The 112,546-nt window shown below is 63.4% G+C and carries 103 protein-coding genes, 1 tRNA gene, 2 pseudogenes and 2 riboswitches (1 of these 108 cut by a window edge); of the genes and pseudogenes, 61 read left to right on the top strand and 45 right to left on the bottom strand.

Annotated elements, in window-relative coordinates; genetic code table 11:
• From AC1DYW_RS31460 to AC1DYW_RS31435, 6 genes are all read right to left on the bottom strand, one after another.
• A protein-coding gene (locus AC1DYW_RS31460; protein WP_477228765.1) for a precorrin-8X methylmutase crosses the window boundary here: on the bottom strand, positions 1–482 show its 5' portion. The gene continues 151 nt to the left of window position 1, outside the view; 482 of the gene's 633 nt are visible here — the first part of the coding sequence; the start codon lies at positions 480–482; its stop codon lies off the left edge, out of view.
• Between the two features lie 2 nt (positions 483–484).
• Positions 485–2,002, bottom strand: coding sequence for a precorrin-3B synthase (cobG, locus tag AC1DYW_RS31455; RefSeq protein ID WP_457150221.1), 1,518 nt, complete (start codon positions 2,000–2,002; stop codon positions 485–487).
• Positions 1,999–5,364, bottom strand: coding sequence for a cobaltochelatase subunit CobN (cobN, locus tag AC1DYW_RS31450; protein WP_477228764.1), 3,366 nt, complete (start codon positions 5,362–5,364; stop codon positions 1,999–2,001). Before cobN ends, cobG begins: the two co-directional genes overlap by 4 nt.
• Positions 5,365–5,382: 18 nt before the next feature.
• Positions 5,383–6,420: a cobalamin biosynthesis protein CobW gene (cobW, locus tag AC1DYW_RS31445; protein ID WP_457150219.1), complete on the bottom strand. Its 1,038-nt coding sequence runs from the start codon at positions 6,418–6,420 to the stop codon at positions 5,383–5,385.
• A 2-nt stretch (positions 6,421–6,422) separates the two neighbouring features.
• Entirely contained in the window at positions 6,423–6,851 is a 429-nt protein-coding gene (locus AC1DYW_RS31440; protein WP_457150218.1) for a DUF1636 family protein, read from the bottom strand.
• 39 nt (positions 6,852–6,890) lie between these two features.
• Positions 6,891–7,096, bottom strand: a riboswitch (cobalamin riboswitch).
• A 29-nt stretch (positions 7,097–7,125) separates the two neighbouring features.
• On the bottom strand, positions 7,126–8,325 hold the full coding sequence (locus tag AC1DYW_RS31435; RefSeq protein ID WP_457150217.1) for a winged helix-turn-helix domain-containing protein: 1,200 nt from the start codon (positions 8,323–8,325) through the stop codon (positions 7,126–7,128).
• Between the two features lie 331 nt (positions 8,326–8,656).
• Here AC1DYW_RS31435 and AC1DYW_RS31430 point away from each other — a divergent pair, with 331 nt between their 5' ends.
• From AC1DYW_RS31430 to AC1DYW_RS31350, 17 genes are all read left to right on the top strand, one after another.
• Complete coding sequence (locus AC1DYW_RS31430; protein WP_095087214.1) at positions 8,657–9,022, top strand: NADH-quinone oxidoreductase subunit A; 366 nt, start codon at positions 8,657–8,659, stop codon at positions 9,020–9,022.
• Positions 9,013–9,594: a NuoB/complex I 20 kDa subunit family protein gene (locus tag AC1DYW_RS31425; protein WP_095087216.1), complete on the top strand. Its 582-nt coding sequence runs from the start codon at positions 9,013–9,015 to the stop codon at positions 9,592–9,594. The genes AC1DYW_RS31430 and AC1DYW_RS31425 overlap by 10 nt, the downstream gene beginning before the upstream one ends.
• A gap of 4 nt (positions 9,595–9,598) precedes the next feature.
• Positions 9,599–10,204: an NADH-quinone oxidoreductase subunit C gene (locus AC1DYW_RS31420; protein WP_477228763.1), complete on the top strand. Its 606-nt coding sequence runs from the start codon at positions 9,599–9,601 to the stop codon at positions 10,202–10,204.
• Between the two features lie 9 nt (positions 10,205–10,213).
• Positions 10,214–11,404, top strand: coding sequence for an NADH-quinone oxidoreductase subunit D (locus tag AC1DYW_RS31415; protein WP_457152118.1), 1,191 nt, complete (start codon positions 10,214–10,216; stop codon positions 11,402–11,404).
• Positions 11,405–12,688: an NADH-quinone oxidoreductase subunit E gene (locus AC1DYW_RS31410; RefSeq protein WP_457152117.1), complete on the top strand. Its 1,284-nt coding sequence runs from the start codon at positions 11,405–11,407 to the stop codon at positions 12,686–12,688.
• 10 nt (positions 12,689–12,698) lie between these two features.
• Positions 12,699–14,003 carry an NADH-quinone oxidoreductase subunit NuoF gene (gene nuoF, locus AC1DYW_RS31405; protein WP_095087224.1) on the top strand — a complete coding sequence of 435 codons (1,305 nt, stop codon included), beginning with the start codon at positions 12,699–12,701 and terminating at the stop codon, positions 14,001–14,003.
• 101 nt (positions 14,004–14,104) lie between these two features.
• The gene (locus AC1DYW_RS31400) at positions 14,105–14,803 is read left to right on the top strand and encodes an NADH-ubiquinone dehydrogenase (protein WP_477228762.1); all 699 of its coding nucleotides are present in this window, start codon (positions 14,105–14,107) and stop codon (positions 14,801–14,803) included.
• A 73-nt stretch (positions 14,804–14,876) separates the two neighbouring features.
• On the top strand, positions 14,877–16,958 hold the full coding sequence (gene nuoG, locus AC1DYW_RS31395) for an NADH-quinone oxidoreductase subunit NuoG (protein WP_477228761.1): 2,082 nt from the start codon (positions 14,877–14,879) through the stop codon (positions 16,956–16,958).
• 2 nt (positions 16,959–16,960) lie between these two features.
• Positions 16,961–18,004 carry an NADH-quinone oxidoreductase subunit NuoH gene (gene nuoH, locus AC1DYW_RS31390; RefSeq protein WP_095087231.1) on the top strand — a complete coding sequence of 348 codons (1,044 nt, stop codon included), beginning with the start codon at positions 16,961–16,963 and terminating at the stop codon, positions 18,002–18,004.
• On the top strand, positions 18,004–18,495 hold the full coding sequence (gene nuoI, locus AC1DYW_RS31385) for an NADH-quinone oxidoreductase subunit NuoI (RefSeq protein ID WP_023812382.1): 492 nt from the start codon (positions 18,004–18,006) through the stop codon (positions 18,493–18,495). Before nuoH ends, nuoI begins: the two co-directional genes overlap by 1 nt.
• A gap of 127 nt (positions 18,496–18,622) precedes the next feature.
• Positions 18,623–19,243 (top strand): NADH-quinone oxidoreductase subunit J, encoded by a 621-nt coding sequence (locus tag AC1DYW_RS31380; protein ID WP_095087233.1) that lies wholly within the window; start codon positions 18,623–18,625, stop codon positions 19,241–19,243.
• Position 19,244: 1 nt separating this feature from the next.
• A complete protein-coding gene (nuoK, locus tag AC1DYW_RS31375) occupies positions 19,245–19,553 on the top strand; it encodes an NADH-quinone oxidoreductase subunit NuoK (protein ID WP_023676620.1) in 309 nt (102 codons plus the stop codon).
• A gap of 10 nt (positions 19,554–19,563) precedes the next feature.
• Entirely contained in the window at positions 19,564–21,537 is a 1,974-nt protein-coding gene (gene nuoL, locus AC1DYW_RS31370; protein WP_095087235.1) for an NADH-quinone oxidoreductase subunit L, read from the top strand.
• A complete protein-coding gene (locus tag AC1DYW_RS31365) occupies positions 21,537–23,042 on the top strand; it encodes an NADH-quinone oxidoreductase subunit M (protein WP_095087237.1) in 1,506 nt (501 codons plus the stop codon). Before nuoL ends, AC1DYW_RS31365 begins: the two co-directional genes overlap by 1 nt.
• Positions 23,043–23,061: 19 nt before the next feature.
• Positions 23,062–24,498 (top strand): NADH-quinone oxidoreductase subunit NuoN, encoded by a 1,437-nt coding sequence (gene nuoN, locus AC1DYW_RS31360; protein WP_477228760.1) that lies wholly within the window; start codon positions 23,062–23,064, stop codon positions 24,496–24,498.
• 5 nt (positions 24,499–24,503) lie between these two features.
• Complete coding sequence (locus AC1DYW_RS31355) at positions 24,504–25,325, top strand: biotin--[acetyl-CoA-carboxylase] ligase (RefSeq protein ID WP_477228759.1); 822 nt, start codon at positions 24,504–24,506, stop codon at positions 25,323–25,325.
• A 34-nt stretch (positions 25,326–25,359) separates the two neighbouring features.
• On the top strand, positions 25,360–27,030 hold the full coding sequence (locus AC1DYW_RS31350) for a ribonuclease J (protein ID WP_457153272.1): 1,671 nt from the start codon (positions 25,360–25,362) through the stop codon (positions 27,028–27,030).
• 15 nt (positions 27,031–27,045) lie between these two features.
• On the opposite strand, the gene AC1DYW_RS31345 is transcribed toward AC1DYW_RS31350, so the two are convergent.
• Positions 27,046–27,909 (bottom strand): MBL fold metallo-hydrolase, encoded by an 864-nt coding sequence (locus AC1DYW_RS31345; protein WP_477228758.1) that lies wholly within the window; start codon positions 27,907–27,909, stop codon positions 27,046–27,048.
• A gap of 188 nt (positions 27,910–28,097) precedes the next feature.
• On the opposite strand from AC1DYW_RS31345, the gene mce reads away from it, so the two are divergent.
• From mce to AC1DYW_RS31315, 6 genes are all read left to right on the top strand, one after another.
• Positions 28,098–28,502, top strand: coding sequence for a methylmalonyl-CoA epimerase (mce, locus tag AC1DYW_RS31340; protein ID WP_477228757.1), 405 nt, complete (start codon positions 28,098–28,100; stop codon positions 28,500–28,502).
• Complete coding sequence (locus AC1DYW_RS31335) at positions 28,499–28,783, top strand: DUF1467 family protein (protein ID WP_095087253.1); 285 nt, start codon at positions 28,499–28,501, stop codon at positions 28,781–28,783. The genes mce and AC1DYW_RS31335 overlap by 4 nt, the downstream gene beginning before the upstream one ends.
• A 630-nt stretch (positions 28,784–29,413) precedes the next feature.
• Positions 29,414–30,742, top strand: a complete 1,329-nt coding sequence (gene proS / locus AC1DYW_RS31330; protein WP_477228756.1) for a proline--tRNA ligase — start codon at positions 29,414–29,416, stop codon at positions 30,740–30,742.
• Positions 30,739–32,025, top strand: a complete 1,287-nt coding sequence (locus tag AC1DYW_RS31325; protein WP_477228755.1) for a lipoprotein-releasing ABC transporter permease subunit — start codon at positions 30,739–30,741, stop codon at positions 32,023–32,025. The genes proS and AC1DYW_RS31325 overlap by 4 nt, the downstream gene beginning before the upstream one ends.
• Positions 32,022–32,714: an ABC transporter ATP-binding protein gene (locus tag AC1DYW_RS31320; RefSeq protein ID WP_477228754.1), complete on the top strand. Its 693-nt coding sequence runs from the start codon at positions 32,022–32,024 to the stop codon at positions 32,712–32,714. Before AC1DYW_RS31325 ends, AC1DYW_RS31320 begins: the two co-directional genes overlap by 4 nt.
• A gap of 525 nt (positions 32,715–33,239) precedes the next feature.
• The gene (locus AC1DYW_RS31315; RefSeq protein ID WP_477228753.1) at positions 33,240–34,490 is read left to right on the top strand and encodes a site-2 protease family protein; all 1,251 of its coding nucleotides are present in this window, start codon (positions 33,240–33,242) and stop codon (positions 34,488–34,490) included.
• Between the two features lie 71 nt (positions 34,491–34,561).
• On the opposite strand, the gene lipB is transcribed toward AC1DYW_RS31315, so the two are convergent.
• A complete protein-coding gene (gene lipB / locus AC1DYW_RS31310; protein ID WP_477228752.1) occupies positions 34,562–35,305 on the bottom strand; it encodes a lipoyl(octanoyl) transferase LipB in 744 nt (247 codons plus the stop codon).
• A gap of 236 nt (positions 35,306–35,541) precedes the next feature.
• On the opposite strand from lipB, the gene AC1DYW_RS31305 reads away from it, so the two are divergent.
• Positions 35,542–35,626: transfer RNA gene (locus AC1DYW_RS31305), tRNA-Leu, on the top strand.
• 136 nt (positions 35,627–35,762) lie between these two features.
• On the opposite strand, the gene AC1DYW_RS31300 is transcribed toward AC1DYW_RS31305, so the two are convergent.
• The 7 genes from AC1DYW_RS31300 to AC1DYW_RS31270 form a co-directional block, all read right to left on the bottom strand.
• Complete coding sequence (locus AC1DYW_RS31300; protein ID WP_477228751.1) at positions 35,763–38,447, bottom strand: phosphoenolpyruvate carboxylase; 2,685 nt, start codon at positions 38,445–38,447, stop codon at positions 35,763–35,765.
• Positions 38,448–38,516: 69 nt separating this feature from the next.
• Positions 38,517–39,485 carry a 2-hydroxyacid dehydrogenase gene (locus AC1DYW_RS31295; protein WP_477228750.1) on the bottom strand — a complete coding sequence of 323 codons (969 nt, stop codon included), beginning with the start codon at positions 39,483–39,485 and terminating at the stop codon, positions 38,517–38,519.
• Positions 39,486–39,563: 78 nt separating this feature from the next.
• Positions 39,564–40,463 carry a succinate--CoA ligase subunit alpha gene (sucD, locus tag AC1DYW_RS31290; RefSeq protein ID WP_477228749.1) on the bottom strand — a complete coding sequence of 300 codons (900 nt, stop codon included), beginning with the start codon at positions 40,461–40,463 and terminating at the stop codon, positions 39,564–39,566.
• A gap of 13 nt (positions 40,464–40,476) precedes the next feature.
• Positions 40,477–41,661, bottom strand: a complete 1,185-nt coding sequence (locus tag AC1DYW_RS31285; RefSeq protein ID WP_477228748.1) for a malate--CoA ligase subunit beta — start codon at positions 41,659–41,661, stop codon at positions 40,477–40,479.
• Positions 41,662–41,681: 20 nt separating this feature from the next.
• Complete coding sequence (locus AC1DYW_RS31280) at positions 41,682–42,644, bottom strand: HpcH/HpaI aldolase/citrate lyase family protein (protein WP_477228747.1); 963 nt, start codon at positions 42,642–42,644, stop codon at positions 41,682–41,684.
• A 13-nt stretch (positions 42,645–42,657) separates the two neighbouring features.
• Positions 42,658–43,848: an aminotransferase class V-fold PLP-dependent enzyme gene (locus tag AC1DYW_RS31275; protein ID WP_477228746.1), complete on the bottom strand. Its 1,191-nt coding sequence runs from the start codon at positions 43,846–43,848 to the stop codon at positions 42,658–42,660.
• 134 nt (positions 43,849–43,982) lie between these two features.
• A complete protein-coding gene (locus AC1DYW_RS31270; RefSeq protein ID WP_095087975.1) occupies positions 43,983–44,606 on the bottom strand; it encodes a response regulator transcription factor in 624 nt (207 codons plus the stop codon).
• A 447-nt stretch (positions 44,607–45,053) separates the two neighbouring features.
• Between AC1DYW_RS31270 and mgtE the strand changes: the two genes are divergently transcribed.
• Together mgtE and AC1DYW_RS31260 are read left to right on the top strand one after the other, a co-directional pair.
• A complete protein-coding gene (mgtE, locus tag AC1DYW_RS31265) occupies positions 45,054–46,472 on the top strand; it encodes a magnesium transporter (RefSeq protein ID WP_477228745.1) in 1,419 nt (472 codons plus the stop codon).
• Between the two features lie 150 nt (positions 46,473–46,622).
• Positions 46,623–47,009 carry a MerR family transcriptional regulator gene (locus AC1DYW_RS31260; RefSeq protein WP_006203215.1) on the top strand — a complete coding sequence of 129 codons (387 nt, stop codon included), beginning with the start codon at positions 46,623–46,625 and terminating at the stop codon, positions 47,007–47,009.
• Between the two features lie 6 nt (positions 47,010–47,015).
• Here the strand turns inward: AC1DYW_RS31260 and AC1DYW_RS31255 are convergent, their stop codons facing one another.
• Positions 47,016–47,492, bottom strand: a complete 477-nt coding sequence (locus tag AC1DYW_RS31255) for a methyltransferase family protein (protein WP_457150499.1) — start codon at positions 47,490–47,492, stop codon at positions 47,016–47,018.
• Entirely contained in the window at positions 47,489–48,487 is a 999-nt protein-coding gene (locus tag AC1DYW_RS31250; RefSeq protein WP_457150500.1) for a heparan-alpha-glucosaminide N-acetyltransferase, read from the bottom strand. Before AC1DYW_RS31250 ends, AC1DYW_RS31255 begins: the two co-directional genes overlap by 4 nt.
• 236 nt (positions 48,488–48,723) lie before the next feature.
• Between AC1DYW_RS31250 and AC1DYW_RS31245 the strand changes: the two genes are divergently transcribed.
• Positions 48,724–49,923, top strand: coding sequence for an MFS transporter (locus AC1DYW_RS31245; protein WP_457150501.1), 1,200 nt, complete (start codon positions 48,724–48,726; stop codon positions 49,921–49,923).
• 3 nt (positions 49,924–49,926) lie between these two features.
• Here the strand turns inward: AC1DYW_RS31245 and AC1DYW_RS31240 are convergent, their stop codons facing one another.
• Positions 49,927–51,102, bottom strand: a complete 1,176-nt coding sequence (locus tag AC1DYW_RS31240) for an aromatic ring-hydroxylating oxygenase subunit alpha (RefSeq protein WP_477228744.1) — start codon at positions 51,100–51,102, stop codon at positions 49,927–49,929.
• 141 nt (positions 51,103–51,243) lie between these two features.
• Positions 51,244–51,440: riboswitch (cobalamin riboswitch) on the top strand.
• Positions 51,441–51,476: 36 nt separating this feature from the next.
• On the opposite strand from AC1DYW_RS31240, the gene AC1DYW_RS31235 reads away from it, so the two are divergent.
• From AC1DYW_RS31235 to cobO, 4 genes are read left to right on the top strand one after another with little or no spacing between them, the layout of a single operon-like run.
• The gene (locus AC1DYW_RS31235; RefSeq protein WP_095087280.1) at positions 51,477–51,656 is read left to right on the top strand and encodes a CbtB domain-containing protein; all 180 of its coding nucleotides are present in this window, start codon (positions 51,477–51,479) and stop codon (positions 51,654–51,656) included.
• A gap of 15 nt (positions 51,657–51,671) precedes the next feature.
• Complete coding sequence (locus tag AC1DYW_RS31230) at positions 51,672–52,475, top strand: CbtA family protein (RefSeq protein WP_477228743.1); 804 nt, start codon at positions 51,672–51,674, stop codon at positions 52,473–52,475.
• Entirely contained in the window at positions 52,468–52,983 is a 516-nt protein-coding gene (gene cobU, locus AC1DYW_RS31225) for a bifunctional adenosylcobinamide kinase/adenosylcobinamide-phosphate guanylyltransferase (RefSeq protein WP_477228742.1), read from the top strand. Before AC1DYW_RS31230 ends, cobU begins: the two co-directional genes overlap by 8 nt.
• A 1-nt stretch (position 52,984) precedes the next feature.
• On the top strand, positions 52,985–53,608 hold the full coding sequence (cobO, locus tag AC1DYW_RS31220; RefSeq protein ID WP_095087285.1) for a cob(I)yrinic acid a,c-diamide adenosyltransferase: 624 nt from the start codon (positions 52,985–52,987) through the stop codon (positions 53,606–53,608).
• A gap of 22 nt (positions 53,609–53,630) precedes the next feature.
• Here cobO and cbiB read toward each other — a convergent pair whose 3' ends face one another.
• Complete coding sequence (cbiB, locus tag AC1DYW_RS31215) at positions 53,631–54,599, bottom strand: adenosylcobinamide-phosphate synthase CbiB (protein ID WP_477228741.1); 969 nt, start codon at positions 54,597–54,599, stop codon at positions 53,631–53,633.
• On the opposite strand from cbiB, the gene cobD reads away from it, so the two are divergent.
• Complete coding sequence (gene cobD / locus AC1DYW_RS31210; RefSeq protein WP_477228740.1) at positions 54,598–55,647, top strand: threonine-phosphate decarboxylase CobD; 1,050 nt, start codon at positions 54,598–54,600, stop codon at positions 55,645–55,647. The genes cbiB and cobD overlap by 2 nt on opposite strands.
• Entirely contained in the window at positions 55,644–56,153 is a 510-nt protein-coding gene (locus AC1DYW_RS31205) for a tyrosine phosphatase family protein (RefSeq protein WP_477228739.1), read from the top strand. Before cobD ends, AC1DYW_RS31205 begins: the two co-directional genes overlap by 4 nt.
• A gap of 41 nt (positions 56,154–56,194) precedes the next feature.
• Here the strand turns inward: AC1DYW_RS31205 and AC1DYW_RS31200 are convergent, their stop codons facing one another.
• Together AC1DYW_RS31200 and AC1DYW_RS31195 are read right to left on the bottom strand one after the other, a co-directional pair.
• Entirely contained in the window at positions 56,195–56,998 is an 804-nt protein-coding gene (locus AC1DYW_RS31200; RefSeq protein WP_477228738.1) for a creatininase family protein, read from the bottom strand.
• 221 nt (positions 56,999–57,219) lie between these two features.
• A complete protein-coding gene (locus AC1DYW_RS31195) occupies positions 57,220–57,603 on the bottom strand; it encodes a RidA family protein (RefSeq protein WP_477228737.1) in 384 nt (127 codons plus the stop codon).
• Positions 57,604–57,867: 264 nt separating this feature from the next.
• On the opposite strand from AC1DYW_RS31195, the gene AC1DYW_RS31190 reads away from it, so the two are divergent.
• From AC1DYW_RS31190 to AC1DYW_RS31160, 7 genes are read left to right on the top strand one after another with little or no spacing between them, the layout of a single operon-like run.
• A complete protein-coding gene (locus AC1DYW_RS31190) occupies positions 57,868–58,872 on the top strand; it encodes an ABC transporter substrate-binding protein (protein WP_477228736.1) in 1,005 nt (334 codons plus the stop codon).
• An 11-nt stretch (positions 58,873–58,883) separates the two neighbouring features.
• Complete coding sequence (locus tag AC1DYW_RS31185; RefSeq protein ID WP_477228735.1) at positions 58,884–59,714, top strand: ABC transporter ATP-binding protein; 831 nt, start codon at positions 58,884–58,886, stop codon at positions 59,712–59,714.
• Positions 59,701–60,552: an ABC transporter permease gene (locus AC1DYW_RS31180; RefSeq protein WP_477228734.1), complete on the top strand. Its 852-nt coding sequence runs from the start codon at positions 59,701–59,703 to the stop codon at positions 60,550–60,552. Before AC1DYW_RS31185 ends, AC1DYW_RS31180 begins: the two co-directional genes overlap by 14 nt.
• A gap of 4 nt (positions 60,553–60,556) precedes the next feature.
• Positions 60,557–61,858 (top strand): cytosine deaminase, encoded by a 1,302-nt coding sequence (locus AC1DYW_RS31175; protein ID WP_477228733.1) that lies wholly within the window; start codon positions 60,557–60,559, stop codon positions 61,856–61,858.
• Complete coding sequence (locus tag AC1DYW_RS31170) at positions 61,858–63,261, top strand: FAD-binding oxidoreductase (protein WP_477228791.1); 1,404 nt, start codon at positions 61,858–61,860, stop codon at positions 63,259–63,261. The genes AC1DYW_RS31175 and AC1DYW_RS31170 overlap by 1 nt, the downstream gene beginning before the upstream one ends.
• A complete protein-coding gene (locus AC1DYW_RS31165; RefSeq protein WP_477228732.1) occupies positions 63,261–63,842 on the top strand; it encodes an NAD(P)H-dependent oxidoreductase in 582 nt (193 codons plus the stop codon). Before AC1DYW_RS31170 ends, AC1DYW_RS31165 begins: the two co-directional genes overlap by 1 nt.
• The gene (locus tag AC1DYW_RS31160) at positions 63,842–64,429 is read left to right on the top strand and encodes an NAD(P)H-dependent oxidoreductase (protein WP_095087305.1); all 588 of its coding nucleotides are present in this window, start codon (positions 63,842–63,844) and stop codon (positions 64,427–64,429) included. Before AC1DYW_RS31165 ends, AC1DYW_RS31160 begins: the two co-directional genes overlap by 1 nt.
• A 163-nt stretch (positions 64,430–64,592) precedes the next feature.
• Here the strand turns inward: AC1DYW_RS31160 and AC1DYW_RS31155 are convergent, their stop codons facing one another.
• The 5 genes from AC1DYW_RS31155 to AC1DYW_RS31135 all read right to left on the bottom strand — a co-directional run bounded on the left by AC1DYW_RS31155 (position 64,593) and on the right by AC1DYW_RS31135 (position 72,210).
• On the bottom strand, positions 64,593–67,043 hold the full coding sequence (locus AC1DYW_RS31155; RefSeq protein ID WP_477228731.1) for a GcvT family protein: 2,451 nt from the start codon (positions 67,041–67,043) through the stop codon (positions 64,593–64,595).
• On the bottom strand, positions 67,040–68,221 hold the full coding sequence (locus tag AC1DYW_RS31150; RefSeq protein ID WP_477228730.1) for a pyridoxal phosphate-dependent aminotransferase: 1,182 nt from the start codon (positions 68,219–68,221) through the stop codon (positions 67,040–67,042). The genes AC1DYW_RS31155 and AC1DYW_RS31150 overlap by 4 nt, the downstream gene beginning before the upstream one ends.
• Positions 68,214–69,119 (bottom strand): homocysteine S-methyltransferase family protein, encoded by a 906-nt coding sequence (locus AC1DYW_RS31145; RefSeq protein ID WP_457150518.1) that lies wholly within the window; start codon positions 69,117–69,119, stop codon positions 68,214–68,216. Before AC1DYW_RS31145 ends, AC1DYW_RS31150 begins: the two co-directional genes overlap by 8 nt.
• On the bottom strand, positions 69,116–71,569 hold the full coding sequence (locus tag AC1DYW_RS31140) for a GcvT family protein (RefSeq protein WP_477228729.1): 2,454 nt from the start codon (positions 71,567–71,569) through the stop codon (positions 69,116–69,118). Before AC1DYW_RS31140 ends, AC1DYW_RS31145 begins: the two co-directional genes overlap by 4 nt.
• A 98-nt stretch (positions 71,570–71,667) precedes the next feature.
• Complete coding sequence (locus AC1DYW_RS31135; RefSeq protein WP_167392214.1) at positions 71,668–72,210, bottom strand: helix-turn-helix domain-containing protein; 543 nt, start codon at positions 72,208–72,210, stop codon at positions 71,668–71,670.
• 225 nt (positions 72,211–72,435) lie between these two features.
• On the opposite strand from AC1DYW_RS31135, the gene AC1DYW_RS31130 reads away from it, so the two are divergent.
• A complete protein-coding gene (locus AC1DYW_RS31130) occupies positions 72,436–73,140 on the top strand; it encodes a nitroreductase (protein WP_457150426.1) in 705 nt (234 codons plus the stop codon).
• Between the two features lie 42 nt (positions 73,141–73,182).
• Here AC1DYW_RS31130 and AC1DYW_RS31125 read toward each other — a convergent pair whose 3' ends face one another.
• The 5 genes from AC1DYW_RS31125 to AC1DYW_RS31105 form a co-directional block, all read right to left on the bottom strand.
• Entirely contained in the window at positions 73,183–74,625 is a 1,443-nt protein-coding gene (locus tag AC1DYW_RS31125) for an MFS transporter (RefSeq protein WP_477228728.1), read from the bottom strand.
• A 176-nt stretch (positions 74,626–74,801) separates the two neighbouring features.
• Positions 74,802–75,389, bottom strand: coding sequence for a sarcosine oxidase subunit gamma (locus AC1DYW_RS31120; protein ID WP_477228727.1), 588 nt, complete (start codon positions 75,387–75,389; stop codon positions 74,802–74,804).
• Positions 75,382–78,390, bottom strand: a complete 3,009-nt coding sequence (locus AC1DYW_RS31115; protein ID WP_477228726.1) for a sarcosine oxidase subunit alpha — start codon at positions 78,388–78,390, stop codon at positions 75,382–75,384. The genes AC1DYW_RS31120 and AC1DYW_RS31115 overlap by 8 nt, the downstream gene beginning before the upstream one ends.
• On the bottom strand, positions 78,387–78,683 hold the full coding sequence (locus tag AC1DYW_RS31110; RefSeq protein WP_457150422.1) for a sarcosine oxidase subunit delta: 297 nt from the start codon (positions 78,681–78,683) through the stop codon (positions 78,387–78,389). The genes AC1DYW_RS31115 and AC1DYW_RS31110 overlap by 4 nt, the downstream gene beginning before the upstream one ends.
• 10 nt (positions 78,684–78,693) lie before the next feature.
• Positions 78,694–79,953 (bottom strand): sarcosine oxidase subunit beta, encoded by a 1,260-nt coding sequence (locus tag AC1DYW_RS31105; RefSeq protein WP_477228725.1) that lies wholly within the window; start codon positions 79,951–79,953, stop codon positions 78,694–78,696.
• 207 nt (positions 79,954–80,160) lie between these two features.
• On the opposite strand from AC1DYW_RS31105, the gene AC1DYW_RS31100 reads away from it, so the two are divergent.
• The 15 genes from AC1DYW_RS31100 to AC1DYW_RS31030 all read left to right on the top strand — a co-directional run bounded on the left by AC1DYW_RS31100 (position 80,161) and on the right by AC1DYW_RS31030 (position 98,074).
• Positions 80,161–82,650: a mechanosensitive ion channel family protein gene (locus tag AC1DYW_RS31100; protein WP_477228724.1), complete on the top strand. Its 2,490-nt coding sequence runs from the start codon at positions 80,161–80,163 to the stop codon at positions 82,648–82,650.
• Between the two features lie 174 nt (positions 82,651–82,824).
• Complete coding sequence (locus tag AC1DYW_RS31095; protein ID WP_167392187.1) at positions 82,825–83,088, top strand: hypothetical protein; 264 nt, start codon at positions 82,825–82,827, stop codon at positions 83,086–83,088.
• A gap of 227 nt (positions 83,089–83,315) precedes the next feature.
• Positions 83,316–84,749, top strand: coding sequence for a UbiA family prenyltransferase (locus AC1DYW_RS31090; protein WP_477228723.1), 1,434 nt, complete (start codon positions 83,316–83,318; stop codon positions 84,747–84,749).
• Between the two features lie 3 nt (positions 84,750–84,752).
• Entirely contained in the window at positions 84,753–86,102 is a 1,350-nt protein-coding gene (locus AC1DYW_RS31085) for an FAD-binding oxidoreductase (RefSeq protein ID WP_477228722.1), read from the top strand.
• Between the two features lie 124 nt (positions 86,103–86,226).
• Entirely contained in the window at positions 86,227–86,658 is a 432-nt protein-coding gene (locus AC1DYW_RS31080) for an EamA family transporter (protein ID WP_095087322.1), read from the top strand.
• Positions 86,655–87,662: an NAD-dependent epimerase/dehydratase family protein gene (locus AC1DYW_RS31075; RefSeq protein WP_477228721.1), complete on the top strand. Its 1,008-nt coding sequence runs from the start codon at positions 86,655–86,657 to the stop codon at positions 87,660–87,662. Before AC1DYW_RS31080 ends, AC1DYW_RS31075 begins: the two co-directional genes overlap by 4 nt.
• Positions 87,663–87,766: 104 nt before the next feature.
• On the top strand, positions 87,767–89,197 hold the full coding sequence (locus AC1DYW_RS31070; protein WP_457150428.1) for an aspartate aminotransferase family protein: 1,431 nt from the start codon (positions 87,767–87,769) through the stop codon (positions 89,195–89,197).
• A gap of 23 nt (positions 89,198–89,220) precedes the next feature.
• Positions 89,221–90,453 carry a hypothetical protein gene (locus tag AC1DYW_RS31065; RefSeq protein ID WP_477228720.1) on the top strand — a complete coding sequence of 411 codons (1,233 nt, stop codon included), beginning with the start codon at positions 89,221–89,223 and terminating at the stop codon, positions 90,451–90,453.
• Entirely contained in the window at positions 90,450–91,208 is a 759-nt protein-coding gene (locus tag AC1DYW_RS31060; protein WP_457150414.1) for an FkbM family methyltransferase, read from the top strand. Before AC1DYW_RS31065 ends, AC1DYW_RS31060 begins: the two co-directional genes overlap by 4 nt.
• A gap of 161 nt (positions 91,209–91,369) precedes the next feature.
• The gene (locus tag AC1DYW_RS31055) at positions 91,370–93,931 is read left to right on the top strand and encodes a GcvT family protein (protein ID WP_477228719.1); all 2,562 of its coding nucleotides are present in this window, start codon (positions 91,370–91,372) and stop codon (positions 93,929–93,931) included.
• A 94-nt stretch (positions 93,932–94,025) separates the two neighbouring features.
• Entirely contained in the window at positions 94,026–94,874 is an 849-nt protein-coding gene (locus tag AC1DYW_RS31050) for a DUF1194 domain-containing protein (RefSeq protein ID WP_477228718.1), read from the top strand.
• 89 nt (positions 94,875–94,963) lie between these two features.
• Positions 94,964–95,308 carry a peptidase inhibitor family I36 protein gene (locus tag AC1DYW_RS31045; RefSeq protein ID WP_095087330.1) on the top strand — a complete coding sequence of 115 codons (345 nt, stop codon included), beginning with the start codon at positions 94,964–94,966 and terminating at the stop codon, positions 95,306–95,308.
• Positions 95,309–95,471: 163 nt separating this feature from the next.
• Positions 95,472–96,422: an ABC transporter substrate-binding protein gene (locus AC1DYW_RS31040; RefSeq protein WP_477228717.1), complete on the top strand. Its 951-nt coding sequence runs from the start codon at positions 95,472–95,474 to the stop codon at positions 96,420–96,422.
• A gap of 90 nt (positions 96,423–96,512) precedes the next feature.
• Positions 96,513–97,286 carry an ABC transporter permease gene (locus AC1DYW_RS31035; protein WP_095087985.1) on the top strand — a complete coding sequence of 258 codons (774 nt, stop codon included), beginning with the start codon at positions 96,513–96,515 and terminating at the stop codon, positions 97,284–97,286.
• Positions 97,283–98,074, top strand: coding sequence for an ABC transporter ATP-binding protein (locus tag AC1DYW_RS31030; RefSeq protein WP_477228716.1), 792 nt, complete (start codon positions 97,283–97,285; stop codon positions 98,072–98,074). The genes AC1DYW_RS31035 and AC1DYW_RS31030 overlap by 4 nt, the downstream gene beginning before the upstream one ends.
• Before the next feature lie 19 nt (positions 98,075–98,093).
• Here the strand turns inward: AC1DYW_RS31030 and AC1DYW_RS31025 are convergent, their stop codons facing one another.
• The 3 genes from AC1DYW_RS31025 to AC1DYW_RS31015 form a co-directional block, all read right to left on the bottom strand.
• Positions 98,094–99,032, bottom strand: a complete 939-nt coding sequence (locus AC1DYW_RS31025) for a GlxA family transcriptional regulator (protein ID WP_425352300.1) — start codon at positions 99,030–99,032, stop codon at positions 98,094–98,096.
• A gap of 349 nt (positions 99,033–99,381) precedes the next feature.
• Entirely contained in the window at positions 99,382–99,528 is a 147-nt protein-coding gene (locus AC1DYW_RS31020; RefSeq protein ID WP_167392179.1) for a hypothetical protein, read from the bottom strand.
• Positions 99,529–99,855: 327 nt separating this feature from the next.
• Entirely contained in the window at positions 99,856–100,041 is a 186-nt protein-coding gene (locus AC1DYW_RS31015) for a hypothetical protein (protein WP_095087335.1), read from the bottom strand.
• Positions 100,042–100,260: 219 nt separating this feature from the next.
• Here AC1DYW_RS31015 and AC1DYW_RS31010 point away from each other — a divergent pair, with 219 nt between their 5' ends.
• The gene (locus tag AC1DYW_RS31010; protein WP_095087339.1) at positions 100,261–101,160 is read left to right on the top strand and encodes a LysR substrate-binding domain-containing protein; all 900 of its coding nucleotides are present in this window, start codon (positions 100,261–100,263) and stop codon (positions 101,158–101,160) included.
• Between the two features lie 228 nt (positions 101,161–101,388).
• Here AC1DYW_RS31010 and AC1DYW_RS31005 read toward each other — a convergent pair whose 3' ends face one another.
• The 3 genes from AC1DYW_RS31005 to AC1DYW_RS30995 form a co-directional block, all read right to left on the bottom strand.
• Positions 101,389–102,408: an alpha/beta hydrolase fold domain-containing protein gene (locus AC1DYW_RS31005; protein WP_477228715.1), complete on the bottom strand. Its 1,020-nt coding sequence runs from the start codon at positions 102,406–102,408 to the stop codon at positions 101,389–101,391.
• 245 nt (positions 102,409–102,653) lie between these two features.
• A complete protein-coding gene (locus AC1DYW_RS31000) occupies positions 102,654–102,839 on the bottom strand; it encodes a hypothetical protein (RefSeq protein ID WP_184873525.1) in 186 nt (61 codons plus the stop codon).
• Between the two features lie 187 nt (positions 102,840–103,026).
• Complete coding sequence (locus tag AC1DYW_RS30995) at positions 103,027–105,096, bottom strand: ASKHA domain-containing protein (protein ID WP_477228714.1); 2,070 nt, start codon at positions 105,094–105,096, stop codon at positions 103,027–103,029.
• An 89-nt stretch (positions 105,097–105,185) separates the two neighbouring features.
• Here AC1DYW_RS30995 and AC1DYW_RS30990 point away from each other — a divergent pair, with 89 nt between their 5' ends.
• A complete protein-coding gene (locus AC1DYW_RS30990) occupies positions 105,186–105,428 on the top strand; it encodes a hypothetical protein (protein WP_477228713.1) in 243 nt (80 codons plus the stop codon).
• Positions 105,429–105,507: 79 nt separating this feature from the next.
• On the opposite strand, the gene AC1DYW_RS30985 is transcribed toward AC1DYW_RS30990, so the two are convergent.
• From AC1DYW_RS30985 to AC1DYW_RS30960, 6 genes are all read right to left on the bottom strand, one after another.
• Entirely contained in the window at positions 105,508–106,482 is a 975-nt protein-coding gene (locus AC1DYW_RS30985; RefSeq protein ID WP_457153730.1) for a methyltetrahydrofolate cobalamin methyltransferase, read from the bottom strand.
• A gap of 83 nt (positions 106,483–106,565) precedes the next feature.
• Positions 106,566–107,657 (bottom strand): methylenetetrahydrofolate reductase, encoded by a 1,092-nt coding sequence (locus AC1DYW_RS30980; protein WP_477228712.1) that lies wholly within the window; start codon positions 107,655–107,657, stop codon positions 106,566–106,568.
• A complete protein-coding gene (locus tag AC1DYW_RS30975; protein ID WP_184873530.1) occupies positions 107,654–108,265 on the bottom strand; it encodes a methylenetetrahydrofolate reductase C-terminal domain-containing protein in 612 nt (203 codons plus the stop codon). The genes AC1DYW_RS30980 and AC1DYW_RS30975 overlap by 4 nt, the downstream gene beginning before the upstream one ends.
• Positions 108,258–108,560 carry a virulence factor gene (locus AC1DYW_RS30970; protein ID WP_457152323.1) on the bottom strand — a complete coding sequence of 101 codons (303 nt, stop codon included), beginning with the start codon at positions 108,558–108,560 and terminating at the stop codon, positions 108,258–108,260. Before AC1DYW_RS30970 ends, AC1DYW_RS30975 begins: the two co-directional genes overlap by 8 nt.
• A gap of 204 nt (positions 108,561–108,764) precedes the next feature.
• On the bottom strand, positions 108,765–109,547 hold the full coding sequence (locus AC1DYW_RS30965) for a formyl transferase (RefSeq protein ID WP_477228711.1): 783 nt from the start codon (positions 109,545–109,547) through the stop codon (positions 108,765–108,767).
• Positions 109,548–109,633: 86 nt separating this feature from the next.
• Complete coding sequence (locus tag AC1DYW_RS30960; protein WP_457152321.1) at positions 109,634–110,209, bottom strand: DUF4893 domain-containing protein; 576 nt, start codon at positions 110,207–110,209, stop codon at positions 109,634–109,636.
• Positions 110,210–110,330: 121 nt separating this feature from the next.
• On the opposite strand from AC1DYW_RS30960, the pseudogene AC1DYW_RS30955 reads away from it, so the two are divergent.
• Positions 110,331–110,483: pseudogene (locus tag AC1DYW_RS30955) on the top strand (NAD-dependent epimerase/dehydratase family protein); the annotation flags it as partial.
• Positions 110,470–110,922: pseudogene (locus AC1DYW_RS30950) on the top strand (NAD-dependent epimerase/dehydratase family protein); the annotation flags it as partial. The pseudogenes AC1DYW_RS30955 and AC1DYW_RS30950, both read left to right, overlap by 14 nt.
• Positions 110,923–111,250: 328 nt before the next feature.
• On the opposite strand, the gene AC1DYW_RS30945 reads toward AC1DYW_RS30950, so the two are convergent.
• The gene (locus tag AC1DYW_RS30945) at positions 111,251–111,883 is read right to left on the bottom strand and encodes a DUF1638 domain-containing protein (protein ID WP_095087380.1); all 633 of its coding nucleotides are present in this window, start codon (positions 111,881–111,883) and stop codon (positions 111,251–111,253) included.
• 64 nt (positions 111,884–111,947) lie between these two features.
• Between AC1DYW_RS30945 and AC1DYW_RS30940 the strand changes: the two genes are divergently transcribed.
• Positions 111,948–112,088, top strand: coding sequence for an entericidin A/B family lipoprotein (locus AC1DYW_RS30940; RefSeq protein ID WP_095087994.1), 141 nt, complete (start codon positions 111,948–111,950; stop codon positions 112,086–112,088).
• Positions 112,089–112,176: 88 nt separating this feature from the next.
• Here the strand turns inward: AC1DYW_RS30940 and AC1DYW_RS30935 are convergent.
• Positions 112,177–112,546, bottom strand: a 370-nt coding sequence (locus AC1DYW_RS30935) for a cobalamin-dependent protein (protein ID WP_189562359.1), incomplete at its 5' end; no start/stop codon positions are given.

Here is a 112,546-nt window from a genome sequence, read left to right as displayed (position 1 = left end):
CCGATGATCGCTGCCGGCTTCGGCGCACCGTCGCGCAGTTTTTCCAGCAAATAGAAGAGCGCGGTCGGCGCATTGCCGATGGCGACCACCGAACCGGCCATGCGGTCTCCCCACAGGTCGATGGCGGCCGCGGAACGGGTATTGCCGATCTCCCTGGCGATTTCGTGCGTGCGCGGGTCGCGCAAGGTGCAGATCACCTCGTTGCCGGCCGGCAGCCTGGCGCGGGTGACGCCATGCGAAACCATCTCGGCGTCGCAGAAGATCGGCGCACCAGCCGAAAGTGCCGTGCGCGCGGCGGCAACGAAATCCGTCGAAAAGACAAAATGGCTGGCAGCTTCGACCTGACCGCAGGCATGGATCATGCGGATCGCGACATCGGCCTCTGCTTCGGAGAAGCGCGACAGGTCGGCCTCGGCGCGAATGATGGCGAAGGAGCGCTCGTAGATCGCCGTGCCGTCGTGGATGTAGTCGTAGGCGGCCATGCTCATTCCTGTCGGTAAGCCTCGGCGATGCCGGCCGCGCCAAGCCTTGTCAGGCAAGCGGCGGCGGTTTCGCCGGGAAGTCGTGCGCTGCGGATTGCTGCCGCGACGCGGCTGATGCCGCGCGCGGCGTCATAGCCCGGCCTGTAGCTGGCAGGAAGGCCCTTTGCCGTCGCGTTCACGACAAGTCCGGCTCCGTTTTCGCCGCCGACCAGGGTAAGTGCAGCTTTGCCCGGATGGGCGCAGCCCTTGGCGCAGCCGGAAATGTGCAAGGTGAAGTCGAGGATGTCGGCATTTTCAGCGGCAATCGTCTCGGCAATGTCGCGCGTGGCGATCCGGCCGGAAGCGCAGGCCGGTGTACCGGGGCAAGCGGCGATGCGTGTGCGCGGATCGGCGGCGTCCGTGACGAATCCGAGGGTGGTTGCGGTGTCCTGAAGGGGCCGGTTGGCGGCTGTCGGCTGGCCGAGGAAGAGCAGCGCGCGGCCGGGGGCGAGGCGGATTTCCGACGTGCCGAGGGCGAGGGCGCCTTGGGCGAGGCTGATGATCTTGTCCGCCGGCATGCTGCCATAGGGGAGGGCGATGCCGAGGGCGACGCCAGAGGCGGCGAGGTCGAAAGTTCCGATGGGAGAGCGAGTCGATGGCGCAGGATAGCGATCCTGCCCACCCCCCTCTGTCCTGCCGGACATCTCCCCCGCAAGGGGGGAGATCGGCAGTTCTGCTGCCGGCTCTCCTTTTGGACGCTGAGTGATTGCTGCAACGCCTACGACTAGCGAAAGCGGAGATGAGAGCGCAATCTCCCCCCTTGCGGGGGAGATGTCCGGCAGGACAGAGGGGGGTGGGACGGAGTGCCAACTTGCAAGAGAAGCTAGCTGCCTCTCGGTCAAATCCCTCGCATGGGCTTCGCGGCCCTTCTCGGCAATCATCCTGAGCACGGCAACGGCAATATCGCATGCAGCATCGTCTTCCACCGTGGCCAGCGGCCTTGCATTCCGCCCATCACCCGCGACAGACACCAGCCACCGAACTCCCGCATCAGTGCGCGTCGCGGCAAGCCGCACATCGGCCGTCACCGAATCCAGTCGAAGCTGCCCGCCGCCGTCGACAACGACTGAAACCTTCGGGCCGAGCCGTTGCGTGAGCCCGGCTTCTTCGACCGCTGTCCTGATCCGTTCAGCCAACGGCTGGGGATCGGGAACCTCCTGCGGATCGATGCCGGCCAGCGGCCCGGTCTCGACCGGCACGCCGGTGCGCACTGCGATATCAAGCGCATCGACCTCGGTCGCCAGCAGCGGCGCGCTTTCCGATGTCAGGCCGCGTATCTGCAGGCTGCCGCGCGCGGTGACTTCCATGATGCCGTTGCCGTGCCGCAGGGCCGATTCGGCGAGTGCGATCAAAAGCTTTGGCGACAATCCTCCAGAAGATGGGCCTCCAGCAACGGGGTTGAGCCGCACCAGCAGACCATCGCCGGTCTGCATGGGGGCTGCCAGAGCCGGACAGGCGCCGCGACGCGAGAAGGCGTTCATGCCGCAACCCCAAGCGCTTCAGCCTCGGCAATCAGGGCGGCGAGGTCGTCGTCGATAGAATTGCGCAAGGGATGCCAGAGCCCGCGCCGCCGGGCCGACAGGAAGCGTTCGGCGATGACTTTGGCGGCGGCAGGGTTCTCGCGCAGGATGAAGGCGCGCACCAGGGGATCGCCGAGATAGGCGTCATGCACCGCCTCGATCAGCGTGCCTGATATCGCGAGGGTGGTTTCGGCAAAGCCGACCAGCCGGTCAACGGTTTCGGCGAATTCGGAGGCGCCGCGCGGGCCGTGGCGCATCTGGCCTGAGACGAAGCGTGGATTGACGGCGCGGGCCCGCACGACGCGGGCCACCGCCCCACTGAGCGAACGCGGCTTCGGCTTTTGCGGATCGGTGGTGTCGAGCACGATGACGTCGGCATTCCTGCCAAGCGCCGCAAGCGCTGCCGAAAATCCGCCGATGAAGGCGACGTCGGCGGAGCCTTCGAGGATATCGCGGCCAGGGTCGTCGCCGGTGTGGACGAGAAGATCGGCTTCGGCGATGCGACCCTCGAAGGCGCCGGGTGCCGAGACGCCTTCGCCCCCAGCGCCGCCATAGGCATGCGAGGTGGCGTCGAGATAGGCGCGGCCGATCTCTTCGCGCGCCGCCCAGTCGCCGCTCGACAGCAAGTCCTCGACGCCGGCGCCGTAAGTGCCGGGCGAAGTGCCGAAGATGCGCGGGCTGATCTTGCCATCCGCGCGGGTCTTGGCCGCCAGCGGGTTTTCCGAATCCTCCTCGTCGCGGGCGGCAACGGCGTTGGCCGCGGCATCGATCAGTGCGATTTGGGTTGGGAACATGTCTCGGAACAGGCCGGAAATGCGCCAGGTGACGTCGACGCGTGGTCGGCCGACGGTTGCCGGCGGCAGCACCTCGATGCCGTTGATGCGGCCGGTCGCGGCATCCCATTGCGGCCGGCAGCCCATCAGCGCCAGGCCTTGTGCAATCTCCTCGCCGCCGGTGCGCAGCGAGGCTGAGCCCCAGAGGTCGATGACCAGCGAACGCGGCCAGTCGCCATGCGACTGCATATAGCCACGCACCACTTCCTCCGCCGCCGCACTGCCGAGGTCATAGGCGGTCGGCGTCGGCATGGTGCGCGGGTCCGACGTGAACAGGTTGCGACCGGTGGGCAATACATCGGCGCGGCCGCGCGCCGGCGCCCCTGCCGGGCCGGCCTTGACGTGGCGGCCATCGAGTGCTGCCAGCAATGCCGTCTTCTCGGCTTCAGCGCTTTGACGCCGCATGGCGTCAGGCTCGTCGTTGGAGGCGCGGCCGTAGATATGCAGCCCGTCCTTGATGGCGAAATCCTTGAGGTCGCAGAGCCAGGCGTCGATGCGGCGCAGCGCCTCGTCGGGTGCATCGGTTTTGGCGACGCCGGCTTCGGAGGCGAGGCCGGTCTTCTGCGCGGTGTCGACGATCAGCTTTGCGAGGCGGTCGCGGCGGCGGCGGTCGAGCCCGTCGGCCTGGGCATATTCGTCGACCAGGCGTTCGAGCCTGTGCTGATCCTCGTCCAGTCCGGCGCCGGTCAGCGGCGGCGGCAGATGCCCAAGGGTGACGGCGGCGATGCGCCGCTTGGCCTGTGCGGCTTCGCCGGGGTTGGAGACGATGAAGGGATAGATCACGGGCAAGGGGCCGGTGACGATCTCGGGAAAGCAGTTTTGGCTGAGCGCAACCGTCTTTCCGGGCAGCCATTCCAGCGTTCCATGGGCGCCGACATGGACAAGCGCATGAGCGCCGAGCGATTTGCGCAGCCACAGGCCGAAGGCGATCAGCGCATGCCGCGGCGGCAGCGTCGGGTCGTGATAATCGGCGCGCCGATCCACTGACCGGCCGCGGTCGGGAGCAAGCGCCACGGTGACGTTGCCGAAGGTGGCGGCGCGGAAGGGGAATTTTGCGGAGGTTAGCACCTCGCGCAAACCTGTTTCATCTTTCGCCTTACCCCAGGCGCCTTCTACGGCAGCTATCGCCGCCCTCGGCAGTTCGGTTGAGAAGCACAGATAGTCGTCAAGCTTCAGCCCGTGGTTTGAACTTTCCAGCAAATCCAGCAGCGCACGCGGCGTTTGCGGAATCCCGTCAACGGCATAGCCCTGTCCCTTGAGGTCCTGCAGCATCGCCAGCACGCTGGACGGCACGTCGAGGCCGACGGCATAGCCGGTGCGGCCGGGGGCGCTGGGATAATCGGGGATCAGGATGGCAAGCTTGCGCTCGGCGCTCGGCGTTTCTTGCAGCTTGATGAAGGCCGCGACACGGTCCGCCACTTGCGCCACACGATCGGGCTCCGGCCGGTTGGCGAAGGCGCGGTGACCAAGTGCGGGATCGACCTCGCTCTCGCCCTTGAAGGAAATGGCGCCGGCAAGGATGCGGCCGTCGAGTTCGGGCAGCACGACATGCATAGCGAGGTCGGCGGGCGCCAGCCCACGCTGGTTGTTTTCCCAGATGTCGCGGCGGGTGGTGGCGACGATGACCTGGAAGACTGGCACGCCGGCACGATCGAACAGGGTTTCGACGCCGGGTTCGGCGCCGGACGCGAAGGCGGTCGCGGTGACGATGGCGGCAGGTTTCAACGAGGCCAGCGCGGTTTCGACGAACGCCAGCGATACCGGGTCCTTGAGGCTGGAGACGAAGATGGGGACCGGCGTCATACGGCGCTGCCGCAGCGCTTCAAAAAGGGCGTCGATCGGTGCGACATCGGCGGCCAGCAGCATCGAACGGTAGAACAGGATGGGGATGACAGGCGCGGTGTTTCCTTGCCCCTCGAGAGGAAGGGGGACGACGCCGCGGCCCGGCTCATAGTAGCCGGCCTTTGGTACCGCGACAGGCGCCGAAATTGTTGCTTCAGACCCTGCCAGCCGCGCCAGCTTCTGCACCAGCGCGTTCATATTGGCCGGACCGCCCTCGCGAAAATAGTCGAGCAGGCCGTCCAGTTCCTGGCGCGGCAGTGTCGAGGCTTCGATCAGGCGCAGATCCTCGTCGCGGCATTCGCCGGGCAGCAGCGCCAGTTTTATACCGCGCGCGCGGGCGGTCGAGGCAAGCTGGTCGCAGCCGTAGCGCCACCAGTCGTAGCCGCCCAGAATGCGCACGAGGATGACTTTGGCATGGCGGGCGACGCTGTCGACCCAGAGGTCGACGGACATCGGATGGCGCAGGTCACGCAAAGCCGCCAGCCGCATCGAGGGCAGGCGCTCGGCATCGGCCTTCCATGCCGCCGCCAGTCCGGCGAGATCGCTGTCGGTGAAGGACAGGGCCACGATATCCGCCGGCGACTGCCGCAGATCGACCGGCTCGGCGAGATCGTCGAGCGAGGCGGAGGTCGTGGTGAGGATGTGCATCGCGGGCCGTGGTTTGCGTCAGCCGGCGAGTATACGCTCGATCGCCGGGCGGTTCAGCCCCTTGAGGCCGATAACGACGAGACGCGAGCGGCGGTCATCCCCGGCCGTCCAGGCGCGGTCGTAGTAGTGATTGACGCGCGGTCCCACGGCCTGCAGCAAGAGCCGCATCGGCTTGCCGCCAACCTCGACGAAGCCTTTTACGCGCAGCACGTTTTCTTCCTCGGCGGCGGTGGCGACGCGCTTTGCCAGCTCGTCGGGATTGGCGATCGAGGCAATGTCGATGACGAAAGAGTCGAAGTCGTCGTGCTCGTGGTCGAGTTCGTCGTCGTGGTGGGTCTTGCGGTTCTCGATATCGTCCTCGACGGCAAGGCCAAGACCAAGTAGCACCGACGGATCGACCTTGCCTTGCGACGTCGGCACGATCTTCACGGCGCGAGCGATGTGCTCGTTGATGATGGCGTTGGCGCGGGCGGAGCCGGCGGTGTCCATCAGGTCGCTCTTCGACAGGATGATCAGGTCGGCGCAGGCGATCTGGTCCTCGAACACCTCCTCGACCGGATCGTCGTGATCGAGCGTCTCATCCTGGGCGCGCTGTGCCTGAAGTGCGTCCATGTCATTGGCGACGCGGCCTTCGGCGAGTGCGGGACCGTCGACGACGGCGATGACGCCATCGACCGTCACGCGGCTCTTCACCGTCGGCCACTGGAAAGCCTGGACCAGTGGCTTGGGCAGAGCCAGACCCGAGGTCTCGATCAAGATGTGGTCGACCTTCGGCGTCAACGACAGGATCTGGTCGAGCGCCGGCACGAAATCGTCGGCAACGGTGCAGCAGATGCAGCCATTGGACAGTTCGACGATGTTTTCCTCCGGGCAGGTGTCGATGCCGCAGCCCTTCAGGATTTCGCCGTCGATGCCGATGTCGCCGAACTCGTTGACGATGATGGCGATCCGCTTGCCGCCGGCGTTTTCCAGGAGATGGCGGATCAGCGTCGTCTTGCCGGCGCCGAGGAAGCCGGTGACGACGGTGCAGGGGACGCGGGAGACGGAGGCAGTCATGATCAGTCCTTCAGCAGGTCGAGGGGAGGGATGCGGGCCACGAGGCCGCGCTTGAGGCTATCTGGACGGCCGCGCCACGGGATCAGGCCGTCGGTCGAGGTGGCGAAGAGTTTTGCCCCTGTGACGAGGTCGGCGCCGCTGGATGTGGTCAGGTCGCCGAAGACGTAGCTCCAGCAACCATCGCGCAGGATGGCGGCACTGAGCCGGCGCTTGCAATTGCCGAGGCATTCGACCGTGCGGACGCGGATGTCTTGGCCAGACGCGGCGTGACGCGTGTCGTCCGCGAGCAGTTCGCCGGCGCGGGGATGGGCATCGGAACCGGTTTCATCGCGACAGGAGGCACAGACGATCACGGTCACGCCGGCAAGGGCATCGCTCTCGCCGGACGAATTGTCCGCTGTGCCAGCGGAAAAACTGCTGTCGTGGTCCAAAAATTGGGCTCCTTGCCCGGAAACCCGCCGGGCGATCGGATTCTACAGTCGCAGACGGCAGGTCTCCTGGCTCGCGGGTCATCGCCTTGGGTAGCCGCCTTCCCGGGAATACCCCAGTGGCTTTCGGCCTTGGCTCGTCGCTTACAGTTGCGGGGACAGCCGCGGATTTGAAATCGGAATTTCGCACCGCATTCCCTCTTGGCTCCTCTCGTTGAAGAGAGGAGACCGTCTGGAGCGGATTTAGGCTTTTGCGGGCGGCGGTGTCAACGTGGGCTTACGACACGGTCAGGTCGGCCAGCGCCGGACCCAAATCACCGGCTGATGTCACCTCTATACGTTCAAGGCCGAGCCAGCCCTGCATCTGCTTCAATTCTTCGAAGAGTTCTGCAGCGGTTTCAGGCGGCGCGCCGGGCTCTGCGTAAGCAGCATGGACCCGCAGGACACCGGCTGGCCGGTCGGCCTTGAGGTCAACGCGCGCCACGATCCTGTCGCCGAGCAGGAACGGCAGGACGTAGTAGCCGTATTGGCGCTTTTCGGCTGGCGTGTAGATCTCGATGCGGTAGTGGAAGTCGAACAGCCGCTCGGTGCGCGACCGTTCGAAGACGACCGGATCGAACGGCGCCAGCAAAGCGCGGGCCTCGATCTTGCGTGGCAGACGGGCGTCTTTATGAAGATAGGCCGGCTTGTCCCAGCCTTCGACACGCACAGGCAGCAGTTCGCCTGTTTCGACCAGTTCCTCCAGTCGGCCCTTCATGTCGGCGGGGGACAGGCGGAAATAGTCGCGCAGGTCGCCTGATGTCGCGATGCCGTGGGCGCGGGCGGAAATGCGCAGCAATTCGCGGTGCGCGTCCTCGGCGGCGGGCACCGGCAGGTCGAGGATCGCCTGCGGCAGCACGCGTTCCGGCAGATCGTAGAACCGCTCGAAACCGCGACGGTGCGCCGTTGTGATGCGCCCGGCCCAGAACAGCCATTCGAAGGCGTGCTTGGCATGGCTCCAGCCCCACCAGCCGCCCGAGCCTTTCTGGCCTTCGAGCGCGGAAGCGGCGATCGGCCCGCGATCGGCGACCTCGCGATAGATCTGTTCGATGTAGCCAGCGTGTTCGCGGCCCCATTTGGCGAGACCGAGATACATTTCGTCGCCGCGCTCGGCTCGCTGCATGCGCCAGCGCATCAGCGGGTAGGTCTCGACCGGCAGGAAGGAGGCTTCGTGTGCCCAGTATTCGAACACCGTGCGTTTGCGCGTCACGGCGGCGTTGTCGAGCAGAGCGAAGGGGTAGGGGCCAAGGCGCGAATAGAGCGGCATATAGTGGGCGCGCACCACTGCACTGACGGAATCGATCTGCAGCAGGCCGGTGCGGGAGAGAACGCGGGCGAAATGGCGGCGGTCGGGCGTACCGGCGGGGCGGGGATCGAGAAACCCCTGGGCGGCGAGCGCGATGCGCCGGGCCATGGCAAGCGAGAACTTTTCCTTCATGCAGGCATCACTCTGAGGGTGGTTGGCCGAAGTTCTGATGGGTGATTCCGGCCCATGCTAGCAGGGTTTTGGCGGCAACCATGTCAGGAGACAAAAGTGGAGTAAAAAGCGAAGGAAATCAAACAGGAGCGGATCGGACCAGTTTCCTCGGATATGCCGTCCAGCACCGCGTTTTGAACAAGGTTTGACTTGCTTCGCTGGAAGTGCTGCGCTAACCCTCGCCGCGTTGCAGCATAGGCCCTTAAAACGGTTCAGCGGTTAAACTGTCACGCTTCCGCATTAGGGTCCGGTGCTGTAATCAACGTGGATTGGCGCCAACGGAAAGCCGAGCATGAACGCACTTCTAGGTTCATACCTGCCCATCGTCCTGTTCATCGGCGTGGCCCTGGTCGTCGGGCTGGCGCTGCTGGCCGCCCCCTTCCTGGTCGCCTACCGCAATCCCGATCCCGAAAAGCTTTCCGCCTACGAGTGCGGTTTCAACTCGTTCGACGACGCCCGCATGAAATTCGACATCCGTTTCTACCTGGTGTCGATCCTGTTCATCATCTTCGACCTGGAAGTGGCTTTCCTGTTTCCGTGGGCGGTGTCGTTCTCGAAGATCGGCATGCTCGGCTTCTGGTCGATGATGGTCTTCCTGGCGGTGCTGACCATCGGCTTTGCCTATGAATGGAAAAAAGGAGCGCTGGAATGGGATTGAACGACAGTTCCGGCACGCTCGTCGCGCCGAAGCCCAAGGGCCTGATCGATCCCAACACCGGCAGGCCGGTAGGGTCCGACGATCCTTTCTTCCTCGAGATCAACAACGAATTGGCCGACAAGGGCTTTCTCGTCACCTCGACTGAGGCGCTGATCACCTGGGCGCGCAGCGGTTCGCTGATGTTCATGACGTTCGGCCTCGCCTGCTGCGCGGTCGAGATGATCCATACTTCGATGCCGCGCTACGATTCGGAGCGGTTCGGCGTTGCGCCGCGCGCGTCTCCGCGCCAGTCCGACATCATGATCGTCGCCGGCACGCTGACTAACAAGATGGCGCCGGCGCTGCGCAAGGTCTATGACCAGATGCCGGAGCCGCGCTACGTCATCTCGATGGGCTCCTGCGCCAATGGCGGCGGCTACTACCACTATTCCTATTCGGTGGTGCGCGGCTGCGACCGCGTCGTGCCGGTCGACATCTATGTGCCCGGCTGCCCGCCGAGCGCCGAAGCGCTGCTTTACGGGATTCTTCTGTTGCAGAAGAAGATCCGCCGCACCGGCACGATCGAACGGTAAATCCATGACCGCATCCCTGAGCGAACTGTCGACCTATCTCGGCGAGAAGCTGATCGGCCGCGTGAATGACGCGGTGATCGCCTATGGCGAACTCACCGTCCATGTCGAGCCGCGCAATCTGGTCGAGGTGATGACTTTCCTGCGCGACGATGCGCGCTGCCAGTTCATCTCGATCATCGATGTCTGCGGCGCCGACCATCCGTCGCGGGCCAAGCGCTTCGACGTCGTCTATCACCTGTTGTCGCCGAAGCAGAACGTGCGCATCCGCGTCAAGGTGCAGGCCGACGAGGAGACGATGGTGCCGTCGATCACCGGCGTCTATCCCGGCGCCGACTGGTTCGAGCGCGAGACCTACGATCTCTACGGTGTGCTTTTCTCCGGGCATCCGGACCTGCGGCGACTGTTGACGGATTACGGTTTCGAAGGCCATCCGCTGCGCAAGGATTTCCCGCTGACCGGCTTCGTCGAGGTGCGCTACGACGACGAGGCCAAGCGCGTCATCTACGAGCCGGTCGAGCTCAAGCAGGAATTTCGCAATTTCGATTTTCTCTCCCCTTGGGAAGGCACGGACTACGTGCTGCCCGGGGATGAAAAAGCCAAGACGAATTGAGGCGCCAGAATGGCTGAAACCTCCGTCCGCAACTTCAACATCAATTTCGGCCCGCAACACCCCGCGGCGCACGGCGTTTTGCGCCTCGTTCTGGAGCTGGACGGCGAAGTCGTCGATCGCGTCGATCCGCATATCGGGCTGCTGCATCGCGGCACCGAAAAGCTGATCGAGGCCAAGACCTACCTGCAGGCGATACCTTATCTCGACCGGCTCGATTATTGCGCGCCGATGAACCAGGAGCATGCCTTCGCACTGGCCGTCGAGCGCCTGCTCGGCATCGATGTGCCGAAGCGCGGCCAACTGATCCGCGTGCTCTACTGCGAGATCGGCCGCATCATGTCGCACATCCTCAATGTCACGACGCAGGCGATGGATGTCGGCGCGCTGACGCCGCCGCTGTGGGGCTTCGTCGAGCGCGAAAAGCTGATGGTGTTCTATGAGCGCGCCTCCGGCTCGCGCATGCATGCGGCCTATTTCCGCCCCGGCGGCGTGCATCAGGATCTGCCGCAGAAGCTGGTCGAGGATATCGGCAAGTGGATCGATCCATTCCTGAAGTCGATCGACGACCTCGATCAGTTGCTCACCGGCAACCGAATCTTCAAGCAGCGCAATGTCGATATCGGCACGGTCTCGCTGGCCGATGCGTGGGCCTGGGGCTTTTCGGGCGTGATGGTACGTGGTTCGGGCGCGCCTTGGGACCTGCGCAAGTCGCAACCCTATGAGTGCTATTCGGAAATGGATTTCGACATTCCGATCGGCAAGAACGGCGACTGCTTCGACCGCTACCTCGTGCGCATGGAAGAAATGCGCCAGTCGGCAAAGATCATGCGCCAGTGCGTCGACCTCTTGCTCGGCAAGGAGAGCACCGGCCCGGTGTCGAACCTCGACGGCAAGGTGGTGCCGCCGAAGCGTCAGGCGATGAAGCGCTCGATGGAAGCGCTGATCCATCACTTCAAGCTCTACACCGAGGGCTACCGCGTGCCGGCCGGCGAGGTCTATGCGGCGGTCGAAGCGCCGAAAGGCGAGTTCGGCGTGTATCTCGTCTCCGACGGCTCCAACAAGCCCTACCGCTGCAAGCTGCGCGCGCCCGGTTTCGCGCATTTGCAGGCCATGGATTTCCTCTGCCGCGGCCACATGCTGGCCGACGTCACCGCCGTTCTCGGCTCCCTCGACATCGTGTTTGGTGAGGTCGATCGCTAAATGTCAGTCCGCCGTCTCGCAGAAGCCAGCGTCCAGCCAGCATCCTTCGCCTTCAACCGGGCGAACGCGGCAGCGGCGAAGCAATGGCTCAAAAAATACCCCAAGGGCCGCGAACAGTCGGCGATCATCCCCTTGCTGATGATAGCTCAGGAGCAGGAAGGCTGGGTCACCAAGGCGGCGATCGAGACGATTTCGGACATGCTCGGCATGCCCCGTATCAGGGGGCTGGAAGTCGCCACCTTCTACACGCAATACCAGCTGAGCCCGGTCGGTACCCGCGCCCACATCCAGGTTTGCGGCACCACGCCCTGCATGCTGCGCGGCTCGGAAGCGCTGATGGATGTGTGCCGCTCAAAAATCCATCACGACCAGTTCCACACCAACGACAAGGGCACCTTGTCGTGGGAAGAGGTCGAGTGCCTTGGCGCCTGCGTCAACGCGCCGATGGTGATGATCTTCAAGGATACGTTCGAGGATTTGACGCCCGAGCGGCTGGCCGAAATCATCGATCTCTATGACGCCGGCAAGGGCGCCTCGGTGACGCCCGGACCGCAGGACGGGCGCACCGGCTCGGAGCCGGCCTCCGGCCTCACGACCCTGAAAAGCGAAAAGGCGATCCTCAAGTCGACCCGCGACAGGGAAGCAAGGGAGGCAACCAAGGCCGCGAAGGCGGCGCCCGACGCGATAATCGCCACGGTCGCGCCCGCTGCCGCTCCTGTCGCACCGTCCAATGCCAGCAAGCCGAAGACCGATGCGCCTGAAACCAGCCCGGCCTTGAAGACGCCTTCAAAGACCAAGGTCGCGCCGGCTGCTGAAAAGGCGGCGAGTGTTTCGGCCCCGCCGCATTCGGCCGCCAATGCCAACAAGGCGGCCCCCGAAGTCGAGCAGGTTTCAAAGCAGCGCAACGGTCCGAAGACCAAGGCCGAGCCGGCAGCCGCCTTCAAGGCGCCGGAGGTCAAGGCCCCAGCCGCGAAGGCTGACAAGCTGGCCAAGCCGTCGCTCGAGGACAAGAACCGCCCGGCCGGCATCGACAGGCCGGCGCTGGTCGACGATCTCAAGTTGATCTCTGGTGTCGGCCCGAAGATCGAGGGCGTCCTGCATTCCCTGGGCATTTTCACCTTCGCGCAGGTTGCTTCCTGGAAGAAGGCCGAGCGCGAGTGGGTGGACGGTTATCTCGCTTTCCACGGCCGCATCGATCGCGACGACTGGGTCAAGCAGGCCAAGGCGCTCGCCAAGGGTGGCGTCGCCGAATACATCCGCGTCTTCGGCAAGAAACCGGTCTGAGGGACGAAAAATGCTTCAGGACAAAGACCGCATCTTCAACAACATCTACGGCCTCTTCGACAAGTCGCTGGCCGGCGCGATGGCGCGTGGCGCCTGGGACAACACGCCCGGCATCGTCGCCAAGGGGCGCGAGTGGATCGTCAACGAGATGAAGGCATCCGGCCTGCGCGGACGCGGCGGCGCCGGCTTCCCGACAGGCCTGAAATGGTCGTTCATGCCCAAGCAGAGCGACGGCCGGCCGAGCTACCTCGTCATCAATGCCGACGAATCCGAGCCCGGCACCTGCAAGGATCGCGACATCCTGCGCAATGACCCGCACACGCTGGTCGAGGGCGCGCTGCTTGCAGGCTTCGCCATGGGTGCGATTGCCGCCTACATCTATGTTCGCGGCGAGTTCATCCGCGAGCGCGAGGCGCTGCAGCGGGCCATCGACGAGGCCTACGAAGCCAAGCTGATCGGCAAGAACAACACGTCCGGCTACGACTTCGACATCTACATGCACCATGGCGCCGGCGCCTATATCTGCGGCGAGGAGACGGCGCTGCTCGAAAGCCTCGAAGGCAAGAAGGGCCAGCCGCGGCTGAAGCCGCCATTTCCGGCCAATGTCGGTTTGTATGGTTGCCCGACAACCGTGAACAATGTCGAATCGATCGCCGTTGCTCCGACCATCCTGCGCCGCGGTGCCGCCTGGTTCTCGTCCTTCGGCCGGCCCAACAATGTCGGCACCAAGCTTTTTTGCGTGTCCGGCCACGTCAACAACCCGTGCACGGTCGAAGAGGCGATGTCGATCCCGTTCCGCGAGCTGATCGAGACGCATTGCGGCGGCATTCGCGGCGGCTGGGACAATCTCCTGGCGGTCATCCCGGGCGGCGCTTCGGTGCCGCTGGTGCCGGCCGAGCAGATCATCGATACGCCGATGGATTTCGACGCGTTGCGCGACCTCAAATCCGGCCTCGGCACGGCGGCTGTCATCGTCATGGACAAGTCGACCGATATCGTGAAGGCGATCGCGCGGCTTTCCTACTTCTACAAGCACGAGAGCTGCGGCCAGTGCACGCCGTGCCGTGAAGGCACCGGCTGGATGTGGCGGGTGATGGAACGGCTGGTGCGCGGCGAAGCGCAGAAGCGCGAGATCGACATGCTGCTCGACGTCACCAAGCAGGTCGAGGGCCACACGATCTGCGCGCTGGGCGACGCGGCGGCGTGGCCGATCCAAGGTCTGATGCGGCATTTCCGCGGCGAGGTGGAACGCCGCATCGACGAGTTTTCGCGCAATGCGCACCGGGCCGAGCCGGTGATGGTGGCGGCGGAATAGAGACTTTGTGAATTCGGGCGAAAGCCCGGAGCGGAATGCGGGCAAGTGCCCGATATGAGACAACCGGGGCGGGCGAACGAAGAAACGACCAGGAGATATCTATGGCGCCGTATTCGACACCCTACTCATTGATGCCCAATTTGGACCAGTTCGAGAAGATGAACCAGGATCTGACCAGGATGATGCCGAAGGAGATGGCGAGCGCCGTCAACCTTCTCGCGCATCCTGTGGCGGGTGCCGCGGCGATGTCGGCGCTCGGCATCGGGCTGGCGAACCACGCCTTCGGCGTCTGGCTGGGCGCACTCTCGGGGGCTGCCGAAGCCTCGCAACGGCTGCTGCAGCCGATCGTCGATGATTTCGAGGCGCGCACCGAGCGCTTCCCGGAGACGGAAAAGAGCGCTTCCAAGGCCGCCCGCGCGGCGACCAAGACCTTGATCGCCGAAGCGCAATCCTTCGCGCAGGACGTGACTGATATGGTTGCCAGGGAGGCGGCCGACGCAGTGCCGGTCGCCGATGCCGGCCCGGCAGCAGGCCCGGCTCCGGCCGGGTTGATGCCGGAGGATTTCAGGCAGCCTAAGGCTATGGACAAGCCAGCGGAGCCGTCGGACCTCAAGGCGATATCGGGCATCGGTCCGAAGCTGGAGAAGGTTCTCAATGGCCTGGGTATCTGGACATATGCCCAGATCGCCGCATGGGTGCCGGAAGAGGTTGCCTGGGTCGAAGATTATTTGTCGCTCACCGGCCGTATCGTCCGTGACGATTGGACTGCCCAGGCGTCGGCACTCGCCGTCGGGAAATGAATGAAATGCCGGGTGCGGTTTCGACCGTGCCCGGGACAAGAGATTGCGGGAAATCCGCAGGGGTTTGAGGCGAATGGCAAAGCTCAAGGTCGACGGGAAAGAGATCACTGTACCCGACCACTACACGCTGCTGCAGGCGGCGGAAGACGCTGGCGCGGAAGTGCCGCGTTTCTGCTTCCATGAGCGGCTGTCGATCGCCGGCAATTGCCGCATGTGCCTGATCGAGGTGAAGGGCGGGCCGCCCAAGCCGCAGGCCTCCTGCGCCATGGGCGTGCGCGACCTGCGCCCCGGCCCGAATGGCGAGGCGCCGGAAATCTTCACCAACACGCCGATGGTCAAGAAGGCCCGCGAGGGCGTGATGGAATTCCTGCTGATCAACCATCCGCTGGATTGCCCGATCTGCGACCAGGGCGGCGAATGCGACCTGCAGGACCAGGCGATGGCCTTTGGTGTCGATTCCTCGCGCTATCACGAGAACAAGCGCGCGGTCGAAGACAAGTATATCGGACCGCTGGTCAAGACGGTGATGAACCGCTGCATCCATTGCACGCGCTGCGTCCGCTTCACCACCGAAGTCGCCGGTATTTCCGAACTCGGCCTGATCGGCCGTGGCGAGGACGCCGAGATCACCACCTATCTCGAACAGGCGATGACCTCGGAGCTGCAGGGCAATGTCATCGACCTTTGCCCGGTCGGCGCGCTGACTTCGAAGCCGTTCGCCTTCCAGGCGCGGCCGTGGGAACTGACCAAGACCGAATCCATCGACGTGATGGACGCCGTCGGCTCGGCGATCCGCGTCGACAGCCGCGGCCGCGAAGTGATGCGCATCCTGCCGCGCGTCAACGAGCAGGTGAACGAGGAGTGGATCTCCGACAAGACCCGCTTCATCTGGGACGGTCTGCGCACGCAGCGCCTCGACCGCCCCTATGTGCGCAAGGATGGCAGGCTGGCACCGGCAAGCTGGGCCGAGGCCTTTGCCGCGATCAACGATGCGGTGTCGAAGACAACACCAGAAAAGATCGGCGCCATTGCAGGCGATCTCGCCGCGGTCGAGGAAATCTACGCGCTGAAGCTGCTGATGGCTTCGCTCGGTTCGAAGAACACCGACTGCCGTCAGGACGGCGCCGCACTCGATCCGGCGCTCGGCCGGGCCAGCTATATCTTCAACCCGACCATCGAGGGCATCGAGCAGGCCGACGCGGTGCTGATCATCGGCGCCAATCCGCGCTATGAAGCCTCGGTGCTCAACGCCCGCATCCGCAAGCGTTGGCGGATCGGCAATCTGCCGGTCGGCGTCATCGGCGATGTCGGCGACACGCGCTACGACTATGAACAACTGGGCGCCGGACCGGATTCGCTGAAGGATCTGGCCGACGGCAATGGCAAGTTCTTCCAGACGCTGAAGAAGGCGACGCATCCGCTGATCATCGTCGGCCAGGGCGCGCTGGCGCGCGCCGATGGTGCGGCCGTGCTCGGCCAAGCGGCAAAGCTCGCCGCCGCCGTCAACGCAGCAAGAGCGGACTGGAACGGCTTTGCAGTGCTGCACAATGCGGCCGGTCGCGTCGGCGGCCTCGATCTCGGCTTCGTGCCGGGCGAGGGCGGCAAGAACGTCGCCGGGATGCTGGGCGAGATGGAACTGCTGTTCCTGCTCGGCGCCGACGAAATCGACATGGCCAAGACCGGCGGCGCCTTCGTCGTCTATATCGGCACGCATGGCGACCAGGGCGCGCACCGTGCCAATGTCATCCTGCCGGCGGCAGCCTACACCGAAAAGTCGGCCACCTATGTCAACACCGAAGGCCGCGTGCAGCAGACCAACCGCGCCGGCTTCGCGCCGGGCGACGCGCGCGAGGACTGGGCGATCCTGCGGGCGCTGTCGGATGTGCTGGGCAAGAAGCTGCCGTTCGATTCGCTGCCGCAACTGCGTGCGAAGCTCTATGGCGAATTCCCGCATCTGGCCCGCATCGACCAGGTCGCGGCCGGCAATGCCGAGGACATCGCCAAGGTGGCGAAGCTCGGCGGGCGGCTGAACAAGGGCACCTTCACCTCGCCGGTCACGGACTTCTACCTGACCAACCCGATCGCGCGGGCATCGGCCGTGATGGCGGAATGCTCGGCACTGGCCAAGAGCGGCTTCAAGCAGGCGGCGGAATAAGCATGGACACTTTCTTCTCCTTCTACGTGCTGCCGGCGCTGCTGATCCTTCTCAAGTCGGTCGTGCTGATCGTCGTGCTTTTGATCTTCGTCGCCTACATCCTCTACGCCGACCGCAAGATCTGGGCGGCGGTGCAGCTGCGCCGCGGCCCGAACGTCGTCGGCCCGTGGGGCACGCTGCAGGCCTTCGCCGATCTTTTGAAGTTCGTCTTCAAGGAACCTGTCATCCCGTCAGGCGCCAACAAGGGCGTGTTCCTTTTGGCGCCGCTGGTGTCGGCGGTGCTGGCGATTTCGGCCTGGGCGGTCATTCCGGTCAACCAGGGCTGGGCGATCGCCAACGTCAATGTAGGCATCCTCTATGTCTTCGCCATCTCTTCGCTCGAGGTCTATGGCGTGATCATGGGCGGCTGGGCGTCCAACTCGAAATATCCGTTCCTCGGTGCGCTTCGCTCGGCCGCACAGATGGTGTCCTATGAAGTCTCGATCGGCTTCGTCATCGTCACCGTGCTTTTGTGCGCCGGTTCGCTCAACCTGTCCGATATCGTCCTGTCGCAGCAGGATGGGCTGGGCACCAAGCTGGGCCTGCCCAACACCTTCCTCGACTGGCACTGGTTGTCGCTGTTCCCGATGTTCGTCATCTTCTTCATCTCGGCGCTGGCCGAGACGAACCGGCCGCCTTTCGACCTGGTGGAGGCCGAATCGGAACTGGTCGCCGGCCACATGGTCGAATACTCGTCGACGCCGTTCCTGCTGTTCTTCCTCGGTGAGTATGTCGCCATCGTGCTGATGTGCGCGCTGGCCACCATCCTGTTCCTCGGCGGCTGGCTGCCGCCCTTCGACTTCGCGCCGTTCACCTGGGTGCCGGGCGTCATCTGGTTCGTGCTGAAGGTCTGCTTCGTGTTCTTCGGCATCTCCATGGTGAAGGCCTTCGTGCCGCGCTACCGCTACGACCAGCTGATGCGGCTCGGCTGGAAGGTGTTCCTGCCGATCTCGCTGTTCATGGTGGTCGCCACCGCCGCCTTCCTCAAGATCACGGGGTTTGCGTGATGTCCGCTCTGTCCCAAGCCGCAAAATCGCTGCTGCTGCAGGATTTCGTCAGCGCTTTCTTCCTGTCGATGCGCCAGTTCTTCGCACCGAAGGAGACGATCAACTATCCGCACGAGAAGGGGCCGACCAGCCCGCGCTTCCGTGGCGAGCATGCGTTGCGCCGCTATCCCAACGGCGAGGAGCGCTGCATTGCGTGCAAGCTGTGCGAGGCGATCTGCCCGGCGCAGGCGATCACCATCGAAGCCGGCCCGCGCCGCAATGACGGCACGCGCCGCACGGTGCGTTACGACATCGACATGGTGAAGTGCATCTATTGCGGCTTCTGCCAGGAAGCCTGCCCGGTCGACGCCATCGTCGAGGGGCCCAATTTCGAATTCGCGACGGAGACGCGCGAAGAGCTCTACTACGACAAGGACAAGCTTTTGGCGAATGGCGACCGGTGGGAGCGCGAACTGGCGCGCAACATCTCGCTGGACTCGCCGTATCGCTGATATTTGACGCATGGACGGGGCGAGGGGCCTCGTCTAAGGACAACGCGACTTGGGAACCGGAGGCGGTACCAAGCCACAGAAGCGGACATGGCGAGAGCCGGTCCGGACAGGAACCCGGGGGAACCCCATGCTGAGTGGACTAGAGGCGGCCTTTTTCTACCTCTTCGCCTTTGTCGCGGTGGCGTCGGCGTTCATGGTCATTTCGTCGCGCAACCCCGTGCATTCGGTGCTGTTCCTGATCTTGACCTTCTTCAACGCGGCCGGCCTGTTCATGCTGACCGGCGCCGAGTTCCTGGCGATGATCCTGCTCGTCGTCTATGTCGGCGCGGTCATGGTGCTGTTCCTGTTCGTCGTCATGATGCTCGACGTCGATTTCGCAGAGATGAAGGAAGGCGCGCTGCAGTATGCGCCGATCGGCGCGCTGGTCGGGCTGATCCTGGCGGCGGAGCTGATCGTCGTGCTGGGCGGTTACACATTCGCACCGCAGCTCGCCTCGACGGTCTCCAAGCCAATTCCGGACCTCGCCACGCGCTCGAATACGGCGGCACTCGGCGACATCCTCTATACGGACTACCTCTACTACTTCCAGATCGCCGGCCTCGTGCTCTTGGTCGCCATGATCGGCGCCATCGTCTTGACGCTGCGCCACAAGGAAGGGGTCAAGCGGCAGTCGATCGCAGCCCAGGTTGGCCGCACCGCGGCGACCGGCATGGAAATCCGCAAGGTCAAGTCGGGCGAAGGAGTCTGAGATGGTCGTCGGCATCGCACATTATCTGACCGTATCGGCGATCCTGTTCACGCTCGGCGTGTTCGGCATCTTTTTGAACCGCCGGAACGTCATCGTCATCCTGATGTCGATCGAGCTGATCCTGCTCGCGGTCAACATCAACTTCGTCGCTTTCTCGGCGGCACTTGGCGATCTGGTCGGCCAGGTGTTCGCGCTGTTCGTGCTGACGGTCGCGGCGGCCGAGGCTGCCATCGGACTTGCCATTCTCGTCGTCTTCTTCCGCAACCGCGGCTCGATCGCGGTGGAAGACGTGAACATGATGAAGGGTTGACGGAACCACCATGTACCAGGCCATCGTCTTCCTTCCCCTGCTCGGCTTCCTGATCGTCGGCCTGTTCGGCACGTCGCTCGGCGCCAAGGCATCCGAATACATCACCTCAGGCTTCCTGGTGATCGCGGCGGTGCTGTCGTGGGTTGCGTTCTTCAGCGTCGGCTTCGGCCATGGCGAGGTGTTCACCGTGCCGGTGCTGCGCTGGATCCAGTCGGGCGGATTGGAAGCGTCCTGGGCACTCCGGATCGACACGCTGACGGTGGTGATGCTGGTGGTGGTCAACACGGTGTCGGCGCTGGTCCACATCTATTCGATCGGCTACATGCACCACGATCCGAACCGGCCGCGCTTCTTCGCCTATCTGTCGCTGTTCACCTTCGCCATGCTGATGCTGGTGACCGCCGACAATCTGGTGCAGATGTTCTTCGGTTGGGAAGGGGTGGGTCTCGCGTCCTACCTGCTGATCGGCTTCTGGTACAAGAAGCCGTCGGCCAACGCCGCCGCGATCAAGGCCTTCGTCGTCAACCGAGTCGGCGATTTCGGCTTCGCGCTCGGCATTTTCGGTCTGTTCGTGCTGTTCGGTTCGGTCAATCTGGGCACCATCTTCGCCAATGCGGCGACGTTCATTCCCGCTGAAGGCGCGCCGCAAGGTGCCGCCGTGCTGACCTTCCTCGGGCACGCGCTCGACAAGCAGTCGGCAATGACGATCGTCTGCCTGCTGCTGTTCATGGGCGCGATGGGCAAGTCAGCGCAGGTGCCGCTGCACACCTGGCTGCCGGACGCCATGGAAGGCCCGACGCCGGTCTCCGCACTCATCCACGCCGCCACCATGGTGACGGCCGGCGTGTTCATGCTGGCGCGGTTGTCGCCGCTGTTCGAACTGTCGCATTCGGCGCTGACGGTGGTGACCTTCATCGGCGCCTTCACCGCCTTCTTCGCGGCGACCGTCGGCCTCGTCCAGAACGACATCAAGCGCGTCATCGCCTATTCGACCTGTTCGCAGCTCGGCTACATGTTCGTGGCGCTCGGCGTCGGCGCCTACGGTGCCGCGATCTTCCACCTCTTCACGCATGCCTTCTTCAAGGCGCTGCTGTTCCTCGGCTCGGGCTCGGTCATCCACGCCGTCTCCGACGAGCAGGACATGCGCAACATGGGCGGCCTGCGCAAGCTGATCCCGACCACCTACTGGATGATGGTGATCGGCACGCTGGCGCTGACCGGTGTCGGCATTCCGGTGACGGTCATCGGCACCGCCGGCTTCTTCTCCAAGGACGCCATCATCGAAAGCGCCTTTGCCGGCCACAATTCAGTTGCCGGCCTCGCCTTCGTGCTTTTGGTCATCGCCGCCTGCTTCACCTCCTTCTATTCGTGGCGGCTGATCTTCATGACCTTCCATGGCGAGCCGCGGGCGAGCCATGAGGTGATGCACCACGTCCATGAATCGCCGCCGGTGATGCTGGTGCCGCTGTTCATCCTGGCCGCAGGCGCACTGTTCGCCGGCATCATCTTCCACGGCGCCTTCATCGGCGAGGGCTATGCCGAGTTCTGGAAGGCATCGCTGTTCACACTGCCGGACAACCACATCCTGCACGAAATCCACGAACTGCCGCTGTGGGTCGAGCTCTCGCCCTTCATCGCCATGCTGATCGGCTTAGCGCTGGCCTGGAAGTTCTACATCCGCTCGCCGGAATTGCCGCGAAGCGTCGCCGCCAACCACCGCTTGCTCTACGCCTTCCTGCTCAACAAGTGGTATTTCGACGAGCTGTACGACTTCCTGTTCGTGCGGCCGGCCAAGCGGCTCGGTCGTTTCCTGTGGAAGACCGGCGACGGCACCATCATCGACGGTCTTGGTCCTGACGGCATCTCGGCGCGCGTCATCGATGTCACCGACCGCGTCGTCAAGCTGCAGACCGGCTACCTCTACCACTATGCCTTCGCCATGCTGATCGGCGTTGCCGCACTCGTCACCTGGATGATGCTCTGATGACCGCCTGGCCAATCCTCTCGCTGGTCACCTTCCTGCCGCTGGTTGGTGTGCTGCTCATCCTGTTCATCAATGATGACAGTGAAAACGCGCGCCGCAACATCCGCGCCATCGCGCTGTTGACGACGACGTTCACGTTCATCATCTCGCTGTTCATCTGGACCGGCTTCGACAATTCGCAAGCGGGCTTCCAGTTCGTCGAGAAGGTTGCCTGGCTCGACTCCGGCATCTCCTACCATATGGGCGTCGACGGCATTTCAATGCTGTTCGTCATCCTGACGACGTTCCTGATGCCGCTCTGCATCCTGGCCTCGTGGGAAGCGATCGAGAAGCGCGTCAAGGCCTACATGATCGCGTTCCTGCTGCTCGAAACGCTGATGATCGGCGTGTTCTGCGCGCTGGACATCGTGCTGTTCTACGTCTTCTTCGAGGCCGGCCTGATTCCGATGTTCATCATCATCGGCGTCTGGGGCGGCAAGCGGCGCGTCTATGCCTCGTTCAAGTTCTTCCTCTACACGCTGGCCGGCTCGGTGCTGATGCTGCTCGCCATCATGGCGATGTTCTATCAGTCCGGCACGACCGACATCCCGACGCTTTTGACGCACAATTTCCCGGCCAACATGCAGACCTGGCTGTGGCTCGCCTTCTTCGCCTCCTTCGCGGTGAAGATGCCGATGTGGCCGGTGCACACCTGGCTGCCTGACGCGCATGTCGAAGCGCCGACAGCGGGCTCGGTGATCCTGGCCGCAATCCTGCTCAAGATGGGCGGGTACGGCTTCCTGCGCTTCTCGCTGCCGATGTTCCCGCTGGCGTCGGAAATGTTCGCGCCGCTGGTGTTCACACTGTCGGTCGTCGCCATCATCTACACCTCGCTGGTAGCGCTGATGCAGGAGGACATGAAGAAGCTGATCGCCTATTCCTCGGTCGCCCATATGGGCTTCGTGACCATGGGCATCTTTGCCATGAACCAGGAAGGCGTGCAGGGCGCGATCTTCCAGATGCTCAGCCACGGCCTTGTCTCGGGCGCGCTGTTCCTGTGCGTCGGCGTTATCTACGACCGCATGCACACGCGCGAGATCGACGCCTATGGCGGGCTGGTCAACAACATGCCGAAATACGCCACCGTGTTCATGGTCTTCACCATGGCCAATGTCGGCCTGCCCGGCACCAGCGGCTTCGTCGGCGAGTTCCTGACCATGCTCGGCGTCTTCCGGGTCAACACCTGGGTGGCGTTCTTCGCCGCGACCGGCGTCATCCTGTCGGCAGCCTATGCGCTGTGGCTCTATCGCCGGGTGATTTTCGGCGCGCTGACCAAGGACAGCCTGAAGGGCCTGCTCGATCTGTCGCCGCGCGAGAAGGTGATCATCTACCCGCTGGTCGTGCTGGTCATATTCTTCGGCGTCTATCCGGCGCCCGTCTTCGACGCGACGGCCCAATCGGTCAAGTCGCTCGTCACCAATGTCACTGCATCCATCGGCGCCGCGCAGACCGCGGCGGCGAATTAACCCAAGGGTTTTGCGAACCATGACGCCGGACCTTCTCTCCAGCCTGTCACTCTCGACGCCAGAGCTGATCCTCGCGATCGGCGCGCTGGCGCTGCTGATGGTCGGCGCCTATTCGCGCGCCAACACCGCCAATACGGTGACCGGCCTCGCCGTCGCCGTGCTGTTGATATCAGGCGCCTGGCTGGTCTTCCGCACGGGGCAGGGCAGCGCCTATGGCAATGCCTTCATCCAGGATTCCTTCGCCCATTTCATGAAGGTGCTGGCGCTGATCGGCTCGGCGGTGACGCTGGTGATGTCGATGCGCTTTGCCAAAGCGGAGCATTTCGACAAATTCGAATATCCGGTGCTGATCCTGCTTTGCACGCTCGGCATGATGCTGATGATCTCGGCCAACAGCATGATCGGGCTCTATCTCGGCCTCGAACTGCAGTCGCTGGCGATCTACGTGCTGGCGGCGATCAACCGCGACAATCTGCGTTCGACCGAGGCCGGCCTGAAGTATTTCGTCCTCGGCGCGCTGTCGTCGGGCATGCTGCTCTATGGCATCAGCCTGGTCTACGGCTACACCGGCAACACCGGCTTCCAGGAGATCGCCACGGCGTTGGGCAGCGGCGAGCGCCAGCTTGGCCTGGTTTTCGGTCTGGTCTTCGTGTTGGCCGGCCTTGCCTTCAAGATCTCGGCGGTGCCGTTCCACATGTGGACGCCCGACGTCTATGAAGGAGCGCCGACTCCCGTGACGGCCTTCCTGGCGGCCGCACCCAAAATGGCGGCGATGGCGCTGATGGTACGCGTCACCATGGGCGCCTTCAAGCCGATCGCCTCGGACTGGCAGCAGATCATCGTCTTCATCTCGATCGCCTCGATGGCGCTTGGCGCCTTCGCGGCGATCGGCCAGACCAACATCAAGCGACTGATGGCCTATTCCTCGATCGGCCACATGGGCTACGCGCTGGTTGGCCTTGCCGCCAACAGCCAGGCGGGCGTGCGTGGCGTTGCCATCTACATGCTGATCTACCTGGTGATGACGCTCGGCACCTTCGCCTTCATCCTCGCCATGCGGCGCAAGGAAGGCAATGTCGAGCAGATCAGCGACCTGGCCGGCCTGTCGTCGACCAACCCGATCATGGCGACGATCCTGACCATCCTGATGTTCTCGCTGGCCGGCATTCCGCCGCTCGCCGGTTTCTGGGGGAAATGGTACGTCTTCCTCGCCGCCATCAACGCCAACCTCTACGCGCTGGCGATCATCGGCGTGCTGGCCTCGGTGGTGGGCGCCTATTATTATCTGCGCATCATCAAGATCATGTGGTTCGACGAGCCGGTTGGCGGCTTTGTTCCGATGGCCATTGAATTGCGCCTCGTGCTCGGCGTCAGTGGCGCCTTCGTGCTGTTCTACGTGCTGATCGGCGGCCCGATCGGCACCTATGCCGAAGCCGCCGCCAAGACATTTTTCTAAACGGCATGGCGTTTCGGCTGGCTCCTACCTCGGCGTCGGAAGGGTTCCGGCTCGAGGCACATGACAGCGTCGGCTCCACCAATGCGCTGGCGCTGGACCATGCCCGGGCCGGCGACCCCGGCAGATTGTGGGTCGTTTCAAAGAAGCAGGAAAGCGGGCGCGGGCGGCGCGGCCGCGTCTGGGCGACGCCGGAAGGCAACCTCGCGGCGACGCTGCTTGTCATCACCACTGCCGAACTTCGCCTTGCCGCGACGCTGGGCTTCGTGGCCGGGCTGGCGCTGGCCGATGCACTCGACGCGGTCGTGCCGAAGGGCCGGATCGCCATAGGCCTCGACGGCGCAAGTGCGGGCAAAAACCGTTTCGAGCTGAAATGGCCGAACGACGTGCTTGCCGCCGGCGCCAAGCTGGCCGGCATCCTGCTGGAATCGGCGATCCTGGACGGCGGCCGTTTCGCGGTGGCTGTCGGCATCGGCGTCAATGTTGTGGCTTATCCCGAGGATTTGCCTTATCCGGCAACTTCATTGCGCGCGCTGGGCGCGACATGCGATGCGGAAACATTGTTTCTGGCGCTGTCGGATGCCTGGAGCGAGAATGCCCGGTTGTGGGATGAAGGGCGCGGACTTGCCGCCGTCAGGCAACGCTGGCTGGCACGGGCTGCGGGGCTTGGCGGCGAGGTTGCTGTCAGAATTGACGGTAGTGTGGTGCGCGGCGTGTTTGAAACCATTGACGAGGACTGCCGTTTCGTGATCCGCGACGATGAAGGTTCTATTCTGACGATCGCCGCCGGCGACGTGCATTTCGGCGCGGTCGCGTCTGCCCGCGTCTAACGGGCTTGGCCTGAGGGCCAGGAAGGGAAAAATCATGGCGAAAGCGGAAAACGCCGAACTCGTCTTCGTGCCGCTCGGCGGCGTCGGCGAGATCGGCATGAACTTCGCCCTATACGGCTACGGCCCGCCGAGCGCGCGCGAGTGGATCGTCATCGATGTCGGCGTCACTTTCCCCGACGCCAGCCTGCCCGGCGTCGACCTGGTGCTGCCCGACACGCGCTTCATCGAGGAGAACCTCGCCAATCTGCGGGGCATCATCATCACGCATGCGCATGAAGACCATTACGGCGCGCTGCTCGACACCTGGCCGAAGCTGAAGGCACCGGTCTGGATGACGCCGTTCAGCGCTGGCTTGCTCGAAGCCAAGCGGCAGGGCGAGCAGGGCGCGCCGAAGATCCCGCTGACCATTTACCGGGCGGGCGAGAAATTCACGGTCGGCCCGTTCGAGATCGAAGCCATTCCCGTGGCGCACTCTATTCCCGAGCCGATGTCGCTGGCGATCACGTCGCCGGCCGGCACCGTCATCCACACCGGCGACTGGAAGATCGATCCAGAGCCGACGATCGGCCCGAAGACCGACGAGGCGCGGTTCCGCGCCTATGGCGACAAGGGTGTTCTGGCGCTGATATGCGATTCGACCAATGCGCTGCGGGAGGGCGAGTCGCCTTCGGAAGTGGCCGTGGGCGAGGGCCTCAAGGGCGTCATCCAAGCTGCCAAGGGCCGCGTCGCCGTCACCACTTTCTCCTCCAATGTCGGCCGCATCGTCTCCATTGCCAAGGCGGCGCGGGATGCCGGCCGCCAGTGCCTCGTGCTCGGCCGTTCGCTGAAGCGGGTGATCGATGTGGCTGATGAACTCGGCTACATGGACGGGCTGCCCGAGTTCATCGCCGAAGAGGATTTTGGCTTCATACCGCGCGAAAACCTGGTGATCATCTGCACTGGCAGCCAGGGCGAGCCTTTGGCGGCGCTGGCCAAGCTGTCGCGCGAAGAAATGAAATCGGTGTCGCTGACGGCCGGCGATACGGTGGTGTTTTCGTCGCGTACGATCCCCGGCAATGAAAAGGCGATCCTCGAGATCAAGAACCGCCTGATCGACCTCGGCATCAAGATCATCGAGGACGGCGACGCGCTGGTGCATGTTTCCGGGCACCCGCGGCGCAGCGAATTGCGCAAGATGTACGAATGGGTGCGGCCGCAGATCGGCGTTCCTGTGCATGGCGAGGCAGCGCATCTGGTGGCGCAGGGGTCGCTGATGTCGACCTCCGGCATCGGCCAGGTGGCGCAGGTGCGAGACGGCGACATGCTCAGGCTCGCTCCCGGCCCCGCCACCATCATCGACCAGGTGCCGTTCGGGCGCATCTACAAGGACGGCAGTCTGATCGGCACCGATCAGGCGATGGGCATTCGCGACCGGCGCAAACTGTCCTTCGCCGGCCATGTCGCGGTCAATGTCGTGCTCGACGACAAATATGAGCTTGCCGGCGACCCCGATCTGGTCGCCATCGGCGTCGCCGAGGCCGATGCAAGCGGTGAGACGCTCGAGGATCTGATGATCGATGCGGCAGTCGGCGCCGTGGATTCGATCCCCCGCCAGCGGCGAAAAGACCTCGACCTGGTGCAAGAGGCGGTACGGCGCGCCGTGCGCGGCGCTGCCAACGAAGCCTGGGGCAAGAAACCGCTGGTGACGGTGTTCGTCACCCGGTGAGGGTGTCAGCGTTCGCTACATGTTCAGCTGATAGCTGACGGGAAGCCAGCGAAAAGAGCCGTCTACCTGCTCGACGTAGCCCAGTCCTGGAAATGGCATGTGGTGGCCAGCGATCAACAGACGCTGTTCAGCGGCCATCTTCAGCAGTCGCTTGCGGGTCTCGATCGCCAGGTCATTGTCATCATCCAGATCAGCACGCCAATCCGGCCGCTGGATGGACACGACATAGTGCAGGAAGGCGTCCGACCAGATGAGCAATTGCTGCCCGTCGCTTTCCACGAGAAACGCCAGCAGCCCGGGAGAATGACCGGCTGCGTCGATGGCGGTAACGCCAGGCACAACCTTGTCTCCGGGTGCTATGAATGTTGCCTGGTCGGCCAGGTTGCTGCAATTGCGCCTGAATAGATCGCGGTTTTTCAATCTGGCCTCGCGCACCGCATTTCCCTCGGTCCAGAAGCTGAATTCCGCCGCGCCGAATACATAGCGTGCTCGCCTGAAAACGGGTTCGCCATCCTTCACAAGTCCTCCGATGTGATCCGGGTGCCCGTGGGTGATGATCACCACATCAATGTCATCAGGCCCGAGCCCAAGGTCCTGCAGACATTCCAAAAGCGAACTGTCCGCATCTCCGCATCCGGTGTCGAACAGGATCTTTTCGGAACCGGTGTCGATCAGCGTCGGGATGAAACAGTGCTCGTAGCGATCGCGGTCGATGAAGTTCGAGTCAGCGAGTTCGTGCACCGCGGTTGACGACTGTTCAGGTGCCAGGGCCGATGCAAGATTGTCGCGAACATCGACGGCATCGAGCAAAGCGGCAACCTTGAATGAGCCAAGGCTGAACTTGAAAACGCGTGGGCGAGCAAGGCGGGCGTCGGACATTGCCGTTTGTACTTCGCAGTTGCCGATTGGAACAGCCTGGGTCGCGATTTTGAAACTGTCTGCACGTTCAAGGGCGTTCCAAGAGGGCTCATCAAAGTGCGACAGTGCGCGCCTCGTGAAAGGCTGTTGATATCAGTCGATTTGACGTATGACGCCAGCCATCGGGACCCAGAAGGGAATGCTCGGATATGCTCGGTCGCCTGAACCATGTCGCGCTTGCGGTGCCGGATCTGGCTGCGGCCGTCGCCGCCTATCGCAACACGCTCGGCGCCGAAGTGACGGAGCCGCAGGCACTGCCGGAGCACGGTGTGACGGTGGTGTTCATCAATGTCGGCAACACCAAGATCGAACTTCTGGAGCCGCTGGACGAGGGCTCGCCGATCGCTGCCTTCCTGGAGAAGAACCCGTCCGGCGGGATGCACCATGTTTGCTACGAGGTCGACGACATCCTGGCCGCGCGCGACCAGCTCAAGGCCGCAGGCGCGCGCGTGCTGGGTGACGGCAATCCGAAGACCGGGGCGCATGGCAAGCCGGTGCTGTTCCTGCATCCGAAGGATTTCTTCGGTACGCTGATCGAACTGGAGCAATCATGAGCTGGGTATCGTTCACCGCACTTTTCTTCGCCACCTGGTGGATCGTGCTGTTCGTCGTGCTGCCGTTCAGCGTCAGGACACAGGACGACGATCACGACGTGACGCTGGGCACGGTTCCAAGTGCGCCGCGCGGCCCGCATATGCTGCGCGCCATCCTGCGAACCACCGTCGCGACGGCGGTTCTCATGGGCATTTTCTATGGCCTGACGAAAGGGTTGGGATACAGCCTCGACGAGGTGCCGCACATCATTCCGGAATTCAGTCAGACGCCAACGAAATAGGCCTTTTCAGGCCGCGTTTCAGCCGATTCGAGATCGACACGATATCGCCTGGAGGCCATGGCGATTCTGGCTTTGTGCCGGTTGACGCAAGGTCATCCAGTTTATCAATCTCTGCTGCTAACCAGATGTTTGCACAAAAAAAATGCAAGGCACAAGGCCTTGCAATTTAAACGCGTCCGATCTGTTTCCGGTTTCCGGCGGCAGCGAGTTACCGCGCCTAGATCGCATCCTCCCAAGACTTTGACCGCGTAGGAGAGCAGATTTTTCTCTACCCTCTCGGTTATCGGGGCACATTAGCCCAACGCGAATGAAAATGTCACGTAGAATTTTGCCTTGAAACGGGCATTCTCGTGCTGCACTGCACAATAGTGTGGCAGGCTTTGCTTGGGAAACGACCAGTAAGACGCGCGCGGCACTGCAGCATCCCTGGAACGCCGGGTGTCCGAGGCACGCGCGAGGATGCTCAGGCACGTTCGACCCCATGTATCGTGCCATTCCGAAAGCCGATTTCCGATTTTCGGATCGATGCGTCCGGGTTTCCATTCCGCCATGAAATGGCTATGAAGCCGGGGCAAGCAAGCCCGTGTCGCGCCGATTCCCGCGCGGCCATCCTCACTCACGGACCAGTCCATGCGTTTGTCGCGCTATTTCCTGCCTATCCTCAAAGAAAATCCGCGCGAGGCCGAAATCGTCTCGCACCGGCTAATGTTGCGCGCCGGCATGATCCGCCAGCAGGGGCAGGGCAGTTTCTCGTGGCTGCCGCTCGGCAAGCGGGTGCTGGACAAGGTTTGCCGGATCATCCGCGAGGAGCAGAATCGCGCCGGTGCGCTGGAAATCCTGATGCCGACCATCCAGTCGGCGGATCTGTGGCGCGAAAGCGGCCGCTATGATGACTACGGCAAGGAGATGCTGCGCATCAAGGACCGGCAGGACCGCGACATGCTCTACGGCCCGACCAATGAGGAAGTGGTCACCGAGATCGTCCGCGCCTACGTGAAGTCCTACAAGGACCTGCCGCTCAATCTCTACCACATCCAGTGGAAGTTCCGCGACGAAGTGCGGCCGCGCTTCGGCGTCATGCGTAGCAGGGAATTCCTGATGAAGGACGCCTATTCCTTCGACCTCGACTTCGAGGGCGCCAAGGCGGCCTACAACAGGATGTTCGTGTCCTATCTCAGGACGTTTACGCGCATGGGCCTGCAGGCGATTCCGATGCGGGCCGACACCGGGCCGATCGGTGGCGATCTCAGCCATGAGTTCATCATCCTCGCCGACACCGGCGAGAGCCAAGTTTTCTGCCATCGCGACTATCTTTCGCTGGACGTGCCCGGAGAAAAGACCGACTTCGCCAACGACGCCGAGATCGGCGACATCGTCAAGACATGGACGACGCCCTACGCCGCCACCGACGAGATGCATGATGAGGCGGCTTGGGAGAAGATCGGCGAAAGCGACAAGGTTTCGGCGCGCGGCATCGAGGTTGGCCACATCTTCCATTTCGGTGACAAATACTCCAAGCCGATGGGCGCCAAGGTGACCGGCCCCGACGGCAAGGATCATTTCGTTTCCGGCGGCTCCTACGGCATCGGTCCGTCGCGCCTGGTCGCGGCGATCATCGAAGCCAGCCATGACGACAACGGCATCATCTGGCCGGAAGCGGTGTCGCCATTCGACATCGGATTGATCAACATGAAGGCGGGCGATGCCGAGTGCGACCGCGTCTGTGACGAGCTGTATGCCGCCTTCGTCGCCGCCGGTAAGGATGTGCTCTACGACGACACCGACCAGCGGCCGGGCGGCAAGTTCGCCACCGCCGACCTGATCGGCTTGCCGTGGCAAGTCATCGTCGGGCCGCGCGGCGTTGCCGCAGGCGAGATCGAGATCAAGAATCGCAAGACCGGCGAGCGCGAGACGCTGCCGATCGCCGACGCGAAAAAACGCTTTGGCAGCGCCGCATGAGCGACGTGGCGGCGGCAAGATCGGCGGGCGCAGGACCTTTTTCCATCTTCGAGCGCATGGTTGCCTGGCGCTACCTGCGCTCGCGGCGCAAGGAGACCGTGATCTCGGTGATCGCCTCGATCTCCTTCCTCGGCATCATGCTGGGGGTCGCCACGCTGATCGTGGTGATGGCGGTGATGAATGGCTTCCGGGCGGAGCTGTTGACGCGCATCCTCGGCGTCAACGGCCATCTGATCGCGCAGCCGCTCGATTCGCCGCTTGAGGACTACGCACAGGTCGCCGGACGCATCAACGGCGTGCCCGGCGTCAAATACGCCATCCCGCTGATCGACGGCCAGGTGCTGGCGCAAGGCAATGTCGGCGGCGGGACCGGCGCGCTGGTGCGCGGCATACGCGGCGAGGATCTGAGCAAGATCGCCATCGTCGCGGCCAACGTCAAGCAGGGTTCGATCGCCGGTTTCGACACCGGCGAGGGCGTCGCCATCGGCAAGCGCATGGCCGAGAATCTCGGCCTGGCGCTCGGCGACACCATCACCTTGATCTCGCCCGACGGCGACGTGACGCCGCTTGGCACGACGCCGCGCATGAAGGGCTATCCGATCACCGCGATCTTCGAAGTCGGCATGTCGGAATATGACAGTTCCATCGTCTACATGCCGTTTTCGGAGGCACAGCTCTATTTCAACATGGACGGTCGGGCCCAGACGATCGAGATCTATGTCGACAATCCCGACGATGTCGACGCGCTGAAACCGAAGGTGGAGGAGGCGGCGCAGCGGCCGATCGACCTCGTCGACTGGCGCCAGCGCAACGAGACCTTCTTTTCCGCCCTGCAGGTCGAGCGCAACGTCATGTTCATGATCCTGACGCTGATCGTGCTGGTGGCGGCGCTCAATATCATTTCCGGCCTGATCATGCTGGTGAAGGACAAGGGGCATGACATCGCCATCCTGCGCACCATGGGGGCGTCGCGCGGCGCCATCCTGCGCATCTTCCTGATGACGGGGGCGGCGATCGGCGTGACCGGGACGATCGCCGGCGTGCTGCTCGGCGTGCTGATCTGCACCAACATCGAATCCATCCGCCAGTTCTTCTCGTGGATGACCGGCAAGGTGCTGTTCAACCCGGAGCTCTATTTCCTCAGCCAGCTGCCGGCGAAAATGGATCCGCGCGAGACGACCTATGTCATCCTGATGGCACTCGGGCTGTCCTTCCTGGCAACGGTGTTTCCAGCGTGGCGGGCCGCCCGGCTCGATCCCGTCGAAGCTTTGAGGTATGAATGATGGCCGAGGCCATTATCGAGCTGAAGAGCGTCGAGCGGCACTACGTCCAGGGGCCGCGCAAGCTCACCATTCTCAGCGGCGCCGATTTCTCGCTGAAGCGCGGCGAGATGGTGGCACTGGTGGCGCCGTCGGGCACCGGCAAGTCGACGCTATTGCACACTGCCGGCCTGCTGGAGCGGCCCGACGCCGGCGACGTCATCCTGGCCGGCCGTGCCTGCGGGCGGCTCTCCGACGACGAGCGCACGGCGATCCGCCGCAACGATGTCGGCTTCGTCTATCAGTTCCATCACCTGCTGCCGGAATTCTCGGCGCTGGAAAACATCATGATGCCGCAGCTCATCAAGGGGCTGAGCCGCAAGGAGGCGTCGGAGCGGGCGGCGCAACTGCTCGACTACATGCAGATCGGCAAGCGCGCGTCGCACCGTCCGTCCGAGCTTTCCGGCGGCGAGCAGCAGCGCGTCGCCATTGCCCGCGCGGTTGCCAATGCACCGCTGGTGCTGTTGGCCGACGAGCCGACCGGCAATCTCGACCCGGTCACCGCCTCCTATGTGTTCGAGGCGCTGGCGGCGCTGGTCAAGCAATCGGGCCTCGCGGCGCTGATCGCCACCCACAATCACGAACTGGCCTCGCGCATGGACCGGCGCGTCACGCTGGCCGACGGCAAAGTGGTGCCGCTCGGCTCGAGCTGATCTCAGTCTCGACAGACTTGGCGAGCTCGCGGACAGTCCGCCCTCAGTGCGCGTTACGGCTCCATTGATGGTTGTCGCACGCCCGTCAACCTTTCCTTAACCCTGCCGATTTGATCGCCCGGAAAATCCGGACGCGGCCGGATTCCGACCGTTGACAATAGAACAAAATTAGAACAAATTAAAAACATATCAACAACAGGAGAGAGTTATGACCGATCTGGTTCAGGATGTCATCTCACTGGTTTGCATGAGCACCTTTCTCATTTCCATGGCGATCTGGATCGGCGCCATGTGATCTGGAGTTGAGGACGTGGCGCGAACGCAACCGTCCCTCGGGCGCGAAACTCCTCACACTTACCCTCTCCCCGTTAAAAACGGGGAGAGGGGGGCATCAACGCTGGCGGCGTGCCATTCACTGAGACGCCGACGCGAATGGTATGTGACCGGGAACCGAGCTCTCCTGTTAAGCCTTTCTTGCCGCCGCGACGTTTAGGGTGGTCCCTCCAAGACAGGGAGCAACGTCGCGTGTCGCCCATCGTCACGGCCATCCTCGTGGCCAGCAATCTCGGGCTGATCTTTCTCTTGATGAGCGTGCCGCTTGGTTTGCGCACGATCAGGCTCAGCCGTGTCGTGGCTATGGACCGGCAGCGCCTCTGGCAGGCGCTGTGGCCGCTGGGCAGCGATGCCGGCTGGTCCGGCGAGATCCTTTCGGCCGAGCCGCTGGACGGCGAGGGCATGGCCCGCTTCATGCTGTCCTGGGAGGGCCGCGACGGTAAGCCGATCGAGCGCAAGTCGCGGTTTGAAGACGTAGTCGAGGGCAGCCGTTTCTCGATGCGGGTCATCGAGGATACAGCGCTCGACACCTCGTTCTGGAAGGATTTTCGCGAGACCACTGAGCTCGTTTCCGAAGGCAGCGGCACGCGGGTCACGCTTGGCCAGACCGATCGCTATCGCGGCTTTGCCTTCCTGGTGTTCCGCTATTTCGCGATGCGCCGAGAACTCTCCAAGCTGCAGCGCTGGGCGAGGACCGGGCGATATCGCAAGGGCGGCTGGTTCGAGCATCCGCTCAGCCAGGTCGGCTTCGCCGCATTGTCGGCATTGATCCTGTGGCCGTTCTTCGGGCTTCATCTCGGCGGACTGGCGCTGGCCGCGATCCTCACGTCGGTGGTGGCCCTGCATGAGCTCGGCCACATGGCCGCGTTTCGCCTGATGGGTCACAGCAAAGCGCGCATGATCTTCATTCCGCTGCTCGGTGGCATCGCCATTGGCGGGCGTCCATATGACAGCCGTTTCGAAGTCGCCTTCGTGGCGTTGATGGGCGCTGGCTTCTCCGCCTTCCTGGTGCCGGTCGTCATCGCCGCCAGCACCTTTGCCGGCGCGGAAGGATATCGACTGGCAGCAATGCTGCTGGCGACGCTGGCGGGCTTTGCTGCCCTGTTCAACATTGCCAATCTGGTGCCGGTGTGGAAGTTCGATGGCGGCCAGGTGCTGCGCCAGATCTGCCCGGGGCCGATCGTGCTGGCGCTGGCCTCGTTCTCCCTGCTTTCAGCCTTCCTGGCGCTTGGCCGACAGGCTGGCTTTGCCCCGGGCTTTCTGCTCGCCGCGGGAGCGGTCTTTTCAATCCTCAGCCTGCTGACGATGCGCAGCGGGGTCAAGCCGCGCCACGAGCTGAAGCCGATCCGCACGGTCGACCGCTTCGTCATCGCCGGCGCGCTGCTGGCGGTCTTCGCCATCCATGGCTACGGCGTGCTGTGGGCGTCCGCGCAGCTCATCTGAAGGTGTTGATATTCAGATGATGCCGGCCTGAGATATCAACACCACCTTGAGCCGTTTCCAGACCGGGTGGGTCAGCCGGCCTTGCGGGCGGCTTCGACAGGCAAAGCCGTGGCGGGACCGAAGACGTCGTCGAAGGCAGATTTCAGGGCCAGGTCGAGGTCCGCCATTGTTACAGGCAAGCCGAGGTCGACAAGGCTGGTGACGCCGTGGTCCTGCACGCCGCACGGCACGATGCCGCTGAAATGGTCGAGGTCCGGTTCGACATTGATGGCGATGCCGTGAAAGCTCACCCAGCGCCGCAGCCTGATGCCGATGGCGGCGATCTTGTCCTCGGCCGGCGAGCCGTCCGGCAGGGCAGGGCGATCCGGCCGCACCACCCAGACGCCGACGCGGTCCTCGCGGCGTTCGCCGTGCACGTTGAAGGCGGCGAGCGTGCCGATGATCCACTGTTCAAGCGCGGCGACAAAAGCACGGACATCCTCGCGGCGGCGCTTCAGGTCGAGCATCACATAGGCGACCCGCTGGCCTGGCCCATGATAGGTGTACTCACCGCCGCGCCCAGCCGCGAACACCGGAAAACGGTTCGCGTCGATCAAATCCTCGCTGCGGGCACTGGTGCCGGCGGTGTAAAGCGGCGGATGTTCGACAAGCCAGACCATTTCGTCGGCGGCACCGCTTCGGATCGCCTCGGCGCGCGCCTCCATGAAGGCCAGCGCATCCGGATAGGCGGTGAGGCCAGGCTCGATGCGCCATTCGACCGGTGCTGACCCGGGGAGCGGCAGGAACGACGTGGCGATCTGGCTGCGTTCTGGCATGGCTTTTCGTTTTTCGTTTATGCATGTCACGATCCCAAAACCGCCTTGCGCTTTCGGGCGACATGCATTTGCCTTCCATATGGCGCTATCGGGCCGAAACGTCCAGTTTCGGCTACGCATTCCAATTCTGTGGAACGTTATGCCAATCGCTGGCGATTATTGCTTGCGGCGCACTTGTTTCGCCGGAAACGATTTGCTACACGCCGCGAGCCGGTCGGTTCCGGCTCCTACCACGTGCGGTCGTGGCGGAATTGGTAGACGCGCAGCGTTGAGGTCGCTGTGGGGCAACCCGTGGAAGTTCGAGTCTTCTCGACCGCACCAAGATTTCCCTGACAGATTGCTTATGGCGAGCTCTGACGGCAGGCGATGACACGTCGCGGCCACAGGGCTTTCTGCTGATCGAAACGGCAGCGGCGGCGCGTCCTTCAGACCACGCCGCCGCTTCGCCTTTTAGGACCTATCCCGTCCACCCAAGGCCAGCCGAAATACAATTGATCGATACAAGCAGAGCGTCGGTCGCCCGCTTTTGATCCGCCGTGCCGGTATTTGCCCGAACTTCACGCAGCAGATCGACCTGCAGCCGGTGAATGTCATCCATCTGTCGCCGCAGACTGTCGAAACGCCGCTTGAACATCGGAAAGCGCGCGGAAAGATCGCCTCCCGTGAGGTCGCCGATCAGGCGTCGCGTCAACTCGTATTCGGCGGCGATGCGGGCGTAGATTCGCTGGGCCGCATCGCTGTCGGACACCAGGCGGGCGTAGAGCCCCGCGATCTCCATGTCGGACTGGTAGAGCGTCTTCTCGGCCTCGTCGACGATCAAGCGGAAGAAGCGCGAGTGCTCGAACATGCCGGCCAGAAGTTCGCGCCCGGACTCGCCGCGCACGGCGACGAAAGAGCTAAGCGCGCTGCCGATGCCATACCAGCCAGTCAGCAGATGACGGTTCTGGCTCCAGGCGAACACCCATGGAATGGCGCGCAGGTCAGCAATACCGCTGGCGCCGAAACGGCGGTCCGGCCGTGACCCCATTTTCAGGAGCGCCAGCTCCGCGACCGGGCTCGCCTGGTTGAAATAATCGAGGAAACCGGGCTCGGCCATCAACCCGGCGTAGGACGCCTGCGACATGCCTGCCAGAGCTTCCAGCGCCTCGTCGAATTCCGGCGTTTCCTTCGGCTCGACATCACCGGGCGATCCGACACCGTGGGCCAGCACGCCAGCGGCGAGAACCTCGAGCTGGTTGAGGCCGGTGCCGCGATTGGCGAATTTCGACGATACGACCTCGCCCTGCTCCGTCACCCGCATGGATCCGGCTACCGTGCCTTCCGGTTGTGCCGCGATCGCCCGGCCGGTCGGCGCGCCGCCACGGCTGACAGAGCCGCCGCGACCGTGAAAGAAACTGATCCTGACGTTGTGCTTGCGCCCGACGGCGGCGAGGCGCTTTTGCGCTTTTGCCAGTTCCCAATTGGAAGCCAGAAAGCCGCCGTCCTTGTTGGAATCTGAATAGCCAAGCATGATTTCCTGGCGCGCGCCGAAATCTCGCACCGTCCGCCTCACTAGCGAAACGCCGAGCAATCCAATCAGGATGCCCGGTGCGGCCTGTAGATCGGCGATAGTCTCGAACAATGGTACGATCCGCAGCCTGATCGTGCCGCCACCACCAGGCGCGGTTGAAAGTCCGCAATATTGCGCCAGCAGATAGACCGCGAGCAGATCGTCGGCCGAACGGGTCATGCTGAGAACGAAGGAGCCGACAGCGTCGGCATCCGAGCCGGAGATCTGCTCGCGGATAATGGAGAAAGTCGAAAGCAGTTCGCCTGCTTCGGGCGAGAGGCGGCCTGCGTCGATCTCCAGCCGCTCGCCCTGGATGATGGCTGTGCGAATACGCGCCGACCATTGCGGCGTGCCGGCTGCGACCGGATCGGCGGGATTTTCCAGCGCAAACAGTTCGGCCAGCACCCGGTTGACGACCGTGGAGTTCTGCCGGATGTCGAGCGAGACCGTACGGAAGCCGAAGCTTCCGACTTGCCAAAGCAGAGGCTGGATGAAGCGCTTGGCTACCGCGCGACCTCCGATCGCTTCGAGAACGGAAGACAGCCCGTTCAGATCGGCACGAAACGCCTCTGCCGAGAGATATGCCGCCGGACCGCCGTCTCGCGTGGCCTCCAGCCGGGCAAGCAAGGCCGAGGCGAACTGGCGAAGCGGTTCGTCAGGGTTGCGGGCGGCGATCATGTGCGCCAGTCCGCTTTTATCAAGCGCCGTTTGCAGCACCGGCTTGAAGCTGGCCGGCAGGTCGATGACGTTCGAGCTGGCGCTGAGCACCGTCACCAGCCGCTGCACCTGCGTCAGATACCAGCCTATTGCGGTGTTGCGGTATTCGGCCATGGCATGGGCGGTGACCGCGGCAGTCACATTTGGATTGCCATCGCGGTCGCCGCCGATCCACGAGGCATAGCGCATGAATGAGGGAATTCTGATCGGCTCTCCCGGATAGTGACGCTCGAAGGCGCCCTGAAGCTTGCCATAGAGCTGTGGCGTTGCCTCGAAGATGACTTCGCGAAAGAAATGCAGGCCCCAGGCGATTTCGCGTTCGACCGTCGGACGCTCCAGGCGCAGCTCACCCGTCATCCACAGAAGCTCGATCTCGCTTTCCAGATCGGCGACCAACAGCGAGCGTTCGCGCGGCGCCCAGCGTGGCTGGTCGAGCTCAGTCAGCTTGCGATAGATACGTCGGTGGATCTCCAGCACGGTCACGCGTTTGGCTTCCGTCGGGTGCGCGGTCATGGTCGGGCCGACGCGAAGCTCATCGAGCTTCGCCTGGACTTCCTCCGCTGAGTGGCCGTTCGCTGCCATCTGCGCGATCACGCTGGCGAAGGAACCGGGCACTTCGTCAACACCCGCGCCTTGTTCGAGTTCACGGCGCGCCCGCATGGCAAGCAACTCGTCTGCTATCGCCAGCAACTGGAACCATACGCCGCTTGCCTGAAGCGCGGGGATGCGCTGCTCCGCGGCGAGGGAGACAAGCGACCGACGTCCGGCCAGAACGGCGGCGATCTCGGGCTCACGCGCGCTTGCGACCTGAAGCAGCAAGCGCAACAAAAGGCTGCGCTCGTCCTCACGAAAGTTGATGCGTCTGCTCTGTTCCAAACCGGTTTCCTGCTTCGTCCGCACCGATGGCCAAGTAGCCGCGCCCTGAATCGAGGGCGGCGCCTGCTGTCAGGCGACCCGGTCGGGGACCGGGCGACCCTCGAAAAAGGCGGTCAGGTTCTCCACCACCTTCATGCCCATTGCCACCCGCGTTTCCTCGGTCGCGCTCCCGAGATGCGGCAACAGCACCACATTCTCCAACCGCTTCAGCCCCTCCGGAACGGCCGGCTCGTCGGCAAAGACGTCGAGACCCGCCCCAGCGATCTCGCGCCTTTCCAGTGCACCGATCAGGGCATCCTGGTCGACAACGTCGCCGCGCGCCGTGTTGATCAGGAACGCGTCGCTTTTCATGGACCGCAAGCTTCGGGCATTGATGAGATGGCGGTTTTCCGCGCCGCCCGGACAGTGCAGCGACACGAAATCGGATGCGGTGAGCACATCTTCCAGGGTTGGCATCTGCACCGCGCCCATGGAGCGCGTCTCGTCATCATCGACCGGGGACCGATTGAAGAACACGATGTTCATACCGAAGCCGAAATGCGCGCGCCTGGCTGTCGCCTTGCCGATGCGCCCCATGCCGACAATACCCAAGGTTTTGCCAGACACCTTCGCTCCGGCCATATGGGTTGGCGACCAGCCGCGCCACTCTCCGGCCCGCAACTGCCGCTCGCCCTCACCAGTTCGGCGCGCGACAGCCAACAGCAAGCTGAGGGCGAGGTCGGCGGTGCAATCGGTCAGCACGCCCGGAGTGTTGGTCACGACGATGTCGCGGTCGCGGGCTGCCGCGACATCGATATGGCTGAAGCCGACGCCGAAATTGGCAATGATCCGGGTGCGGGCGGTGTTCTCCGGAAACACCGCACCAGGCAAGCGGTCGCTGACCGTTGCCAGGATCGCGTCAAAATTCGCGAATGCCGATGTCATTGCGGCAGGGCTCAGCGGCGTATCGCTGGGGTTGAGCGTCGTGTCGAAGCGCTTGGCGAGGATCGCTTCAACGGGGGCCGGCCATCTCCGGGTGACAATCAAACGCGGTTTCATCGAATTTCCTGCCGATCGATGGGCCGCGATGCATCCGCCCGACCCGAAACAGACTTCACATCTTGCGCCATGCGACCGTCAGGCCGCCTTCTTCATCCCGGCCAGGGTATTGGCCACGACCTCCCCGAAAGACGATGGCGTCGGCACGATGACGACGCCGGCCTCTTTGAGGATTTCGACCTTTTCCTGCGCCGACTCGCCGAACGCCGAGATGATGGCGCCGGCATGGCCCATGCGCCGGCCCTTCGGCGCGGAAAGCCCGGCGATGTAGGCGATCAGCGGCTTGCGCATGTTGTCTCGCGCCCAGATCGCGGCTTCCGCCTCCTGCGGTCCGCCGATCTCGCCGATCATGACCACGGCATCGGTTTCGTCGTCCTGTTCGAACAGCTTCAGCATGTCCTTGAAGGACGAGCCGTTGATCGGATCACCGCCGATACCGACGCTGGTCGAAACGCCGATGCCGAGCGCCTTCATCTGGGAGGCTGCCTCATAGCCGAGCGTGCCCGAGCGCCCGACGATGCCGACGCGGCCGGGAAGATAGATGCTGCCCGGCATGATGCCCATCAGTGCCTGTCCGGGCGTGATCATGCCGGCGCAGTTCGGCCCGATCAGCCGCATGCGGTCCTCGAAACGGTAGCGAAGCATGTAGCGCTTCACCTGCATCATGTCCTGCGAGGGGATGCCGTCGGTGATGCAGACGCATAGCTTTATACCCGCATCGGCGGCTTCCATGATCGAGTCGGCGGCGAAAGGCGGCGGCACGAAGACGATGCTGGCTTCGGCGCGAGTTTCGCGAACGGCGCCCTTGACGGTGTTGAAGACCGGCAGGCCGAGATGCTTCTGACCGCCCTTGCCGGGCGTCACGCCGCCGACGAGCTTGGTGCCGTAGCGCTTCATGTCTTCGGCATGGAAGCTGCCGATCTTGCCGGTGAACCCCTGGACGATGACCCGCGTGCCGCGGTTGAGCAGGATTGCCATATTCTTAGCTCCCTCAGCTTGCTTTTTTGAGCGTTGCCGAACGCCACGTGGCGACGGCTTTTTCGGCGGCTTCCGCCAGCGTTTCGGCGACGATCACCGCCTCGCCGGAATCGGCCAGGATGCGGCGCCCTTCCTCGACCTTGGTGCCGGCAAGCCGCACCACCAGGGGGACGTTGACGCCGACTTCGCGGATCGCCTTGACGACGCCTTCGGCGACCCAGTCGCAACGGTTGATGCCGGCGAAGATGTTGACCAGGATGGTCTCGACATTCTTGTCGCCAAGCACGGCGCGGAACGATTTCGCGACCCGCTCCGGCGAGGCGCCGCCGCCGATGTCGAGGAAGTTGGCCGGCTCGCCGCCGGCGATCTTGATCATGTCCATCGTCGCCATGGCGAGGCCGGCGCCGTTGATGATGCAGCCGATATTGCCGTCGAGGCCGACATAGGAGAGGCCGCGGTCGCTGGCGAAGGTCTCGCGCGGATCTTCCTGGCTCTTGTCGCGCAGCTCGGAGATCTCCGGCCGCCGGAACAACGCGTTCTCGTCGAACGACATCTTGGCGTCGAGCGCAACGAGGTTGCCGTCGCGGGTCACCACCAGCGGATTGATCTCCAGCATCGAGGCGTCGTAGTCGCGGAACACCTGGTAGCAGCTGAAGATGGTTTCGGTCGCCTTGCCGATCAGGTTCTGGTCCAGGCCGAGCCCGAACGCGATCTCGCGCGCCTGGAAGCGCTGCATGCCGACGCCCGGATCGACCGTGGTCCGGATGATGGAATCCGGCGCCCTCTCGACAATATCCTCGATCTCCATGCCGCCGGCGGCCGACGCCACGATCATGACGCGCTCCTCCTTGCGGTCGAGAACGAAGCCGACATAGAGCTCCTGCGCGATGTCGACGGCCTCCTCGAGATAGAGCCGTGAAATCAGCTTGCCTCGCGGGCCGGTCTGCTGGGTCACGAGCTTGCGGCCGAGCATTGCTTCGGCCGCGTTGGAGATCTCCTCGTCATTGGCGCAGAGCTTGATGCCACCGGCTTTGCCGCGGGCACCGGAATGGACCTGCGCCTTGAGAACCCATTTGCCGCCGCCGATTTCGCGCGCCCGATAGGTTGCCTGCTCGGGGCTGTAAGCCAGGCCGCCGCGCGGAACATGAACCCCATGGCGGGCAAGCAGTTCCTTGGCCTGGTATTCGTGAATGTCCATTTTTTGTCCTCCAAGAGCCTTCAGTGCGTGGCGGCGTGCGCCTGGCCGGCGCGTTCGATTGCTTCGTTGACCACCAGCACATTGCGCGCCATGCGTTCCGACGCCGCGTCGATCATTTTTCCGTCGAGCGCCGCCGCGCCCTTTCCGAGCGCCTCCGCTTCCTTGAGCACTTCCAGGATGCGCCTGGCGCGGACGACTTCCTTTTCCGGCGGCGAGAAGACGCTGTTGGCAAGCGCGATCTGCGAGGGGTGGATCGCCCATTTGCCTTCGATGCCAAGTGCCGCCGCGCGCCTTGCCGCCGCCGTGTAGCCCTCGGGATCCGAGAAGTCGCCGAACGGTCCGTCGATGGCGCGCAGGCCGTAGGCCCTGCAGGCAACCGTCATCCGCGACAGGGCGAAATGCCACTGGTCGCCCGGATAATCGGGATTGAGGCCGCCGATGTTGACGGTGCGCGCCTTGTTGCTGGCGGCATAGTCGGCGACGCCGAAATGCATCGCCTCCAGGCGGCCGGGCGTCGCGGCGATCGCCTCGACATTGGCCATGCCGAGCGCCGTCTCGATGAGGGCTTCGAGGCCGACGCGGGTCTTGTAGCCCTTGGCCATTTCGATCTGGTTGACCATGGCCTCGACCATATAGAGGTCGGCCGGAACGCCGACCTTCGGCACCAGGATGGTGTCCAGCCGGTCGCCGGCCTGTTCCATCACGTCGACCACATCGCGGTACATGTAGTGCGTGTCGAGGCCGTTGATGCGCACCGAAACGGTCTTGCCCTTGGCACGCCAGTCGATGTCGTTGAGCGCCTGGATGATGTTTTTGCGGGCGCGTTCCTTGTCCGGCGGCGCCACCGCGTCCTCGATGTCGAGGAAGACGAAATCGGCGGCGCTGTTTGCCGCCTTCTCGATCATCTCCGGGCTGGAGCCGGGAACCGCGAGTTCGCTGCGCTGCAGCCGGAGTTTTTTGAGATGGTTGATGGTGTGGCTCATGGTCGCGTTCCTCTCACGCTGCTTCGGCGACAGGTACCTCCGCCGAGGCACGGAAGTGCTGGATGGCGGCGCCGACGCCCGAACCTGGCGCCAGCCGGACGCCGCAATCGAGCAGCGCCATTTCGGCCGCCGACAGCGAGGCAAGCACCATCACCTCGTTCAGCCAGCCGAGATGGCCGATGCGGAAGACCTTGCCGAGCACCTTGTTGAGACCGCCTCCGAGCGAGGTCCGGTAGCTCTGGTAGGCGCGCTTGACGACGTCGCCGCTGTCGATGCCTTCCGGCACCAGGATAGCGCTGACAGTATCCGAGTGCCATTTCGGCGCCTTCGCGCAAAGCTTCAGGCCCCAGGCGTCGACCGCCTTGCGCACGCCTTCGGCGAGGCGATGGTGACGGGCGAAGATGTTGTCGAGCCCTTCCTCGGCGATCAGGTCGAGCGAGGCGCGCAGTCCGCGCAGCAGTTGCGTTGCCGGCGTATAGGGGAAATAGCCGGCGTCGTTGGTGCGGATCATGTCCTCGAACGAGAAGAAGCAGCGGCGGTGAGTGGCGATCCTGGAAGCGGCCAGCGCCTTCTTGCTGACCGAGAGGAAGCCGAGGCCGGCGGGCAGCATGAAGCCTTTCTGCGAGCCGCTGACGGCGCAGTCGACACCCCATTCCTCCTGACGGAAGTCGATCGAGCCAATCGACGACACACCGTCGACAAAGAGAAGGGCAGGGTGGTTCGCCGCGTCGAGTATGGCTCGGCAGCCTGCCACATCGCTGGTGACGCCGGTGGCGGTCTCGTTCTGCGTGCAGAAGATTGCCTTGATGCGGTGTGCCTTGTCGGCCTTCAGTCTTTCTGCGTAGAGGTCGAGCGGCACGCCGGTTCCCCACTCGCAGTCGATCACGTCGACCTCGAGGCCGAGGCGCTCGGCCATATCGACCCACAGATGCGAGAACTGTCCGAAGCGCGACATCAGCACGCTATCACCGGGGCTGAGCACATTGGTCATCGCCGCCTCCCAGGCGCCGGTGCCCGACGACGGGTAGATGAAGACGCGGCCGGTTTCGTTCTTGAAGACTTTTTTGATGTCTTCGAACAGCGGCAGCGTGAAATCAGGAAACGATCCGGCGCGCATGTCCTCCATCGGGAGGTTCATCGCTTGCCGGACCTGCTCCGGAATGTTGGTGGGTCCTGGAATAAAAAGGTGGGTGAACCCAGCCATGCGTGAACTCCTCCGAAGTTAGAGATTTGTGGAGGGAGTGTCGTTTGGAAGGCGAGGGGCAACAACACCTTGGTGGGTAAGTTCTCGCCGCGCGCGGGTGGGGCGAGCCTACCCGCTCGGCCTACCCGGTCGTCCTATCCGACAGGCTGCTTGGGACTGCGACGCTTCTCGCTCGAATAGAGCGCGACTGCCATTGCCCTATTGCGGACGTCAAGCTTGTCATAGAGATTCTTGAGGTGATACTTCACCGTATTCTCGGAAATTCCCGTGCGCGTTGCGATCTGAAGGTTGGTCCAGCCGTCGGAAAGCACCGCCAGCAGTTCGCGCTCGCGAACCGTGAGCTGGGCCAAAGGCGTGTCGTTGACCTTGTTGATGTCGATGTAGGGGATGCAGATGCGGCCGTGCGCGACGGCCAGGATCGTCTCGAAGATGATATGCGGATCGTCGAACTGGAAGCAGTAGCCTTGAGCACCGAGTCGCACGCACTGCTTCAAGATGCCGATGTCGTGGTCGTTGGAGAACACCGTGATGCGCACATCGAGCTTACGGCTCTGGACCTCGGCCAGCACATCCGCGCCGTCCATGTCGGCCAGCCTCCAGCCGATGACGGCGACATCGAACGTGGTCTTTCCTGCCAGGTCCAGGAGTTGCCTGCCGCTCTGCACGGCGCTCAGCAATTCGAAACGTCCGTCGCATTCCAGCATTTCGCGGAGCGCCGATATGACAAGCGGATTGCGCTCGGCGACAACGACGCGAATGCGTTGCTGTCCTGATGTGGCCTCGTTCGTTCTCGCCGACCTTGCGTTCAAGGGCTTCCGTTCTGGACCGGTTGCGGGCATGGGCGGATCCGGCTGGTATCCGGACCCTGTGCCATGACAATCGCCGCAACCGCGCAGGAGTGCTCTTTCCCCAGCGACATGCGCTGTCGCGCCACCTGAACCGGTATGCTGTTGGTTTTGACGCGATCGGCGTCATCAGCCCAAGGCTCGGCGATGTCCGCCTCTCGCAAAGTCAGGCCGGCAGGGGAGCGCGTATTTCGTTTGATATTCCGTGCGTTAGGACCATAGGTTCCCAAATCGAATCGTGCTGCCGCGCCATCCGTGGATTGAGCGGCGATTTCTCCCCAAAAGCGGTTTCCACTTTTGGGTCCGATGCTCTAGACCTGAGATGCACCTTTTCCGGGATTGCGATGGCGGGAGGCGCTGGTGGAAGGCCAGGACGAACGGACGACCGGCGCCAGGGCCGCTGAAGACGCCCACGCCGATATTTATGGCGAGGATGGCGCCGTCCTTTCGTCCTTCCTTGCCCAGATCGGTGCGGCGATCGCCGACCGCGACACGCTCACGCTCAAGCATGAAGTCGACCACCTGCACCAGTCGGAGCTCGGCGACTTGCTTGAGGCTCTGCATCCCGAACAGCGCCGCGCGTTGGTCGAATTGCTGGGCGCCGATTTCGACTTCTCCGCGCTGACCGAGGTCGACGAGGCGATCCGTATGGAGATCGTCGACAATCTGCCCAATGCGCAGATCGCCCAGGCGGTGCAGGAGCTCGATTCCGACGACGCGGTCTACATTCTCGAAGACCTCGAAAAGGAAGATCAGGACGAGATCCTGTCGCAACTGCCGTTCACCGAGCGGATCAGGCTGCGCCGCTCGCTCGACTATCCGGAAGAGACGGCCGGCCGCCGCATGCAGACCGAGTTCGTCGCGGTGCCGCCGTTCTGGACGATCGGCCAGACCATCGACTATATGCGCGAGGACAAGAACCTGCCTGAGCGCTTCAGCCAGATCTTCGTCATCGATCCGACCTTCAAGCTGCTCGGCGCCATTGACCTCGACCAGATCCTGCGCACCAAGCGCGCGGTCAAGGTGGAAGAGGTCATGCATGAGACGCGGCACGCCATTCCCGCCACCATGGACCAGGAAGAGGCGGCGCGGGAATTCGAACAGTATGACCTTCTGTCTGCCGCCGTTGTCGACGAGAACGAACGGCTGGTCGGCGTGCTGACCATCGACGACGTCGTCGACGTCATCCAGCAGGAAGCGGAAGAAGATCTCCTGCGCATGGGCGGCGTCGGTGACGAAGAGCTCTCCGACAGCATCTTTTCGACCTCGCGCTCGCGCGTGCCATGGCTGCTGGTCAACCTCTTGACCGCATTCCTGGCGGCATCGGTGATCGGCCTGTTCGACCGCACGATCGAGCACATCGTGGCGCTGGCGGTGCTGATGCCGATCGTCGCCGGCATGGGTGGCAATGCCGGCTCGCAGACCATGACCGTCACCGTGCGCGCGCTGGCGACCAAGGATATCGACATCTACAATGCCGGCCGCATCATCCGCCGCGAGATGGGTGTCGGCTTCATCAACGGCATCGTGTTTGCCATCCTGATCGGCATTGTCGCCGCGACCTGGTTCCACGACAACAATCTGGGCGGCATCATCGCCGCGGCGATGATCATCAACATGTTCGCGGCCGCTTTGGCCGGCATCCTGATCCCGCTGCTGCTCGACCGTTTCAAGATCGATCCGGCGGTCGCTTCGGCGGTCTTCGTCACCACGGTCACCGATGTCGTCGGCTTCTTTGCCTTTCTCGGCATTGCCACGTGGTGGTTTGCGGTGCCTTGAAGGCGCATCGTGCCCTCAATTGACTTTTACGTAAATGCCGTGCGAGGCTTGCGCGGGGTGCCATGTCGATTCCGGCTTGGCATGGGTTTGGTTCGGGACAGGAGGGGGTGCCGCATGGCGATCCCCGGGTTCCGGGGTGTGGGAGTGACAATGCGGGAATATTATTCGATCACCGAGCTGACCCGCGAATTCGACGTGTCGACGCGGACGCTGCGCTTCTATGAGGACGAGGGGCTGGTGCAGCCGGTGCGGCGCGGCCGCACGCGGCTGTTTCGCCCGTCCGACCGCCACCTCATTCGCCAGATCATGCGGGGAAAACGGCTCGGCTTTTCGATCAATGAGATCCGCGAAATCATCCAGATGTACAAGGAGCCCCCCGGCGAGGTCGGTCAACTCAAGCTGATGATCAAGCGCATCGAGGAAAAGCGCGAGGACCTGCGGCAGAAGCGCCGCGACCTCGAGGAGACGCTGGCCGAACTCGACCAGGCCGAGGAATCCTGCGTCGAGCGGCTCGTCGAACTCGGCGTCAATACGTAGCGCTGTTCAAATCCAGCGCCGCACTCTCTTGGCGTAGTCCCGGTATTTCTTGCCGAATTTCGCCGCCAGCACCTTTTCCTCGCCCTCGATCGCGACCTTCTGCGTGACAAAGGCAGCGATGAAGGCGAGCGGCAGGAACCATACGATCCCCGAGACAAAGGCGACGCCGATCAACAGCAGCGTGTTGGCCAGATACATCGGATTGCGGGTAATGCCGAACGGGCCTGTGGTAACCAGGTGATCGGGCACCGCGTTGGGATTGAGCGTGGTCTTGGCCCGAATCATGGTGCGGATCGCGGTGAACCAGAGTGCCGCGACGCCGAGCAGGGCCACCCAGCCGGCGGCGAACAGGATATCGCCCAAGAGGTCGCCAATCCAGGGCAGGGGATAGAGCAGGCCGAGTGCGATGCTGATGGCGATGGCAGCAATGTAGATCACTGGCGGCCACGGTATGAGCCCTGCCTTCGGCTGGTTCTCGGTCATTTGACCCCTCCCTCCGTCATCTTGTCTTCGGTCTTGGCGGTGCACATACCGGCGAGATCGGATATATGCGTCTTCCATTCGGCAGTCTGGTCGTTGTTGTAGAGCCGATCAAGTGAGGCTTCGCTCTCGAGCGTGTCGAGCATGCAGACACAGTAGCTCGAACAGAATTCGATGTCGCGCGACTGCTCGCAAGACAGCTGGCAGGTCTTCAGGAAGTTCACCTGCGGGGTTTCGACCTTCGCCGGCATGACTTGCGCGAACAGCCACACACAGCCGATCAAAAGCGGCTGGTGGATCAGGTAGAAGGCCAGGCTGTGGCGGCCGATGAAGATCAGCGGGTTGGCCCAGCGGCCGGGTGTCAATTCGGCAAGCCGGGCAAGCAAGCCCGAAGCGGAGGCGAGTTTAGTTACCGCGATGCCTGCAAGTACGGCGCCGAACCACGGAAACAGCGGCACGTAGTCGTTGGAACGCGGATTGATCGCCGACAGGCCGATCCACCACAGCCATGGATGGTCGAAGGCCTCGAAGCGCAGATAGACGGGCGCTGCGATGACCAGCGCTGCCACAAGCAGCGTCAGCAGCGCGGGCAGCCGCAGGAACGCGAGGCCGAGCAGGCTGGCCAGCGCGATCTCGTGCAGGATGCCGAAGAAGATAAAACCGTCCGGGGTGGCAATGCGGGTGGCAACCGAGATGGCGATCGCCGCTCCGGCGACCATGGCGAAGCGCCTCCAGAAGCCGTTCCAACGGATTTGCCGGCCATGGGCGAGGTATAGGCTGACGCCGACCAGGAACAGGAAGGTCGAGGCGATGCAGCGCGCGTAGACCTTCCACCAGCCGAAGGCGGTGAGGCCCGGGTCGGTATAGCCGAAGAATTCCAGGTCCCAGGTGAAGTGGTAGCTCGCCATGGCGATGAGCGCGATGCCGCGCACGATGTCGATGGCGACGATGCGCTTCGGTCGATCCTGAACAGATGCGGTCGGCGTGTGGATGCTCATGGTCTCGTATTTCTGATTCAGCCCCGCAAGACGACTATCACGGTTGCCACGGACAAAAGAAGGCCGGCAGCTTCGGGTATAGGCTGCGCTGCAGACGCTGGATCAGGCGCCGCCTTAGGCCAGCGCCGGAAAGCCTTTGGCCGACTTCGCTTTTGCCGGATAGGCGTCGGTTTCCTGTTACCCGCGCAGGAATCACCACGGCAGATTTGACCCGCTGATTCTGCTTTGGGGAAGCAATGTCCACCCATGTGCGCCACCCGGTCTGGCTGCCGGCCTTGCGGCCGGCCGACGCGCGCACCTTCGCCTCGCTCTATGCGGTCGAATCCTTCGCCCGCGCCACGGTGTCGAGCGTCATCCCGATCCAGGCCTACGAGATCCTGCATAACGAGCAGATCGTCTCGATCCTCTACACCATCGTGGCGATGCTCGGCCTGTCGGTAACGCTGTTCATGCCGATGCTGATCCGACGCTTTGCCCGGCGCTGGGTCTACACGGCAGGCGCCTGCCTGCTGGCCATCGGCGCGTTGTTCTTCGTCACCCATACGCTTGCCGGACAATTGGCCGGCATGCTGTGCCGCGTGATGGGCGCCAGCGCGCTGTCGATCACGCTCAACCTCTACATCATGGACCACATCCGCAAGACCGATTTCATGCAGGCCGAATCACTGCGCATGGCGTGGTCGATGTTGGCCTGGACCGGCGGGCCGACGCTCGGCATCTTCCTCTACACGCGCTTCGGCATCTACGCCGCGCATGGTGCGGTGGCGGTGTTCGCGCTGGCCTTGCTGGCGCTGTTCTGGACCTACCGCCTGGGCGACAACCCATCGATCCGCCCTGGCAAGATGCGGCCGGCCAATCCGCTCGCCAATATCGGTCGCTTCGTCGCCCAGCCCAGGTTGCGGCTGGCCTGGCTGATCGCCTTCGGCCGCTCCTGTTTCTGGACGACGTTCTTCGTCTACGGGCCGCTGTTCATGGTCATCACCGGCGAGGGCAAGCTGGCCGGCGGTCTTTTGGTTTCGGCCGGCAATGCGCTGCTGTTCATGGCCATTTTCTGGGGCAAGGCGGGAAAGCGCTTCGGTGGCCGCCGAACCATGACATTTGCCTATTTCGCCATGTCGGCCATGCTGCTGGCGGCGGGTGCGGTTGGCCAAACCGTGCCGCTGCTCACCGGCGCCTTGCTGCTCTGCGGCGCTTTCTTCACCATCGCGCTCGATGCGCTGGGCTCGACCGCCTTCATGCGCTCGGTGCGATCCTATGAAAGGTCGCAGATGGCGGCGGTCTACCGGACCTATCTCGACTTTTCCGAACTGACGCCGCCGCTGGTCTATTCGGTGGTGCTGGCGTTCTTCGGGCTGGGCTCGGTGTTCGTCACGCTCGGCCTGCTGGCGGCGGTCTGCGGCTTCGTGACCTGGCGATACCTGCCGAAATCGCTGTGATCTTCAGGGCTTGGGGATAACCGCTGCGTGCCGTTCGCGGATCCAGTTGTGGAAGCGGTGCAGGTCGTACTCCTCGGGCATCAGCACGCCGGCTGCGTGGCGCATCGAGCGCAGACCTTTCTGGTTGACCTCGCAGATCCCTGCGTCCTCCTCCAGCACCTGTTTGCCGAAGGCGACGATGTTGTCGATGTCGGTTGCACCAAGCGCCTCGGGCGAAAACAGCCATTCGGCGACAAGCTCGGTCTGCTCGGGGCCAAGCGGCACCAGCCGCACGGTCCTGATATAGTCGACATGGCCGACGATGAACATCGACGGCAGGTTGGTGGCGTAAGTCTGGCCGGCGGCGCGTTCGGCTGATGTGAGGCCGGTGAAGACCGGCCCATGCGCCTGGCCGTCGCGCGACCATGTCTGCGCGCCGGCGCGCAGACCGCCGGAAAACTCCGGCGCGTCATTGTCGGCGTGGCCGGACCATTCGGGATCGTCGTGGCGACCCATCAGGCCGCGGCCATAGATCGGCACCAGCCGCGACAGGTCCTTGTGGACGCCCGGACAATGCAGGCACTCGTTGAAGTTTTCCCAAAAGATCTTCCAGTTGCAGTTCATCACCTTGCGCAGCACATGGCCGGCAACAAGCGTTTCCAGCGGCCAGTTGGCGAGACTGCCGGACGCTGGGTCGAAGGATGTTTCCGCCGAGCCGGCGGCGTCCTCCTGCAGATTGACGAAGACAAAACCGCGCCACATCGAGAGCGCCACGCGATAGAGTGGATGATCGGCCTTGTCGAAGCCTTCCGGCAGCGACTTCGACGGCACGCGCACGAGGTCGCCGCGCAGCGAATAGGACCACGCATGGTAGGGGCAGGTAATGAGCCGCGCCTTCAGCCGGCCTTCGCTTTCCTGACAAAGCTGCGAGCCGCGATGGCGGCACGTGTTGTGGAAGGCGCGCAGTTCGCCGGTTTCGTCACGCAGCACGACGATTTCCTGCGTGCCGACGCGGAAGGTGCGGAATGAAAGCGGTTGCGCAAGGTCGGCCTGGCGGCAGACGAGCAACCAGCTTTTGTACCAGATGGCGTCGAGATCGCGCTGATAACTGTCCGCATCCCAATAGGCCGACGATGGCAGCGTCGGTTCGGCCCGGGTCAGGCCGTTGTAGGGATCGCGCTCGCTGGCAATGGGCTGCATGGCTGGCTTCCTGTGGATTTGTCAGCCGACACCCGACTATGGGAATTGTCAATTGTTGTGCCGGAGAGCCGATTTATCTGCATGGCGCAATCGCGCTGGTTGTCGGCGGAATTTGGTTTGCCGGTCGCGGCGATTTTCCCTATAGTCGCGCTTGTCGTCGGTTCCGTTTGGAGCCAAGAGGGAATGCGGTGCGGGCGGACTTGTTGCCCAATGCCGTGGCTGCCCCCGCAACTGTGTGCGGTAGTCCTCTCCATATGCCACTGAAGGTTTCTCTTCGGGAAGGTGGGGAAGGGCGCTGATCCGCGAGCCAGGAGACCTGCCGGCGACAGGAAACTGACTTCGATGCCCTCGGGTGGAGGGTGAAAGGACAAGATATGACTACCGCTTCCGTCTCCCTCGGCGCCTCCGTCTCCTCGCAGTCGCGCTTCATGCAGCTTGCACTCGTGGCGCTGCTCGGCATCTTCGTCGTCGGCTTTGTCGGCTTCTCGCATATCGATGCGGTCCACAATGCGGCTCACGACTATCGCCATTCGATGGCGTTTCCCTGCCACTGACGAGGATTTGACATCATGAACCTGTTTCGCAACGTCGTGTTCATCGCGGCGATCGCAGGGCTCGTGGCCGGCGTCGTTCTCGCCTGCCTGCAGGCCTATGCCACCGTGCCGCTGATCCTCAAGGCGGAAGTCTACGAACAGGCCGGCGGCGGCCACCATCATGACCATGCCGCTCCTGCCGCAACCGATACCAGCGCCATGAGCACAGCCGCTCCGGCGGGGAATGCGATGAGCTCCGCCGCCCCGGCGCCGGCGGAAGCAGCCGCTCCGGCCGCGGAAGACGAAGGCTGGGCACCGGCCGACGGTTTCGAGCGTTTCGCCTTCAGCGTTGTCGCCAATATCGTCACCGGCATCGGTTTTGCGCTGATCCTGGTCGCGGTTTCCGAATTCGCCGGCGGCATCGGCAATTGGCGCCAGGGCGTGTTCTGGGGCCTGGCCGGCTTTGCCGTGTTCACGCTGGCACCGGGCCTCGGCCTGCCACCGGAATTGCCTGCCATGCCGGCGGCCGATCTCACGCAGCGCCAGATCTGGTGGTGGGCAACCGTGGTGGCGACCGCGGCGGGTCTCGGCCTGATCGCGTTCCGCAAGTCGCTGCCGCTCGCGATCCTTGCCGTCCTGCTGATCGTCGCGCCGCATATTGTCGGCGCACCGCAGCCCGACAGTTTCGAGACGCCGATCCCTGAAGGCCTGCACCACGAGTTCGTGGTGGCGGTCACTGTGACCAACCTGGTGTTCTGGCTGGTGCTCGGCGCGGTCGTCGGCGTGGTGCGCGGCCGCTTCACCGGCACAGCGACCAGCCTGCGCGACAGCTTTGCCTGATCGCAGCAAGCTGACCTTCATCATCGGCGGTGCGCGCTCCGGCAAGAGCGCGCATGCCGAAACCCTGGCGACGGTTCTACCCTCGCCATGGACCTATATCGCCACGGCGCAAGCCTATGATGACGAAATGCGTGAGCGCATCGCGTTGCACCGCTCGCGGCGCGGCGAGGGCTGGGCGACCATCGACGCACCGCTCGATCTCGCCGGCACGCTCGAGGCTTTGCCGGACGATCAGCCGGTGCTTGTCGACTGCCTGACACTGTGGTTGACCAATCATATGCTGGCCGAACACGACCTCGACCTTGAATGCCGTCGGCTGGCGGACGTGCTGTCGCGGCCGCGCGGGCCCTGGTTCGTCGTGTCCAATGAAGTCGGCCAAGGCATCGTGCCGGACAACGCACTGGCGCGCCGTTTTCGCGATGCGGCCGGCCGACTCAACCAGCAGGTGGCCGCTGTCGCCGACACGGTGCTGCTGATGGTGGCGGGGCTGCCGCTCAAGGTGAAATGAAATGACCGATATCGACAACAAGACCGACCGGGATGAAGAACGCCACCGCGCCAAGATGGCCAAGCGCAAGGCGGTGCAGGATGCCGAGGTGGCGGCCAAGACGATCGAGAAGGGGCTGCTGATCGTCAACACCGGGCCGGGCAAGGGCAAGACCACCGCCGCCTTTGGTCTGGCGTTGCGGATGCTCGGCTACGGCAAGCGTGTCGGCGTCGTCCAGTTCATCAAGGGCAAATGGCACACCGGCGAGAAGGATGCCTTCGCCGCCTTTGGCGATCGCGTCGTCTGGCACGCCATGGGCGAGGGGTTCACCTGGGAAACCCAGGATCTGAAGCGCGACATTGCCGCAGCCGAAGCCGCATGGGCCAAAGTGCTCGAACTGATGGCCGATCCATCGATCAGCCTGCTGGTGCTCGACGAACTGAACATCGCGCTGCGCTACGATTATCTCGATCTCGACAAAGTGGTTGCGGCGCTGAAGGCGCGGCGAGAGGGCCTGCATGTCGTCGTCACCGGCCGCAACGCCAAGCCGGCAATGGTCGAGGCGGCCGATCTCGTCACCGAAATGGGTGTAACCAAGCACCATTTCTCGGCGGGCGTGAAGGCGCAGCAAGGCATCGAGTTCTGATAGCCTTAACCAGCAGGCGGGATCACGCGACGATGACGATTGCCGAGACCAAACCGAACAGCGCGATCAGCAGATAATCGGCGACACGATAGAGTTTCAGCGCCTGCCTGATGTCGATGCTGTCGGCCTCGCGGCTGCCACCTTCGCCCATGAAGACGTCGTCGACCAGCACGCCGCCATAGCTGCGTGGTCCAGCAAGCGCCAGGCCGAGCGCGCCGGCCATCGCCGCTTCCGGCCAGCCGGCATTGGGCGAGCGGTGTTTTTTCGCGTCGCGCCACACGGCATGCCAGGCGTTTTTCGCATCAGCACCCCTGACGAGGAATGCGGCCAGCACGATCAACAGCGCCGTCAGCCGCGATGCCGGCAGGTTGATCCAATCGTCGAAGCGCGCCGCCGCCCAGCCGAACGCTTCGTGGCGCGGGGTGCGGTGGCCGATCATCGAATCGGCGGTGTTGGCGGCCTTGTAGGCAGCGCCTCCTGCCAGCCCGCCGACGCCGGTCCAGAAGGCGGGAGCAACGATGCCGTCGGAAAAATTCTCGGCCAGGCTCTCGATCGCCGCACGGCTGACACCGGCCCGGTCCAGCGATTCGGGATCGCGGCCGACGATGCGAGAGACGGCGATGCGTCCAAGAGCAAGGCCACCTGTGTCGAGCGCGTCGGCCACGGCCTCGACATGCTCGTAGAGGCTCTTCTGCGACAGAAGCGATGTCGCCAGAAGGGCGGCAACGATCAATCCCATGGGAACGAACCAGAGCAGGATCTGCACGCCGAGCCCGATCGCCGCCGGCACCAGCACGATGACCAACAGCGCCTGGACACCACGCTTGCGACGCAGCGCGTCGGGATCAGTGGCGCGGTTGAGCCGGCCGTCGAGAAAGGATATCAGCCTGCCGAACCACGTCACCGGATGGCCGATGGCGCGAAACAGCCAGTCCGGGTAACCCAGGACGAATTCAGCGGCCAATGACAGGAAAGCGATCAGGATTGACATGAAGCTTCTTGATGGGGCGGCGGTGGACCATGGTGGAAGTCTCGGCCGGGCGAGGGCGCTTTTCCCCAACGCGCCGCAGCCTTTCGTCGACCTCTCGACCGGTATCAATCCGCACTCCTACCCGCTTTTTGAGTTGCCCGCCACCACCCTGTCGCGGCTGCCGGAGGCAGCACGTGCCAGCGAGCTGGTCGAGATCGCGGCGAGCGCCTATGGCGCGCCATCGCCAGCCAATGTGGCGGCGGCACCCGGCACGCAGATCCTGTTGCCGCGCGTCGCATCGCTGATCGCGCCCGGCAAGGCGCTGGTGCTGGGTCCGACTTATGCCGAACATGCGCGGGCAGCGGCGATCGCCGGGCACGCGGTGACGGAGGTCGGCGATTTCGAAGTATTGGCGGAAGCCGACCTTGCCATCATCGTCAATCCCAACAATCCGGATGGGCGCATCATCGAGCGCGACAGGCTGCTGGCGCTGGCCGCAGGGCTGCGCGCCAAGGGCGGGCTGCTGGTCGTCGACGAGGCGTTCATGGATGTCGGCCCGCGTCAGCACAGCCTCGCAGGCGATGTCAGCCAGGGCGGCATCGTGGTGCTGCGCTCGTTCGGCAAGTTCTTTGGCCTGGCCGGGCTGCGGCTCGGTTTTGCGCTTTCCGATGCGGCGACGGTCGGCCGGCTGGACAACCAATTTGGACCATGGGCCGTCGCCGGCCCGGCGCTGGAATATGGCATCCGCGCGCTTGCCGATATCGACTGGCAGGACGCGATGCGGGCATCCCTTGCGGACGCATCGGCACGACTCGATAAGCTGTTCGGCCGCTTCGGCGCTGCTGTCGCGGGCGGCACCACATTGTTCCGCTATCTGCGCTTGCCGGATGCCGCCGACCTGTTCGCCACACTTGGCGAGCGAGGCATCCTGCTGCGCCATTTTGCCGACCGTCCTGGCGACTTGCGCGCCGGCCTGCCGGGGAGCGAGGTGGAATGGCAGCGGCTCGAATCCGCTCTTGCCGAATGGGCGTCCCGGCGCGAGGATCGATCGAAGGGTTCGAAACAATGATCCATGTCTGCTCTCTGGCGAAGGTCGAGGAAACGGTGGCACGGACCGGCGCCGACCGCATGCTGTCGCTGCTCGCCGCTGGAACCGAGGTGATCCGCCCGGCCTCGATCGCCCAAGAGAATCATCTGCATCTCGTCATGCACGACATTGCGGTGGCGCAGGACGGCATGACCATGCCGGGCGAGGAGCATGTCCGCAACCTGCTTGATTTCGCGCGCCGATGGGACCGGGCAAAGCCGATGGTCGTGCATTGCTATGCCGGCATCAGCCGCTCGACCGCTTCCGCCTACATCATCGCCGCGGCATTGGCGCCGAAGCGCGACGAAGCCGAACTGGCTCAGACGCTGCGGGCGCTGTCTCCCTCGGCGACGCCCAACCCGCGGCTGATTGCGGTGGCCGACCTCCTGCTCGACCGCAACGGCCGCATGATCGAGGCGATCCAGGCGATCGGGCGCGGCGCCGACGCTTTTGAAGGAGCGCCCTTTGCGCTGAAGATCGACATCTAGGACATGTTGATATTCAGGTGACCTGCCCTGAGACGGGAGTGCTATTTCAGCCAGTCGGCTAGCTTCGCCTTACGTACATCGCGCAGCAGGCTGATGAAACCATCGGCCTGATGTTCTGATGTCAGCCGGCCTTTCTCGGCCGTGGCTATGCTGGCGTCGCCGACCACGCCATTCGGGTTGAGATCGCTGGCGATCCAGGCAAAGGCATGGGTGCCGGTATGGCGCAGCAGCGAAAATTCCTTTTCAGCCTTCGCGACATTGGAAACGAAATTGTCGGCCTTGCCCATGTCGACGAGATCCGGCCGGAAATGCAGCATCAGCGACGTCTCGACATCGCCGCCGTGGATGCCGTGGCGGTCCTCGAGCTCGGTGTACATGCCGGCCGGGCGGCCAAAGCGCTGCCAGCTGGTCTTCACCGCCAGCATGTTTTCGCGCACGCGCAGTTCGCGCGTGACGATGCCCATGATCTCTTCATTGCCGCCATGCGAATTGACGACGATCAGCTTTCGCACGCCGGCCCGCGCGATCGACAGGCCAAGTTCGGTCCAGGCCTCGACCAGCGTCGTTGCCGGCAGGGTGAGAGTGCCCGGTGCGTGAAGATGCTCGTTCGACTTGCCCACCGCCTGCACCGGCAGGATGCGGATGTCGAGATCGTCGGGCAGGCGGGCAATCACCGTGTCGAGCATGCCGTTCATGATCGAGGTGTCGGTCGAGACCGGCAGATGCGGACCATGCTGCTCGATCGCCGCCAGCGGCAGCACGGCGATCGTCGCTTCCGGGTCGATCGAGGCGTATTCGGTCGTGCGGTAGTCGCCCCACCACACGCGTCTTTTTGTTTCGTTCATAGCGGGCCTCGAAGGAACTGTTTGGCGTTTGTGCTGCCCCTCACCCTTAGCCTCTCCCCGTGAAGAACGGGGAGAGGGGGTCGCCAGCGTTGGAGCGCTTCCCTTCTCCCCGTCACAATATGGGGAGAGGGTGCCGGCAGGCGGATGAGGGGCAGCGCAGACTTTGGTGTGGTGTAGCTTCAGATTGCGGACCTGTCGATTCGTAGCGTCTCGCCGACGTCTCACCCAGCCGCGATGGCCTCGACCTCGACCTTGAATTCGGGCCGGGCGAAACCGGAGACGATCATCAGCGTCGAGGCCGGCGCCGGGCTGGAAAACAGCCGGTCGCGGACATCCATATAGGGCCGCAGGTGCGCGCGGTCGGTGACGTAGGCGTTGATACGGACGATGTCCCGCAGACCCAGTCCAGCCTCACCGAGCACCGCGGCGATGTTCTGAAAACAGAGCTCGGCCTGTGCGCCGGTATCTTCCGGTATCTGGTCGTTCGCCGTGATGGCGACCTGACCCGAGCACAGCACCAGCCGCTTGCCGGCTGGCACCTCGACGCCGTGGCTGTAGCGGGCAAAGGGTGGCTTTATCGACTTCGGGGTGAGGAACTTGAACATGGCAATCTCCGGTTCGTCGGCAGCCTAAGACCGGATGCACCATACCTTCAAGATGGTGGTGCATCTCGCTGGGGCGATTGTGGACAGGCGTTCAAAAAATAGGCACGATGCCTCTGGTGCAGCACGACCCGTCCGGCTTCGCAGATGGCTGTGGTGCAAGCGGGCGGTCCCGGCGCAAGACGCCGGTGGCATGTGTCTTGCTTCTTGAATCTCTGGTGTCGAGCCTGGCGCGTGGCGTGCCGGAGCAAACAAAGGGTGATGTTGATGTACGGAAAACAGAAGATCTCGGTGGCGGTGGTGGCCCTGCTTGCGGCCAGCACGCTCGGTGCCGAGGCGAATGAAAAAGTCACCTTCGGCACCAACTGGTTGGCCGAGCCGGAGCATGGCGGATATTATCAGGCGGTGGCTGACGGCACCTACGCCGCCTGCGGCCTTGACGTCACCATCATGCAGGGCGGTCCGCAGGTCAGCGGCCGGCCGATGCTGCTTGCCGGCAAGATCGATTTCTACATGGGCGGCAATCTGCTGTCGGCTTTCGATGCCGTCCAGCAAGGCATTCCGATGCGCGTGGTGGCGGCGGATTTCCAGAAGGACCCGCAGGTCATCATGTCCCACCCCGGCGAGGGGCTCGACAAATGGGAGGATCTGAAGAACGCCGACCAGTACATACTGGGCGACGAGGGCGTGCAGACCTTCTTCCAATGGATGGTTATCGAACTCGGCTTCGATGCCGCCAAGCGCGCGCCCTACACCTACAACACCGCTCCCTTCCTCGCCAACAAGAAGTCGATCCAGCAGGGCTACGTCACCTCCGAGCCGTTCGCGGTCAAGAAGGAAGGCGGCTTCGTACCGAACCAGTTCCTGCTTGCCGACTATGGCTGGGACACCTACTCGACGACGATCGAGGTGATGCAGGACACGATCGACAAGAAGCCGGAGGTGGTCCAGTGCTTCGTCGATGGCTCGGCCAAGGGCTGGTACAAATATCTCTACGGCGACAACAAGGCCGCCAACGACATGATCAAGAAAGACAATCCTGACATGAGCGACGAGCAGATCGCTTTCTCGATCGAGCAGATGAAGAAGTTCGGCCTTGCCGATTCAGGCGACACCGAAAAACTCGGCATCGGCGCCATGACCGACGCGCGCATCCAGAGCTTCTACGACAAGATGGTCAAGGCCAAGGTCACGCCAGCCGGCATCGACATCAAGAAGGCCTACACGCTGACCTTCGTCAACAAGGGCGTCGGGCTCGAGCTGAAGAAGTAGGCCGTTCCGGCATGATGCAGGAGAATGTGGCGCAAGCGCCGGCGAGCCCGTCGGATGTCGCTCCGACATTGCTGGCGCTGCGTGGCGTCGGCAAGGTCTTTTCCAACGGCGTGACGGCCCTCAGCGACGTCGATCTGACGATCCGGGAAGGCGATTTCCTCAGCCTGCTCGGACCGTCCGGCTGCGGCAAGTCGACGGCGCTGCGGCTGATCGCCGGCCTGTCGACGCCGACCTCCGGCGTGCTCGACTGGCGCGGCGGCGGCTCGCTTGACCGTTCGAACATCGGCTTCGTCTTCCAGGAGCCGACGCTGCTGCCTTGGGCCAGCGTGTTCGACAATGTCTGGCTGCCGCTCAGGCTGAAAGGCGTTTCCCGCGCCAAGGCGGCGCCGGCGGTGACGCAAATGCTGGCGCGGGTTCATCTGACCGGCTTCGAAGACGCGGTGCCGCGCGAACTGTCCGGCGGCATGAAGATGCGTGTCTCGATCGCGCGCGCCATGGTGACGAAACCGCGTGTGCTGTTGATGGACGAGCCGTTCGCCGCGCTCGACGAGATCACCCGCTTCAAGCTCAACAACGATCTCCTGGAGCTGTGGCAGGACGAGCGCTTCACCGTCGTCTTCGTCACCCACAGCGTCTTCGAAAGCGTGTTTCTCTCCAACCGCGTCGTCGTCATGGCGGCGCGGCCGGGCAGGGTGTTCGACGAACTCGCCATCGAGGCAGCCTATCCGCGCGACGAGGCGTTCCGGACCTCGCCCGACTATGCGGCGTTGTGCCGGCAGGCCTCCGACGTGTTGGTCAAGGCCATCAATTCAACAGCAGGCGCGCATCATGACGGCCATTGACGAGGGCGTGCTTAAGCTCGATCCCGAGGAAGCGCGCCGCGTGCGCCAGGAGCGGCTCGAACGGATTGGTCGCTGGGTGTTGCCGCTGGCGATCATGATCCTGGCGATCTGGCTATGGGATCGCATCTGCGTGTGGAATGAGATCCCGCAATACATCCTGCCGCGTCCCGGCGTGGTGCTTTGGACGCTCTACAACGATGCCGGCCTGCTGTTTTCCGCGCTGCTGGTGACCTTGCGCATCACCTTCCTCAGCCTGCTCCTCGCTGTTGTCGGCGGGGTCGGTCTGGCGGTGTTGTTCGCGCAGTCGAAATGGGTCGAGATGTCCTTCTTCCCGTTCGCCATCGTGCTGCAGGTGACGCCGATCGTGGCGATCTTTCCGCTGATCAACATCTATGTCGACAACCAGACGACCAAGCTCCTGCTCTGCGCCTGGATCGTTGCCTTCTTTCCGATCCTGTCCAACACCACACTCGGCCTCAATTCGGTCGACCGCAACCTGCGCGACATGTTCAAGCTCAATGGCGCGACGCGCTGGCAGCAGTTGCGCTATCTCAGATTGCCGGCGGCGATGCCGTATTTCCTGGGCGGGTTGAAGATCGCCGGCGGCCTGTCGCTGATCGGTGCCGTGGTGGCCGAGTTCGTCGCCGGCGCCACCGGCCAGTCGTCGGGGCTTGCCTCACGCATCATTGAAGCCGGCTATCGGCTCAACGCGCCGCGGCTGTTCGCGGCGCTGTTCCTGATTTCGCTCACCGGCATCCTGATATTCCTCGTGCTGTCGCTGATTTCGCATCTCATTCTAAGGCGCTGGCACGAAAGCGCGCTGAAGCAGGAGCGCTAGTTCCTTGGTACCGAACACAGGTTCATACCGCCTCGCCAACGCCCGGCTTCACGCGTCCCTGACGCCGGGATTCACAGCTGCTTTCGACAGCGATGGCTTTGCTCTTGCAGACATCGCTATCGCCGACGGCAAGATTTCCAGCATTGCCCCGCATGGCCGTACCGCAGTGCCGGTGGACGCCGTCGACCTTGCCGGCCGCATCATCCTGCCGTGCTTCGTCGACTGCCATACGCATATCGACAAGGGCCATATCTGGTCACGAAAGCCCAATCCGGATGGCACCTTCATGGGTGCGCTGAACGCCACCGGCGCCGACCGCACTGCGCGCTGGAACGCCGAGGACGTGGCGCGGCGCATGGATTTCTCGCTGCGCTCAGCCTACGCGCATGGCACCAGGGCGCTGCGGACTCATCTCGACAGCGTCGCGCCGCAAGAGGAAATCTCCTGGCCGGTGTTCGAGACGATGCGCGAGACATGGCGCGGCCGCATCGAATTGCAGGGCGCGTGCCTAATCGGCATCGAGGGCGTGCGCGACAAAAAGTGGTTCGACAGGCTGGCAAAAAGGGTTGGCGCGGCCAAGGGTGTTCTCGGTGTCGTCACCTATATGGTGCCGGATCTCGAAGAGCTGCTCGACCACGTCTTCGCGCAGGCGATCAAGCATGGCCTCGATCTCGATTTCCATGCCGACGAGACCGACGACATCGCAGCGATCTCGCTGAAGAAGATCGCCGAGGCAGCACTCTGGAACGGCTTCGAGGGCAAGATCCTGGTCGGCCATTGCTGCTCGCTGGCGCGCCAGCCGGACCTCGATGTGCTTGACACGCTGGACAAGGTGGCGAAGGCCGGGCTCGCGGTCGTGTCGCTGCCGATGTGCAATCTCTATCTGCAGGACCGGCGCGGCGACCACACCACACCGCGCTGGCGTGGCGTGACGCTGCTGCACGAGATGAAAGCGCGTGGCATTCCGGTCGCTGTCGCTTCCGACAACACGCGTGACCCGTTCTATGCCTATGGCGATCTCGACATGCTGGAGGTCTACCGCATGGCGACGCGCATCCTGCATTTCGATCATCCGGTCGCCGACTGGCCGCAAGCGGTCACCGCGACGCCTGCCAGGGTGATGCGGCTCGACGGTTTCGGCACGCTCGCTGCCGGCGGTGACGCCGACTTCGTCGTGTTCAAGGGCAGGAGCTGGACGGAATTGCTGTCGCGGCCCGAATCGGATCGCATCGTCGTGCGCGGCGGGCGCGCGATCGACCGGCAACTGCCCGACTATGCCGAACTCGACGAACTGATGGTGGAATGATGGATGTTTCGGCGCTCAAACGCGATCTCGAAGGCTTGAAGCTCGACGACAATCCGGCCATCGTCCAGCAGAAGAGCCGGGACTTCTACTGGTACAGCCCGGTGCTGAAGCGGCAGCTTGATCATGTCACCGGCGACCTGATCGTGACGCCGAAGAGCGAAGCCGAACTGATCCACGTGCTTGCCGCCTGCCATCGGCATGGTGTGCCGGTGACGCCGCGCGGCAGCGGCACGGGCAATTACGGCCAGGCCATGCCGCTCTCCGGCGGCGTGGTGCTCAACCTTGCCGAAATGAACGAGGTCAAGTCGATCGCGCCGGGTCGAGTGGTGACCGGACCGGGTGCGGTTCTGGCCGACATCGACAAGGCAACGCGGGCGCATTCCGGCCAGGAACTCCGGCTGTCGCCCTCCACCTACAACACGGCTTCGATCGGCGGCTTCATCGCCGGCGGTTCGGGCGGCGTCGGCTCGATCAATTTCGGTGGCCTGCGCGATTTCGGCAATGTGCTTCGCCTGCGCGTGGTGACCATGGAGGCCGAGCCGAAGGCGCTCGAACTCACCGGCGAGGATCTGCACAAGGTGACCCACGCCTATGGCACCAACGGCATCATCACCGAAGTCGAGATGCCGCTGACATCAGCCTATGACTGGGTCGATGTCATCGTCGGCTTCGACAGCTTCATGGAGGCGGCCCGCTATGGCAATGGGCTGGCTTGCCAGGACGGCATCCTGACCAAGCTGATCACGCCGATAGCGGCGCCCGTGCCGCAGCTCTATTTCAAGCGGCACCAGAAATTCCTCAGGGAAGGGCAGAGCATCTGCGTCGTCATGGTGGCGCAGCATGGGCTCGACGCCTTCCTGGCCTTCACCCGCCGAGCCGGCGGCGAAGTCATTTTCAATGCCGCCACAGCGACGCCGGAGGACAAGAAGGGCCTGCCGCCCGCCTATGAGCTGGCCTGGAACCACACCACGCTCAGGGCGCTGCGCGTCGACCCCTCGATCACCTATCTGCAATCGCTCTATCCCTTCCCCAACCAGCTGGCGTTGGTCGAGAAGATGGACGCGATGTTTCCCGGTGAGGTGTTCTCGCATCTCGAATTCGTGCGGCTGGACGGCAACATCACCTGCTTCGGCCTGCCGCTGGTCAAGTTCACCACCGAAGCGCGGCTCGACGAGATCGTGCGCCTGCATGAGGAGAATGGCTGCCCGATCTTCAACCCGCACCGCTACACGCTGGAAGAGGGCGGCATGAAGCAGACGGATGCGGTGCAGCTTGCCTTCAAGCGCGAGACCGATCCGCAGGGCCTGCTCAACCCCGGCAAGATGATCGCTTGGGAAAACCCGGACTACGACTACCGTTCGGGCCGGACCTTCCTGTTCAAGGGGCTGCAAAAGGCCGGCTGATGAACATTCTCGTCCTCCACGCCCATCCGGTCGAGACCAGCTTCAATGCCGGCCTGCACCGGATGATCGTCGAGCGGCTGACGGCAGCGGGCCACAAGGTCGACGATTGCGATCTCTACGCCGAGGATTTCGATCCGCGCCTGACGCGCCAGGAGCGGCTGGACTACCACAATGCGCGCGGCCCGGCCGACCCTGTGGCGCCTTATGTCGAGCGCCTGCTGCGGGCCGAAGCGCTGGTGCTGTCCTACCCGGTCTGGAACTATGGCTTTCCGGCGGTCCTGAAAGGCTTCTTCGATCGCGTCTTCCTGCCCGGCGTGTCGTTCAAGCTGGTCAATGGCAAGGTGCAGCCCTCGCTGCACAACATCATCAAGGTCGCGGCGGTCACCACCTATGGCGGCAGCCGGTTCCGCGCCATGCTGATGGGCGATCCCCCACGCAAGCTGATCAAGCGCATGCTGCGCGCCACCGTAAAGCCCGGCGCGCCGGTGAGCTATCTCGCGCACTATGCGATGAACCTGTCGACCACTGAAACGCGCAAGGCGTTCATGGCCAAGGTCGCGGCCAGTATGGACGCCTTCTGATGCGGGCACTGGTGGTCTACTGCCATCCGGTGCCGGAGAGCTTTTGCGCGGCGATCCGCGACACTGCCGTCGAGGTGCTGAAGGCGCGAGGCTGGGAGGTGCGGCTGCTCGATCTCTATGCCGAGAAATTCGACCCAGTGATGGGATGCGACGAACGGCGCTCCTACAACGACCAGGCGCCGCAGGATCCGGCGCTGAAGCCGCATTTCGAGCTGCTCAACTGGGCCGAAGCGATCCTGTTCGTCTATCCGACCTGGTGGTATGGGCTGCCGGCGATGCTCAAGGGCTGGCTCGATCGGGTGTGGGCGACGGACGTCGCGTTCAAGCTGCCGGCGGGCAAGGGGCGGATCAAGTCGCTGATGACGCATGTGACCAAGGTCGGTGTCATCACCACCTGCGGTGCGCCGACCTGGTGGAGCGTCGTCGTCGGCCAGCCCGGACGCAAGACCCTGCTGCGCGGCATGCGGGCGCTGTGCGCGAGGCGCTGCCGGACCTTCTTCCTGGCGCACTATCTGATGGATGCCTCGACGCCACAGACACGGGCTGCGTTTCTGGCGAAGGTGCGATGGAAGCTGGAGCGGTTCTGAGGGGTTTTACCCTCCCCCTTGTGGGGAGGGTCACACAGCAAATGCCGCAAAGCGGCTTTTGCGAAGTGGGGTGGAGTCGTAGGGCGCACCCCACCCCGTCTCGCAATCTTCGCTTCGCTACGACTGCGAGCCGCCCCCCCCCACAAGGGGGAGGCTGAAACAACTACATCCTCGTCCGCTCCGACTTCGGGTCGTACATCGGCTTTAGCGATGCTTCCGCAGCAAAACGCTCGCCGGCGATCTCGATCTCGTAGGACGATGCCAGAACATCCGCCTCGCTCTCGCCCATACAGGGCACATAGCCCAGCCCAATGGCGCCGCCGAGATGATGGCCGTAATTGCCCGAGGTGATCGGGCCGACGATCTTGCCGTCGCGCAGGATCGCCTCGTTGTGGAAGAGCAGGGGCTGCGGCTCCTTCAACCGGAACTGCACCAGCCGGCGTGACAGGCCGGCCTCCTTCTTCCGCAGCACCGCATCGCGACCGATGAAGTCGCCCTTGGCCGTCTTGACGGCAAAGCCGAGGCCGGCTTCCAGCACATTGTCCTCATCGGTGATGTCGTGGCCGAAATGCCGGAAGGCCTTTTCGATGCGGCAGGAATCCAGCGTGTGCAGGCCGCAGAGCTTCAGGCCGACATCAGCACCCGCCTCGTCGATCGCCTCGAAGACATGAGCTGCCTGGTCGGTCGAGACGTAGAGTTCCCAGCCGAGTTCACCGACATAGGTGACGCGATGGGCGCGGGCCAGGCCCATGCCGATCTCGATCTCCTGGAACGTCCCAAACGGGTTGGCTTCGTTGGAGAAATCATTCGGGCTGACCTTCTGGATCAGCTTCCGTGAGTCCGGCCCCATAAGGCAAAGCACGGCTTCAGCGGCGGTGACATCGGTGATGACCACGAATTCGTCGGTCAGATGCTTGCGCAGCCAGGCGAGGTCGCGCTGCAGCGTCGCGCCGGGAACGACAAGGAAGAAAGCCGTTTCCGACAGCCGCGAGACGGTGAGGTCGCTTTCGATGCCGCCGCGCGGGTTGAGCATCTGCGTGTAGACGATCTTGCCCGGCGCCACGTCCATGTCGTTGGCGCAGAGCTTTTGCAGGAAGGCGCAGGCATCGCGGCCCTCGACGCGGATCTTGCCGAACGAGGTCATGTCGAACAGGCCGACCTTGTTCCTGACCGCCAGATGCTCCTCGCGCTGGTTGTCGAACCAGTTCTGCCGCTTCCAGGAATAGCGGTATTCGCGCTCCTGGCCCTCGCGGGCGAACCAGTTGGCGCGCTCCCAGCCGGCGACCTCACCGAAGACGGCGCCACGCGCCTTGAGATGTTCATGCAGGGGCGAGCGACGGACGTTGCGCGAGGTCGCCATCTGCCGATAGGGGAAATGATCGGCATAGAGCAGGCCGAGCGTTTCGGAGACGCGCTCCTTTAAATAGCGGCGGTTCTTCTGGAATGGCTGGGCGCGGCGAATGTCGACTTCCCAGAGATCAAAGGGTGCTTCGCCGTCATTGATCCACTGCGCCAGCGCCATGCCGGCGCCACCGGAGGAGACGATGCCGATCGAGTTGTAGCCGGTCGCCATCCAGTAGCCGGACAGCTCCGGCGCCTCGCCGAGATAATAGCGGTCGTCGGGGGTGAAGCTCTCGGGACCGTTGAAGAAGGTGTGGATGCCGGCGGTCGCCAGCATCGGCATGCGGTTGACGCCCATTTCGAGGATCGGCTCGAAATGGTCCATGTCCTCAGGCAATTGATCGAAGCAGAAATCCTCGCGGATGCCATCCATGCCCCAGGGTTTTGCCACCGGCTCGAAGGCGCCCAGCATCATCTTGCCGGCGTCTTCCTTGTAGTAGGCGCATTCGTCCGGCACGCGCAGCACCGGCAGGCGGGTAAGGCCCGGGATTGGCTCGGTGACGAGATAAAAGTGCTCGCAGGCGTGCAGAGGGATGGTGACGCCGTTCTGGGCGCCAAGCTCACGCGCCCACATGCCGGCGCAGTTGATGACGATGTCGGCTTCGACCGTGCCTTGTTCTTCACCTTGCGCCCACGACACGCCGGCGACGCGACCGGCCCTGCTGTGGACCTTGGTGACCTTCACATTCTCGACGATGGTGGCGCCGCGCTGGCGGGCACCCTTGGCCAGTGCCATCGCAATGTTGGCGGGGTCGCATTGGCCGTCGAGCGGCAGATGCACGGCGCCGACGACGTCGGACACATTGAGATGCGGGTACATCTCCTTGACTTCATTCGGTGAAATCTCGCGCACGTCGACATCGAACGCGCGAGCGAGAGACGCCTGCCGGTAGATCTCATGCTTGCGCTCTTCGGTCAGCGCCACGGTGATCGAGCCGACCTGGCGCATGCCCGTACCGACCTCGGTCTCGGCTTCCAGCTTGACGTAAAGGTCGGCCGAATATTTCGCCAACCGGGTCATGTTCTGCGAGCCGCGCAGCTGGCCAATCAGGCCGGCGGCATGCCAGGTTGTGCCCGACGTCAGCTGCTTTCGCTCCAGGAGCACGATATCGGTCCAGCCGAGCTTGGCCAGATGATAGGCGACCGAACAGCCGGAGACGCCGCCGCCGATGATGACAGCTCTTGCCTTGGTGGGGATGGCCTTGGCGGTCATGCGGCCTCGCGGCGATAGCTGGAGGCAAAACGGCGCAGCCGAAGTGCTGCTTCCTGCAACACGAGCTCCGGCTGGCAAAGGCTGATGCGAATGTGGCCGGCGGCGGCCTCGCCGAAGCTGGAGCCGGGCATCACGCCGACCTTTTCCTTGTCGAGCAAGGCCCAGGCGAATTTCTCGTCGTCGGGTTCGACGGCCGATATGTCGAGCATGACGTACATACCGCCGTCGGAACCGCGCACGGTGACATCGTTCATGCCACGCACGGCGTCGAGCAGGATGGTGCGGCGCGCGGCGTAGCGTTCGGCGATTTCCTTGACGCCATAACGGTTCTCGAGCGCCTCGGCGCAGGCAATCGAGATGAAGGCCGGCAAGCCATAGGTCGTCACCAGATTGAGATTGACCAGCAGCGAAATCATCTCTTGTGGTCCCGTCAGCCAGCCCATGCGCCAGCCGGTCATGCCATGGCTCTTCGACATGGAATTGATGACCAGAGTGCGCTCGGCCATGCCGGGCAGCGAGCGCGGCGAGACGTGCTCGCCGCCGCCCAGTGTCCAGTAGACCTCGTCCGACAACAGCCAGAGGTCATGCTCCCTGCAGACCTCCGCCAGCTGTTCCAGCCGCTCGCGCGAATAGACCGCACCGGTCGGGTTGTTCGGCGTGTTGATCAGGATGGCGCGCGTGTTAGGCCGAAGTGCTGTGCGGATCATGTCGGCGTGCGGCTGGAAGCCATCCTCGGCCGGTGTCTCGACCACGGTGAAACTGGCACCGGCGGCGCTGAACGTGTTGGGATAGGTGGCGTAGTAGGGCGCCACCACGATGGCATGGTCGCCCTGGTCGAGAACAGCCTGCACGGCCGCGTAGAGTGCGGCCTGGCCGCCCGGCGTGGCGATGACCTGATCCGGCGTCGTCTCGACGCCGGTGCAGGCGCTCGAGGCTGCCGCCATAGCCTTGCGCAGGCGCGGCAGGCCGGGAAGCGGGGTGTAGTGGTGATTGCTGCCGCGAACCGCGGTCACACAGGCTTCGATGGTTTCCGAGGGCGTGTCGAAATCATGGTCGCCCACTGACAGCATGATGATGTCTTCGCCGGCCGCCTTGCGGGCCCAAGCGGCCGAATGGACTTCCCAACCGTCCTTGCCCGAAGGCACGATGCCGGAAATGCGCGATGATGGTCTAGGCATGTATATCTCCCGAAATTTCGTAGCCGGCCTGTTCGAGCCGGTCGCGCAGCGCGGCGATGTGTGGCGGTCCGACTTCGCAGCAGCCGCCGACAATGCTCGCGCCGGCCTCCATCCAGCCGATCGCCTGTTCTGCATAGGCGTCCGGACCGAGGTCATGGCGAGCGTGCAGGACATCCACCGTGCCGCCATGCTTGAGCGCTTCGACCGAGGTGAAGCCGTTGGCATAGGCGCCAACCGGGCCGCCGAGATCAATCAGCTCGGGCAGCGCTGCGCTGACTGCCTCGGGCCGGCAACAATTGACCAGCCGCGCTGCCACCGCCAGGCCATCGAGAGCGCTTGCTGCCGCGGCCAATGCCTCGCCACTGCGCAGGCGTGGCTTGCCATGATCGGCCAGCGTCCACGAAACCCATACCGGCTTGCCGCTTTCCGACGCCGCGGTCACCGCCGCACGCGCCTCCTCGGTGGAAGCCATGGTCTCGCACAGGAACAAGTCGACGCCATCAGCCTGCTCGGCAACGATGCGGCGGTAGATGTCGAGCGTATCCTCGAATGAAATGGTCAGCGCATGGGCATAGCTACCGAAAAGCGGTGACAGGCAGCCGGCGATGGTCGCCTCGCCGGCCTGCTCGCAGGCTTGCCTTGCAAGCTCGATGCCGCGCTTCTGCAAGGGCTTGAAGAGGTCTTCCGCGCCCTCGCGCGCCAGGCGTTCGGGTGTCGCCGAATAGGTGTTTATGGTGATGACGCGGGCGCCGGCACGGATAAATTCCGCGTGCAGGTCGCGCACGAGATCCGGTTCGTCGATCAGCACCCTGGCCGACCATAATGGCGTCGGCTCGGATTTGCTGCGGCGGACCAGTTCCTGGCCCATGCCGCCATCCGTGAGGATGATTTTCTTCATGCGCGCAGCCTCTCGTTCTTTGGATCCCACAAGGGCTCGTCCTTCTGCACGACCGCCTGAAAACGGTCGCCGAAGATTTCGACCTCGATCGCTGTTCCCGGTTCCGCCAGATCGGCGCGCAGCATGCCGAGCGCGATCGATTTGTCGATCCGATGACCCCAGCCGCCCGATGTCGTTTCACCGACGATCTTGCCGTCGTGCCAGAGTGTGGAAACAGAAGGGGCGTCGCAGTCACCGGGGTTCTCGACGACCAAAGTGACGAAACGCTTCGTCACGCCTTGCTGCTTCTCGTTCAGCAGTGCCGCCTTGCCGCGGAAATCGGGCTTGTCCCATTTGACGAAGCGCTCCAGCCCGCCCTGGAGGATCGAATAGTCGGTCGACAGGTCACCCTTCCAGGTGCGGTAGCCTTTTTCGAGCCGGAGCGAATCCAGCGCGTACATGCCGAATGGCCTGAGGCCATGCTGTTCTCCGGCCGCGCAGATGGCGTCAAAGATGGCGGCGGTGTCGTCGACCCTGGTGTGGATTTCCCAGCCGAGTTCGCCGGCGAACGAGACGCGCACCAGCTTCGCCCAGCGTCCGGCGATCTTCGTCTCCTGATGCGTCAGCCACGGCAAAGCAAGGTCGGCGCTGCAGACATCGGCGAGGATTTTTCGCGAGTTCGGGCCGGCCAGGATCTGGGTCGAAAATTCCTCGGTGCGGTCGATCAGCCTGAACGGCGCATTCTTGGGCATCCTCGATTTCAGCCATTCGAAATCATGCCATTGCGCGACCGCCGCGGTGATCAGCGTCATCAGGTTCTCGTCATGGCGCACGACCGACATTTCGGTGACGATGCGGCCCTTGTCGTCGGCGAAATAGACGAGGCCGATGCGGCCGATCTTCGGCACCAGTCCGGTGACCTGCAGGCTCAGCCATTCGGCGGCACCTGGTCCGTCGAGGTTGAAGCGCGAGAAGCCCGGCAGGTCGAGGATGCCGGCTGCGTCGCGAACGGCAAGGCATTCCTCGCGGACGCGATGCTGCCACGGTCCTTCGCGACGGAAGGTCAGCGTCGCTTCCTCTGACATGTCGTCGCCGTCCTTGGCGTACCAGGTGGCGCGTTCCCAGCCATTATAGGCGTCGAAGCGGGCGCCGAGCGCCTTGATGCGATCATGGATCGGCGACAGCTTGCGGTCACGGCCTTCCGGCCACGCATGGCGCGGGAACTGGATGGCGTATTCGTTGCCGTAGATCTCCTTGCCTTTGGCGACGCAATAGTCCGGCGCGGCAGCAAAGGAGGTGAAGCGGCGCGGATCGCACGACCACATGTCCCATTCGGTCTGGCCCTGTGTCACCCACTCGGCCAGCACCTTGCCGGCGCCGCCGCCCTGGGCGATGCCGAAGGTGAAGACGCAGGCCTCGAAGGCGTTGGGAACGCCGGGCATCGGCCCGATCAGCGGATTGCCGTCCGGCGTATAGGGGATCGGCCCGTTGATGACCTTGGACAGGCCGGCGGTGCCCAGGATCGGCACGCGGGCCACGGCATCGGCCAGATAGTGTTCCAGCCGGTCGAGGTCGTCGGGGAACAACTGGAAGGAAAAGTCCTCCGGCATCGGATCATTGTGGGTCGCCCAATGCGCGCGGCAGTTGCGCTCATAGGGACCGAGATTCATGCCGTTCTTTTCCTGGCGCAGATAGTAGGAGGTGTCGACGTCGCGCAGCAGCGGCAGTTTCTTGCCCTGTTCCTTCGACCATGCCGCCAGTTCGGGGATTTCCTCGAACAATATGTACTGATGGCTCATCACCATCATCGGCACCTCGCGGCCGAACATCTTGCCGACTTCGGCGGCGCGGTAGCCGGCGGCATTGACGACGATCTCGCAGCGGATTTCGCCTTGCGCGGTCTCGACCACCCATTCGTCGTTCTCGCGGCGCACGCCGGTGACCGGGCAGAAGCGGATGATCCTGGCACCCATGTCGCGCGCGCCCTTGGCCAGCGCCTGGGTCAACTGCGCCGGATCGATGTCGCCGTCGCTCGGGTCGTAGAGCGCGCCTTTCAGATCATGCGTCTCGATGAAGGGATAGCGGCGCTTGATCTCGTCCACGCCGACGACGTCGATGTCCATGCCCTGATAGCGGCCCATGCCCTTGGCGCGCTGGAACTCCTGCATGCGCTCGACCGAGTGGGCGAGGCGAAGCGAACCGGTGACGTGGTAGTTCATGGGATAGTCGACCGCTTCGGCCAGCCCGCGATAGAGCTCGGTCGAATAGCGCTGCATGTTCATCAGCGACCAGGACGACGAGAAGGTCGGCACATTGCCGGCGGCATGCCAAGTCGAGCCGGAGGTCAGTTCGTTCTTTTCGAGCAGGACGCAGTCGGTCCAGCCCGCTTTGGCGAGATGATAGAGCGCGGACGTGCCGACGGCACCACCTCCGATGATCACCACGCGTGCCGTGCTCGGCAAACCGGTCATGTTCTTCTCCCTGACAAAACCCAAAAGCGCGTTGCGCTTTCCATTTTTTGTTTTTGATACCTGTCGTTATCCCAAGCACGCTTCTGGGCGACATGCATTCAATAGACTGGCGGCGCAACCACCCAGATGACAACCGCCGGCTCGGCACCCGGATTGCGCCAGCGGTAGGGCTTGCCTTCGAAGCGAAAGGAGTCGCCTTCGCCGAGCCGATGCCAGACGCCCGATATCTCGATATCGAACAGTCCGGACGCGACGTATCCGGCCTCTTCGGTCGGCCGACGCGCCTCGTTTTTCAGCTCCGCGCCCGGCGCGAAAACCGAACGCACCATCTCGAAGCTACCGCCGAGATCGGGCGACAGAAGCTCCTCCACCAGGCCGGATTCGCTTGTGCCAAGCGTGCGGCGCCTGCCGGCGCGCACAACCACGCCACGCTCGCTTTCGACCGGCACGTCATGGCTGAAGAACAGGCTGATCGGCACGCCGAACAGTTCAGCGAAGGCTCTGAGATCGCTGAGCGATGGCGTCGAGAGACCACGCTCGACCTGGCTGACCCAGCCGACAGAACGGCCAAGCTTCAGGCCGATCTCGGCAAGCGTCAGCCCGCGCGCCTTGCGCAGCGCCCTGATATCGCTGGCCAGCACGCGTTCGTCAGGTCCCTGCAATGTTCGTGCGATAGGTGAAGGCAAAACGCTCACTTCATGAAAATTTGCATCCGAATTTCATGAGAAATGAAGCTCATGAAAAAATCAAGTGGATTTTCATGTATGTTCAAGATTTGCTTGCAGGATTTTGACGGTTCATGCAAAGGCTCGGGCACGAACGGCGAGTGGGGACGTCTGGTCGAGACGAGGGTTAAAGGACGGCCCATGCTTGAAAAGAACACCCGAATTGCGGACGAGGCCGAGATTGTCGACGAGGCGATCCTGTCGCGCCGCTCGGTGCGCGCATTCCTGCCCGACATGGTCGACGACGACACCATCCGCGCCATTCTGTCGGTTGCGGCGCGGGCTCCATCCGGCACAAACATGCAGCCGTGGAAGGTCTACGTCACCAAGGGCGAGACCAAGCAGCAGATCACCGACGCCATCCTCAATTCGGGCATCCGCGCTGAAAAGGCCGATTGGGATGAGTACCGCTACTATCCCACCCAGTTCTTCGAGCCCTATCTGACCCGACGGCGCGCCAACGGCTTTGGGCTCTATGGCGCGCTCGGTATCGGCCGTCGCGAGGTCGACAAGATGCGCGCCCAGCACGACCGCAACTTCGTCTTCTTCGACGCGCCGGTCGGCATGATCTTCACCATTGACCGCCGGCTCAACCAGGGTTCATGGATCGACTACGGCATGTTCCTGCAAAACATCATGGTCGCGGCGCGGGGTAGGGGCTTGCACACGTGCCCACAAGCGGCGTTCGCCCCCTATCACCGGCAGATCCGGCCGGTGCTCAACATTCCCGACGAGGAGATCGTCGTCTGCGGCATGGCGCTTGGCCATGAGGATATTTCCAAACCCGAAAACGCCTTCCGCACCGACCGCGTGCCGCTGGAAGAGTGGGTGACGTTCAGCGAGTAAGCCGGCCGCCCTGGCCAGAACCGGCCAACTGGGCGTCGAGCCCTATTCCGTGTTCATCTGTGCGCCGTGGCCGCTGACATGGGCGCCGTCCTGCAGCGTCAGCTTGAGATAGGCGAATAGCGCACACAGCGTGATGACGCCCTCGATCACGAACAGGATGCGAAAATCGTTGGCGATCGCCGGACCGCCGCCGGCCAGAAACGACAGTGCCGCGGCGGCGAGGCCGACGCTGATCGCCACCGCGAGCTGCCACAGGATGTAATAGAGCGCGCTGAAGCGGGCGAGCTGCTCGGGTGCGATGTCGGAATAGGCGAGGTTGCCGGTCGACGCCCATTGCGCGGAGCGGAAGACGCCGAAGACGAAGATGTAGGCAAGCACGATCCACACCGGTGTGGTTGCCTGCATCAAGGCAAATCCAGCGACCATGGCGGCGACGATCGGCGTGTTGCAGACCAGCACACGGCGGAAGCCGAAACGGTTGAGGACGCTCGGCATGAAGAAGCGCATGGCCACCGAACCGACCGCGGCAACGAAAGTCAGTGATCCCGCCTGCACCGCGCTCATGCCGAAGCCGAGCTGGAACATCAGCGGTAGCAGGAAGACGACCGAGCTGAGGCCGATCGTATCCAGGCCACCGCCGGTCAGGAAGGAAATGCGGAAGGTGCGGATGCGCAGGAGCTTGAGATCGAGCAGCGGGTTGCGCACGCGCAGGCAGTAGAACGAGGCAATGGTCAGGATGACAAGCGCGAGCGCGAGTTCACTGGCGATGACGCCGCCGGCAGCGCCCTTGGCGGCAAGCGAATCCATGCCGAAGACCAGCAGCACCATGCCGCTGCCGACCAGAAGAAACCCCGGAAAATCGAACGGCGTGCGCACGGGCTTGGTCACTGTCGGAAACAGCGAGGCGGCAAGCAAAGCCGCCGCCAGTGCGAACGGCACGTTGATGAAGAAGATCCAGCGCCAGGAAATGTAGGTGGTCAGCGCGCCGCCGACGAGCGGGCCGACCAGCGGTCCGGACTGGCCGGCCAGCGAGATGTACATGTTGATCTTCAGGGTGCGGCTGCGCGGAAAGGTCTGCAGGATGACGACCTGGCCGAGCGTGCCCATCAGCGCGCCGCCGAACCCTTGCAGCGCGCGGGCGCCGACCAGCATCCAGATGTTGTCGGACAGCCCGCACAGGGCCGATGCGGTTGCGAACACCAGCAAGGCAAAGCAATAGACATTGCGCAGGCCGAAGCGGTCGGCGGCCCAGCTGCCAAGCGGCATCGAGATGATCAGGCTGGCGACATAGACGGTGATCAGAAGGCCGAGCTGGCTGGGCGGGCGGCCGAGGCTTTCGCCGATACCGGGCAGCGCCGTTACCACGACATTCTGGTCGAGGCTGGTCATGAAGACGCCGCACGCGACCGTCAGTGGCAGCAGGAGCAAGGCTCTGGCCGACACATCGGCGCGATCGGTGGCGCCGGCGGATATTTCTGCGGTCATGGGGATGTTCGAACCAAACGACTATGCCGAGCCTGAGACGGGGTTTGATGCCCCTTGGGCCGGTCTTGGCGGCCACGTTTCCCATCATGGCCGCCCGCAGCGCGATTCTCTAGCGGCAGAACCGGCTGGCGTTGATGCCAGAAGCCGCGGCGAAGCAGCCATCCGGCCGGCGCTGCCTATTGCACCTCGTAGCCGACTTCCTCGCTGGCATGGCAGAGCGCCTTCCAGAACGAGCGTGCGAACGAGCGGAAGACATAGATGTCGAATTGGTCGGAGCCGGTACGCTGGATCTGGGCGAAGACATCGTGATGGGTGGTCGAGCGGCCGGCGCCAACCGGAAAGGCCGGCAGCGCGAAGTCGATGGCGAAGAACTTCGCCAGCACCCATTCGGCCTTCGGCCCGGCGATGCGAATGGCGGTGCGACCATGCGAAAGGTCGGTCACCGTGCCGATGGCCGGGGTGACCGCCTTGGCAAAGGCGCCGGCCAGGCCTTCGGCTTCATCGGCAACGGTGAATTTTCCCGGCGCGAAGCCGAAGACCGACTTCACGCCGTCGCTCAGGCCGCCGCCGGCGCCATCGGGCAGCGCAAACCCGGTGACGGTACGGATGGCGGCAATCAACTTCTTCTCCTCACCCGGCCAGGCTGCCAGCTGCACGATCGAGCCGGGCCCGGTCTCGGTCAGGATGATCTCGACGCCGTGTTCGAAATTGCCATGCGAGCCAATGTGAAACTCCGGCTCGAGCGGTGATTGGCGCTCAACCATGCATGCGGCTCCCGTCCGGATCGAAGAAGTGGTTGGAGACGATCTCGACCGGCCCGAACCGGTTGCGCAGGGGATCGGAGACATTGGCGCGCATGCCGTGTCGTGCCTTGCCGCCCTTGACCAGCGCCAGCGCGATGTGCTTGCCGAGCGCTGGCGAATAGCAGCAGGCGGTGATGTGGCCGATCGAGCCGTGGGGATTGGCCTCGTCGAGTTGCTCGACGATGTGCGCGCCGCCATTGAGTGGGCGGTTGTCCAGCGCGATCAGGCCGACGAGCTCCAGACGATCAGACGCGATCAGGCCCTCGCGGTCCATCATCGCCGAGCCAATGAACGGCTTCTTCTTCGACAGCATCCAGTCGAGGTGCAGGTCGCGGGCCGTGGTGCGGCCGTCGATCTCGGCACCGGTGACATGGCCTTTCTCGATGCGCATCGTGCCCAGCGCCTCGAGCCCGTAGGTGACCAGCCCGAACGGCTTGCCGGCCTCGATCAGCGCCTCCCAGACATGGGTGCCATGGCCGGCACCGGAATAGACCTCGAACGCCATTTCACCGGAGAAGGAGAGCCGGCAAATCATCACCGGGACACCCGATATCTCGCCGCGCACAATTCCCATGAAGGGCAAGGTGGCGTTGTCGACCGATGTGCCGGTGACGCAAGCAGCGAGGATCTGCCTGGCCTTCGGTCCGCCGATCGCGGCGCCCGCCCATTCGTCGGTGACCGAGGTGACGTGCACCTTGAGCTCCGGCCAGATCACGTCGAGGAAATATTCCAGATGCTGCATCACCTTGCCGGCGTTGGCCGTGGTGGTGGTCATCAGGAAATCCTGCTCGCCCAACCGCCAGGTGGTGCCGTCGTCGAAGGCGAGGCCGTCCTCGCGCAGCATCAGCCCGTAGCGGGCCTTGCCGACGGCCAGCGTCGAAAACATGTTGGTGTAGACGCGGTCGAGGAATGCGGCGGCGTCGGGCCCTTGCACGGCGATCTTGCCCAGCGTCGAGACATCGACGATGCCGACGCTTTCGCGGGTCGCCTTGGCTTCGCGCACATAGGCCTGCTCGACCGTCTCTCCGGCATGGCCGTAGATCATCGGACGGTACCACAGGCCGGCCGAATACATGGTCGCGCCATTGGCGAGATGCCAGTCATGCATCGGCGTCAGCCGCTCGGGTTTCAGGTCGCCGAAGCGCTCTGCCGCCAGCGAGCCGATCGATACCGGCGCAAAAGGCGGGCGGAAGCGTGTCGTGCCGACCTCGGGGATCGGCTTGCCCAGCGCCTCGGCCATGATGGCAAGGCCCGGAACATTGGAGCTCTTGCCCTGGTCGGTCGCCATGCCGAGCGTGGTGTAGCGCTTCAGGTGCTCGACCGAGACAAAGCCTTCGCGGTGTGCCAGCCGCACATCCTCCGCGGTGACGTCGTGCTGGAAATCGACAAAGCTCTTGCCCTTGGCTCTGATCTCGAACACCGGCGCCGGATCGGGGTCGCCAGGAACGGCTTCGACAGTGGGCAACGCCGCCGGCGTGCTGGTTCCACCGGCCGCGGCAAGGCCGGCGGCGCGGCCTTCGGCAATGGCTTCAGTGGTGGAAAAACTGCCGGTGAAGGCGCCGGCGCCAATCCAGTGCTGCGTTGGCCATTGCTGGGTCGGCTTCGGCGGCAGGAAAGCCTGCCGCGCGGCGTTCCACTCGGCCTTGGCACCGGCCTGGCTGGCCAGATGGATGGTCGGCGACCAGCCGCCCGACATCAGCAGGCAATCGGCATGGATGCTGCGGGCGTCGCCGGTGAGCGAGCCGTTGGTCATGTCGAAGCGTTGCAGCTTGAGGCCGGACAGCGCCTTGCCGCCCTCGGTGGCGATGACGGCATGGCCGGCGAAGATCTCGGCCTCGGCCTCCGTGGCCAGCTTGCGCATTTCGGCTGAAAGATCTGGCCGGACGTCGGCAATGGCGACGACCGCGGCTCCCGCCTTCTTCAAGGCGACGGCCGCTCGGTAGGCGCTGTCATTGTTGGTGAAAAGCGCGATCCGTTCGCCCGGCAGCACGCCGAACTCGTTGGCGTAGCGCTCGGCGGCATGCGCCAGCATCACACCTGGCCTGTCATTGCCCGGAAACACCAGCGGCCGTTCGAAGGCGCCGGTGGCGAGCACCACGGAGCGGGCGCGGATCGCCCAATAGCGATGGCGCGGCTCGCCCTTGCCGGGCTGCTCCTTGTGGTCGCTGACCCGTTCGAGCGCGGCAAGCGTGTTGTTGTCGTAATAGCCCCAGACCGTGGTGCGCGGCAAAAGCCGGACATTGTCGCGGCCTTCGAGCTGGGCAACGGTCCGGCGGGCCCAGTCGGCGGCCGGTGCGCCATCGATGGTTTCGCCTGACCAGTTGGCAGAGCCGCCGAAACGCGGCTCAAGGTCAGCCAGCATGACCCGGGCGCCCTGATCGGCAGCGGCCTTGGCGGCCATCAGCCCGGCCGGGCCGGAGCCGACTACCAGCACGTCGCAAAAGGCGTTCATGCGTTCATAGCGGGCCGGGTCCTTCGCCGATCCGGCGCTGCCGAGACCGGCGGCGCGGCGGATGAAATGCTCGCAGAACATCCAGAAGCGAGTGCCTTTGAGCGGACCGATCACCGGCCCCATGAAGGTCTTGTAGTAGAAGCCGGCCGACAGGATCTTGCCGCCAAGCTGGTTGACGGCGTTGACGTCCCAGGCAAGCGAGGGAAAGCGGTTCTGGCTGATGGCGACCAGTCCGTCATGGATCTCGACCATGGTCGCCGGAATGTTGGGCTCGCGAACATCGCCCTTCAGCACCGTCACCAGCGCGTTGGGCTCCTCGACGCCTGCGGTGAGCAGGCCGCGCGGGCGGTGATATTTGAATGAACGCCCATAAAGGGTGACGCCCTTGGCCAACAGCGCCGACGCCAGCGTGTCGCCGGCATGGCCGGTATAGGTGGCTCCGTCGAAGGTGAAGCGGATGGTTTTCAGCCGGTCTATGCGGCCGCCAGTGTCGGTGCGGCGCGGGCTCATGATTTGTCCTCCGCCTTGCGGCGCGCGGTCGAGGTGTGAGCGCCGCGCATGAAGGCGACGCTCAAAATCTCATGCGTCAGCGTGTTGCGCACGACCCTGAGATGCGCGCGGCAACCGCCAGAATGCTGCCAGATCTCGTTGTGGTCGCCGGCCGGGTTCAGCCGGTCGTAGACATAGGCGTTCCATGCCTCGAAATTCTGCGAGGCGGGGTCGGGGCGCTTACGGTTGCCGTCACCTTGATAGGTAAATTCGACGACGTCGCGCGGGCCGCAATAGGGACAGGTGATCAACATGGGACTTTACCTAATGCAGCCGCGGGTTTGCACCCTGGCCCTTGTCGTCGATCACCAGGCCGCGGTGGAAGCGGTCGAGCGTGAAGGGGGCGTTGAACTCGTGCGGCTGATCCTTGGCGATGGTCCAGGCAAAGCACCAACCCGAGGCCGGCGTCGCCTTGAAGCCGCCATAGCACCAGCCGCAGTTGAGATACATGCCGGGCAGGGGGCCGGTGGTGATGATCGGCGAGCCGTCCATCGACATGTCGCAGACGCCGCCCCAGGAGCGCAGCATGCGCACGCGGGCAAGGCCCGGAAACAGCGCCAGCATCTCGCTCATCACTTCGTCGACGATGGGCAGGTTGCCGCGCTGGGCGTAGCTGTTGTAGCCGTCGATGTCGCCGCCATAGATGAGGCCGCCCTTGTCCGACTGCGACATGTAGAAATGCCCCATGCCGAAGGTGACGACGGTGTCGATGAAAGGCTTTAGCGATTCGGTGACGAAGGCCTGCAGCACATGGCTCTCGATCGGCATCGTCTCGACGCCGGCCAACTGCATGACGCGCCCGGTGCTGCCGGCGACCGTCACGGCCACTTTTTTGGCGCGGATGTCGCCGCGCGACGTCGTGACGCCGGTGACGCGGTCGCCGTCGCGCAGGAAGCCGGTGACCTCGCAATTCTCGATGATGTCGACGCCGCGCCGGTCGGCGCCGCGCGCATAGCCCCAGGCGACCGCATCGTGGCGGGCGGTGCCGGCGCGCCGCTGCATCAGGCCGCCGACCACCGGGAATCGTGCGCTGTCGGAGATATCGAGCGCCGGGATCAGGCGTTTGATCTGCGCCGGCGTCATCAATTCAGCATCGACGCCGAGATGACGCATGGCGTTGCCGCGCCGTGCATAATCGTCGAACTGGGCCGGCGTGTGCGCCAGGTTCAGGCAGCCGCGCTGGGAGAACATGACGTTGTAATTCAACTCGTGCGACAGGTTCTCCCACATCTTCATCGAATGCTCGTAGAAGCGGGTGTTGGCGGGCAGCAGATAGTTCGAGCGCACGGCCGTCGTGTTGCGGCCGACATTGCCGGAGCCGAGCCAACCCTTTTCCAGCACCGCGACATTGGTGATACCGTGCTCCTTGGCGAGATAGTAGGCGGTTGCCAGCCCGTGACCGCCGCCACCGATGATGATGACATCATAGGACGCCTTCGGATCCGGCTTGCGCCAGGCCGGTTTCCAGTCCTTGTTTCCCTTGAGCGCGTTCGCGAGCAGCGAAAAGGCCGAGTACTCTGCCATCATTGTCATCCGGTTCGGGCGATGCGGCAGACTATAGAGCAGGCCGCATCCGCAAAGCCAATATTGCGCCATCGCCTTTCGACTGGCCGACGCCCGCGATCGGATCAGTGGAGCGATCGGATGCGACGGCTTGCCCCATGATATGGCCGTCTTTATCAATGACAGGCTTTTTAGATGCCTTTGCCGCTCGTGAGTCGCCAACAAATCATGCTTTTCCGGTTGCTTCGCCTCATTTTGATCCTCGCGCTTGTCGTCTCGGCGCCGCCTTCGTTTGACGCGATGGCGCAAGCGCTCGGTCAGGGCGCTGCCGGATTGATCACCGATCAGCAGAAAGTCATCCAGGGCCTGACGGCCAAGACTGACGACCTCGAGAAGAAAATACAGCAGGACGGTGAGGACGATGCCGCACTCGTCGATATCCGTCTGCAACTGGAGGACCTGTCGCGGGCGGCACTTACCAGTGCGCTGGCGTTTCGTTCGCGCCTCACCGACATCAACAATCGGATCGAGGTGCTGGGCCCGCCACCCGCGGCGGGGCAGCCACAGGAGCCCGACATAGTTACAGGCGAACGCCAGGCGTTGGCGTCGGAAAAGGCCGAGATCAACGCAGTTGTCGCCAGCGCGCAGAACCTGTCGATCCGCATCAGCGGGCTGGTCGACAACATCGGCAACATGCGCAGCGCGCTGTTCCGCAACCTTTTGACCAAGCGCTACGTGCTGTCCGATGCCCTGAGCCCTGAGGTCTTCTCCGACGCCCATGACGAATACGCCAACCTGTACAAGGCGGTGTCGTCCTGGCTGATCTTCGCTTTCAAGTTCAAGTTTAAGGCCATCCTGGCAGCGACCTTCGTGGCGCTCGGACTGGCGCTGGTGCTGCTGGTCGGGGGCAGGCGGCTGTTCGGGCGGGTCTTCGAAGCCGACCCGACGGTCGAGCAACCGTCCTATCTCAGCCGTCTATCGGTGGCGTTCTGGTCGACTTTGCTGCCGTCACTGGCGGTCAGCGTATTCCTGGCCTCCACGGTGTTCTTATTCAACTATTACAATGTGTTGCGTGGCGACATCGGGGTCTTCCTGAACGCGCTGGCGGCTGTCATCGCTGTGGTGTTCGGCGTCAACCGGCTGACCAATGCGGCGCTCGAGCCGCGGCTGCCGAACTGGCGGCTCATTCCCGTCGAAACCGGCCCGGCGCGCTGGTTGGTGCGGCTGACGACCGCCATGGCAGTGGTCATCGGCGTCAACTATTTCCTGTCGATCGTCAACGACAAGATGGGCTCGCCGCTGTCGCTGACCATTGCCCGCAGTTTCGGCGCCACGATCATCTTTGGCGTGATCCTGATCCTGATGGCGATGCTGCGGCCGTTCAGGGCGCGTGACGGAAGCTGGCGGCCGTGGCCGGCATGGCTGCGCTACATGGCGCTCGCACTCGGTTTGTTCACCATCGCTGCGGCCTTGCTCGGCTATATTGGCCTTGCCATCTTTGTCTCGGTGCAAGTGTTGGTCACCGGCACCATCCTCATCACTTCCTATATCGGCTTCCTGTCGGCGCGGGCGATCGGCGAGGAGGGCGCTTTCGCCGACACGTCCGTTGGGCGCTGGCTGTCGGCCAATTCGAGTTACGATGACGCCGCCCTCGATCAACTCGGCCTCGCCGTCAGCGTCGCCATCAACTTGATGATCGTGCTGGTCTTCCTGCCGCTGATCCTGTTGATGTGGGGTTTCCAGCCCGGCGACATCGAGGCCTGGGCCTACAGGCTGGCAACCGGGATCACCGTCGGTTCGGTGACGATTTCGGTCACCGGCATCCTTTCCGGCATCGTTGTCTTCATCATCGGCTATTTCCTGACGCGCTGGTTCCAGGGCTGGCTCGACGGTTCGGTGATGGCGCGCGGCAAGGTCGATACCGGAGTGCGCAACTCGATCCGGCTGGCGGTCGGCTACTCCGGTGTTGCGCTGGCGGCACTGGTCGGCATTTCGGCTGCGGGCATCGACCTGTCCAATCTAGCGCTGGTCGCCGGTGCCCTCTCTCTCGGCATCGGCTTTGGCCTGCAGAATGTGGTATCCAATTTCGTCTCCGGCCTGATTCTTTTGGCCGAGCGGCCATTCAAGGTCGGCGACTGGATCGTCGCCGGCGATGTCAGCGGCACCGTCAAGAAGATCAGCGTGCGCGCCACCGAGATCGAGACGTTCCAGCGGCAGTCGGTGATCCTGCCCAATTCGAACCTGATCAACAACGCCGTCGGCAACTGGACGCATCGCAACAAGCTTGGCCGGGTCGACATCAAGGTCGGCGTCGCCTATGGCAGCGACGTCAAAAAGGTTCACGCCATCCTGACGGAGATCGCACGCGGCCACCCGATGGTGCTGAAGAATCCGGAACCTTTCGTGCTGTTTTCCAATTTCGGCGCGGCAGCACTGGAATTCGAGATCCGCGTGTTCCTGGCCGATGTGATGAACGGCAATATCGCGCAGAACGACATCCGTTTTGCCGTGCTCGAGAAATTCAGCGGCGAGCATATCGAGATTCCCTCGACGCCACGCGCCGTCGTCGAGGTCCGCAAACCAGAGGCCTGGCCGACCGACGACGACAAGATCGAGGCCGACTTCGTCGAACAGGAGCAGGCCAAGGTGGAAGCCGCGGCCGAAGCAAAAAAGCTCGCCAAGACGGGACGCAAGGCGCGCAAGCCCGATCCGGACTAGGGGTAATCAGTCAACTGGCCTTTGAACGGGTGCGCTCGCAACCGAGCAAAGCCAATTGCGGCATGAATGCGGCATTCAGTTGCGGTTCAGCTTCCATCTCATATAAGCTCCCATGCAAAGGCGAAAATGCCTTGCGAAATGCAACAGAGGCGGTGGGAACACCGATATTGCAACATGTGGAAGTCTCTCGTCGCTGCCGTCGCTTTGGCCGCCGCCATCGGCTCGACCCATGCCGCCAGCGCGGTCAACAAGGACGCCGAGACCCGCACGCTGATCGTGACGGAGGGCGGCAGCAAATCAGACCTTGCGCTGGCCGCTGGCGAAACCGTTGAATTCTGCCCGAACGGTTGCTTCGTCACCTTGCCCAATGGCGATCTCGAAGCCCTGACCGGCTCGGAAACGGTCGAGATCTCGGGCGGCGTTGCCCGCATCAAGTAATCCCGACGGCATGACAGGAAAGGCCGGGCATTTGCCCGGCCTTTTATTGTTTTCGGTAGCGTTTGCTTAACAATGACGCCGGAAATACCGCCGCGACAACCGCCTGCATCCGGGCGTTTTAACGTTCGCTATGCCGTTCCCGGCTATACCAGCTTCAAGACGCCGAAACGCGGCGCGCAACGAGGCTCCGGCTTTCCGGATCATACGCTGGCAGGGCAGGACGGGTTATGGATGCGAGGTCGGACAGGAACGCAATACCGTTTGCGGTCGATCTCGACGGCACGCTGATTGCTACCGACCTGTTGTGGGAAGGACTGTTCATCCTTCTCAAGAAGAACCCGCTCTATATATTCCTCGTGCCTTTCTGGGCCGCCCGCGGGCCGGCCCGGTTGAAGCAGGCGATTGCCCAGCGCATCGACATCGATCCGGCATCGCTGCCTTATCGCGAGGCGTTGCTCTGCCGCCTCCGGACCGAGCACGCGGAAGGCCGCAAGATCGTGCTGGCGACCGGCACGCCGCGCAAATTCGCAGACGCCATCGCTGCCCATCTCGGCATTTTCGACCGGGTGCTGGCTACCGACGGTTTCGACAATCTCACCTCCGGCAAGAAGCGCGCCTCACTGATCGCAGCCTATGGCGACGGTGGCTTCGATTATGCCGGCAACAGCCGCCACGACCTCCAGGTCTTCGACGCCGCGCGCACGGCAATCGTGGTGGCGCCCGACCGTCATGCCGCGCGCTGGCAGGCAGCACATGGCGCCGAGACGATGCCGACGCCCAAGCCGACACTGCGGACCGTCGTCAAGATGTTGCGCGTGCATCAGTGGCTCAAGAACTCGCTGATCGCCGTGCCAATGGTGCTGTCGCATGAATATTTCAACACCTCCATGATCTGGCAATGCCTGCTGGCATTCGTCTCGTTCAGCGCGGTGGCGTCGGCGATCTACATCCTCAACGATTTCTTCGACCTTGCGCTCGACCGCAAGCACGCCACCAAGCGCAACCGGCCGTTCGCCAGCGGCGCGCTGTCGATCCCGTTCGGCCTTGGCGCGATCGCGGTGCTGCTGGCGATCGGCATCGCCACCGGATTGCTGTTGTCGCCCGAATTCCTGGCCGTGCTTGGCGGCTACATGGTGGTCACGACGGCCTATTCGCTGTCGTTCAAGCGCATGCTGCTTGTCGACGTGCTGACGCTTGCCGGCCTCTACACGATCCGTGTCCTGGCGGGTGCGGCCGCGACCGGTGTCGACGTCTCGTTCTGGCTGCTCGCCTTCTCGATCTTCTTCTTCCTGTCGCTGGCGCTGGTGAAGCGCTTCGTCGAACTGCGCACCACCGCCATCCCGCCCGGCGAGCGCATTGCCGGCCGTGGTTATCGCACCGAAGACCAGGAGATCGTCGCCCAGGCCGGAATGGCTTCGGCCTTCTCCTCGGCGCTGGTGCTGGCGCTCTACATGGACAGCGTCGCCGTGCGCGAGCTTTATCCGCATCCGTGGCTGATCTGGCCGCTGGCGCCAATCGTGCTTTATCTCACCATGCGCGTCTGGATCCTGGCGCGCCGCGACGAGATGCATGACGACCCGGTCGTCTTCATCATCCGCGACTGGCGCAGCCAGATCGTGGTGCTGATCGGCGCGGTAATGCTGGTCATCGGAGGCTGGTAAAGGATGGCCGACCGCTTCCAGAGCTTTGGCCTTGCCACGCCGCCGGCACCACGCGCGATCGGTGCCGACGATGGCATTGCGCTGCTGAAGGGCGGCCAGGCCAAGCCGGCGTCGCTGCTCGCCTATGGCAACGGCCGCTCCTACGGCGATTCCTGCCAGAACGAGGCCGGCGCGGTCGTCGACATGCGGTCTTTGAACACCATCCGCGCCTTCAATGCCGAGACAGGCCTTCTTGAAGCCGATGCCGGCGTGCTGTTATCCGACATCATCGCACACGCTGCCCCTTACGGCTTCTTCCCGGCGGTTGTTCCAGGCACGCAATTCGTCACGCTTGGCGGCGCCATCGCCAATGACGTGCATGGCAAGAACCATCATCGGCGCGGCACTTTCGGCTGCCATGTCGAGGCCTTGACGCTGCTCAGGTCCGACGGAAAGACCCGTCGCTGTTCGGCGACCGACAATGCGCGGCTGTTTCGGGCGACGATCGGCGGAATGGGGCTGACCGGCCTCATCCTGTCGGCCTCGATCCGGCTGATGCGAGTGCCTTCGCTCGACATCGTCGAGACGGCGACGCCGTTTCGCGATCTCGGCGAATTTTTCGGTTTGGCCGAGGCGGCCGACCAGGCCAATGAGTACGCGGTCGCCTGGATCGACCAACTGGCCGGTGGCCGCAACAGTGGTCGCGGCCTGCTGTTTACCGGCAACCACGCCGAGCACGGCTCGCATGCCGCCGCGCGCGCCGGCGGCACGCTATCGGTGCCGGTCCAGCTGCCTTTCAATGTCCTTAACCGGCTGTTCCTGACCGCCTTCAATGGCGCATACAGGTGGAAGAAGGGCCGGTCCGCGGCGCCGCGCCAGGTCGGATACCAAGGCTTCTTCTTTCCGCTTGATGGCGTGCGCGACTGGAACCGGCTTTACGGACCGAAGGGACTTTTCCAGCACCAGAGCGTGGTCCCTGAAGAGACGGCGCACGAGGTGGTGCCGGCGCTGCTGGCGGCGGCAAGGCGGGCCGGGCAGGGCTCGTTCCTCACGGTGCTGAAGCGGTTCGGCTCAATCCGCTCGCCGGCGCTGCTGTCGTTCCCGCGTCCCGGCTATACGCTGACGCTGGACTTCCCCAACAGGGGGGCGGCAACGCTCGCGCTGCTGCGGGAACTCGACCGCATCACCGTCGAGGCCGGCGGCGCGGTCAACCCCTATAAGGATGCCCGCATGGGCGCCGACATCTTCGCTTCGTCCTTTCCCGAATGGCAGCGGCTGGAGGCGTTGCGCGATCCCGCCTTCATGTCGTCATTCTGGGCTCGGACGGCAAGGAAACTCGATGCGCGACGCGGCACGGTCGAGGCGGCGGAATAGATAAAACTTGAGTAATTCTTGATTATCGAATCGTTAAATTGACGGTTCACTCAAAACATTCTTGTGGCTTCACGAAATGTTTGCGGGTTTGTAATAGGAAGCGTGAAGGGGTGGTTGGGAACACATGAAATACATCGTCTTCATTCTCTTTACGGTCATGACCAATGCCGCTGCGCAGCTGATGCTGAAGCAAGGCATGATGTCGCTCGGGCCGATCTCGTTCGAGGGCGTCAATCCCCTGGTCAAGCTGTTGCAGATCGTCTTCAGCCCCTGGGTGTTCCTGGGCCTGTGCACCTTCGTCATCTCGATGGCCTCGCACCTCTATGTGCTGTCCAAGGTCGAGCTTTCCTTCGCCTATCCGTTCCTCAGCCTCGCCTATGTTGCCGTCGCCATCTTCGCGTATTTCGTCTTCCGCGAGGACCTCAATGGCTGGCGCATCGCCGGCATCGCCTGCATCTGCGTCGGCACGGTGCTGATCGCGCAAAGCGGGCGCGGGCATGAGGCGCAAACGGCTTCGCTTTCTTCCGACAAGATTCACAGCGAGACTATCCAATGAGACATGTGATTTTCGGTGGCGACGGTTTCGTCGGTCGCCATCTTGCCCCGAAGCTTGTCGCCGATGGTGAAGAGGTTGTCGTCGCCGACATCGTCAGGAGCGACCTGCCGCATTACCGCAATGTCCGCTTTATCAAGTGCGATGTCACCGATCCGGCCTCGGTCGCCGCGGTTGGGCTGAAGGCCGACGACATGGTCTACAATTTGTCGGCCAAGATGCTGTCGCCGATCCAGGTTCGCGCCAAGCGGCATGATTTCTTCTTCCCGGTCAATTTCCATGGCACCGAGCACATCATGCAGGCGATGGACAAGGCCGGCGCACCCAGGCTCGTCCACTACACGACCGACATGATTTACGGCCACACGGTCACCCAGCCGATGACCGAGGAGCATCCGGTCGCGCCGCTTGGCGAATATGGCTGGTCGAAACAAAAGACCGAAGAACTGGCTGCCGAATGGCGCAAGCGTGGCATGTCGATCTCGCTGTTCCGCCCGCGCCTGATCATCGGCCCCGGCCGGCTCGGCATTCTGGAAAAACTGTTCAAGCTGATCGACTGGAGTTTTCCAGTGCCGATGATCGGTTCGGGCAGAAACCCCTATCAGTTCATCTCGGTGTTCGACTGCGCCGAGGCGGCGCGCGCCGCCTGGAAGGCCGGGGTGCCTGATGAGGCCTATAATCTGGGCTCGCTCAACCCGCCGCCGGTCAAGAAACTGCTCGGCGACCTGATCAGGCATGCGGGTTCTAAATCGATCCTGATCCCGACACCGGGTTGGGCGGTCAAGCGCACGCTCGACCTGCTCGACCTGATGAACATGCCGATCATGGATCCGGAGCAATATCTGATCGCCGACGAAGAGTGCGTGCTCGACGTCTCCAAGGCCGGGCGCCAGCTCGGCTGGGTGCCGCAATATCGCGACGAGGACATGTTGATCGCCGCCTACAGCGAGTACCGCGCCAAGAAGGCCGGTCACGCCGTCGCCACCAAACACGTGCCTGCCGAATAGCGGCTCGCAAAACAGCTTTCATTGCGCACGATCCCGGTCATGCGCGCAGACAGGAGATTGAAATGACCGTCATGGCCAAGCCCGAACAGACGAGCGCGCGCACCATGGTCAGCGCGCCGGCGCTGTCGCCCGCCACCATCGCCAAGCCCGACCTTATCAGCGTCGAGCAGGCCAAGGCGATGGACGTCGCTGTGATGACCGACCTGTTCAAGGCGCACCTCAATCCCGGCCAGCTGCATTTCATGAAGCTGCTCGGCTTCCACAAGATCAAGATCGAGCGTGCCGAGGGCATGTTCTACATCGACCAGAACGGCCGCAAGATCCTCGATTTCTTCGGCGGCTTCGGTTCGCTGGCCTTCGGCCACAACCATCCGCGCATTCTGGAAGCACGGAAAAAATTCCAGGAGGAGAAGCGCCAGGAGATCGCCATCGCCTTCATGTCGCAATATGCGGCGGCCCTGGCGCACAACATCGCCAAATGCTCACCCGGCGATCTCGACATGGTGTTCCTCGGCTCGTCAGGCTCAGAGGCGATGGAAGCGGCGGTCAAGGTAGCCGAGCGCGCCGCCGGCCCGAAGCGACCGAAAATCGTCTATGCCGAGAATTCCTTCCACGGCAAGACCAAGGGCGTTCTGGGCATCACCGACGGCCAGCTTTATCGCGCCGACTTCAAGATGGCGGAGAATACGGTCCGCATCCCCTTTGCCGACATTGAAGCGGTCGAGCGCCTGTTCCGCTCCGACCCGGAGGTCGGCGTCATCGTGCTCGAAACCATCCAAGGCGGCGGCGGCATCATCCAGGCTCCGGCCGAATACTGGCAGAAGCTGCGCGCGCTCTGCGACCAATATGGCGTTCTGTGGGTCGCCGACGAAGTGCAGTGCGGCTATGGCCGCTCGGGCCGCTTCTACGCCTTCGAGCATTACGGCGTCATTCCTGACGTGACGGCGCTGGCCAAGTCGCTTGGTGCCGGCAAGGCGGCGGTCGGTGCGATGATTGCCCGGCGCGAGGTCTACATGAAGGCCTATGGCACGCCGAAGACGGCGATGATCCATGCGATGGCGACCTTCGGCGGCATGGGCGAGGCCTGCGTCACCTCGATCGAGGGGCTCAACGTGCTCTATGACGAGGGGCTGATCGACAACGCTGCGCTCACCGGCGATTACCTGCTGCAGCGGCTACAGGCGCTCAAGGACAAATATCCCAAGATCATCAAGGACGTGCGCGGCAAGGGCTTCATGGTCGGCCTGGAGTTCCACGACTTCTCGCAGACCTTGCCGATGGTGCTGCGGCCGATCGTCAGCGTGCTCGACGACAAGCTGAAAGGCTCGCTGTCGGGCTTCATCGGCGCGCTCTTGCTGCGTGACTATGACGTGCTTGTCGCCTTCACCGAATACAATCGCAACGTCATCCGGCTCGAACCGCCGCTGATCTGCCAGCCCGAGCATGTCGACCGTTTCGTCGATGCCTTCGACAGCCTGCTGTCGCGCGGCATCGTGTCGATCGTCAAGGATTTCGTCAAAAGCCAAGTCCGTTAAAGCGAAGGTCGCTGAGCAAAATCATGCTGACCAAGTCTCCCGCTGAGAAAAACCCACTCGACAGGCTCACCGAGGCCGGCCTGACGTGGGGCGAGGGGACCTATGCGCGTTTGGTGGCACCTATCGGCGCGGCGGCTTTCGCGCTCTACATCCTGCTGACGGCGTTCACGGCATGGGTGATGCCGGACGCCAACTGGGACATGCTGCCCTATCTCGCTATCGCCGAGGAAGGCACCTATCCCGATGCGCAGGCGCTGCACGACTATGCCTACAGCACCGTCAAGGCCGGCGTGTCGGCGGGCGACTACAAGACGCTGACCGACGATGGCGGCCGCTTCCGCAGCCATATGGCGGAGAATGCCGCCGACTTCCATTCGCTGCTCGGCATGTATCGGATCAAGTTCCTCTATGCCGAGATCCTGCCGACGATGAGTTCGGCGATGTCGCCGGTGGAGGCTATGCGGCTGGTCTCGGTGTTGTCCGTGCTGTTGTTCGGCGCGATCGCGCTGCTCTGGCTGCGCTCGGAGCATGCACTGGCGCTGGCGCCTGTGGTCGGCGCGGTGCTGATCATGGCCGACTTCGGCGGCGCGGCGCGTGCCTCGACGCCTGACCTGTTGTGCTCGGCGCTGTTCCTCGGCGGGCTTTACGCCTATGTCCGCGGCCGCGAGGCGGCAACGGCGATCCTGCTCTTCCTTGCCTTCATGGCGCGGCCGGACAATATTGTTTTCCTTGCCATTTTCGCTGTGTTGCTGGTCGTTTTCCGGCAGAAGGCATGGGGCGCGCTAGCCGGCTTCGCGGTGTCCTTCGTCGCCTATTTCGCCATTTCGCACTGGGCCCATCACCCCGGCTGGTGGCCACATCTGTGGTTCTCCAGCATCGAGCAGCACTACAATATGGACGGGTTCGAGCCGCCGTTCTCGATCGCGGCTTATCTGCGGGCGTTCGCCACGTCGCTGCTGCGCGCCGTCAGCCTGAACAGCTGGGTCGGCGTGTCGGTGCTGGCTTTGGCCGGCTGGTATGCGGCAAGCCGCGCCGGCTTTCGCCTCGAGCGTCGCGCCGGCATCCTGTTTGCGGCGCTGGTGCTCGGCGTGCTGGCGAAATTTGCCGTGTTCCCGATCCACGACACTCGCATCTATTTCCCCAATCTGATCCCGCCGTTCCTGCTGCTGGCGACGCCGCTGATGGCGCTGTGGGCAACAGCGGCCCGTGGCCAGCATCGCGCGGCCCTGCACGTCCTTCCCGGAGACAAGTCATGAGTTCAGTATCCAACCTGGCGCGTGTTGCCCTGTCGCTTGGTCTTCCCGGTGGACTTCTCGATCGCGGGCCGTCGCTACGCGGCACGAAATTCCTGGCCAAGGCGGCGCTGAAAGCGCGCTTCGGCGGATCAGGGCGCCCGTTCCAGATGGTCAATGTCGGCGCCTGCGACGGCGCGTTGTTCGATGACGTCACGCCGTGGCTGCACCGCATAGCTGGTGCCCGCGCCATGCTGGTCGAGCCGATCCCGTACAATCAGAAGCGGCTGCGCGCCAACTATCCCGACACGAGCCGGTTCATCATCGAGCCGGTGGCTGTTACCAAGACGAAGGGCACGATCACCGTCCACACCTTCGATGCCGCCGCACTCGAGGCCGGCACGTTGCCGATCGAGTTCATCGGCTGCTCGTCGGTGACCGACACCAATCTGATGTCGGGCAAGAATGCCTGGGGCGAAGCCGACGCAAATTTCAACAAGTTCGCGCCGCATCTGAGAGATATCGAGGTGCCGTCGGAAACGCTGCAGACCCTGCTCGACCGCAACGGTATCAGCCATATCGATGCATTCCTCGTCGATTGCGAGGGCGCCGACTGGGTCGTCTTCGAACAACTCGACCTCAAGCGCTATCGCCCAGGCATGATCAAGGTCGAGGTCGGCGCGCTGCCGGCGGCCGAGATCGGCCAGGTCGTGGTCAAGCTGAAGACGTCAGGCTACCAGGTGGGCTTCCAGGCCGAGGACGTGTGGGCCTTCGCCTGAGCTGGCCTCTTTGCGGCCGAAAAGGAACCGGCCGATGCGTCCCACGTGGACCATTCGGTCGTCTGGTCGCTCGGCTTTTTGCCAATGTCGCAAACAGGCTTCATCAGCGCCACCGCTCCGCCCTATAGTCCGCCCGCTTTATCACTTTGGAGTCGCGGGCAATGGCAGAGTTTCCGAAAAAGGCGAAGGTCGTCATCGTTGGCCTGGGCGGCATTGTCGGTGCATCGATCGCCCATCACCTGATCGAACGCGGCTGGGACGATATTGTCGGCATCGACAAGTCCGGCATCCCGACCGACATCGGCTCGACCGCGCATGCCTCCGACTTCTGCTACACCACCAGCCATGATTTCCTGTCGTGCTGGACGACGCTGTACTCCATCGATTTCTACGAGAAGATGGGCCACTACGCGCGCATCGGCGGCCTCGAAGTGGCTCGCGTTGGCGACGACAGCCGCATGGACGAGATCAAGCGCAAGATCGCCTCGGCCAAGGCCTTTGGCACGCGCGCGCGCCTGATCGAACCGGCCGAGATCAAGGAAAAATTTCCGCTGATCGAAGAAGGCATGGTGCAGGGCGGCCTGTGGGATCCCGATGCCGGTCTTGTCATCCCGCGTTCGCAGACCGTCGCCGGCAAGCTGGTCGACCAGGCGGAAGCCTCCGGCAAGCTCAAATCCTTCGCCAACACTCCGGCAAAGTCGTTCATCGTCAAAGACGGCCGCATCACCGGCGTGGTGACCGATCGCGGCACCATCGAGGCCGATTATGTCGTGGTCTGCGCCGGCATCTGGGGCCGGCTGATCGCGGAGATGGTCGGCGAGGATCTGCCGGTCATGCCGATCGACCATCCGCTCACCTTCTTCGGCCCGTACAACGAGTTCGCCGGCACCGGCAAGGAGATCGGCTGGCCGCTGCTGCGTGACCAGGGCAACTCGGCCTATATGCGTGACACCGGCGATCCCAAGACCGCCGAAGGCGGGCAGATCGAATGGGGCTATTACGAAGAGACCAATCCGCGCCTTTGCCATCCGCGCGACCTCTTGGAGAAGGACCAGGCCCGGCTTTCGCCTTCGCAGCGCGATCTCGACATGGAGCAGATCCTGGGACCGCTCGAACGCGCCATGGAGTTGACGCCGATCCTGGGCGAACTCGGCTACAACGAGAGCCATTCCTTCAACGGTCTCTTGCAGGTGACGGCGGATGGCGGCCCGTCGATGGGCGAAAGCCAGAAGGTGAGGGGCCTGTGGTATGCCGTCGCCATCTGGGTCAAGGACGGGCCTGGCATGGGCAAGCTGATCGCCGACTGGATGACAGACGGCCGCACGGCGATCGACCATCACGCCATCGACTATGCGCGTTTCTATCCGCACCAGACGAAGGAGCAGTTCATCTGGGACCGCTGTACCGAGACGGCGATGAAGGTCTACAATCCGGCGGTGCATCCGCGCGAACCCTTCTCCAAGGCTCGCAACATCAGGCGCTCGCCGTTCTGGGAGCGCGAAAAGGAACTCGGCGGCTATTTCATGGAGCTCGGCGGCTGGGAGCGTGCCCATGGCTATGCCGCCAACGAGCATCTTCTGGAAAAATACGGCAACCGCGTGCCGGTGCGCGAGAACGAGTGGGACAACCGCCATTTCTGGCGCGTTTCCAACGCCGAACATCTCGCCATGAGCGAGGATTGCGGCATCGTCAACCTGTCGCACTTCTCGATGTATGACATCGAAGGGCCCGACCATGTAGCGTTGCTGGAATGGTTGTGCGCGGCCAAGATCGGCGGCGACAACAACATCGGCAAGGGCATCTACACCCACTTCCTCGACGAGGAAGGCATGGTGCGCGCCGACTTCACCGTCGTCCGCATGGCTGACCGCTGTCGTTTGATCGACGGGGCGGACGCCGGCCCGCGCGACTTCCAGTACATGCGCCGCACCGCGCAGGACAAAGGTTTCGACGTCACCATCACCGACGTGACCGAGAAATACGTCACCATCGGCATCTGGGGTCCGAATGCCCGGGCGACCTTGCAGAAGGTGGTTGAGAATCCGGACGGGCTCTCGCTTGAAAACTTCCCGTTCGCGGCGATCAAGCCGGTCCGGATCGGCGGCAAGGACGTCACCGCCTTCCGCATCTCCTATGTCGGCGAGCAGGGCTGGGAACTGCATATGCGCTACGAGGATGGTCTCGCCGTCTGGGACGCGCTGCGCTCGACCGGCGTGATGCCCTTTGGCGTCGAAACCTATGCCAACACGCGCCGCATGGAAAAGAGCCTGCGCCTGCAGAATGCCGACCTGCTGACCGAGTACAATCTGCTCGAAGCAGATCTAGCCCGTCCGAAGGTCAAGGAGAACGATTTCTGCGGCAAGGCCAGGCATGTCGAGTACCGCGCGCGCGAGCACCAGCCGGCCACGCTGTGCACGCTGGTGATGACCGAGAATGTCGATTCGAAAGGCGTTGCCCGCTATCCCGTCGGCACGATGCCGGTGATGGATCCGAAGACGGGCGAAACGCTGGTCGACGAACTCGGGCGCCGGTCGTTCACGACGTCGATGGCCTATGGTCCGACCATCGGCAAGAACATCGGCCTCGCCTATCTGCCGTGGGCGTTTGCCCAGGAAGGCCGCAAGCTCGCCATCGAGTATTTCGGTGAGACCTATCCGGTCGAAGTCGCGGCGGTCGGCTACAAGCCGCTCTATGACCCGGAAAACCTCAAGCCGCGCAGCTGAGCGCCGGCAAGCGCGAAACAGCGTGAACGCGAAGCCCGGCTCTTGGCCGGGCTTTTCACTTTTTAATCGGACGATTCTCGCTTACCCTTGCGGCATGTCTGCTTTTTCATGCGCGAGACATGTCTTGTCGGGCGGCGCCGCGATCGCAATGATGCTCTGGCTGACGCCGGTGTCCCTCGCGGATGAACCGGTCGATGTCGAGCTGGTGCTGGCCGTCGATGTTTCCCTGTCGATGTCGTCCGATGAACTTGAGATCCAGCGGCACGGCTACGCGGCGGCGCTGACCCACGACAACGTTCTGCAGGCGATTGCCGACGGCGCTCATGGCAAGATCGCCGTCACCTATGTCGAGTGGGCCGGCACCACCTGGCAGCGCGTCATCGTGCCGTGGACGGTGATCGCCAATCGCGCCGACGCGGAGCGTGTGGTTGCGCAATTGTCGGCCCAGCCGCCCGGCAGCGCGCGGCGCACCTCGATCTCCGGCGCGCTGGAGTTCGGCAGCGATCTTTTTGCTGAAAGCGGCTACCAGGGAGACAAGCGGGTCATCGACATTTCGGGTGACGGCCCCAACAACCAGGGCGCGCCGGTCAACCTCACCCGCGACGGGCTGGTCAAACAAGGCATCGTCATCAACGGACTGCCGCTGATGACCCGAGGCGGCTTTTCCGGCGCCTACGACGTCAACAATCTCGATCGCTACTACAGCGACTGTGTCATCGGCGGTCCTGGGGCCTTCATGATCCCGGTCAACGACTGGACGCAATTTCCCGAAGCCATACGCCGCAAGCTGGTGCTGGAACTTGCCGGCCCAGCCTCACCGCAATGGGCGGCGGAAGAAGCCGCGCATCCGCCTGTCGTATTGGCGCAGGACGCGCCCGTCAGCGATTGCCTGGTCGGCGAGAAAATGTGGCGCAACCGCAGCTGGATGTTCGACAGCCGCTAGGCTTGCCTCTCCAACGGAAGCAATGGCAAACTGGCGAGGCCGCGCGATCGGGCGGCGGGGGCCGCGGTCAGAACCGAGGAAAACACCAGATGAAACGTCTTGCCATCCTGACTGCTGTCGCATCCGTGCTGTTTGCTGACGGCGCCAGCGCCCAATACAATGATGAGCCCGCCTGCATCATGTTCGAGCACGCAAATTTTCGCGGGCGGTCTATCGGCATGGGGTCCGACGATTCCGTGAATTTTCGCGGCGGTCAGTTCTGGAACGACCGCGTGTCGTCGGTGATCGTCCGCCGTGGCTGCACGCTCGTTGCTTATGAGGACTCGCGGATGGGCGGCCGTTCGATCGAGATCAGGCGCAGGGTCCGTAATTTCGGCGGCAGCGAGTGGAACGACCGCATCTCGTCGGCGGAGTGTTATTGCAACGACTACTGAAGGCATGCCGGATTTCTGGCGGCTGATGCCGTTTCGGCGGCGGGCGGGCGATCCAGTGGGGCTATCGGCGCCGGCCCGCGTTGCACCTCACCATCCTGTTCATTGACAAGCCGATTGGCCTCTGTGACACAATTTCCGCAGAGAAAACAAAAGGGGAACTGACATGACCAGGATCGCCGTTCTTGCCGCAACATTGACACTTGCCGCCGGCTTGTCCGCACCGGCGATGGCTGCCACATCTGTCACCATCGGCATCAGCGGCTGGACCGGCTTCGCGCCGCTGACGCTTGCCAGGCAGGCAGGCCTGTTCGAGAAGCACGGCCTCGACGTGACCTTGAAGAAGGTGCCGCAAGCGAGCCGGCCGCTCGCCATCGCCAGCGGCGACCTGCAATGCGCCGCCACCACGGTCGAGACCTGGCTGGTCTGGAATGCCAGTGGCGTCACCACCAAGCAGATCTTCCAGCTCGACAAGTCCTATGGCGCCGACGGCATCGTCGCCCGCAACGACATCAAGACCGTCGCCGATCTCAAGGGCAAGAATGTCGCGTCCTCGGCACCCGGCACTTCGCCCTATTTCATGCTCGCCTGGGTGCTGAACAAGAACGGCATGTCGACCAAGGATGTGACCATCGTCAACCTGGAGCCGGACGCGGCGGCGCAGGCCTTCCTCGCCGGCCAGAACGACGCCGCGGTCACCTATGAGCCGTTCATCTCGGCGGTGCGCGGCAAATCCGACCAGGGCCATATCCTGGCGACGACACTCGACTACCCGATGGTGCTCGACACGGTCGGCTGCACGCCCGAATTCCTCAAGGCCAATCCGGATGCCGCCAAGGCACTTGCCGACAGCTATTTCGAAGCGCTCGACCTGATCAAGAGCGATCCGCAGAAATCCTACGAGATCATGGGCGCCGACGTGAAGCAGTCGGCCAAGGAGTTCGAGGATTCGGCGAAGTACCTGAAATGGGCCGACAAGGCCGAGAACAAGCAGTTCTTCACCAAGGAATTCCAGGACTTTTCCAAGACCGCCGGCGATCTTCTGCTGCAGATGGGGCTGATCAAGGAAGCGCCCGACGTCACCACGCTGGCCGACACCAGCGCGGTGTCGAACTGACAGTCCGGCCTTTAACCATTCTCGCGGCGGCGCTTGCGCCGCCGTTTTCTCCTGGACAAGTGACGATTTGAAGATGGGGACGATTTGAAGATGCGCCCCTTGCATCCAGTCTCGCCGGGCATCCGAACCGTGCTCGGCATTTCCTTCTTCGTGCTGTTCGTCGCCTTCTGGGCTTGGATCACGCTTGGCGGCCACGTCAATCGCATCTTCCTCGCCGATCCGCTGTCGATGCTGCGGGATGGCTGGCGGCTGCTGGTCGAGGATCGTTTCTGGCTCGACATATTGATCACCATCTGGCGGGTCTTCGGCGGCTTCCTGCTGGCCTCGGTCGTCGCGGTGCCGCTCGGTATTGCCATGGGCGCCTGGAAGCCGGTGGAGGCGTTTCTTGAGCCATTCGTCTCGTTTGCCCGTTACCTGCCGGCCTCGGCCTTCATTCCGCTGCTCATCCTGTGGGCCGGCATTGGCGAACTGGAAAAACTGCTCGTCATCTTCGTCGGCTCGGTGTTCCAGATCATCCTGATCATCGCGGTCAAGGTCGGCAGCACGCGGCGCGACCTGGTCGAGGCTGCCTATACGCTGGGCTCCACCAACAACGGCATCGTCAGCCGTGTAATCATGCCGGCCAATGCGCCGGAGATCGCCGAGACGTTGCGGCTGGTGCTCGGCTGGGCCTGGACCTATGTCATCGTCGCCGAGCTGATCGGCTCGTCCTCCGGCATCGGCTACATGATCATCAACAGCCAGTCGCGGCTGGCGACGGGGCAGATCATCTTCGGCATCATCGTCATCGGGCTGATCGGACTGTTGTCCGATTTCGCTTTCAAGGCCTTCAACCGCTGGCTCTTTCCGTGGAGCCTGGCGTGAGCAAGCTTCTCATCGAGGGCGTTTCGCGAACGTTCGCCGGCGTGCGCGGCGGCGAGCCGGTCAAGGCGCTGATGCCGGTCGACCTGGCGGTCGCGGCCAACGACTTCATCACCATCCTCGGTCCATCGGGCTGCGGAAAGTCGACGCTGCTCAGAATTGTCGCCGGCCTGGAAGCCCCAAGTGAAGGCCGGGTGCTGCTCGACGGTAAGGCGGTGACCCGTCCGGGGCCGGATCGCGGCATGGTCTTCCAGTCCTACACGCTGTTTCCCTGGCTGACGGTGGCCGAGAACATCGCCTTCGGCCTGCGCGAACGCGGCATGGCCGAAAAGGAGCGTGACGGGATCGTTGCTTCCTATGTCGATCTCGTCGGTCTGAAAGGGTTTGAGAACCACTGGCCGAAGCAGCTTTCCGGCGGCATGCAGCAGCGCACGGCGATCGCCCGCGCTTTGGCCAACGATCCCGAGATCCTGTTGCTCGACGAGCCGTTCGGCGCGCTCGACAACCAGACGCGCGGGTTGATGCAGGAGTTGCTGCTCGGCATCTGGGAGCGCCGCAAGAAAACGGTGCTGTTCGTCACCCACGACATCGAGGAGGCGATCTTCATGGCGTCGCGCGTGATCGTGATGACGGCGCGGCCCGGCCGCATCAAGTCGGATGTCGCCATCGACCTGCCGCATCCGCGCCACTACACGCTGAAGACCAGCCCGGAATTCTCTGCGCTGAAGGCACGGCTGACCGAGGATATCCGCGTCGAGGCGATGCGCACGGCGCAGACGCAGAGCGCCTAGGCAGCCTTGATATGCCGGCTCAGGCCGCCAGCAACTGCTTGCGGTCGACGCGCTCCTGCTGCGGTGATCGGGCATAGAGCTCGCGGTAGCATTTGGAGAAATGCGAGGCCGAGACGAAGCCGCAGGCGACCGCCACCTCGACCACCGGCATCGACGACTGGATCAGCAGATGCCTGGCGCGGTCGAGCCGGATTTCCAGATAGTAGCGGGCAGGGGACCGTCCCATCTCGGTGCGGAACAGCCGCTCGATCTGCCGGCGCGACAGGTCGACATGATCAGCGATCTCGATGAGCGACAACGGTTCGGACAGGTTCGCCTCCATCAGTTCGATGATGGTCAGCACCTTCGAGTTCTGCACGCCGAGCCGGGCGCGCAGCGGCAGGCGCTGGCGGTCGGTCGGGCTGCGCACGCGGTCGGTCAGCACCTGCTCGCAGACGCGGTTGACGAGGTTCTCGTCGAAATCGTCGCCGATCAGCTTCAGCATCATGTCGAGTGCCGCGGTGCCGCCGGCGCAGGTGTAGATGTTCTGGTCGATCTCGAAGAGGTCGGCAAAGACATTGGCCTTCGGGAACGCCTCGGAAAAGCCCGGCAGGTTCTCCCAGTGGATGGCGCAGCGCTTGTTGGACAGCAGGCCCGCGGCGGCGAGGATATGCGCGCCGGTACAGAGGCCGCCGACGGCGACGCCGCGATTGTACTCCTCGCGCAGCCAGGCGAAGGCCGACTTGTTCTGATAGCGCTCGACATTGACGCCGCTGCAGACGATGGCCATGTTCGGCCGGTCAGGGCCCGCCATCTTTTTGCGCTCTTCCTCCAGCGACGTGTTGACCGCGCATTCGACCCCGTTCGAGGCGCGCACCGGCTTGCCGTCGATGCTGGCGAGGCGCCAGCGATAGGCCTCATAGCCAAGCATGCGGTTGGCCGAGCGCAACGGGTCGAGCGCGGTCGCAAACGCGATCATGGTGAAATCGGGAATAAGAAAGAATACAAACGATCGCTTGATCGGATGCTTTACGGCGTTCAAGGGAACCTCACGCAGCCATGACGCGAACAGGATGTCGCGATTAGCATAGCGACATCAGGAAAAACCATGTCTGTCAATCGGCTACGCGGCCAGGACACGATTAAATTTGCGACATGGGTCGCAAATGGGCAATCGGGTGTTCAGCGAGGCCTGCACGCGACGCCCAACTGTTCAGCAACAGGCAGATCACGCCTTGCGGGGGGAAACAAAAACGCCGCCTTGGGAGGAACCAGGCGGCGTTGCAGTTTTAAAGCAGCGGCAGGGAAGCGCTGCCTGCAAGAAAAATTCAGGCGACGAAGCCGAGGCGCGCCGCAGCCATCGCGCCGGTCTGGCCGGGCATGGTGTTGGCAAGGCGCTGACGCTCGAGAGCGGTGGTCAGGTTCATTTCGCGGCGGGCGAAGAGGCGGGCAAAAAGCTTCATGATGATCTCCATTCGGTTGCTCAGACGGGTCGCCTTCGCTTGATGGAGTGGGGCAGCTCGTTTGCTGACGCTGATATAGGCTTGTGCTGCGTAAAACTAAATCGCAAAAGCGAAGCGCTTGTTATGAAATGCGACACCGATTGCGACAATTTTGGGCAGCATGCTCGAAATTTACGATTGTTTACAAGGGACTAATTGGGAAACCGGGTCGCTATGCGGCTTGCTCATATGCGTCATGCGCTGGCGACATGGCTCCAAAACTCATTTGAATACAAATAAAACAAAGAAGGCCTGCCGGGCGGCTTGCGCGGCAGGCCTTCAGCACATGGTACACACGATTTACTTTGCTCCAGCCCACGATCCGACGCCGTTGCGAACCCCGGTCTTGGTGTCGGCAGCTTCAGGCCAGCCGATGTCCTTCTGCAGTTCGATAGGCAGGGAGTGGATGGCACGTTCGGTCTGGTAGCGGGCGCGGGCTGCGCTAAATTCGGTCGCGATCCGACCGATGGACGACAGGATAGACATTTCTTTCTCCTTTGGTGCTGGCGGATGCCAGACGGTGAGTTGGTTACGTCGCTTTTGTTTCAACTGCATTTCATGTCGATTGCAGGTTTGTATCGTGGTCGTTTCGGGGCCACTTCCAATGCGTCCTGCCTCGATGGTGTTGACTATCGTCCCAATCTGATGTTCAATCAAACGAAATGGAATGATGCTTTGTATCAGAAAAATTGAAGGTCGATTCCCATGAACGCCCCACTCAATCATCCACTGCCACTGCTCGATCTCGACGTTTTGCGCACTTTCGTGGCGATTGCAGAGACAGGCAGCTTCACCACCGCCGCCAATGCCGTCTTCCGCACGCCGTCGGCTGTCTCCATGCAGATCAAGAAGCTGGAGGACATTCTCGGCCGCTCGGTGTTCGCGCGCGACGCCCGCTCGGTGTCGCTGACCACGGATGGCGAAATGCTGCTCGGCTATGCCCGCAGGCTGCTGTCGATCAACCGCGAGGTGGTGTCGAAATTCATCATTCCCGAGATTGTCGGCGTTGTCCGGCTCGGCTCGCCGGATGACTATGGCGAGCGCGTGCTGCCGCATGTGCTGAAGCGTTTTGCGCAATCGCATCCGTCGATCGCCGTCGACGTCACCATCGACCAGAGCAGCAATCTGCGCCGGCGCATGGACGACCGCGCGCTCGACATCACGCTCTTGACCAACTCCTACAAGACCAGTGCGCTCGGCGCCGAGGTGCTGCTCACCGAGCCGATCGTCTGGGCCGGTGCCAAGGGCGGCTGCGCGCATCTGCGCGAACCCTTGCCGGTATCGCTCTGGGAAGAGGGCTGCGCCTGGCGGGCCGGCGCACTTGAGGCGCTTGGACGCGAAGGCCGCAACTATCGCATCGCCTATATGAGTGCGCACACGGCCGGCCAGCGCGCCGCGATCATGTCCGATCTCGCCGTGGCGCCGCTGCCGAAGTCATTCCTCGGCAACGACATGGTCGAACTCTGCCCGAAGGACGGTATGCCCGACATCGGCACTTACAATCTGGCGATGGTGGTGGCGCCGGACGCCAGCGCGCCGGTCAAGGCCGTTGCCGACCATATCCGCGCGACCTTCGAAGTGTTCCGGGAAACCGGCAAGTTCTGATACGCCGGCTGTGAACCGCGTTTCAGTGCTCAGCGATCTTATCACATGTGGGAAGCCGATTGATGTTCTGGCTGCAAACGTAAGCGACCTGGGTTGGTCCGAGACGCCCGTGGTCGTCCTGACCACTGATCATATTTTGAGTGTGCTCCGACGGTTCCAGGAAGGAGAGCTCACCGCTGCGGACGTGGAGGCTTGGGCAGATCTGATCGAATGCAGGGAAGATATCGACTACCAGCCAGAGCGAGATGAAGACATAGTGGAAGCAATTTTCGTGCTGGCCAATCCGGTGTTGAATGGTTCGTTAGATGAAGCCTTGACCGACCAGGTGATCGCCTCGATCTCGGCTTGACCAAAGGTTTTTTCCCCGGCCAGGAAGGTCACGATGCTGTCGCGCGCCCGCCGTGCTTCAGGCATGTCGATCAGTGGCCAAACGTGGAACATACCTTCCTCGTAGACGACCTCCACTTCGACGCCGGCCGCGCGCGCCTTTTGCGCGAAGATCAGATTATCTGGACTGAGGAGGTCGTGCGAGCCGGTTAGGAGCAGCGTTTTAGGCAGCACCGAGAGGTCGCCATAGAGCGGGCTGATGTGCCAGTCGCTGCGATCGAAGCCGGCGCTGTAGAGCCGGACAGCCTCCATCCCGCCCGAAATGCCCAGCCAGGGGTCGCGGCGTTCGGCCTCGAACACTTCGGGGTTGGAAAGCGACATGTCGAGGCCGGGCGAAATCAGCACATGGCGCGACGGCAGGGGCAGGGCCTGTTCCGCGGCCATCATGGTCAGCACGACGGCCATGTTGCCGCCGGCGGAATCGCCCATGAAGACGATATCCTCGGCCTCCGTCTCGTCGAGCATCTGGCGGTAGACGTCGCCGACCATGCCGAACATGGCATGGAAATCGTGTTCGGGAGCGATGGGATAGATCGGCACGGTGATGCCGTAACCCAGCCGGTCGGCCATGTCGGCGATAAGGTGCCAGTGATAGGGCGTGATTTCAAAGACATAGGCGCCGCCGTGCAGATAGAGCATCCGCTTCTGCTCGCCGGCCTTGGGTGCGATTTCATAGACGGGGAAGCCATCGACCGTATGCATCTGGATGTCGAGACGCTGATGCAGTGAGGCGGGCGGTTGGTGGGTCTCGGTCTTGCGCGCGGTAGCGATCCAGCGCTGCAGGTTCTCCGGGCTGGAAAACGCCTTCTTGCGGCTGTACCGGAGCACGAAGGACACGACGTGGCTTTTCAAACTTGGCATGCGGATACACGAACTTCGGCGGCAGCCGACTAAGAGAATTCCCCTCTCTCGCGAAGATCGTGCCGTGGCCGAAAATGTCAAGTTATACGCTATGTCTACACGGTGGTGTGATCCGCGCCGTGGTGCTTGCGCCGACGATCAACGCCGCAGCAGAAGCGCGGCGCGCAGCCGAGTGTTGCCAGGCGCCGAGGTCGCATGGGGGCTCCGACGCCTAATGAGCAGTTTGCATTTGTCGGTGAATGTCATCAGCGCGCCGTGCCCAGAAGCAGCGAGATGAGCGCGGCCTGCGGGTCGTTCGGCGGCGATGCCGGCCAACCAATGTCCTTCTGGACATGCGGCGGCAAGCTGTTCATGGCCCGGATCGACTTCTTCCTGTCGTGGGCAAACTTGATGGCCGCACCATAACGGCCGAGGCTTTCGAACATCGACATTTTGGTTTCCTCCGGAAGGTCACTGCGGCAGGAAGACATTTCCGGCCGGCCTTCGACGCCGGCTTAAATGCGCCGCGCATGTTTCCAGCGGATTTCACGAAAACAACGCTTCGGTTTCCGAATCGGCAGATCCGGAAACATTTGCATGCAAATGAGTTGGAGAGGCTGGCGACCTGGGCGCGCCCGCTTATTCCCGGCCGCGCCGGGCGGCGTGGCCCTCGCGTGAACGCCGGCGCGGAGCGGCGTCTCCGGCGACACCGTCCTCGCTCACCGTCTTGCGCGGCGGCAGTTTCACCGCCGCCGACAGTTTCGGGAACGGATCGACCTTGTTGGGCAGCGCCATGGCGTAGACGAAATGCTCCTGGAATTTCGGTTCCAGTGCGGTTTCGATCTTCTCGATCTTGCTGACCGTGTCCTCGATCTCGCGGCGATAGCCGCGGTTGAGCAGCGCCATGCGTGCACCGGCACCGGCGGCGTTGCCGACAGCCGAAACCTTGTCGAGATCGCAATCCGGGATCAGGCCCAGCACCATGGCGTATTTCGGATCGATGAAGGAGCCGAAGGCACCGGCGAAATGGATGCGGTCGACATGATCGGTGTTCTGCTTTTCCATCAACAGCTTGGTGCCGGCGTAAAGCGCTGCCTTGGCAAGCTGGATGGCGCGCACGTCGGTCTGGGTGATGGTGATCTTCGGCTCGCCTTCCTTCAGCACGTAGGAGAAGGTGCGGCCATTGGCGGTGACGCGCGGCGAGCGGGCGGCAAGTCCGCCATCGATGACGCCGTCCTCGGAGATGATGCCGGAGAGATACATTTCCGCCACAACCTCGATGATGCCGGAGCCGCAGATGCCGGTGACGCCGGTCGCCTGCACGCTGTCGAGGAAGCCCGGCTCGTCGGACCACAATTCCGAGCCGATGACGCGATATTTCGGCTCCAGCGTGTCGGGGTCGATGCGCACGCGCTCAATGGCACCGGGGGCGGCGCGCTGGCCGCCGGAGATTTCCGCGCCCTCGAAAGCGGGGCCGGTGGGCGAGGAGGCGGCGACGACGCGCGTGCGGTTGCCAAGCACGATCTCGGCATTGGTGCCGACGTCGACGATCAGCATCATCTCGTCCTGGCGATGCGGGCCTTCCGACAGCGTCACCGCTGCCGCATCGGCGCCGACATGGCCGGCGATGCAAGGCAGCATGTAGAGCCGGGCTCCCTGGTTGAGCTTCAGGCCGATGTCGGAAGCCTTGACGTGCACCGCGCCTGAAACCGCTAGTGCGAAGGGCGCGCCGCCAAGCTCGGTCGGGTCGATACCGAGGAACAGATGGTGCATGATCGGATTGCCGACGAAGACGGAATCCAGGATGTCGTTGCGGTGGACATTGCCTTCGGCGCAGACCTTGTCGACAAGGCCGGAGATCGCTTCGCGCACGGCGACCGTCATGCCTTCGCGACCGTCGGGGTTCATCATCACGTAGGAGACCCGGCTCATCAGGTCCTCGCCGAAGCGGATCTGCGGGTTCGACGTGCCCGACGAGGCAGCGACGCGGCCCGACAGCAGCGACACCAGATGCATGGCAATGGTGGTCGAGCCGATATCGCAGGCCAACCCATAGGCTTCGTTCTTAAGGCCCGGCCACAAAGCGATGACGCGTGCGGTCTCCGAGTCGGCATCCTTGTAGATGGCAGCGGTGGCGGTCCAGCTGCCCTTGCGCAGAATGCCTTGCACTTGCGGCAAGAGATAAAAATCGAACTCCAGGCTCTTGAGGTTCCAGTCCTTCATCAGGGCGATCTTGAGGCGGTCGAGATCCCCGAGCGGCTTATGCATGTCGGGCTCTTCGATTTCGACATAGCACATGCGGATTGCCGCATCGCGGGCGATCACCCTGGTGTCGGCATCCTTGCGGATGGTCTGCGCGTTGATGACCGTGTCCTGAGGCACGTCGATGACGAGGTCGCCGAGGATCTGCGCCGAGCAGGACAGGCGGCGCCGTTCGGGCAGGCCGCGCACGCGCTCGTAGCGCTCTTCCTTGGCGCCCTTGGGCGAGATGTGGTCGTTGGATGAGACGATCTTGTGCTTGGCGAAATTGCCTTCCTGCACTTCGATCTGGCAGCGCCCACAGGTAGCGCGTCCGCCGCAGACGCTTTCGACATAGACGCCGAGCTGGCGCGCGGCATCGAGCACGGGCGTGCCGACAGGAAACCGCCCGCGCTTGCCCGACGGCATGAACAGCACGAGCGGATCGGTGATGTTGGCAGGTGAATTCATGCTTGCACGCGTCTCGATGACGATTGTCGATGCCGTTTAACGGATCGTTTCGCTATTGGGCGGAATGTTTGATGGTCCAGAGGCCAATCATGTCCGATCTCCTCCTGTCCGCCATAACAACCGCTTTTACCATGGTGCGCCTGCTGCGCGGCCCATGGCTGCGCAATCCGCAATATCTGGCGTCCGGTATCGTCGGCGCGATTGTCGGAGCATTGCTGCTCCACGGGTTCTGGCCGGCCGCCGACGACGACTTCATTGTCGGCGGGCTGACCGGCATTTTCGGGTCGTGGGCGGGAATGGTGCTGTTCGACGCCATTTTGGGCATGGCCTGACCGAAACGCACACCGTCCCGACGGCATCATCTGCACGATCGGTTCGGTGAGGTTTACAAGACAGTCCACGATTGCGCGCTTATCCCCGACCCATCCGGGCTTCACGGCCGCCACGGCGGCGTCCACCATTGCCGGCGCCTTCGCCCGGCGCGTTGACTTGCGTCGGTGCGGCTACCGCCTGGCCGCCTTCGGCCGGCTTGTAGTCCTTGTAGGTGCGAATCCAGTTGGTGCAGTTCTCGTCGGTGCCGTTGAGCACATTGGCGCCGCGCACGGCTTCCATTTCCTGCGGGCGCACCGGGTTCATGATCGCGCTGGTCATGCCGGCGCCGATCACCATCGGGATGAAGGCGGCATTGATGCCGTGGCGATGCGGCAGGCCAAAGGAGATATTGGACAGGCCGCAAGTGGTGTTCACCTTGAGCTCTTCGCGAAGCCGACGCAGCAGCGCGAACACTTGGCGGCCGGCATCGCCGAGCGCGCCGATCGGCATCACCAGAGGGTCGACGACGACGTCGTGCGCGGGAATGCCGAAATCGGCGCAACGCTGCACGATCTTCTTGGCGACGGCGAAACGCACATCCGGATCCATCGAAATGCCGGTCTCGTCATTGGAGATGGCGACGACAGGGACGTTGTACTTCTTGACCAGCGGCAGGATGGCCTCGAGCTTTTCTTCCTCGCCGGTGACGGAGTTGACCAGTGGCCGGCCCTTGGCGACCTTCAACGCGGCCTCGATCGCGGCGGTGACCGACGAGTCGATCGACAGTGGTAGGTCGACGAGGCCCTGGACGATTTCCAGCGTCTGCACCAGCAGGCCGGGTTCGGTCTCGTTCGGGTTGACCGAGGTAACGCCGGCATTGACGTCGAGCATGGTGGCGCCACAGGCTGCCTGCTCGAGCGCATCCTTGATGACCGTCTCGAAGTTGCCCACGATCATCTCGGCGGCCAGCTTCTTGCGGCCGGTCGGATTGATGCGTTCGCCAATCACGCAGAACGGCTGGTCGAAGCCGATGATGATTTCTCGTGTCGCCGAGGCGACGATGGTCCGGGTCATGAATTCTCTCTCCGCCGTGATATAAAGATTTCTTTATATCGTTGTCTGGTTTCGTTCAAGCGAACAGGTGCTCGTCCGCGCCGTCAGTGCGCGGTCTTCACCATCTCCACCTGCGTTTCGGTAATGTCGTCGTGCAGTATGTGCCCGAGCCGGTCGGCGACCATCTGGTCGTCGCGACGGATTTCGCGTTTCCATGGCTGGCGGCCCTTCAGCACGCCCGATTCATCGACGATCTCGGCGACATATTCCTCCTGGCGATAGGCCATCACATGGACGCCGGAGACGCCGGAGATTTCCTTCACCTCATTGATGATGTCGATGCAGAGCTGCTTGCCTTCCTTCTTCTGGTCTTGCGCGCCCTCCAGCCGCTTGATGACCGAATCGGGGATGTGGATGCCCGGCACGTTGGAGCGGATCCATTTGGCTGTCTTGGCCGAGGCCAGCGGTCCGACGCCAACCAGGATGAAGCACTGTTCGGTGTAGCCGAGGTCGCGCACCTTCTGCATGTAGGTCCGGAACATAGGCACGTCGAAACAATACTGGCTCTGCACGAATTGCGCGCCGGCGGCGATCTTCTTGCCCAACCGATGCGGGCGGAAATCGATTGGCGGTGCGAACGGATTGATCGCCGCACCAAGGAAAAGCTGCGGCGGCGTCGTCAGCTTGCGGCCGGACAGGAACTTGCCGTTGTCGCGCATGACGCGGCAGGTTTCCAGGAGCGACATGCAGTCGAGGTCGAAGACCGGCTTGGCGCCGGGCTGGTCGCCGGCCTGCACGCCGTCGCCGGTCAGGCACAGCATGTTGGCGACGCCCATCGCAGCCCCGCCCAGCACGTCGCCCTGAATGGCGATGCGGTTCTTGTCGCGGCAGGCGATCTGCATGATCGGCGCATAGCCCATGCGGGTCAAAAGCGCACAGATGCCAACCGACGACATGTGGCAGTTGGCACCCGAGGCGTCGACGGCGTTGATGGCGTCAACCCAGCCGTCGAAGATCTTCGCCCGGTTGTAGACGTCTTCCGGGTCGGCGCTGTCGGGCGGGTTGAGTTCGGTCGTGACCGCGAATTCACCACGCCGCAGGACACGTTCCAGCCGGCCGCGCGAGGTGTGGCCGGGCAGGGGGTCGAGCGGCAGATGGATGCCGGCCGGGTTCTCGTCGCGCTGGCTTCCGATCATGCCGATGCCCCGGTGTTTGCCGCGCCATTCTTGGCGGCAGCGGCGGCTTCGCGCGCGGCGGCCGCCTGCGCGGTGACCCGCAACCAGGCCGAGGTTTCGCGCAGCGACTGATCGACCGGCTTCTGCACGGTCAGGATCCTGTCATTGTGGACCATATTCTGCGAGCCTTCCCAGGCCTTGACCCAGACGCAGGGCATATCAGGCTCGACCTCGCAATTGCCGTTGGCGCGCACGCCGCCGCAAGGGCCGTTGCGCAATTGCTTGGGGCAATTCATCGGGCAGGACATGCCGGTCGAGGACAATATGCATTGGCCGCACATGCGGCAGTCGAACATGAAGCCCTTGACGCGCTTCTCGACAAATTTGACCGGCCCTTCGACACGGCCGTAGCCGATGCCCTTCCACAAGGGGTGGAGGAGCAGGAACATGTCGGCGAATCTGGCATAGAACCATTCGAGCAATCGCGAGTGCCGCACCGACCATAGTCTGACCGCGAACGAACGCTGCACGCGCCGCTGCGGCGACACGTCGGCCGGCTTGTAGTCGGATTTCGGCGCTGCCTTCTTGACCAGAGTGGCCTGGGTAACCGTTGGCTGGGTGTCAGACATTTTCTTTGCCGCCCGCCTTGACCAGAGCGACCAGCCGCTCACGGTCGTATGTCATGTCGATGTCCTGGAACGCCTTCTCGACCTCGGCTTCGAGGTCGTCGCCAACCGGAACAGGATCGGCCTTGCGCCATTCGGCCAGATAGTCATCTGTGCCGCCGGCGCCGGTGCGCATGGCGCACATGTCAATCGCTTCGGTGAAGCGCAGCGGCAGTTCGCGCTTGGCGTTCTGCCGGCCCTTCTTGACGATGACCTGGGCAGGGATGTCGCGCCAGTAGACGACGATCAGATCGGCCATGAATTCTCACTCCTCGATGGAGCGAGCATTGCCGGAAGCGCAGTTGGGCCGCTTGTTATGGGACGACGCGCGCGCATTCAAAAGCGACGCATTCGGATGTCGTAAAATGAAAGGTGCGTTTATTCGTTTCCGGCGTGTGCCGGCGGCAGGTTCTATGTGTCGGAAAAGCCGGCGCGGTGCACCCGATCGCAGATCATGATTGCGCTACCAAATGCCGGTTCTCAGGCCTGTCCAGAGGTAGAACCAGATCGTGGGGTGATACCATTGTTTCGACGGCAGGCCCGGGTCGATGGTGGCAAGTTTTCCGGCCAGCACGTCGCTGACCGCTTCGACGCAGATGTCGCGCGAAAACGCGGCCTGGCGCAGCGCGTAGCTCGAAATGCTGTCGCCGCGTTTGGGCTGCGCGCGCACCTGTTTCAACACCGCGCCCGTATCGACGCCGGCATCGACCAGATGCACGGTGGTGCCGAAATTCTGCGCATCACCTGATGCCAGAGCCCAATAGCCGCCATTCATGCCGCGATATTTCGGCGTGATGCCCGCATGGTAGTTGAGCACCGGGCAGGGCATTTTGCGCAGCATCTCGGCCGAGATCAGTCGGCAACCGTTGAGCAGCACGACGCCTGGCTGGATCTTTTGGATCGCCTGCAGGCACTCAGGCCCATTGGCCGAGGCCACCTGGATAATCTCCTGGCCTGGTCGCGGCTCAACCTCCAGTCTCTCCTCGGCGATCAATCGCGCGCCATGGCGAGCCAGCAGCCGCTTGCCCACCCTGCTCAGCACCATCGTGCCAAGCTGGCCCATGGCCGAGACCCAACCCTGGCGGCGAGCCCGGCCACGCAGCAATTGCTTTTTGGATTCAGGGGTTTCGAGGATGACGCTGACAGGACCGACGCGATCGGCGATTGCGTTGATCATGGCCCAGACATGCTGGCCGCCGCCGGTCACGACGACGATCGACGCGCTGGTTCCAACCCGTGAAGACATGGCCCGCTTTCCTGCCTTGCACGCGGCCGGCTGCCGCATGCTGGCCGGATTTGTGCCGGAATGGGGTTAAATCTTGATGACCACGCTCAGCGCTTGAACTCGATGATGTCGAGCTTCGATTCGTAATAGGGTGCTGGAAATTCGATGCGCCATTGGCTGGCGCTGTTGCGGAAGGCATAGCCGACCTGGTCGGTTTGCGGGCCACTGCCATAGGGTTTTGCCGGATCGCTGTTGACATAGGCCGAGCCAAGATAGATCGCGCGCTTCTCGCCATCGTCGAAGAAACGGCCCTTGGTGCGTTGCGAGCCGCTGATCTTTTCCAGTCGCCAGCCGGAGCCGTCGTCGGTCACCTTGCACTTGAACCAGCCATAGATGACGAGCGGCAATGGTCCGCCGGCCTTGATGGTGCGGCACTGCCAGTTGCCGGTCAGGTCCTTGTCGGAAAACGCCACCAGCGGTTTTGCCAGCAAGGCGTCGAGCTGCTTGACCTCGGCGGGATCTCCCGCCTTCGCCTCGGCCAGCGCCTCCTTGCGGGTCTCGCCATATTTGTCGAGCCGTGTCTTGTCGGCGGCGGTGATCAGTTTCTGCACCTCACCATCGGCAAGGGCGGGAAGGGTGCAGCAGAGCAGACCGACAGCGGCGAGCAGTGGACGAAGGATCATAGGAGGCCTCCCGGTTGATGTCTCGAGCAGCGCCGCTGCTGACCTGGTGCATAACTATCGGGTCGCTGGCGCCTGTCATCCGTGCTTAACAGCGTCACGGTCAAAAATCATGGTGTGACGAATGCGAATCTTGCTCACGGGATCGTCGGGTTGGCTGGGCAGCGCGCTTTCGCCGCGCCTGCGGGCCCTCGGCCACGATGTCACAGGCCTCGATCCCGTTCCATCGAGGGAGACCCGGATTGTCGGCTCGATCGCCGATCGTGATCTGGTCCTGCGCACTGTCCGCGACAACCGGATCGAGGCGATCATCCACAGCGGTGCGCTGCACAAGCCCAATATCGAGAACCGCGCCAACAGCATTTTTTGTCGCGACCAACGTGCAAGGCACGTTGAACCTGCTCGACGCGGCGGTGGTGTCCGGCGTGGAGCGCTTCGTCTTCACGTCGACGACCTCGTTGATGATTTCACAGGCGATACGCGACGGGTTCGAGGGTGGTGCGCGCAAGGCCGCCTGGCTGACCGAGGCGATGTCGCCCGAGCCGCGCAACATCTACGGCGTCACCAAGCTTTCGGCCGAACATCTTTGCCGCCTCTATCATATCCAGCACGGCCTGCCGGTGGTGGTGTTGCGCACCGCCCGCTTCTTTCCCGAAGCCGACGACATGGCGCATGCGATCGAACAGTCGGATGCCAACACCAAGGCCAATGAACTGCTGTTTCGCCGGTTGACGGTGGATGACGCGGCCGCTGCCCACATCCTTGCCCTCGAAAAGGCGCCGCGGCTCGGTTTCGACGTTTTCATCGTGTCGGCGCCGACGCCGTTCCGGCCCGATGATTGCGCCGCACTGATCGCCGACGCCCCGTCGGTCGTCGCGCGCTATTTTCCGGACTTTCTGGCGCTCTACGCGCGAAAAGGCTGGACGATGTTTGGCTCCATCGACCGCGTCTATGACGCCTCGCGGGCAAGCGACCGGCTGGTTTCGTCTGCCGGACGAGCTTTGCCGATGTGCTTGCGGAGTTGCGGACGGAAGTGGGCGTCGCCTAGCCAGCGTGTGCCGCGGCCTGCGCCATTCCGGCCGTCAGGTCGCCATAGCCGGTCGCCCGGCGCTCATAGGCGAGGCCGAGCAATTTTGCGGCTTTTTCCGCGACCTTGTCCAACTCCGGATCGTCGGTCTGGGCGAGGTAGATCAGCTTCTCGTAGTTGCCGAAATAGTCCTTGATCAGCTCCGGGTGCTTGTCGAGGCCGAGCGGCTTCATGAAGAAGGCGTCGAACTGACGACACAGGAAATCGGTCATGTAGAAGGACATCATGTCGTCGTCGGCGACTTTCGCATAGGCCTCCATGCCTTGATAGAAGGCAAAGCAATGCGGGCCGGCCATGCGCTCGACGCCGTGCTTCTCGCAGATCCGGTCGAGCAGGCCACCGGTGCCACAATCGGCATAGCCGACGAAGATGTGTTCGTAGCCGTCCGCCTTGGCCTTCTCGATGGCCTTGTCCATGGCCGGCGCGATGCGATCCGGATAGAAATGAAATTCCGCCGGCAGGCAGGTCAGATCGAGGTGATCCAGTCCGAGCTGTTCCTTGACGGCCAGAACTTCGCGCGCAATCATCCCACAGGCGATGACGAGCAGCCTGTCGTCTTGATTCGGTTTCGTTTTTTGTATCTTGGCCATGGAACCAGTCGAGCCGGCCTTCGTTGCTGCGGGGCTAATTTATCTATTGAGGGAGACACCGTCCATGAAACTGTTACGCATCGCGCCGATAGCCATCCTTGCCTGCGCCCTGGCCCTTACGGCATGTGCGAACACCGTCCGCGGCGTCGGCAAAGATGTCAAATCGACGGCCAGGGCGGTCGAGGACACCGTCACCAAGCCCTGATCCGCACACAGCCTCACCCACCACTTGGGAACAAAAAAGCCGCGCTGCAAGGCGCGGCTTTTTCCATTGTCCATGCCGGATTGGCCAATCACGCCGAAGCGCGGACGTTGTGCTTGCGCTTCATGAAGTCCTTGGCGGTCTCGACCGCCACCGCGGCGTCGCGGCAATAGGCATCGGCGCCGACGGCCTTGCCGAATTCCTCGTTCAGTGGCGCACCGCCGACCAGCACGACATAATCGTCGCGGATGCCCTTTTCCTTCATCGTGTCGATGACGACCTTCATGTAGGGCATGGTCGTGGTCAGCAGTGCCGACATGCCGATGATGTCGGGCTGGTGCTGTTCGATCGCATCGAGATATTTCTCGACCGCATTGTTGATGCCGAGGTCGATGACGTCGAAGCCGGCACCTTCCATCATCATGCCGACGAGGTTCTTGCCGATGTCGTGGATGTCGCCC

Source organism: Mesorhizobium sp. P2_D5 (assembly GCF_056404355.1).
Note: the sequence above shows the minus strand (reverse complement) of the source record. Positions and strands in the feature narration are given on the sequence as shown.

Bases quoted from the DNA above. Each gene is read 5' to 3' on its own strand.
- cobG (WP_457150221.1), bottom strand. From the start codon at position 2,002: ATGAACGCCTTCTCGCGTCGCGGCGCCTGTCCGGCTCTGGCAGCCCCC.
- cobN (WP_477228764.1), bottom strand. From the start codon at position 5,364: ATGCACATCCTCACCACGACCTCCGCCTCGCTCGACGATCTCGCCGAG.
- cobW (WP_457150219.1), bottom strand. From the start codon at position 6,420: ATGACTGCCTCCGTCTCCCGCGTCCCCTGCACCGTCGTCACCGGCTTC.
- AC1DYW_RS31435 (WP_457150217.1), bottom strand. From the start codon at position 8,325: ATGAAGGAAAAGTTCTCGCTTGCCATGGCCCGGCGCATCGCGCTCGCC.
- AC1DYW_RS31430 (WP_095087214.1), top strand. From the start codon at position 8,657: ATGAACGCACTTCTAGGTTCATACCTGCCCATCGTCCTGTTCATCGGC.
- AC1DYW_RS31425 (WP_095087216.1), top strand. From the start codon at position 9,013: ATGGGATTGAACGACAGTTCCGGCACGCTCGTCGCGCCGAAGCCCAAG.
- AC1DYW_RS31420 (WP_477228763.1), top strand. From the start codon at position 9,599: ATGACCGCATCCCTGAGCGAACTGTCGACCTATCTCGGCGAGAAGCTG.
- AC1DYW_RS31415 (WP_457152118.1), top strand. From the start codon at position 10,214: ATGGCTGAAACCTCCGTCCGCAACTTCAACATCAATTTCGGCCCGCAA.
- AC1DYW_RS31410 (WP_457152117.1), top strand. From the start codon at position 11,405: ATGTCAGTCCGCCGTCTCGCAGAAGCCAGCGTCCAGCCAGCATCCTTC.
- nuoF (WP_095087224.1), top strand. From the start codon at position 12,699: ATGCTTCAGGACAAAGACCGCATCTTCAACAACATCTACGGCCTCTTC.
- AC1DYW_RS31400 (WP_477228762.1), top strand. From the start codon at position 14,105: ATGGCGCCGTATTCGACACCCTACTCATTGATGCCCAATTTGGACCAG.
- nuoG (WP_477228761.1), top strand. From the start codon at position 14,877: ATGGCAAAGCTCAAGGTCGACGGGAAAGAGATCACTGTACCCGACCAC.
- nuoH (WP_095087231.1), top strand. From the start codon at position 16,961: ATGGACACTTTCTTCTCCTTCTACGTGCTGCCGGCGCTGCTGATCCTT.
- nuoI (WP_023812382.1), top strand. From the start codon at position 18,004: ATGTCCGCTCTGTCCCAAGCCGCAAAATCGCTGCTGCTGCAGGATTTC.
- AC1DYW_RS31380 (WP_095087233.1), top strand. From the start codon at position 18,623: ATGCTGAGTGGACTAGAGGCGGCCTTTTTCTACCTCTTCGCCTTTGTC.
- nuoK (WP_023676620.1), top strand. From the start codon at position 19,245: ATGGTCGTCGGCATCGCACATTATCTGACCGTATCGGCGATCCTGTTC.
- nuoL (WP_095087235.1), top strand. From the start codon at position 19,564: ATGTACCAGGCCATCGTCTTCCTTCCCCTGCTCGGCTTCCTGATCGTC.
- AC1DYW_RS31365 (WP_095087237.1), top strand. From the start codon at position 21,537: ATGACCGCCTGGCCAATCCTCTCGCTGGTCACCTTCCTGCCGCTGGTT.
- nuoN (WP_477228760.1), top strand. From the start codon at position 23,062: ATGACGCCGGACCTTCTCTCCAGCCTGTCACTCTCGACGCCAGAGCTG.
- AC1DYW_RS31355 (WP_477228759.1), top strand. From the start codon at position 24,504: ATGGCGTTTCGGCTGGCTCCTACCTCGGCGTCGGAAGGGTTCCGGCTC.
- AC1DYW_RS31350 (WP_457153272.1), top strand. From the start codon at position 25,360: ATGGCGAAAGCGGAAAACGCCGAACTCGTCTTCGTGCCGCTCGGCGGC.
- AC1DYW_RS31345 (WP_477228758.1), bottom strand. From the start codon at position 27,909: ATGTCCGACGCCCGCCTTGCTCGCCCACGCGTTTTCAAGTTCAGCCTT.
- mce (WP_477228757.1), top strand. From the start codon at position 28,098: ATGCTCGGTCGCCTGAACCATGTCGCGCTTGCGGTGCCGGATCTGGCT.
- AC1DYW_RS31335 (WP_095087253.1), top strand. From the start codon at position 28,499: ATGAGCTGGGTATCGTTCACCGCACTTTTCTTCGCCACCTGGTGGATC.
- proS (WP_477228756.1), top strand. From the start codon at position 29,414: ATGCGTTTGTCGCGCTATTTCCTGCCTATCCTCAAAGAAAATCCGCGC.
- AC1DYW_RS31325 (WP_477228755.1), top strand. From the start codon at position 30,739: ATGAGCGACGTGGCGGCGGCAAGATCGGCGGGCGCAGGACCTTTTTCC.
- AC1DYW_RS31320 (WP_477228754.1), top strand. From the start codon at position 32,022: ATGATGGCCGAGGCCATTATCGAGCTGAAGAGCGTCGAGCGGCACTAC.
- lipB (WP_477228752.1), bottom strand. From the start codon at position 35,305: ATGCCAGAACGCAGCCAGATCGCCACGTCGTTCCTGCCGCTCCCCGGG.
- AC1DYW_RS31295 (WP_477228750.1), bottom strand. From the start codon at position 39,485: ATGAAACCGCGTTTGATTGTCACCCGGAGATGGCCGGCCCCCGTTGAA.
- sucD (WP_477228749.1), bottom strand. From the start codon at position 40,463: ATGGCAATCCTGCTCAACCGCGGCACGCGGGTCATCGTCCAGGGGTTC.
- AC1DYW_RS31285 (WP_477228748.1), bottom strand. From the start codon at position 41,661: ATGGACATTCACGAATACCAGGCCAAGGAACTGCTTGCCCGCCATGGG.
- AC1DYW_RS31280 (WP_477228747.1), bottom strand. From the start codon at position 42,644: ATGAGCCACACCATCAACCATCTCAAAAAACTCCGGCTGCAGCGCAGC.
- AC1DYW_RS31275 (WP_477228746.1), bottom strand. From the start codon at position 43,848: ATGGCTGGGTTCACCCACCTTTTTATTCCAGGACCCACCAACATTCCG.
- AC1DYW_RS31260 (WP_006203215.1), top strand. From the start codon at position 46,623: ATGCGGGAATATTATTCGATCACCGAGCTGACCCGCGAATTCGACGTG.
- AC1DYW_RS31255 (WP_457150499.1), bottom strand. From the start codon at position 47,492: ATGACCGAGAACCAGCCGAAGGCAGGGCTCATACCGTGGCCGCCAGTG.
- AC1DYW_RS31250 (WP_457150500.1), bottom strand. From the start codon at position 48,487: ATGAGCATCCACACGCCGACCGCATCTGTTCAGGATCGACCGAAGCGC.
- AC1DYW_RS31245 (WP_457150501.1), top strand. From the start codon at position 48,724: ATGTCCACCCATGTGCGCCACCCGGTCTGGCTGCCGGCCTTGCGGCCG.
- AC1DYW_RS31240 (WP_477228744.1), bottom strand. From the start codon at position 51,102: ATGCAGCCCATTGCCAGCGAGCGCGATCCCTACAACGGCCTGACCCGG.
- AC1DYW_RS31235 (WP_095087280.1), top strand. From the start codon at position 51,477: ATGACTACCGCTTCCGTCTCCCTCGGCGCCTCCGTCTCCTCGCAGTCG.
- AC1DYW_RS31230 (WP_477228743.1), top strand. From the start codon at position 51,672: ATGAACCTGTTTCGCAACGTCGTGTTCATCGCGGCGATCGCAGGGCTC.
- cobO (WP_095087285.1), top strand. From the start codon at position 52,985: ATGACCGATATCGACAACAAGACCGACCGGGATGAAGAACGCCACCGC.
- cobD (WP_477228740.1), top strand. From the start codon at position 54,598: ATGAAGCTTCTTGATGGGGCGGCGGTGGACCATGGTGGAAGTCTCGGC.
- cbiB (WP_477228741.1), bottom strand. From the start codon at position 54,599: ATGTCAATCCTGATCGCTTTCCTGTCATTGGCCGCTGAATTCGTCCTG.
- AC1DYW_RS31205 (WP_477228739.1), top strand. From the start codon at position 55,644: ATGATCCATGTCTGCTCTCTGGCGAAGGTCGAGGAAACGGTGGCACGG.
- AC1DYW_RS31200 (WP_477228738.1), bottom strand. From the start codon at position 56,998: ATGAACGAAACAAAAAGACGCGTGTGGTGGGGCGACTACCGCACGACC.
- AC1DYW_RS31195 (WP_477228737.1), bottom strand. From the start codon at position 57,603: ATGTTCAAGTTCCTCACCCCGAAGTCGATAAAGCCACCCTTTGCCCGC.
- AC1DYW_RS31190 (WP_477228736.1), top strand. From the start codon at position 57,868: ATGTACGGAAAACAGAAGATCTCGGTGGCGGTGGTGGCCCTGCTTGCG.
- AC1DYW_RS31185 (WP_477228735.1), top strand. From the start codon at position 58,884: ATGATGCAGGAGAATGTGGCGCAAGCGCCGGCGAGCCCGTCGGATGTC.
- AC1DYW_RS31180 (WP_477228734.1), top strand. From the start codon at position 59,701: ATGACGGCCATTGACGAGGGCGTGCTTAAGCTCGATCCCGAGGAAGCG.
- AC1DYW_RS31170 (WP_477228791.1), top strand. From the start codon at position 61,858: ATGGATGTTTCGGCGCTCAAACGCGATCTCGAAGGCTTGAAGCTCGAC.
- AC1DYW_RS31165 (WP_477228732.1), top strand. From the start codon at position 63,261: ATGAACATTCTCGTCCTCCACGCCCATCCGGTCGAGACCAGCTTCAAT.
- AC1DYW_RS31160 (WP_095087305.1), top strand. From the start codon at position 63,842: ATGCGGGCACTGGTGGTCTACTGCCATCCGGTGCCGGAGAGCTTTTGC.
- AC1DYW_RS31155 (WP_477228731.1), bottom strand. From the start codon at position 67,043: ATGACCGCCAAGGCCATCCCCACCAAGGCAAGAGCTGTCATCATCGGC.
- AC1DYW_RS31150 (WP_477228730.1), bottom strand. From the start codon at position 68,221: ATGCCTAGACCATCATCGCGCATTTCCGGCATCGTGCCTTCGGGCAAG.
- AC1DYW_RS31145 (WP_457150518.1), bottom strand. From the start codon at position 69,119: ATGAAGAAAATCATCCTCACGGATGGCGGCATGGGCCAGGAACTGGTC.
- AC1DYW_RS31140 (WP_477228729.1), bottom strand. From the start codon at position 71,569: ATGACCGGTTTGCCGAGCACGGCACGCGTGGTGATCATCGGAGGTGGT.
- AC1DYW_RS31130 (WP_457150426.1), top strand. From the start codon at position 72,436: ATGCTTGAAAAGAACACCCGAATTGCGGACGAGGCCGAGATTGTCGAC.
- AC1DYW_RS31125 (WP_477228728.1), bottom strand. From the start codon at position 74,625: ATGACCGCAGAAATATCCGCCGGCGCCACCGATCGCGCCGATGTGTCG.
- AC1DYW_RS31120 (WP_477228727.1), bottom strand. From the start codon at position 75,389: ATGGTTGAGCGCCAATCACCGCTCGAGCCGGAGTTTCACATTGGCTCG.
- AC1DYW_RS31115 (WP_477228726.1), bottom strand. From the start codon at position 78,390: ATGAGCCCGCGCCGCACCGACACTGGCGGCCGCATAGACCGGCTGAAA.
- AC1DYW_RS31110 (WP_457150422.1), bottom strand. From the start codon at position 78,683: ATGTTGATCACCTGTCCCTATTGCGGCCCGCGCGACGTCGTCGAATTT.
- AC1DYW_RS31105 (WP_477228725.1), bottom strand. From the start codon at position 79,953: ATGGCAGAGTACTCGGCCTTTTCGCTGCTCGCGAACGCGCTCAAGGGA.
- AC1DYW_RS31100 (WP_477228724.1), top strand. From the start codon at position 80,161: ATGCTTTTCCGGTTGCTTCGCCTCATTTTGATCCTCGCGCTTGTCGTC.
- AC1DYW_RS31095 (WP_167392187.1), top strand. From the start codon at position 82,825: ATGTGGAAGTCTCTCGTCGCTGCCGTCGCTTTGGCCGCCGCCATCGGC.
- AC1DYW_RS31090 (WP_477228723.1), top strand. From the start codon at position 83,316: ATGGATGCGAGGTCGGACAGGAACGCAATACCGTTTGCGGTCGATCTC.
- AC1DYW_RS31085 (WP_477228722.1), top strand. From the start codon at position 84,753: ATGGCCGACCGCTTCCAGAGCTTTGGCCTTGCCACGCCGCCGGCACCA.
- AC1DYW_RS31080 (WP_095087322.1), top strand. From the start codon at position 86,227: ATGAAATACATCGTCTTCATTCTCTTTACGGTCATGACCAATGCCGCT.
- AC1DYW_RS31075 (WP_477228721.1), top strand. From the start codon at position 86,655: ATGAGACATGTGATTTTCGGTGGCGACGGTTTCGTCGGTCGCCATCTT.
- AC1DYW_RS31070 (WP_457150428.1), top strand. From the start codon at position 87,767: ATGGTCAGCGCGCCGGCGCTGTCGCCCGCCACCATCGCCAAGCCCGAC.
- AC1DYW_RS31065 (WP_477228720.1), top strand. From the start codon at position 89,221: ATGCTGACCAAGTCTCCCGCTGAGAAAAACCCACTCGACAGGCTCACC.
- AC1DYW_RS31060 (WP_457150414.1), top strand. From the start codon at position 90,450: ATGAGTTCAGTATCCAACCTGGCGCGTGTTGCCCTGTCGCTTGGTCTT.
- AC1DYW_RS31055 (WP_477228719.1), top strand. From the start codon at position 91,370: ATGGCAGAGTTTCCGAAAAAGGCGAAGGTCGTCATCGTTGGCCTGGGC.
- AC1DYW_RS31050 (WP_477228718.1), top strand. From the start codon at position 94,026: ATGTCTGCTTTTTCATGCGCGAGACATGTCTTGTCGGGCGGCGCCGCG.
- AC1DYW_RS31045 (WP_095087330.1), top strand. From the start codon at position 94,964: ATGAAACGTCTTGCCATCCTGACTGCTGTCGCATCCGTGCTGTTTGCT.
- AC1DYW_RS31040 (WP_477228717.1), top strand. From the start codon at position 95,472: ATGACCAGGATCGCCGTTCTTGCCGCAACATTGACACTTGCCGCCGGC.
- AC1DYW_RS31035 (WP_095087985.1), top strand. From the start codon at position 96,513: ATGCGCCCCTTGCATCCAGTCTCGCCGGGCATCCGAACCGTGCTCGGC.
- AC1DYW_RS31025 (WP_425352300.1), bottom strand. From the start codon at position 99,032: ATGATCGCGTTTGCGACCGCGCTCGACCCGTTGCGCTCGGCCAACCGC.
- AC1DYW_RS31020 (WP_167392179.1), bottom strand. From the start codon at position 99,528: ATGGAGATCATCATGAAGCTTTTTGCCCGCCTCTTCGCCCGCCGCGAA.
- AC1DYW_RS31015 (WP_095087335.1), bottom strand. From the start codon at position 100,041: ATGTCTATCCTGTCGTCCATCGGTCGGATCGCGACCGAATTTAGCGCA.
- AC1DYW_RS31010 (WP_095087339.1), top strand. From the start codon at position 100,261: ATGAACGCCCCACTCAATCATCCACTGCCACTGCTCGATCTCGACGTT.
- AC1DYW_RS31005 (WP_477228715.1), bottom strand. From the start codon at position 102,408: ATGCCAAGTTTGAAAAGCCACGTCGTGTCCTTCGTGCTCCGGTACAGC.
- AC1DYW_RS31000 (WP_184873525.1), bottom strand. From the start codon at position 102,839: ATGTCGATGTTCGAAAGCCTCGGCCGTTATGGTGCGGCCATCAAGTTT.
- AC1DYW_RS30995 (WP_477228714.1), bottom strand. From the start codon at position 105,096: ATGAATTCACCTGCCAACATCACCGATCCGCTCGTGCTGTTCATGCCG.
- AC1DYW_RS30990 (WP_477228713.1), top strand. From the start codon at position 105,186: ATGTCCGATCTCCTCCTGTCCGCCATAACAACCGCTTTTACCATGGTG.
- AC1DYW_RS30985 (WP_457153730.1), bottom strand. From the start codon at position 106,482: ATGACCCGGACCATCGTCGCCTCGGCGACACGAGAAATCATCATCGGC.
- AC1DYW_RS30980 (WP_477228712.1), bottom strand. From the start codon at position 107,657: ATGATCGGAAGCCAGCGCGACGAGAACCCGGCCGGCATCCATCTGCCG.
- AC1DYW_RS30975 (WP_184873530.1), bottom strand. From the start codon at position 108,265: ATGTCTGACACCCAGCCAACGGTTACCCAGGCCACTCTGGTCAAGAAG.
- AC1DYW_RS30970 (WP_457152323.1), bottom strand. From the start codon at position 108,560: ATGGCCGATCTGATCGTCGTCTACTGGCGCGACATCCCTGCCCAGGTC.
- AC1DYW_RS30965 (WP_477228711.1), bottom strand. From the start codon at position 109,547: ATGTCTTCACGGGTTGGAACCAGCGCGTCGATCGTCGTCGTGACCGGC.
- AC1DYW_RS30960 (WP_457152321.1), bottom strand. From the start codon at position 110,209: ATGATCCTTCGTCCACTGCTCGCCGCTGTCGGTCTGCTCTGCTGCACC.
- AC1DYW_RS30945 (WP_095087380.1), bottom strand. From the start codon at position 111,883: ATGGCCAAGATACAAAAAACGAAACCGAATCAAGACGACAGGCTGCTC.
- AC1DYW_RS30940 (WP_095087994.1), top strand. From the start codon at position 111,948: ATGAAACTGTTACGCATCGCGCCGATAGCCATCCTTGCCTGCGCCCTG.